The sequence below is a fragment of the Acinetobacter sp. BIGb0196 genome (genome assembly GCF_011759595.1).
Classification (GTDB): Bacteria; Pseudomonadota; Gammaproteobacteria; order Pseudomonadales; family Moraxellaceae; genus Acinetobacter; species Acinetobacter guillouiae.
In genome coordinates, this window is record NZ_JAAOZA010000002.1 from 1,557,124 (window position 1) to 1,672,466 (window position 115,343).

Below are 115,343 nucleotides of genomic sequence, written 5' to 3' on the forward strand. Positions count from 1 at the left end.
AATCTGGCGCCTGACCCAAGCATGGGTCAAAAAAGGCTTTGCTGACAATACCGTTCAATTCAAGATTGGTCGTATGGGCATGTCGGATGACTTTAATGGTTCACAATGTGAATTCCAAAACTTATTACTTTGTGGCGGACAACTCGGTAAATCCATTGGTTCAATTTGGTACAACTTACCCGTAGGTTTATGGGGAACCAATGTGAAATACCAATTTGCACCTGAGTGGACATTGGGTGTCGGTGTTTATGAAGTCAATCCTGACAACATTAAAACCGGCAAAAACGATGGTTTTAACTTGGATATGCGAAATGTTAAAGGCGCCACTATTCCAGTAGAACTGGCATGGCGTCCAAAACTAGCAGCATTTGATGGTTTAGCAGGCGAGTATAAAGTCGGTGCGTTGTACTCGACAGCAGAAGCCAATGATATTGCGATTGCAGGCAAGGTGCATGATAGCAAACATAGTTTTTGGCTCAATGCACAACAACAACTGAGCCAAAAAGGCCAAGATCCTAAACGTGGTTTGTTCGTAAGCTTTAATGCTGTGGTCAATGATAAAGCCACCACGGCAGTACAAAGTACCCAACAACTTGCTTTCTGGTACAAAGGGCCTTTTGACAGTCGCCCAAATGATTCAATCGGATTTGGTATTGCAAATTATATGGTCAATGATCGTTATAAAGATCGCCAAATTGCAACCAACAACAGCCGTGGCTATGACCAATACGATAGGTTCGCAACAGATTATGTGCCAGTGCAACGTGATGAGCTCAATGTTGAACTGAACTATACCTACCAATGGTCACCTGCGGTCATGCTACGACCCAACCTACAATATATCCATCAGCCTGCGGGTGTAAAAGAAGTGGATGATGCTTGGGTTGCTGGGTTGAGCATGCGTGTGAATTTCTAATCTAGGAGTATGACCTATGACTGAGTCTACAAGGACACATACCGTATTAAAAATATGGTGTTTTATATTAGCTTTGGCTTTACTTGTGACAGGGCTATTCTTTACCGTTGGTGGTGCTAAGCTGGTAACACTTGGAGGATCATGGTATTTCGTGATTTCTGGTGTATTCACACTGGCATCAGCGATATTTATATTTAAGAAAAAAACGCTCGGTGTCTGGTTATTTAGTTTGGTTTTTGTGGGCACAATTATTTGGTCATTGCTAGATGCAGGTTGGGAATTTTGGCCTTTATTTTCAAGACTGATGTTTCCAGCAGGTTTATTTGCTGCATTGATGTTTACTTTGCCCGCGATTCGCCGTTACCAGTTTCAACCGAGTGCGAGTTTGCCAGCTTATGGCTTAGGTGCACTCACAGTTTTAGGCATGTTGATTGGGCTTTATCAAATGTTTCAACCACATCCAACGGTTGCAGCAACAGGTCAGGCATTGCCATTGGTTCCTGTTCAAGCGGACATGAAACAAAGCAATTGGCAGAATTATGGTCAGGATGCAGGCGGCAGTCGCTTTGCTGCACTTGATCAAATTACTCGTGATAACGTCCATCAACTCAAAGAAGCATGGCGTTTTCGTACAGGTGATTTCACCACGGGTTCAGGCAATGGTGCAGAAGATCAAATGACCCCTTTACAGGTGGGCAACAAGATTTTCTTATGTACACCACATAACAATATTTTTGCTTTAGAGGCTGACTCAGGTAAACAGCTTTGGAAAGCCGAAGTAAACTCTAAATCGGATGCATGGGAACGTTGTCGTGGTGTGGCTTACTTCGATTCAACCCAAGCACTAACCCAACCGACTTTGGCTGGTGCAACCCCTGTTCAAGCTGTCGCTAATAATACCGCTTGTCTACGCCGTGTTTATACCAACACACCAGATGGTCGTTTAATTGCGGTCAATGCTGATACCGGTGAACGTTGTAAAGATTTTGGTATTGATGGAACGGTTGATTTACTCAAAGGTTTGGGTGAAGGAACCACCGCGCCACGTTTTGAAGTGACCTCTGCACCAACTATTGCGGGCACAGTGATTGTAGTTGGTAGTCGTATTGCAGATAACCTTGCCGCAGATATGCCGGGTGGGGTGATTCGTGCTTATGATGTGATCACAGGTCAATTGCGCTGGGCATTTGATCCACGTAATCCTGATCCAAACTATGTGTTAAAAGAAGGTGAAACCTATAAACGCAGTTCTGCAAACTCTTGGGCAGCAATGTCGTATGACCCAAAAATGAACACAGTATTTTTACCAATGGGTAGCTCATCTGTGGATGTTTGGGGAGGCAACCGTCAACCTTTGGATCATAAATACAATTCATCCGTATTGGCTTTAGATGCAAGCACAGGTAAAGAAAAATGGGTCTATCAAACTGTTCATAATGACCTATGGGATTTTGATTTACCGATGCAACCAAGCTTGGTTGATTTCCCAATGCAAGAGGGTAAGAATCAACCTGCTGTGGTGATTGGAACCAAATCTGGACAATTCTTTGTATTGGATCGCTTAACAGGTAAACCATTAACCAAGGTAATTGAACAGCCCGTGAAAGCTGCGGATATTCCGGGTGAACAATATAGCCCAACTCAACCACGTTCTGTTGAAATGCCACAAATTGGTAATCAAACTTTGACTGAATCGGATATGTGGGGTGCAACACCATTTGACCAGCTTATGTGTCGTATCGGCTTTAAATCTATGCGTTATGAAGGCTTATATACTGCACCGGGTAAAGATAAATCTTTAAGTTTCCCAGGCTCTTTGGGTGGCATGAACTGGGGCAGTATTGCCTTTGATCCAAGCCAGCAATATATGTTTGTCAACGACATGCGTTTAGGTTTATGGATTCAGTTGATCGAACAAACACCTGAAGATTTGGCAATTCAGGCAAATGGTGGTGAAAAGGTCAATACAGGTATGGGCGCTGTACCGATGAAAGGTACACCGTATAAAGTCAATAAAGATCGCTTCTGGTCGAAGTTGAATATTCCATGTCAAAAACCGCCTTATGGCACCATGACTGCCATTGATATGAAAACTCGTCAGATCGCTTGGCAAGTGCCGATGGGAACAGTCGAAGACACTGGACCTATGGGCATAAAAATGGGATTAAAAGCACCGATTGGTATGCCTACCATTGGTGGACCAATGGCAACACAAGGTGGCTTAGTCTTCTTTGCAGCAACGCAAGATTACTACTTACGTGCCTTGGATTCATCTTCAGGTAAAGAGTTATGGAAATCACGCTTACCTGTCGGTAGCCAAGGAACGCCAATCAGCTATGTTTCACCTAAAACAGGTAAGCAATATGTGATGGTGACTGCGGGCGGTGCTCGACAATCTCCTGATCATGGTGACTATGTGATTGCCTATAGTCTGAAATAAGCTAGAACTGTTTAAAAAATGGAACTGCAATCGTTAATCGATTGCAGTTTTTTTATGGGTTTAAAATTTAAATAGAGGAGTATAAATTAAGTCGCTTTGCTTTTTACATCATTGAATCACACAGGGCGTAGCTACCGCATGGCGACATGGATGTAGTAACGCAAGAATGAGGCATTGCCTAATAATGAACAGAAGATAAATTAAGTTGCTTTTAACACCATTGAATCCTACACGGTGTTTCTACCGCATGGCGACAAGGATGTCGCCGTTTGGCGGGGGTATAAGGATGTACCCCTCGCCAGACGAAAGATTTTTGTTACTTTTCATCTGTGAAAAGTAAGGCATTGCCTACGCAAATTAAATATAAACTTTTCACCGTAAGATGGGGCAGTGCTAACCCAAAATTCAATATAAAAGCCCCTCATCCTAGCCTTCTCCCAGCGGGAGAAGGAACTTCCAATATCAATATAATTTACGCTTTAAGATCATTTTTTGATTTATGAAAGAGATCTTTAAAAATTACAATTTTGTCATGTTTTTGCGATTTCATTTTTTTAAATTTTTGAATTTTAAATAAATAAACCACAGGGAAAGCATTGTTGTGAAAAAAAATCAAGCAACATATATTGTGGCATTGGCATATTTTTGTCAGGATATTTTTTATTTTAAATTATCGGCAAATTCAGACTAAGCACAACGTTTAAAATAAACATCAATGAGGTTCACATATATTGAGATGTGTTCATTCTGTAATATGAGGCAGTGCAAGCCCCTTTGCACTGAAAAAGAAGAGAACTGCATGAAAGTCAATTCATTTAAGTAATGAAAAGCTCCCTCCTTTTTCAAAGGTGAGAAGTATTACTTCGCAAGGGGGAGGATTAAATCTTATTTAGCTTTTTGCTGTGCAAGTGGTGAAACAGAGAGAGAATCATTTTGATGGTAGCTTTCTTGAAGTTCAATATCTTGCTTCTGCAATCCCTCAAGAATCGGACAATTCGGTCGATGATCACCAGCACAACAATTGATTAAATTTTGCAAGGTATTGGTCATCTTCTGTAGTTCAGTAATACGGATTTCCAATTTTTCGATATGCGAGAGTGCGAGTTGCTTTACATCTGCACTGTGTCGATTTTTATTGTTCCACAAATCTAAAAGATCAGCGATCTCTGCAACTGAAAATCCAAGTGATCTTGAACTTCGAATAAACTTGAGCCGTTCAGCATCTTGGTCAGAATAGGAGCGATAGCCTGCATTACTTCGACCCACGGCTGGAATCAGACCAATCTGTTCATAATAACGAATCATTTTGGCAGATATTCCAACAGTTTGAGACAGTTTTCCAATATTCATGGTGATTCTCTCTACAAGCTTCTACTCGAAAGTAGAAGCGGGTTGAAAACGACGTAAACGTAAGGCATTGGCCAACACGAATACACTGGATAAAGCCATTGCACCTGCTGCAAATATTGGCGAAAGCAGGATGCCATAAGCAGGATAGAGTAGCCCAGCCGCAACTGGAATCAGCATGGTATTGTAAGCAAATGCCCAGAATAAATTCTGATGAATATTACCGATAGTGGCTTTTGATAGTGCAATGGCATTGGCAACACCTTGCAAGTTACCTGACATTAATACAACATCTGCCGACTCTATCGCAACATCCGTACCTGTACCAATCGCAAGACCGACATCGGCTTCAGCCAAAGCGGGCGCATCATTGATCCCATCACCAACAAATGCAATATTGCCATATTTTGCTTTTAGGCTTTGTACCGCTTTGACTTTTCCTTCAGGTAGAACTTCCGCAATCACTTCGTCAATACCGAGCTGGCGAGCAATGGCTTGTGCTGTACGGGCGTTATCACCTGTCACCATCGCAACTTTAAGACCAAGTTGATGTAAGGCTTTAATGGCACTTGGCGTGGTTGATTTAATTGGATCTGCAACTGCAATTATCCCTGCCAACTTGCCATTAATTGCTACATAAAGCGGTGATTTACCTTCGTCACCTAAACGTTGCGCTGCACTTGCAAAAGGTGAAATATCAATATTAAGTTGCAGCATATAACGATCTGCACCAATATGAATGTCTCCATTTTCATCTATAGCTGCATAGACCCCCATACCGGTCACAGAATCAAATTGATTCACTTTGGGTAAGGTCAGATTTTCTTTGATTGCAGCATCTACGATGGCTTTAGCAATCGGATGCTCAGAACGAGATTCAACGGCTGCCACCATACTTAAGACATGATCACGTTGAAAAAATTCAGTGACTTCAAAATCTGTTAGTACAGGATGGCCTTCGGTTAATGTACCTGTTTTATCTACAGCAACAACTTTGGCATCTTTCAGTAGTTGTAATGCTTCGCCTTTACGGAACAGTACACCGAGTTCAGCACCACGACCTGTTCCGACCATAATTGAGGTTGGCGTTGCTAAACCCATTGCACAAGGGCAGGCAATAATCAGCACAGCAACAGCATTGACTAATGCGAATGTTAAAGCAGGGGAAGGGCCGAAAATCAACCAAATCAAGAAAGTCAGTACAGCAGCAGCCATTACAGCTGGTACAAACCATAAGGTGATTTTATCAACTACAGCTTGAATGGGCATTTTCGAGCCTTGTGCCTGCTCAACCAAACGAATGATTTGTGCAAGCATAGTTTCGCCGCCTACAGCGACAGCTTTAAAACTTAATGTGCCATTTTGATTGATAGTGCCACCGACCACTTCACTGTCTATTTTTTTCTCGACAGGGATCGGTTCACCGGTAATCATTGACTCATCTACAAAGCTTTTGCCTTCAATGACTTTTCCATCAACAGGAACACGTTCACCTGGTTTGACAATGATAAAGTCACCTACGACAACTTGATCGATTGGAATATCTACGATTTGATTGTTACGAGAAACATGTGCCACTTTGGCTTGTAGACTGACTAAGCGCTGAATTGCCTCTGAGGTTCTTCCTTTGGCTTTTGCCTCAAGAAAACGACCGAGTAAAATTAAGGCAACGATAACCGCAGCTGCCTCATAGTAAACATTGACTGTTCCAGCAGGTAGGATGCTGGGTATAAATGTCGCGACGATGGAAAATAGATAAGCTGCCAAGGTACCTACAGCAACTAGCGAGTTCATATCTGGCGCTAAACGCAATAAAGCGGGTAAGCCGTGGATATAGAATCTTCGACCCGGAATCACCAAAACTAGTGTGGTCAGAATAAACTGTAAATACCAGCTATTTTGTATCCCGATGGTCTGAGCAATCAGGTGGTGCATGCCTGGAATAAGGTGCGAACCCATTTCTAGAATAAAAACAGGTAACGCAAAAATAGTGGCAAGTATAAGGTCTCGTTTTAGTTCAGCGCGTTCTTGATCTTTTTTCTCTAAGTGTTCTGTTAGATCTGGGAGAGCGGTTTGAATTTCTTTGGCATCATAACCCGCCTTATCAATCGCTGCGATTAAAGCCGCAACATTGGCAGTGCCCGTGATTGTTGCGCGTTCAGTTGCGAGATTTACATTTGCCTCTTTAACACCGGGAACGGCTTTTAGCGCTTTTTCAACACGACTGACACATGAGGCACAGGTCATTCCATCTATTGATAATTCAGTGGCTGCATCAGCAACTTCATATCCCGCATGTTCAACAGCTTTGATCAATGCCTCTCGGTCAATGGGAGTGTTAGATGTAATTTCTGCACGTTCAGTGGCTAAATTCACAGATGCTTGAGTTACACCATCGACTTTTTTAAGCGCTGTTTCTATTCGACCAACACAACTTGCACAGGTCATACCTTTGATTTGTAAACTGCTTTTCAAATCAGAAACACGATCATGTGATCTATTTTCCATAAGTCATACCTATAAGTCTTATTCCATGATCTAAATCCTAAACTTTGACATAATGGTAAGGTCAAGTAAAACAATTCAAGTTTTTATAACACCTTGTTGTCAATATAAATTTAGTTTATGAACAGCCCCTAAAAATATATTTTCTTGAACGATGTTTTGCTGATACTCTTTGTTTTAATCATAGTTCATTATTGCTTATATAAGGCTTCTTTTATCAATCATTTTAAAGCATCAATCAACATAAAAGCGCCCTCATCCTAGCCTTCTCCCAGAGGGAGAAGGGACTTTCAATACCCAGATAATTTATTCAACATGATCATTTTTTATCTGGGAAAGAACAATACATTGTTTTGTTTATAGCGCAAGATAATGCTCTCAATTCAATGATTCATATCCGTATTTTTTAATCAATCCCAACCACTGTGGTGATGTAGCTGGTGGTGAGTAGAATCAATAAACCCAGATACATTTCAAATAAAATGGCGCAACTTAAATATTGTGCAAATAAAGGTTCTTCAAGGCGTGGAGTAAGGAACCATTTATTGAAAGCAGCAAGTAATAAAATACTCCCCACAAATGCCAGTTTAAGAACAAAACCATGACCATAGGAGGTATAGATTAAAGTATTCAAATCTTTAAATAAAAATAATGCAATTGTGATACCACAGAGAATTAATATTCCGACAACATAAGCTGCAATTCGCCCAAATGCCTCCATGAGTTTTCTTAACGATCGGCCACTGATTTTATGGCTCATTTTCCATAACGGATAGAGTGAGCCCATCCATAACGACATGAAAAACACATGAATGCTGAGTAGAATTTGAGCAAAAAATGGTAAGTTGGTGACATGCCCGATTTGGGAATAGCTATAAAGAATAGGGATAAGCAATACCGCAAATAGTATTTTTTCAAAAGTGGCAATATGGGTGGTTTTTTTTCCCAATTTGATCGTTAAAAGCAGAAAAATTAAGGCAAAACTGATGATTCTGACAATGTGTATTTGCCCAGTGTTTGTATTTAAAAGGATATTGAGATAGGTTTGATCAAAAATGCCAGAAAGCCCCGTATTGGCAAAGCTGCCTACCAAAATAAAAAAGCCTAAAGTGCTTCCAACCAGACCTAATGTCGCACCTAAATGCATATACTTGAGTAGTGTTACTTTTATGCTGGTATAACGCCAAAGTAAAAAATAACAAAAAGCACCACCAATCATAAAAGCAGTACTGAGATATAAGGTAATTTTTGTTAGCCAAGTTGACCAGATCCAGAGTTCGAACATTATTTTTTCCTTTATTCGAGTCTGTTGACAATTTGTCTCAGTTTGCGACAACCAGACCATTGATAAAATGCCAACACACCCGAACAACAGTTCAGTCGCTTGCTGAAATGTTGTTCGTCAATCTTCAATTTCTTTGGTTTTATTTAATTGTGAAGCTATATTCATTGTTCATGTTATGCCCATCTTTGCCCATTGTTGTCCAAACAACAAAATATTTGCCTTTTTTAAGTTCGGGAACTGGGACATTAAATATTTTTTTTAGATCATGATTCACTTTATAGTTAAGTGGAATATTAGTTCTTTGCGCATCTAATAACTTGATATTCATTAACATGACTTCTCCACTAAAATTAAGCACTAAACTTTTAGGTGCAGTCGTAATGGATGCATTCATTGCAGGTGTACTGCTGGTTAAATCAACATGGGCCATAGTATTGGTCGCGGTGATGAGTATCACTGCACCAAACAAGGCATTACGCAGTTTGGTCATGTTATTTTGTGAGAATTTCATTGAATGTTCCTTTTACTGTTGTGTTTAGACCTTGATTATTAAAGAGGGCGATATACATCAGAATGACTTTAAAATTACACTTTTTTTATTTAGAAAAACTAAATAATAAGAAATATTAAAAGATTTTTAAGGCAAATTAAACACGCATTAGTCGGAAAAGTTTATTTTTTATTAATAATTGAGCTGTAGTTCAAATTTTTACAGCTGTATTTTCAACAGCTGCTTGAAGATGTGATTTTATTTAAGATACTTTTGCTCTGTATATCATGTTGGAAGATATTCATTTTTAAAAATCACCGTGAAGATCACTAAACCATCTCGTGATTCTGCTTGGATGGTTGCACCATGTAAGGCCAATATAGACTTGGTGATCGCAAGTCCTAAACCTGTACCATCTTCAACACGTTGGCGAGAGGCATCTGTTCGATAGAATCGGTCAAACAGTCGAGATAATTGTTCAGGGGATAAGGTAGGGCCTTCATTTTCAACTGAAAAACTGGTGTGCTCTGCTGTTTGTTGACATTTAATTTGAATGACAGAGTTCGACTTGCCATATTTAATTGCATTGGAGATTAAATTACTCAGCGCACGGCGTAGCATCGCAATATTTGCATTGACTTTTCCAGTACCGACCAGATGAAACGTCATATGTTTTTCTGCTGCTAAAGCATCATAAAACTCAAACAAAGTGTTGAATTCTTCGTATAAATGAATGGTTTGTAGGTTTTTAAGGTTAAGACCATTTTCTGCTTTGGCCAAAAACAACATATCTGAAACGATTCTTGCCAGATGTTCAAACTCTTCTAAGTTCGAAAATAAGACTTCTTTATAGGCATCTATATCTCGACTGCGGGATAAACACACTTGCGTTTGCGTCATTAAATTGTTGATCGGTGTGCGAATTTCATGTGCAAGATCGGATGAAAAGTCTGAAAGTTTTTCTAAAGCTGACTCTAAACGATCAAGCATTTCATTAAAGGCGATCGTCAATGATTTTAATTCTGTTGGAGTGTGCTCAACTTCTAAACGCTCAGACAAATTTTGCGCTGAAATACCTTCTACAACTTCGGCTATTTTTTTTATCGGACGCAATCCTCGCCAAACAGCAAACCATCCTAAAAACATTAAACATAGTGCTCCAATTAAACAAATATAAAATAGCTGATGTTTAAATTCATTTAAAAAGAGCATGTGTTCTGAAGTATCAATCGCAACAACAATTTGGGTAGATTGTGCATCTTCATCTTCTTCAAAAATATTTTGATAGACCAGTCCACGATAACTTTTATCTTGTAATTTCCATTTAATCCATTGATTCAGATCTGGATTCGCAATGACTTGTGGCGCGATGGCTATTTGTGCGGAATTAAATACAATTTGATTCAGCGGACGTTCAACTTGCACAATCAAATTATCATGTCCAATCAGTGAATCTTTTAATGCCACATTAAGCTCAGGCGTATTGGTTGGATTTTGTTTTAAGAGATTTTGTATCAGCTGAATTTTTCCCTCAAGTAATACCCGATCTTCATCTTCAAAGTGCTGCGAAACCCCTAGCTGTATCACAAAGCCCATGAGGATTAAAATTGTTACTGTGGAGAGGGAAAAAAGAATCGCGATTCGAAAACTGATCGCATTGAACAGCTTACGCCTCATCTTCTACCTCTAGCACATACCCCATTCCTCGAATATTCTGAATCAGTTTAGGCGTAAAGTTACTGTCAATTTTATTTCTTAAGCGTTTAATCGCAACTTCGACAACATTGGTGTCACTGTCAAAGTTCATATCCCAGACTTGAGAGGCAATCAGTGCTCTAGGCAAAATTTCTCCACGTCTCCGCATAAATAGTTCCATCAATGCAAACTCTTTCGCAGTCAGGTCGATACGTTGTCCTTCACGCGTTACACGTCGTTTTCTGATATCAAGTTCAAGATTGGCAATACTAATTAAGTTACTGTCTTCTCTTTGCTGTCCTCGACGCAGTAAACTTTTTATTCTTGCGAGAAGTTCAGCAAAAGCGAAAGGCTTTACCAGATAATCATCTGCACCCAACTCTAACCCTTTTACGCGGTCTTCAATTTGATCTCGCGCTGTTAAGAATAAAATAGGCATAGTTTTTCCGTTCTTACGAACGGCTTCTATGATATGCCAGCCATCTACCCCTGGTAACATGACGTCTAATATGATCACATCATAATCTTCAGAAAGTGCGTATTGTTTACCTGTGAGTCCATCTGTAACCCAGTCAGTAATATAACCTGCTTCAGATAAACCTTGTTTAAGGTAGTCACCCGTTTTTTGCTCATCTTCGACTAATAATATTCTCATGTTCGATTCCTAGAATACTCTTTAAAATATAATAGCGTGATAAAACTTAAGAAAGATATAGATTACATAAATGTCACTTTCAAGTCATCTGAATGTTCAATAGCGCGCTTTATTGTACGAGTAAGAATCTCAAGCTTGGAGAGGTACAAATGCGAGTGATTTTACGTCGAAGTTTAATAAAAGTGTTCTGTATGGGTACACTAATGATTGCAACTCAATCTTGGGCAGATGCTTCTAAAACACCAAATGAAACTGATCCTCAAGCAGCAGTAAAAATGCAAATGCAATGTTCTCTAAAGCCTTGTAATGCACAGAATGAAGCCCAAAAGCCCACTATTGATCATGCAGAACAACAGCATGTACATTCATCAGATATGGCGCAAAACGCACAATCGAGTGGGGTCGATATGGCACATGTGATGATGAAGATGGATCATTCAAAAATGCTGATGCCTGCTACACCGATTAAGTAATCTATATAAATATTCACGTTGAAATTCAAAGATTAGGGGGTAGATGGTAGCGTTGATTCATTTATTTTGGAAGAAAAGTAAAATTCGCAGGATGCGTCTAATTATAAATTTTATTTAAAAACGATATTTTTTTAAGTATTTAAAAGTTTTGGGAGCGTAATATGTCTAAAATTCAAACTTTACAAGATCCACTGTTAAATTCTCTCCGAAAAAAACATATTCCAGTTTTTATTTTTCTGACCAATGGGATTAAATTACAGGGGCATATTGAATCTTTTGATTCATACGTTGTGTTATTGAGAAACAGTGTAGGGCAAATGCAAATTATCTATAAACATTCAATTTCTACGGTTCTGCCTACACGCCATCCACGTTCAAATATCAAAGCCTCTCTTGCAAAATTTGATCATCAACACAGTTACAATACCTTTGAAAATGATCGTGAATATTCATTTAATAGCCAAAATGACTTTGGTTATGAAAATGGTTTTAATGATGAAAAACACTTTGAAGATATTTCTGAAGATGAAAATACTTGAAAATTAGATCATTAAAGGCTTGATCAAATATATAAAGAACTGAGTGGCTTTATCTAAGTGATCCTTTGTCTATATAGACCGTATGAGGATTTTAGTCTGAGTTTTTCAGTCTTTTAATATTTACTATTAAAGATCTTTCATAAATCAAAAAATGATCATGTGGAGTGAATGATATCGGTATTGAAAGTCCCTTCTCCCGCTGGGAGAAGGCTAGGATGAGGGTGCTTTTATGTTGATTGATGCTTTTAAAAATGATTGATAAAAGAAGTCTGTTAAATAATCATCACAGTTAAATATAAACATCTAAGCAAAAAAAGACCTACAATATAAGTGGGTCAATACGATAAAAATAACAAAGAGCAAACTTAAAATTTATCTGCCATCAATTCACATGATTATAAAAACACAAACAATAAAATAATACCCAATACCACACGGTACCAAGCAAACACTCTCAATGTATGTTTTTCAACAAATTTGACCAAAGCTTTTACCACCAAGAGCGCAGCAATAAATGCAGCAACAAACCCTACTGAAATATTAATCAGGTTATCTGAGGTTAAAACATCTGCATTTCGAATTAAATCATAGGTTGCAGCACCTAACATGGTTGGCATTGCAAGGAAAAAAGAAAATTCGGTTGCCGCTTTACGTGATAAACCAGACAACATTCCACCAATAATGGTGGCGCCTGAACGTGATGTTCCCGGAATCATGGCAAGACATTGGGCAAATCCAACCAAAATTGCCTGTTTTAAGGTAATGTCAGTGGCTTCAATGGTTTTAGGTTCAAACTTTCTGGCTTCTACAGCAAAAATAATGAAGCCCCCAATGATTAAAGCAAAAGCCACAACCAAAGGACTAAACAGCACTTGTTTAATAAAATCTACTGCTAAGACCCCAATCACCACAGCAGGAATAAAAGCAACTAAGACATTAATCGCAAAACGTCTAGCTGCAATATCGCCTGAGAAAAAGCCGCGAATTAATTCGATGATTTTTTGTCGATACAGCCAACATACGGCCAAGATTGCACCCAATTGGATTACCACTTCAAACACGCGTCCCGAATCTGAGTGAAAATCAATGAGATGACCAAATAAGATCAGATGTCCTGTGCTTGAAATCGGTAAAAATTCAGTTAAACCTTCGATTAACCCCAAAAACAATGCTTTAAGCAGTTCAAAATTTTCCATAAATAAAATAAACAAGCGTTCTAAAATTTGAACCTTTGTAATGTATTTAACGCTGTTTATAAATCAAAAAAGACAAAATTTTACGAAATTTTTACGCGGCTGATCTGACTGTAAATAGAGAGTTTACGGAGTATTTTCGGATACTGAGTTGTGGAATATCCCAGCGTTTAGGATGAAAAAGATGAGTGCTAAATATATAGCGCATCAACAAGTACAGCATCCAAAATTATGCGTACTTCAAAAACATATAAATCATTGCAATATCGACATTTTTAATTTGAGCCAATCAAGTTGGGGGGGAATGTCATGTTAGAGTTTATCTTAGTCTTGGTGATTGTGGTGCTTTTGGCTTTTCCTTTAGGGAAATATCTTGCCTGTATTATGCAAAACCGAGAGATGAAAATTGATCCAATTTTTAACTGGATTGAAAAACCGATTTATCGTGTTTTGGGTACACATCATGATCAAGGGATGAATGCGAAGACCTATTCACTTAGCTTTGTGGCGAGCTGTATCGTCATTGGATTGGTGACTTGGGTGTTGTTTATGTGCCAAGCAAGTTTGCCACTCAATCCAAACAATGCGCCAAATATGTCATGGGATTTAGCATTACACACCATGATTTCCTTTCTGACCAATACCAACCAACAGCACTATTCAGGTCAGGCGCAACTGTCATATTTATCACAGATGGTTGGAATCGTTGGATTGCAAATCATTACGCCAATGATGGGGTTGGCAATGGTGGTTGCAACCGTACGTGCCTTATTTTATCCGCAATCGAATGCTTTGTCTGAAGCAGATCAAAACCTAAGCTTTCAAAATAAAGTTGAAAAAATCAATGTCGGTAATTATTGGGCCGATGTAATTCGTCCAACCTTTCGGTTTTTAATTCCGTTATGTATGATTTGGTCATTATTACTCAATAGCCAAGGTGTGCCATCAACCTTTCAAGGTGGCCCAGAAGTTCAAGTCATTGACCAATCGACTGAATTAAAAACTCAAAAAATTCCACTGGGTCCTGTTGCACCCATGGTTGCGATTAAGCAATTGGGTAGTAATGGTGGGGGTTGGTATGGACCTAACAGTAGTGTGCCATTGGAAAATCCAACCCCATTTTCAAATTTCTTAGAAATGATCGCGATTCTACTTATCCCTGTCGCAGTGATTTTTATGTTAGGTTTTTTAACCAAACGCGCAAAATTTGCTGGCTTTGTTTTTGGCTCAATGTTGCTGATGTCGGTTGTTTCAGCTACAGCGGCGATTTGGTCTGAAAGCCTATCATCTTCCGCGATGCAAATTTATGCCATGGAAGGAAAGGAAGTGCGTTTTGGTGAAGCATCTTCCGCATTGTGGGCCGCCATAACCACACAGGTCAACAATGGTTCCGTCAATATGATGCATGACTCTGCATCACCATTAACAGGTTTAGTGGCGCTGGCGAATATGCTGATTAATGCGATTTGGGGCGGGATCGGCTGTGGCTTACAGCAATTTATGATCTATCTGTTTTTGGCTGTATTTATTGCAGGTTTGATGACAGGTCGTACACCTGAATTATTTGGCCGCAAAATTGAAGCAGGGGAAATCAAATTACTTGCTGTGGTGATTTTGATTCAGCCGATTACGATTCTCGGTTTAAGCTCAGTTGCTTTGTTTTTCCCTGAACTTACAGGCAATAGCAATCCGCAATATCATGCCATTTCACAAGTGTTGTATGAGTATGTTTCGGCCTTTGCCAATAATGGTTCTGGTTTTGAAGGTTTAGCGGACAATACCGTGTGGTGGAACGTGAGCTGTGTCATCGCTTTACTACTTGGACGTTTTCCAACATTGATCATTCCTTTAATGATTGCTGCTCGTTTAGCTGCAAAGCGTCAAGCCCCTGAAAGTAGTGGTAGTTTAAAAGTGGAAACGCCAACCTTTGCTTTCACTCTGATTGCTATTGTGGTGATGTTGACCTTATTGCAATTTATGCCAGTCCTTGTTTTAGGACCGATCGCTGATCAGCTGTTATTGGTACAAGGCTAGGGTGAATAACATGAATCATTCAAAACAATCTACTCAAAATAAATCATCAACTTTATTCCAAGGTGAAACTTGGAAAAATGCCTTGATTAAATTGTTGCCACAACATGCAATTAAAAATCCAGTGATGGCGATTGTATGGCTAGGCACCCTCATCACACTGGTCAGTACTTTAACGGGTCAAGCTGATACTGTATTTGGTTTAGTGGTGACGTTGATTTTATTTATCACCGTATTATTTGCCAACTATGCCGAAGCGATTGCCGAAGCCAAAGGTCGAGGTCAAGCCTCTTCCTTAAGACAAGCGCGTCAAAACTTAACCGCACGTCGACTCAGTTCTAAGGATGATCGAGAGGGCGTACAAGTCGCTGCAACCTTATTAAAAATGAATGATCTGATTGAAGTCCGTGCTGGGGAACTGGTGCCTGCGGATGGTGAAATTGTTCATGGTTTTGCGACTATTAATGAAGCTGCGGTAACAGGTGAGTCAGCACCCGTTTTACGTGAAGCAGGTACCGATAAATCGGGTGTGATTGGGGGAACTAAAGTTTTAACCGATCGTATCGTGGTGCAAGTGACGGCTGAAGCGGGTAATAGCTTTCTTGACCGAATGATTGCTTTGGTTGAGGGTTCCAATCGTCAAAAAACACCAAACGAGATCGCTCTGGGTATTTTACTGACTGTGATGACTGTGACCTTTATCGCGGTGGTGGTGAGTTTACCTTTTATTGGGCATTTCTTAAAAATTGAAATTAACCCGATTCTCTTGGTGGCTTTGTTGGTGTGTTTAATTCCAACCACCATCGGTGGCCTGTTGCCTGCAATCGGTATTGCTGGGATGAATCGGGCGTTAAAAGCCAATGTGATTGCCAAATCGGGTAAAGCTGTCGAAGTGGCGGGTGATGTAGATGTATTGTTACTCGATAAAACAGGAACCATCACCTATGGTGACCGTCAGGCAACAGCATTTTTCCCACTGACTGGAGTGACTGAATCAGAACTGCGTCAAGCTGCGATATTGACCTCACTTGCAGACCCAACACCAGAGGGTAAATCCATTGTGGTTTTGGCAAAAGAGCAAGGGGAGCATATTGTTGAACCTGAACAGGTCGAGTTTATTGCCTTTAATGCCGCAACTCGGATCTCTGGTATAAATTTATCAAATGGACAGCAAATCCGTAAAGGGGCAGTAGATGCGATTATTAAATTTGCTTCACAGAATTTTGAACATCATAGTGAGCTTAAAACGCGGGTAGAACAGGTTGCATCAAAAGGTGCAACGCCGTTAGTGGTGGCAAAAGATCAAAATATTCTGGGGGTGATTGAACTTTCAGACGTAATTAAACAAGGCATCAAGGAAAAATTTGCTCGCTTACGTGAAATGGGTATAAAAACTGTCATGGTCACAGGGGATAACCCTTTAACAGCTGCGGCTATTGCAGCGGAGGCAGGTGTTGATGACTACATCGCAGAAGCGAAACCTGAAGATAAGTTAAATTGTATTCGTCATGAACAGAATAAAGGTCATTTGGTCGCTATGGTTGGCGATGGTACCAATGATGCACCTGCTTTGGCACAAGCGGATATTGGTTTGGCGATGAACTCAGGGACCCAAGCGGCAAAAGAAGCGGGCAATATGGTGGACTTGGATTCAGATCCAACCAAATTATTGTCGGTTGTTGAGATTGGTAAACAGCAGTTGATTACGCGTGGTGCATTGACCACCTTTTCATTGGCCAATGACGTTTCCAAATACTTTGCAATTTTACCGGCTTTATTTGTCGCAGCCATTCCTCAAATGCAAGTTTTAAATGTGATGCGCTTGGGAAGTTCAGAAAGTGCAATTCTCTCAGCACTGATTTTCAATGCCATCATTATTCCATTATTGATTCCAATTGCTTTACGTGGAGTGAAGTTTAAGCCTTCAACCTCAACGCAATTATTACGTCGAAATATGCTGATCTACGGTGTAGGTGGTGTGGTGTTGCCGTTTATTGCGATCAAGCTGATTGATCTGATGATCAGCCCCCTATTGGCGCTTTAGAAACTTTGAGGATGATAAAAATGAATACTGAAAATAATCGATTGCTTGAGTCATCATTCGCTGGACTAGTACGCGCATCGCTTGGATTAACCATTGTCGCGTTGGGTTTATGTGGTTTTGTCTACAGTGCTACAGCAACAGGGTTGGGACAAGTTCTTTTTGATGAACAAGCCAATGGCAGTTTGATCGTTGAAAATGACCGCGTTGTCGGTTCTAAACTGGTTGCACAGCCTTTTGTACAAGCACAATATTTTCATCCACGACCTTCTGCTGCCAATTATGACCCAATGGCGATGGCGGGAAGTAATATGGCACGGACCAATCCTGATTTACACAAAGCAGTAGAGGAACGTTTAAACAAAATTGTGATACAGGATCACGTTGAAAAAAGCGCGATTCCTGCAGATTTGGTTACGGCTTCAGGCAGCGGAATTGATCCTGAAATCAGTGTGCAATCTGCAATGATTCAAGTAAAACGCATTGCCAAAGCAAGACATTTGCCAGAACAGGATGTGCTAAGGTTGCTGCTAGACAATAGCATACAACCGACATTTGGAATTTTAGGGCAAGCCAGAGTCAATGTACTTGAATTAAATTTCGCTTTGGATCAAATTGGAACTCAATAAATGGGTTGCAATCATCAACGCGAAATGAATCAGTGTTGATGTAATTGATTCTCTATGATTGTTGAAAAGAGGGCATTATTGGGATTTTATTTTCGTATAAATTTACAATATTCCCTCTTTTAGATTGTAAATGACTCAAGCTTAATCAAAAGACGGTTTTTCTGTGTTTCTTTGCTGTATTGAATGGTCGCAAAGAAACAGCACAGTGATGTAATTTTTAAACAAGCAGACGGCGATGAGCGATTATAGAAACAATAAAGCAGATGTTTTACTGCAACACACTCAGCGTTATCAATCTGGGCGCCTCACTATATTTTTAGGTGCTGCACCCGGTGTGGGGAAGACTTTTGCAATGTTAGTGCGTGCGCACGAACTGGCTTTGCAAGGGATCAACATTGTGATCGGCTATGTTGAAACCCATGGTCGCATTGAAACTGAAAACCTCATCTCAGGTTTGGTGATCATTCCAAGAAAGGCAATTGAGTATCAAGGACATTCTCTTGAAGAAATGGATCTTGATGCTGTGCTGGCAAGCAAACCCAGTATTGTTTTAGTGGATGAATTCGCGCATAGCAATATGCCAAATAGTCGTCATGAAAAACGTTGGCAAGACATCAATGAATTACTGGATGCGGGTATTGATGTATTTACCACGATGAATATTCAGCATCTAGAAAGTTTAAATGATGTGGTCTATCAAATTACGGGCATTCGGGTGACTGAGACTGTACCTGATCGGGTCTTTGAACGGATCCGTGATATTCGGTTAATTGATTTACCTGTCAATGAATTACTTGAGCGTTTAAATCAGGGCAAAGTCTATGTACCTGAGCAAGCTGAACAAGCTTTGCAAAGATTCTTCAACAGTTCAAATCTGACCGCATTGCGTGAATTGGCAATGCAGACGGTTGCCAGTCATGTCGATACCGATGTTCGAGAAAATTTTGCTATACAAGGGCTTGTGCCAATTCCTCTAAAAAATCATATTTTAATTATGATTGAGGGCAATGGGCAGGCTGAGGCGTTGGTTCGTGCTGGTTGTCGTATTGCAGAAAATCGTCAGGCAAATTGGACGGTGGTGGTCTTTTCTAAAGATTCAAAAATAAGCGAAAAACAAGATAGTTTATCCAGTCGAGAAATTGAACGCGCTTTAAACCTCACCCGTCAATTGGGTGGGATGACTGAAATCCTTTATGGTCAGCAACATGCAAAAACGCTGTTTGATTATGTGATGGATCGAGGGATTTCAACCTTGGTATTGGCACAATCGCATCGTAAGACCTTTGCATTGGGTGTCGTAAATTTTGTTGATCAATTACTTAAATATCAGCCAAGTTTTGAATTGAGTATCGTCCCAATTCTTGCAGAACATCGTCAGCAATCATTTTTTCAAGATACGCATTCATTTCTAAGTTTAAGAGAAATGTTTTATGTGTTATCCACCACTATGATCAGTATTGTGATTGCCAGTTTAGGTGAAAAGTATTTAGGGATTGAAGAGCTTTCGGTGATTTTTATCACCGCTGTGGTTTTTGTGGCATCTAAAACACGAATGCTGGCCGCTGTGCTTTCAGCGCTGTTGTTCTTTTTTGCTTATAACTTTTTCTTTATTTCACCCAAATTTACCTTACAAATTTCTGCACATCAGGGTGTGATTACCGTGGTTGCTTTCCTTGGCGCTGCACTGATTTCAAGCCGTTTGGCATCGAGACTGAGAGAACAGGTAACGGCTTTAAAGACTGCAAATAGTTATAACAGCATTATGCAGGATTTAGGTCAAAAACTGTCTACCGCGATCGATTTAAAACAAGTGCAGGAGATTGCAGAAAATAGTTTAAGTAAAAATTTAAATGCCGAAATCTGGTTTTATTTCCCAGAATCAGCAACCTCATCACTTGAGGTCATTAACAATAAAGAAAAAATTTCAGCAGATTGGACATTTAAGAACCATCAACCATCGGGACGGTTTACCCAAACATTAACTGAAAATGATTGGTGGTTTTTACCATTATTGGCTTCCAAACAGTGTTTTGGTGTGGTCGGGGTTAAGTTTCTTAAAAATGTATCGGTTTTAAATACTGAACAGAAGCAACTGACTGAAACCATGGTTGAATATATTGCTCAAGCAATTTCTCGAACCCAACTCACTAAAGCATTGGAAATCGCCAATGTCAGTTCAGAAACCGAGAGATTACGTTCGGCCTTGTTATCCTCCGTCTCTCATGATTTACGTTCACCTTTAGCCTCTATGATTGGTGCAGCTGATACTTTGAGTAATTATCGGCATTCGATGGATGAACAAGATCAAGACAGCTTATTGGAAGCCATTCATTTGGAAGGCGAACGACTGGATCGTTATATTCAGAATTTATTGGATATGACACGGCTAGGGCATGAAGGTTTAAGTCTTAAACGAGATTGGATTGGTGTCGATGAGTTGATTGGTTCAGCGGTACACCGTTTAAAACGCTATATGCCGCATAGTCTTGTTGAGGTTGATTTACCAGAGCAAACATTGAGCCTATTTGTTCATGCTGCTTTGATCGAACAAGCGATTTTTAATGTATTGGAAAATGCAGCCAAGTTTTCCCCAGAGAATAAAGCGGTAACGATTAAAGTCTTACAACTCAATGAAAATGAAATTGAAATCTCAATTAGCGATCAAGGTTTAGGCATTCCAGAAGATGAACGAGAGCGTATTTTTGATATGTTCTATACTATGGAACGTGGCGATCGCGGGCAGTATGGTACGGGGTTGGGCTTAACCATTGTTAAAGCCATTATTGGTGCGCATATGGGTAAAATTTCGGCATCTTCAGCCAAGAATAATCAAGGCACATGCATTCGTATGCAATTGCCGATTCAGCAGATTGGGTAAGTGCACATATTGATTTTAGGAAATAGCATGCCAGAACACAATGTATCGACAAGTTCCATGACCAATGTATTGATTATTGATGATGAAACTCAAATTCGTAAGTTTCTCGATATTGCACTTAGAGCACAGGGCTATAAAACCCTACTGGCCGAAAATGGTCAAAAGGGCTTAGAGCTTTTGGCTTTGCAAGGCGCTGATTTAATTATTTTAGATTTAGGACTGCCTGATTTAGATGGTCTAGAAGTCTTATCTGAGTTGCGAGCGTGGTCGCATGTCCCTGTGATTGTTTTGTCGGTTCGTTCTAATGAAGAGGAAAAAGTCAAATTACTGGATGCTGGCGCCAATGATTATGTGACGAAACCTTTTAGTGTTCAGGAGCTTATGGCGCGGATCCGCGTATTACTCAGACAATTTCAAAACGTTGCTGTGGAATCCGCTTTTTTTGATGATGGTTTTTTAAAAATTGATTTTGCCCAAAGACAGGTATTTCTTAACCAACAACTGATTGCGCTGACACGTAAGGAATATCAATTGCTGACTTTATTGGCGCAACATAAGGGGCAGTTGATTACTCAACCACAAATTCTCAGTGATTTATGGGGACCAACTCATCAGGAAGATACCCATTATTTAAGAATTTTGGTGGCCAAATTGCGTGGAAAACTGAATGATAATGCGGTACAACCCAAATATATTGTGACTGAACCGGGTGTGGGCTTACGCTTTGTAGGCTAAGCATGACTGATCTTCTTTGAGATCATTGGTTTTTTGATGGTTTTACAGTAGATGGTTAAAATTAAAATAAACGATTCTTTGTAAAGTGCAGAGTAGGGGTTTTTAAATGTTGATAATAGTAATGTATTATTATTTAAAATCAATTAATTAAATAATTTGTTGGATTTGAAAGAGTGCTGGTATTCTAAGTTTTATTGAGAACTTTGGCTTTATATTTATACAAACTCACGATTTGAATTGAGTGTGGCGAAACTTTATTAAATAAAGCGTAATCAAATATATTTTATCCGCTTTCATCTGCTGATCTGTGTTAACTTAGCTTTGATCGAATCCGTAAGCGAAACGGAAGTGTTTAGGTTGTTACAGGAATTGCGTATTCCCTCTAAATAGATTTAAAACCTAAGCAGTTAACGCTGAGCATGAGATCGCAGCATGCCGATCTAAAAAGCCCGCACTATTGTGGGCTTTTTTACGTCATGGAGAAAGCTGAATATTTTAGTAGTTAACGTCTGAATTTATATAACCAACAACGAAAAAAACTTACCAAACATCGGTAAGTTTTTATAGATTAAGCTTTAAGGTCTGTTCATTCTTAGCCTACAACGTAAGCCATTTATGAAATATCAAAAGCTCTTGGTGTTATTTAGGCTTATTTGTATCAGGTTGCTTAACCTCTTTATTGTCCTGATTTGGATTAGGTGGTGTAGCACCAGGAGTTGCTTGTGGCGCATCTTTAGGCGGAGTTTGCTCAACGTTTTTAGTATCTGAATTTGCTTGAGCTGAATTTTGTGAAAAACTTTTAAATGACATTATAATCTTCTCAAATTGTTAAGTGAGTCTGGATAATAGTCTTTTAATCCACTTACACTAAGGTAGTTGTGAGAGCCATATGTGGAGATATGTTGGCTAAACTGAGTTTATATCGACAAAATATATTTATAAAAATATCAAATATTTGTATTGTGTTGTTTTAAATGGTGATATAAATAATCCCTAAATATAGGCCTGTACATAAACATCACAAATTGATTTTATAAATAGGAACTTTTAATTTAAAATAATCAAATGTTATTTAAGTTGCATAATCTGTTAAATTAGCGTACTATGAAAAATACTAAAGCAGATGTGCTTAATATATAAGCAAGACTTGAAGGTTGGCTTCAACTCTGACTTCTGCAATATCAAGCTGATGTAAATATCAAAAGTTTAAATTAAGGTTAGATGCCTTCTTATCGTTAGTTCCAAAAATATATCTGTTGGTCTTAATAGTTAAATACTTCTCTGTTTGCAAAAGCTCAAAACAATTGAGTGAAAAAATGAATATTTTAAATGGCTGGACAATAGCCTCTGCAGTAAATGGCGATGAAATTCGCGTAAAGATCGTTCCTTTAAAAAGACAACAAAGCAACCGTACTGGTATGAGTTGGGTCGAAGTAGGGAAAAAGATTGAATTAGAATCTGGTGACGATCGTCAATTTAATATTGATGGTTCATCTTTCTATCTTAATCAAAATCAACTTTATCGTATTGCGATATAAATCGTAATGAATGTTTTAGAAAAGCTCATCGTAAGATGGGCTTTTTATATGGCTGAACGAATATAAAAGATATCGAAAATTAAAGAAGGATTTCTGATCAGTGTTGATTGATGAATATTAGATGGTTTTAGAATGATTAAGCTGGAATTAAAATCTCATAATAAAAACTTACCATGTGACTGTTTGGTTAAATACCGAAATACTTTAAATCAGCCATAACACTGAAATTTAGATGATTTATCTGAATCTTTGAAATCAAATGTAATAAAGCTTCACATAAACTTGCATAACTCACATATCGAAATACTTTATTAGAAATTTAATGTTATTCCTAATAGACGTTATTCAATTCAGTATGAGGTATATCATGTTAAAGACCGTAGCATTATTAGGGACTGGAATTGCAATTGCTTGCTACTATCAGTCACATAAAAATAATCCTCAAAAAACCAAGGGTAAAAGTTTAGCCAAAACCAAAGATGATGATCATAAAGAGTCTTCAGCAGAAGCAGTACATTAATTTTAATGAAAAACCACCGATTCGGTGGTTTTTTAATGTGGGTATGGCAATCGTAAAATTTAAGGTAGAAACGGACACTGAAAAGATGCTGTCTAGGCCGGCAAGGAAATGATAAAGAATTTTTAAATCCTTGCCCTTTGCAAAGTGACGACTTCTCACCTTTGTGAAAGGAGGGAGTTGTCCATACAAAACTTAATCACGCTTAGTTGATTGTCGATGCAGCGTTAAAAGGATTCTCTTTTCATATCCGACTAAAGGGATTTGATCTTAATTTTGATGTTGATAAAACCAATCTGTCGCATGTGCAACTGTTCTATCTACAATATCGGGTTGCTCGTAATACTGGAAATGATTGGTTCCATTTTCCCAGATAAGCTTTTTATCTGATGTTGGAATTGAATCAAAATGACGTCGAGCCGCTGCTGGATTCATACAGGTATCCGAATGAATGATAAGCGCGGGTTTATTTAGTTTTGCAACGCCAGCTACAGTTGAATAAGAAAAATGATCAAGATCACTCATAATTGCGTAGCGATTCTCCCAGTTTTTTAGCGTCCATGCTCCATACCAGCTCCATATAATTGGACCAGGTAAACCCGCATTCGAGCCTTTGACGCGATCACCGAGGTCTGGCGATACGAGTGGCTGATAGATAACTTCCCCCGTTGTTTCGTAAAGAACTTTGGCATCCTGTGCTTTCTTTAAACGGATCGCTAATAAGGCTTCTAATTCTTCGATCGTTGGTGCTGATTCAACATCAAATGGATTTTCTGTCACACCTGCCGCAAGCATAAATAAATCAGTTTCTCTATCTCGATAATATCCAGTAACAGAAACAACGGCTTTGACGCGTGCTTCATAAGACGCGATATCCAGCATTTCAGGTCCACCTTGGCAAACCCCTAATAGAAATATTTTATCGGTATCGACATCGTTACGGGTAAAGATGTAATCAATTGCAGCAATGACATCTTCGTTTTTCATTTTTGGATTTTCAAGGCGACGTGGCATACCTTGGCTCTCACCAACAGTTCTTGGATCAAATGCGAGGGTCATAAAGCCTTCATCTGCTAAACGTGTCGCATACTGAGTGGGTGCCTGTTCTTTTTGAAAAGAATATGGCCCAAGAATAATAACAGCGGGGAGTTTTCCATCGGTATTTGGCTTATATAAATCGCCAACCACTGCATCACCATGTGAATCAAATGTTATTTTTTCTACAGCATAGTTACCATGTTTGGGCATTGTAATTTTCCTTATCGTCATTAATTTTGAGTACTCATTCAGCCTATATAAATATATTATTGAGAACAATCTCATAAAACTTTATAGAATAGTGAAAATGGCTCATCAATTGAAAAGCGGTGAACTCTTTGCTTTAACAATTTTTTTATCTGTGGCCTCTCATCGAAACTTCCGTGCAGCTTCGGTTGAGTTAAACGTCACACCTTCAGCAATTAGTCATGCCATAAAAGGTTTGGAAAGCCGCTTAAATGTTCGGCTTTTTAATCGAACCACACGCAGTGTTTCTTTGACTGATGCTGGAATCCAATTGGTTCATTCACTTCGACCTTCCATGGAAAATATTTCAAATGCGCTAAATCATTTAGATGATTTTAGAGATCAGCCGAGTGGTGTACTTAGAATCAATGCCAGTGAAGGGGCAGTCAGGTTGGTTTTAAAACCTATTCTTAAAAAGTTCTTACAACGTTATCCATTGGTTCATTTAGATATTGTTTGTGATGGTAAATTAACCAATATTGTTGAGGAAAATTTTGATGCAGGCATACGCCTTGCAGACGATATACCTAAAGAAATGGTTGCAATCCGTTTGACTGAAACCGCACGCTTTGTTGCTGTCGCATCCCCAGACTATTTATTAAAAAATTCTACACCACTTGTTCCGCATGATCTTTATGAACATGATTGCATTCGTTTCCGTTTTGATAGTGGCTTAATTTTTCGCTGGGAATTTGATATGAATGGCATTATTGAAAAGATAGATGTCAAAGGGCCATTAACACTTACAGATCAAACATTAATGGTTGATGCTGCAATAGATGGTATTGGTATCGCATTTGTACCTGATCATTTGGTAAAAAATGCTGTGGAAAATCAGCAATTAAGTATCGTTTTGGAAAAGTTTAGCCCAGTGTATCGTGGTCTTAGCCTTTATTATCCAGGCTATCGTCATGTATCCACTACACTTAAGGCGTTAATCAATATGATCCGTGATTCATCAAGCTATTGATTTTCATAATGTCCATTTCGAAAAGTCGCAAAAAGCTTGGCTAAAAAGGGTTTATTTTAGAATTCAACTTATTTGCCTATATCAAGCTATCTAAGGAGAAAAATCTAATCATATAAAAGTGGACTTTTCATTCACAACAGACATAAGGAAAAAATAAAAACTACGAAAAGTGCTAAGTTTTATAGAAATCCATATATTTTTTATGGTTTTTGTAAATATACCTCAAAAGAGAGGTTATTTTATCTCAAAGGGCTTTGCTTAATTTCTAAAAATAGGACATAACTATGAGAGTAAATAGAGTAAAAATTTTTAATTACTAGGGGAATAAAAAATGCTTTTAAAATTTGCCACTCGATTCGCAAGTATTTTGTTTGGAATACTGGCTTTAATCGCAATCATGATTCATTTTGTTTTTTCGAATCAGCTATCCATTGATCTATGGATTGTGCTTTTCCCAGTTATTTTAGCAGTTCCAATTTTAACAGCAGTTCTGATCACTGGTGATGATGAGTTGGGGGTTCAATCTAGTGAGTGGAACAATTCATAATTTTTAAATCTAAGCTCATCGAAAGGTGGGCTTTTTAGTGTATGAACGGATTAATTTTGAACCTATGCAGTTATCTCACTTTTTCTTTTAATGAATAAAGGAGGGATATAGACAGTAAGTACCGACAACTTTGTGGTTGTATAGCGAGTCTAGTTATCGTTATGCACTCGCTTAAACTTGTATTTGCAGTGTTTTACTTTAATGACTGGATTGTTGATGAGGAGAACCAAGTTGCGATATTTATTGTTTATACTTAGTTTTTTACTGTGTGCTGAATTGAAAGCGCAGAGCCCATTAGACGAACCTTTTTTGCAAGTTGGTGCAGTTGATGATCAATTCAATATCATTAATCTCGAACTGTACAATGGCTTAGTCAAAGTGATTAATCACAATTTTTCGAACATTAAGCCCAATCAATCAGATGATTTAACAAACATTTCTAGAATTAGGTTAACTAGCAATGGATTGTTGCTTGTATCAGATTTAAAGGGGATTGTGTCTACAGAAGATCTAAGCGAGAAATTTGATGAAAACAAATATAAAAATCTGACCAAAAACAACATCTGTAGTAAAAGTGATTTACTTGAGTCTGAAGTATTTAAAAAAACAACTCGAGGCAATATTGTTTATCAATTAAATAATGCTCAAGGTGAGTTTTTAAAAAGTTTTACAATGAGTTATAAACAATGTCTATAAATATTTAAATGAATACCTTGGGATAATTACCATATATTTAAATACTTATTTTACAGTCGAATTTTTTTGTAGCTCAGACTAATTTATAATTTTTAAATTAAACCCCAAAAAGTAGAATTCCTTAGCCATTTCTAAGGGATAGCAAAATGTGGAATTTCATCAAAAGCTTTAATTGTATAAATGTAAGGCTAATCATATCTTTGATTGCTCTTGGATTGGTGTTGTTTCTATATTTTTCTTAGGCTTAGATGATTTATAGCAATTCAGAGGTAGTAACATAAGTTTAAAGTATCGAGCTTGTATAGGGCATAGCTATATATTTTAGCTCTAGTGGGCGGGAAATGCAGGTGATGTAGATTTATGCATTTGAGTGGAATAATGAAAAGAAATTACGCTCTTCAATAAAAAAATAAATCCATATAGAATGAAAGGATCAATAAGGATAAGTATGATTTCAAGCAAATATGATTAGTTTAGATAAGTTGATAGAGCTTTATACAAATAGAAAGGATAGTTTCAAAAAAGCTGAAGAACGCTCTGATAGACGAGAGAAATATTTTCAGGAAATTTCAGCAATAAAGATAAATAATGACCTAAATGAGTATCAGAAAAGGGCTCTTAAAAATTCTGCAGCACAAAAATTATCTGGAAGCGGTTTAGTAACTTATGAATTTGTTGATTATTATTGTAGAAATCCTAATTTTACAAACTTTGAGATAATTGCACCAATAGTTTTTTTATGGGAACAAGTTTTAAAGAAAACTTATGATGAGAGTGGTAATCTCATTCATTTAGAAATAATCTGGTCAAAGTATATAAAGGAGTTAGCATTATCATTTATGTCTTTTTTATTCATAGGATCATTGCTGGCTTTGCTTATTTTTAAAGGTAATACTATAGTTAATTTCTTTTCATCTGGATTCTATGTAAGCCAAAGTATAGTAGGTATAGTATATTTAGTTTCCTTATGTTTTGTTCTGTGTGCACTTATTTTTTTTCTATACTTATTTCTATCATTGTCTGATTTAAGAAGGCTTGTAAAGTAGATCTAATCTCCTTTGAGTGGTTTTTGTATATGAATAAGACAATAGCAAAACTTAATGTAGAAAAGGGCATTGAAAAGTAAAAAAAAATGCAAAAATCAATATTGATCTATAAAACACTACGGTTTGTACTTAGATGGATGATCTATTGGCATTGTAATTTTATTAAATTTATCTTCAATCGTTTGCCTAAAAAAAGATTTTAAATCCTCCCCAAACCCTCCTTTTCAAAGGAGGGAGTTTTCATTGCAATAGTTAATTTTGTTTCAGATCATTCGCCTTCTTTTTTAAAGCAGGTGAGCTGTGGTTATAGTTTAGTAATGTAAGGGAAAGTTTTTGAATATATTTATCCAATAATTTTGCTTAATTGATTGGATTTACGACACTTATCAATTTGATTAGTGATTCATCAATTTATAGATCATGCCCATATCCAAAAGTCGAATAAAGATTGGCTAAAAAGATTTCATTTAAAATTCAACTTATTTGCTCATATCAATCTATCTAAAGAAAAATATCTAATTTATATCGTACGTAAACGATGATGTTCGTGATTTTAGTAGATCGTTTGGAAGCATGATGGTGCTAGATGATCTCTATGCATATAATCAATGTAATTAGAAAAATTCTAAGGACTATAAAAATGAAATTGAGAATTTTATTGCTTTTATCATTTAGCTCGGAAATTTATGCAAATCAAATAGATCATTGCAAACTTATTGCAGAAAGCGCTGGAATGATCATGCAGTTAAGGCAGTTTGGTGTTGATTTAAATATGGCATTTAATTTAAAAGGCGAACTAAGTAATAATGCAAAAAATTTAGAAGTCATCATTGCTGATGCAGAATCAAAACCTGTATATGTTACAAATTTAGGTAAACAAAAAGCGGAAGAAGAATTTGCAGCTGAATGGAAAAAATTGTGTTTGGAATCAGTTGAGTTTTTGAATGATGCTGTAGATCCGACTTAATCAGCTTATAAGGTGGATCAAAGAGAATAGATTGTTATTCCACTATGATCTATCAGGGCTATATTTTTGGAAATGGAATCAAAGGCATATTACAACATATATTTATAATTTTTATTTTATAAGGATTTAAAAATAAAACACTCCAGAGATGCCGCTGCATGGTCGTTACCCTGAACCCGATGAGTTCAAGGTGGACGCGACGTACACTTAATGGGTTTCCCACTCAAGGTGGGCATACACTCAAAATATACAGAACACATCCATAAGTTTAAGTATCGGCAGGGGAATAGACGTACTGGCGAACACCCTAGAGTTATATTAAGTATACATAATTTGGGGATTGTGGCAAATCACCAATGCTCATAATTTATAAATACAGTATAAAAAAACCAATCAATTGCACGAAAAAAAAGCGGTTTATCCCGCTTTTTCAACATCTTCTAACATGGTCGCTAATAAACGTTCGCATTGTGCATATTCTTGTAACGATTTATTCATGGCTAAAACTTCTTGCATCAATTCTAAAGCCACCATGATCACCAATTTATTATGTTCAACATTCGGGGCTTTACGACGGAATTCTTGAAACTTTTCATTTAAAAGTCGACCAGCACGTTCGAGTTCTGGTTGCTTATCTGTTGTGGTGCCTAAACGGAAACTTTGTTCGATTAAGCGTAATTCTACAGTCACATGTTCAGACATACTCATACTTCCTCATTAGACTCTGATGGATGAGCAAGCTGTTGGATTTCTTGCGCATGGTGATCTTGTTCAGTCCCTAAAATCGAAAGACGTTGAATAATGGCTTCCACTTTTGTTTTGGCATGTTCATTTTTTTGAATTAAACGTTCACGCTCATCTTGAAGACCTTTGATGTCTTGTAAGTGATGGCGTTGTTCATTTGCCATTTTTTCTTTAACCACACGTAATTCATTACGTTCAGCCAAAATTTCCTGAAAACGATTTTTTAAATCGGTACAGCTTTTTTCCAAACGCCCATAACGCTCTGCTAAAGATGTGGCATCTGTATTGAGCTGTTGAAACTGATTTTGTAACTGAGAGAGTTGCTCAGTGAGCGTATCAATTTCATCTTGTTTTTGGGTGATAATGCTATTTTTATGGCTGATTTGGGCATGAGATTGCTCTTCGCTGTTATCCTTTTCTTTTAACAGCGATGCATTTTCTTTCTCAACAGTTTCAATTCGTGTTTTTAAAACACCAATATGCGTCTGTAGACGCTGTAATTGTTCTAACATAACGGGTCGCACAGATTTGCAATCAAAGGTAATATATACAGAAGTATAGAGATTGGATAAACGAATGCAAGACGATATTTCAGGTTGGTCAGATTGGAATCAAAATTTTGAGGGGATTGAGGAAATTTCAAGCCCGAGTGAGTTACATGGCTTACTGACAGGTATAGTTTGTGTTACTGAAGTTCCGACTCGAGATGAATGGTTACAAATTTTATCTACGCTTGATGTGCCAAAATTAGACGATGAAGCGCTTGCGCTATTGTCAGAGGAAGCAGAGGATGTATCACATGCGCTTTCAGACGATGATTTAGACTATCTTCCAATGCTTCCAGATGACGAGCATACATTGGCTGAGCGTGTACAATCACTGGCAGATTGGTGTGCAGGGGTTGTGCTTGGCTTTGGATTGGCTTCTGGTCATATTCGCGCAGATGAGCAAGAGCTCATTGAAAGTTTACAAGATGTCGCATCTGTTGAGTTTGATGAATCAGATGACGATGATGAAGGTGAAGCAAGCTATCTTGAATTGTATGAATTTGTACGCTTGATCCCTGTGTCATTATCAATGGGACGAAAAAAGGTTCCAGTGTCAGAAAGCCCTCTATTGCAAAATTTTCATAGCAAAATGAAACAGGCAATTGATGCTTCCGAAAGTAACAATGTTGTAGAGATGTTTACTCCACATCGCCCAAGCTAAAACTAAGAAAAAAAGCTAAGAAACTTAAACTTTAGAACATCTATGTTTGATGAGTAGTCGGTTTTACAGCTCCCTTTACCGTGCTTTTTATTCGCTTTGAAAACATCGAAGTTGAATAAAGTAGTGATGTAAAGGGTTAAATTTTTTAGTTTGGAATGATTTGCTTGTTCTATTGTCGCGATTTAGCGTAGAACAAGAGAAATAATAAAATTATTTTAAAATATGCAAATATTGAGTCATCAGTATTTGCATTCATCTAAGCGTAATTGTAAGTTAAAGCTTCTTCCAAATTAATCATCTGAAATACAAGCTGAATAGAGAATGAAATTAACTCAAGCAGATTTTCAGGAACGTCGTGACCGCCTCGCTGAGCAAATGGGTCCCAATAGCATTGCAATTATCTCAACCAGTCCAGAAGTCATGCGTAACCGAGATGCTGATTATAAGTTTCGTGCGGACAGTAGCTTTTTCTATTTAACCGGTTTTGCAGAGCCACAAGCAGTTGCAGTCATAGAAACAGATGAAACTGGTGAGGAATATATCTATAGCTTGTTCTGTCATGAACGTAATCGTGAGATGGAAATCTGGAATGGTTACCGTGCCGGAATTGATGGTGCAGTCGATGATTATGAAGCAGATGAAGCTTATGCGATTGATCTGCTTGACGAAGAAATTATTGCCAAAATTTTAAATAAAGAAAAATTATTTTATCGTATTGGTCAACGTGCAGATTTTGATGCCAAGGTCAGTACTTGGATTACCAAAGCCAATGAATCTGGACGTGGTTTTGGCGTTCCAGCGCAGTTGATTCAACTTGATCAAATTTTAGATGAAATGCGTTTGCATAAGTCGGTTCAAGAAATTGAATTGATGCAAATCGCCTCAAATATCAGTGCAGATGCGCATACGCGTGCCATGCAAAAAGTTCATCCTGACATGATGGAATATGCTTTAGAAGCTGAGTTGAATTATATCTTTGGTCAGAATGGTTGTGTACCTGCCTATAACAGTATTGTGGGTGGGGGAAAAAATGGCTGTATTTTACATTATGTTGAGAACAACCAGCTCTTAAAAGATGGTGATTTGGTCTTGATCGATGCGGCTGCTGAGTATGAATGCTATGCCTCAGACATCACCCGTACTTTTCCTGTAAATGGTAAGTTTAGCCCTGAACAAAAAGCGCTATATCAAATTATTTTAGATGCACAAATTGCTGCGATTGATGCAATTCAAATCGGTCATTCTTATAAAGAACCGCATAATGTTGCAGTACGGATTATGGTAGAAGGTTTGGTCAACCTTGGCATTATGCAAGGTGATGTTGAGCAAATTATTGAATCTGAACGCTATCGTCAGTTTTATATGCATGGTACAGGGCATTGGCTTGGTATGGATGTGCATGATGTTGGCGCATATAAAGATGAAAATGGTCAATGGCGTAATTATGAGCAGGGTATGGTTGTTACTGTAGAGCCCGGTTTATATATCGCACCTGATGATGAAACAGTGGATGCAAAATGGCGTGGTATTGGTATCCGGATTGAAGATGATGTGGTTGCAACTGAACAGGGTCCTGTAGTCTTGACCAAAAATGTGGTGAAATCGATTGAAGATATTGAAGCGTTGATGGCAAAGTCAGTATAAGTTTTTAATTTGAAAGGTGAGTATGTATGGATACTTACACCGTTTTAGCTAAGCCAGTAGAAACAAATCGTTTGATTCTACGCAAGTTTGTTGAAGGTGATGAAATTTCACTTTTTCATGAGTATTGCGGAGACAGGGAGTCTTCAAAATACTTACAAAGGCGACCACATGTCAATATTGAGCAAACCAAGTGTATGTTTGAAAATTGGAGTGGTACAAAATGGAAAAATAATGATAAAGATTTTGCTTGGATTATTGGTGAGCGCAAAACCAATTTAGCCATGGGGCTTGTGATGTTTATTCACAAAGGAGATCATGGAGAAATTCATTTTGGGCTTGGAGGTAAATTTCAAGGGCAGGGCTTTATGAGAGAGGCAATCACTGCTGTCATTGTCTATTTAAAAAATAACAGTAGGCTTAAAAGAATTGAGACTTTTTGTGATGCAGAAAATGTGAAATCACGAAACGTTCTGATTGAAACAGGATTTACTGAAACGACCTTGTTAAAGCATTGGGCTATATTTCCAGCTTTGGGAGATAATAAGAGAGATTGTCTAGGTTTTATGATTGAAATAAATAAAAATATTTAAATAGAAATAAGAGTAAATCATAGTGATACATATGAGAACCAGTTTTATTTCAACTTTTTTGACGGTAATGTCCTGTTCTTTATTGGCATGTCAGCCAAGTAACATCACAAATAAGAATATTCAATTAACGAGTCAACAATTAGAAGTTATCGACCTACATTTTGGTAAACAAGGCCTAAAAGATTTTATTCAATATAGTCATATCCCTATAGATCGCCAACCTGCTGGAATGAATTTTTTATCACTTGATTGGGCAATCGGTTTTTTATTGACTCGAACTATAGAATCTAAGTTCAGGAATAAAAATTCCTAAAAGGAACCAAATTCCTGAAACTAGCCAAACAAATAAAGCATAGGCTCTAATTTGTTCAGTATTTAAATCTGCAACAAGCCAATCAAAAAATAGACCAGCTTTCCAGCCTTTAATTAATTCTGCACCGCCCCAAGAGATAACCCATTTCCAAAATAATGAATTAATAAAGAATAGTATAATCCAAATTGATAAGCTCAACTTAGTTATATTCCTAAGGAGGCTAGTTGCATAGCAGTTCTATAGCTCGCTGCTACTGTGACAATACAAGTTCTATATATTGGTTGTTTTTTTATACCAGTAATATAAGCTAAAATGTTACTGAAATATTTTCCGATATATGCAAGTCCAGGAGCTGATCCATATCCAGGTGGCTTTGGAACTAAATTAAAATTAGCAGAACAAGTTTTAATAGCATTGACTGCTTGTGATAAAACTACTCCAACTTCTTCATTATAATCCCAAGAATTTGCAATAGATGCACCCCATATATCTGTTGCAACATTTCTTGCAGCTTCTTGATTACTGAAGGCTCTTGATTTAATTTTACTTTGTAGTTGAGTTGATGGCGTAATATAGGAGCTACAGTTAGATTTTTGATTAATATTAAATCTAAGAATTGAATTGTTATTTGAATTAACGTAAACAATTTTAGGAGTGATAAATTGTTTTGAAAAGGCTTTGATTGTTGGGTGTAAATCTGTTGTACAGCTAGCATCATTTGTAAAATATTTTAGAATATTATTTTTCTTATCAAATATCGCAGCAAACACTCTTCCATCCTCATAAATAGTCGCTGCTGAATAGGCTGTAAACTCTTTATTTCTTCCTTCATAATAAAGTGCATTAGCAGTTTTTAGTTTGTATGGAGAAGCATAAGTCTCTATATTTTGATAAAAATTTGAATAATCTTGACCCAGAACTATTCGTAATTGAGACTGTATTGTTGCATCTGAAGATATATGCTCAACTGTTTTAAAGGTGTCATAAAGTTTAATATTTAGATTATCTGCATATGCTGTTGAACTTAATAAAAATAAAACAACACCTAATATTTTAGTTTTTTTCATGAATGTATACTCAAGTTTTTGTATTTAAGTTTTTATCAAAATTAGATTTATGATGCAATTCTGAAGAAATATTTAATTGATACAAAATATTTATAATTAAATGTTTGATTTTTTAATTTATTGGATGGTTTATGTTAATTATATTCTAAGTTTAATTATCTGTCTTTCTAAAATTACTGATTAATTTTATTGTTAAACTAGATTATATTATTGTGCTTGTTTAGTGTTTTTTAGCCTCTCTTAGGTTTTTTATTAAGCTTTTGTATTGGGTGTGGGGAGTCCTAGATTTAAATACTAACCATAGGATGTAGCCATACGATTTTGTTTAGATCAATATAAGTCAATTTCTTTAGATTTTTAATTATGTCTATATTTGCTTAAAAAGTTGTCAACGACATTTGTAAAAAAATACTGTCATAAAAAAAGAGAAAAAGAAATCTTTTGGTGAGAAGCTAGTTTATTGAATTCAATTAGATAAATAAAATAACAACATTAAAATTTAGAGTATCAATGGTGTGTTTTTATAAGCATAATTGCAAATGATAATTATTCTCATTGAATTCTGTATTTTAATGTGTATGCTTTGTAATGGTTACGTAATTTATAGAAAACTTTATGAAAACACATACTATCTCCATAATTTCTCCTATTTCTTTTAGAACGACACTTTACTTTTCGATAATGGGAATCATTTTTTCTCCTACCGCATCTGCTAAAGATGTAGAACAAAATACACTAGCATTACCAACAATTGCAGTAACAGCATCCGGAAAATCTAAAGAAAAACCAGTTGCTTATAAGTCGGGTAATATGGATATCCCTCGCACCGAGGATGATGTACAAGCCTATACTTTAATTGAGAGAGACGAACTTGAACGTTCTGGTGTAACGACAGTGACAGAAGCACTCACTAAGTTGCTTCCAATGGCAACTTCAACAAATAACACGGACTATTTTACTGCAACGTCTAGCCAAATTAATTTACGTGGTTTAGGTGCCAATCAAACATTGGTTTTAATTAATGGTCGTCGCAGTGCTGGTACAGGAAATCGAGGTACAGCAGAATCAACACAACAACCGAATTTAAATAATATTCCACTGGCAGCAATTGAACGAATAGAGATTCTACCGACTTCAGCAGCAGCCATTTATGGTAGTGGTGCAATTGGTGGGGTAATTAACGTGGTGTTGCGTAAGGATTATGTTGGTACAGATCTGGATTTACGATATGCCAATACTACAGATGATAAACAGCCAGTGAAGTCATTCAACTTTGTATCGGGCTTTGCTTTAGAAGAGGATCGTACCAATGTGATGCTTATGGTATCTAAAAAAAGTCAGGATGGGTTGTTGGATCGAGAGCGAGGCCACAAAGACAAACAACGCCAAAGTATTTTAAAAAATAATCCTAACGCGTTAATCGGTCCAAAAGAGAATCCACCAGCAGGAAACTTAACCAATATTCGCTCAAAAGATGGATCAGAGCTTATTCCTGGCAGCGGTTCTTCTACCGCTCATATTCCAAAGGGCTGGAATGGTGATATTAGCAAGTTAGGTAAAGGCTATGCACTAGGATTAGGCACAGGCGTGAGTAGATGGTCTGGAGATTCCCCAATTTTATATGATACAGATACTGAATCTGTTGCTATTTCAATAAATCGTGACTTTAGCGATCGTTTAAATCTCTTCCTTGAAGCTGGCTATGATCGCGAAAAAGGTTGGGGATATAATGATGCGCCACATGGTTTTGGTGTGGTCACTGTAAGTAAAGATAGTCCATACAATCCATTCGGTAAGGATGTTTTGGTGAATTACACTTTAAATAGGGACAGTTTTGGTGCTTGGTCTAAAGACACTTTTGAAACCACGCAGAAAAAAGCAGCGACTGGTTTTACCTTTGAATTAACCCCAAAGTGGCTATTATCCGCAGATTATTCTTGGAGTAAATCAGATATTCGTCAGCGTTATATTCGTAAGGGAAATGTGAATCCAAAATCAACGCAATGGAATAAAGACACTGCAAATAACTTAATTAATTTTCTTGAAGATTACACCACAAAGCCTACAGACATTATTCAAAAATATTGGCATTACACCAAAAATAACACACAGCAAACTTTAAACGATATGTCTATACGTGCCACTGGACCCGTCGCAACATGGTATGCAGGGGATATTCAATTGGCAACAGGAATTGAACATCGCCGCTATGAAAGTGAAGGCTTTGCTGATCACCAATATGTCGATAATCCATGGGTTAAACCGACCGAACGTAAAATACAGGGGTCAAGTGCGTATACAGAGTTTACCGTCCCTTTACTTTCGCCAGAATATAACTTTCGTTTTGCCAAATTACTTGAGATGCAGTTAGCAGCGCGCTATGAAGACTTTAAAGTATCAGCAAAAGTGCCGAAGTATGATCCTAAAGCTGATCCTGCAACAGGTTATAAGTCAAAGTTACTCGGTTATACCGACACAGGTACAGCTAAATTTGATGCAATTTCGCCAACGATTGGTTTTAAATTTGCACCAAATGATCAAATAATGTTGCGTGCTTCGTATAGTGAAGGCTTTGTGACGCCGACCATGAATCAGTTGGCATTACCAACGATTTCTGAAAATACCAGTACTACACTCAAAGACCCTGTTACAGGAAAAATATTGGGAAATGGCACAGATATTATTTCTGGTGGTAGTCCAAATATTACGCCAGAAAAATCAAAAAGTTATAATTTTGGCGTGGTATTAACCCCAGAGATGATTGAAAACTTACGTTTGTCGGTTGATTATTATCAGATTAAAAAAACTAATAATATTACGTCTGTAGGTGCGCAGTATATTCTAGATAACCAAGATACATACGGCAACCGCGTAAAACGTGATGCCAATGGCGATGTGACTTCAATTGATACGACTTCATTTAACGCATTAGGTTTAAAAACCAAAGGTATTGATACCAATCTCAGTTATGCTTTTGATAGTGCCGTTGGAAATACCTCGTTTAATTTAGGGTATACCTATGTAAGTGAGTTTAAACGGCAAGATTCAGTCGATACGTCTTTTGTCGATTTCTTAGCGATGGGAAGTAACAAAGATGATTATCCGCTTAAACATCGTGCCAATGCATCTATATACTTAAAGCCCAATGATATATGGGGATTTGGTTGGGCAGCGCAATACTATGGTTCGTATACAATCAAAGATGCGTTAGCAATTTTAAATCAAACAGGTAAAGACACTCAAACCTTAAAAATTAATGATCAAATTTATCATGATGTCTTTGCCAAAGCTAAATTGCCGCTTGCTAAATCCAATAAGCTTAATTCGGCAGAAGTGGGCTTTGGTATTCAGAATTTATTCAATGACTACACTGTGGATATGTCAAGCTCAAAAGGTTATCTCAGTAAATATAGCGATGTACGTGGTCGTCAATATTATCTAAATCTTAAGATGTCATTCTAATTCCACATTTAATCATGTGACTGTTATTGTTTCTGATTTTTTACTTTCTTGATCCTTACCAGACTGATTTGTGAGTTGGGTAGGGATTTTGTGCTATGGATAATCTATAAAAATTGAATGCTTGAATGTCGCGGGTTATTCAGTAAGCCCCATCAGTCTATTGAATTAAATGACACGCTTTTAAATAATTAAAATCGGATTTTTATCCATGTTCTATTCTTCATGCTTGTTATTTGTACAATCTTTTTAAGTTGCTATATCGGCCGAGCTAAATAACATGCTTAATTCTCGGAATGAAATTTTTAATTTTCATACTTATGTTAAAAATAGCGTATTGATTCAGTACAAATACAGCCAACAATTTCCTATTTCAATATAAAAATAACTTTGCTTGATGTAATATGAAATCAATCAAGATTATAAGTATTCAGTACGCTGAATCACATATAGAAAGGATAAAAGCATGCAACAAGAAGTCATCATCGTCGGCGGTGGAATGGTTGGGCTGAGCTTGGCTCTAATGTTGGCAAAAGCCAATATTGCGGTAAAGCTTTTAGAGGCTGTGAAATATCCAAATTATGATGATGCCAATCTTGCACCCTATCATTCCAGTTTTGATGCACGAAATACCGCGTTATCACGTCGTACCGTACAAATTTATCAAAAACTCGGTCTTTGGGATGCTTTGCAAGAACATGCAACTCCTATCCTCGAAGTGCATATCACTGAACAAGGCAGTTTTGGTAAAGCACGCTTAGTCGCAGATCAAGAAAAAGTCGAAAGTTTTGGGCAAGTGATTGAAAATGCATGGCTAGGCCGTGTACTACTGACTCAAGTTCGCCAGCAAGCTTTAATTGAATTGATTGATGGTGTACAAGTCACCTCACTAAAACAAGAGGGTGACTATGTATATGTTGAAGCCAATCGTGGTGAAGAATATACCCATTCACTTAAAGCCAAACTGTTGATTGCTGCAGACGGTCGTGATTCTTTCTGTCGCCAAGCTTTAGGTGTTGGGGTGGATGTACATGATTATGATCAGGTGGCAATTGTCACAACAGTACAAACCTCTAAACCACATCATCAAGTGGGCTTTGAACGCTTTAGCCATTTAGGTCCATTGGCATTGCTTCCACTGCCTGGGGAATGTCGTCGTTCAGTGGTTTGGCCAGTGAAAAAAGGCACAGAAGATGAATGGTTAGGTGATGAAAATGACCAGCATTTCCTCGATGCTTTACAGCAAACCTATGGTGATCGTGCAGGTAAATTCCAAAAAACTGGTAAACGTTTTAGCTTCCCATTGGCACAAGTGCTTGCTGAAAAACAAGCGGTGGGTCGGGTGATTTTGATGGGCAATGCCGCTCATACGATTCATCCTGTTGCTGGACAAGGTTTTAACTTGTGTATGCGTGATGCAGATGTCCTGATGCGTTATATTACAACGCAAATTGCGCAATCTGATGATATTGGTCAACCTGAGATGTTAAAGGCCTATGAACAATCTCGCTTAACTGATCAGCAACGTGTGATTAAATTCTGTGATTCTGTAGTGCGTGGATTTAGTAATCAAAACCCAGTGTTAAAATTATTGCGTAATACTGGCTTGGTAGCTTTTGATGTGATTCCGGGGATTAAGCCTTTGGTTGCCAATTATGCAATGGGATTAAAAGCATGACACAGCAAGATACGTTAGATGTGGTGATTGTTGGTGGTGGTCTGGTGGGTGGCTTAACCGCATTGCTTTTAGCACAGGGCGGTGTACAAGCCACAGTTTTAGATGCAGCCCCTATTTTAGATGCTGAAAAAACGCTAGCTGTTGCTAATCCACGGGTTTTAGCCTTGAGCCAAGCCACGATTCACTTGTTAAAAACAGTGAATGTGTGGGAAAAAATTGCTCGCCAAATGCCCTATACCGGTATGCAAGTCTGGAATAAAAATGGCTATGGCGAAATTAATTTTGGGCAAGCCTCAGAAAGCTTTCCTACAGCTGAGCAAAGCTTAGGTTCAATGGTTGAACCAAGTTTATTAAACCTTGCCATCCAACAGCAAATGTTGGAGCAACTGCAAGATTATCGTACTCAAGTTAAAGTTGTGCGAGTAGAGCAGGGTGTAGGTTGTTGGATCATTAAACTTGCAGATGGGACTGAGCTAAAGACCAAATTAGTGATTGGCGCAGATGGCGCAAACTCATTTGTTCGTGATCAAGCATTTATCGATCTTGATGTTTTAGATTATCAACAAGCCGGTTTGACATGTGCGATTCGTACCACACAACCGCACCAATATGTGGCTCGTCAGATTTTCCATCCGACTGGCCCATTGGCATTTTTACCGATGGCAAGTTTAAAGCCTGAGCAAGTTGAACACTGGATTTCAATCGTTTGGACCTTACCTGATGATTATGCAGAAGAATATGCGCGCTTAGATGATGCTGATTTTTGTGAATTACTGACACGTGAAAGTCATCATATGTTGGGCAAGATCATTGAAGCGACACCGCGGGCTCAATTTCCACTTAAGGCACGTGCAGCACAACGTTATGTAAAAGATGGGCTGGCTTTGATTGGTGATGCAGCGCATGTGATTCATCCTTTAGCAGGACAAGGCGTAAATATCGGGTGTTTAGATGCTGCTATTCTGTGTGATGTATTACTTAAAGATAAACAGCGTGGCGTATGGGCGCATGAACAAACCTTAAAGCGTTATGAACACCAACGCAAAGGGCAAAACGATGCCATGATGCATAGTATGTCGATGATTGGTTTTTTAGAAACTGCGGAAATATTTCCATTGGTTTGGGCGCGTAACTTTGGCTTCAAACAAGTTGAAAATATGCCATTTTTAAAAGATCAATTTATGGCACAAGCCAATGGGTTGGCAAATTTAAAAAGCACGCAATATGCCATTTAATTGGATTTCTGATATTTTTTAACCAATCATTTAAACAACATTACGAATTTGATGAAAAAAAACACGATTTTGTGTATCTAGATACTAGTCGAATGGCGAAGAGCTTGATACATTTCTCTGTAAAACATCACCATTTTTCGGATGGTACATTGACGTCATTGATGGGGAGTTAAAGATGACAGATACAAATGATTATGATGATAATTCAGAAGATCATGCAGTAGACGATGATGAAGCTAAAGCGGCTGAAAAAGGTGCTGCGGCAAGTGATTCGACAGTTTCAGATACAGATTTAGCTGAAGCTGAAACACTCACTGTGACAGCGAAAAAAAGACAGCGTGAAGCGTTGGAAGATGAAGTCGCTGCATTTTTAGCGCGTGGTGGGAGAATTACCGAAGTTCCACCTGATGAATCTGCTAAAGATTGATTTTAAAAGCACCGAAAGGTGCTTTTTTAAATTTGGTTGGGATGCTGTCTATTTTCTCTTTTAGATGATTAAAATCTAAATTCTGAATTGATCATTATTTGTGATTTTTCTCTTGAATTTTTAATCAAATAATCATTTTATTTTTATTGATCATTGCCAATTACTTTAAAAGTATGACGGAGTAAATCATCAGTAATGTTGTGCTTTTGATTATTTTTTTTCTGCATCAGCTTTTATACGTGCCAGATTGATCAGTGCGTGATTAAAAATTATTGTGTTTTAAAAATTAAGGCAGGTACAAAAGCGACCAGAGCAACCAGTCGCTTGTAGAAAAGCAGATTGAGAAATGCTTATACAGGCATTTCTCAACTCAAGAAATAAAATTATTGTTGATTAGTCAGCTCTAAAGCACGTTGATAGGCGATTTTCTTTTTGATGCCAGTTAGATCCGCAGCCAGTTGTGATGCTGCTTTGACTGATAAATCTTGTAATAAGCGATTTAAAAGTTGATCTAATTTCTCTTGTTCAACATCTTGATCTTTGGCATCTGGTGCACCACCAATAACTAAAACAATTTCACCTTTTTGCTGATTGCGATCATTTTCAATAAATGTCACCAACTCGCCCAAAGTCATCTTTTTAATCGTTTCAAATGTTTTGGTAATTTCACGTGCAAAACCAACAGGGCGATCTGCGCCAAAAACATCTGCCATATCTTTGACACTATCTAAAATACGATGAGGTGCTTCATAGATAATCATGGTTTGTGATTCATTTTTTAATTTTTCTAATTGAATCAATCGTTGCGATTGTTTCGACGATAAAAAGCCTTCGAAGCTAAAACGATCACTCGGTAAACCCACCGCACTTAGCGCAGCAATAGCAGCACATGCACCAGGCACAGGAATGACACGAATACCATTTTCCTGAGCAGCACGTACCAATTTAAAACCTGGGTCACTAATCAATGGTGTGCCTGCATCACTGACCAGAGCAATATTCTGACCGCTTTTTAATTTTTCGATAAGTATATCAATTTTGTTACTTTCATTGTGATCATGACACGCTGTGAGCGGAGTTGAGATATTATAGTGCTTTAATAATTGAGCAGATTGACGTGTATCTTCTGCCGCAATAACAGAAACAGACTTTAAAACTTCAATAGAACGAAAAGTCATATCATCTAAGTGCCCAATTGGGGTCGCTACGACGAATAATTGAGCACTCATAAAGGTCTCCATGAAGAATAAGTTAGTGTTGAACAGTATTAAAAGAGTGGTTGTGTTGGGAATGGTTGGATTTACAATCCAAGTTCACGCAGAAATTCTGGTTATATTACCTGAAACAGGCCCTATGTCGCGAGCGGGTTTGAGTATTAAACAAGGAATATTAAGTGCCGCGCAGGCCTCAAAGAATGAAATACCATTAAAATTTGTCGATTCAGATCAAAAGACCATCAAAGCCCTGTTAAAACAGCACGTCAATAAAAAGACTAAAATGATTATTGGGCCTTTGGCTCGTCCTGATGTTGAGGCTTTAATTAATTTGAAGCCTAAAGTACCTGTGTTGGCACTCAATGAAGTTTATCCTAGCGATAAAAGTGTTTGGCAATATAGCCTTTCTAAAAATGACGATGCATTGGCGCTGCTTGATTATATCCAGCATGATAAAGTCAGCAAACTCTATGTGGTGCGTGAAAAAGGAACGGAAGCGGAATCTATTAGCTTTTTAAATGCATTATTTGCCAATTATATGGGTGAAGTCGATCCTGTAGAGCATATGCCAAAGTCGATTTCGGATCGAGAGGGTATTTTACTGTTAGGTTCAAACCAATGGTTGACCAGTTTTCCCAAATTGCAGAAGAAAAAAATTTATACCCAAGCCATTGCTGTCGATGAAAAAAAGGCCTTGCCTAAAGGGATGAAATTCTGTGATGTTCCAGCCTTATACATTGCCGAATGGGATGATGTCGTCAAAGCTTATAAAGATAAACCGACCTCGTTACCGTATCAGCGTTTATATGCCTTTGGTGGAGATGCTTGGCATATTGCTGAACAATTTGTTTTGGATCCGAATGTAAAAAGCTTAACCTTTAATGGTCGCACGGGAAAAATTAAAATTGATGGAAATCGTGTTGAGCGTATTCCGCAATGTTTTGAACGCTCAAAAAATAATTTAGTGCCTTTGTGATGATAGGTTTCTGATGGCAAAAAATAATTTAGGACAATGGGCTGAGCAAGAAGCAGTGAAATTACTGCTTCAACATGGCTATGACATCATAAAATTGAATTATTTCTCGCGCTTTGGTGAAATAGATATTATTGCGCAGTCTAAACAAGAGTTAATTTTTGTTGAGGTGAAAGCAAGAACTCCAACACAGATGGGGCATGCTTTTGAAACGGTAAATCAATCAAAACAACAAAAAATGATTAAAACGGCGTTTAAGTTTTTACAAGAATATCCACAATATGAACAATATTATTGCCGTTTCGATGTGATTGGTTTTGATTTACATCATAAAATTGCAAAAAACGTACAGCAAGACCTCAGTAAAATCTCTTATGATCAATCTTGGATTGAAAATGCATTTACTTTAGATGCAGACTTGATTAATCTGTGACTGAAATTTATGTACGGTTATTTCAAAAATAAATATATTTTCCAGCATGTTAACGACGTTTAAATGGGTTGTTTAGCAGGCTGAAATTAATAGGAGTCTTGCTGAGTGTTAAAACGTATTGTCATCACCATGATGTGTGTAGCAAGTTTGTCTGGTTGCGCGAGTTTTATCTCTGGTGGTACTGGTTCTTCACCAGTGGGAACAGATAGTGGTGTTCGATCTTTAGGACAAGTGTTTATTGATTCTTCTATTGAGCGAACTGCGAAAATCAACTTGTATAAGTTGGATGCTCGATTTAAGCAATCTCGTGTCAATATTAATAGTTTTCATAGCAATGTCTTATTGACAGGGCAAGTGCCAGATGCGCATTTAAAGCAGTTGGCAGAAGATAATCTACGAGCAATGAGCGATGTAAAAGCAGTCCATAATTATCTGACTGTAGGAAATCAAATCGGTTATAGCACCATCATGCAAGATGCATCAGTTACTGTGAATACTCGTGGTTTAGTGATGAAAGCGCCTGTGGTTTCAGACAATAAAGTCTTGATCCATACAGAAGACGGCGTGTTGTATGTTTTAGGTCGTTTAAACAATGCTGAAATTGCAGATTTAAATGATGTTTTACAAAAAGTTGGAAATGTGACTAAAATTGTGACCTTGATTGATAATGTCGAACAAGCGAATAATTCAGTCCAACCTTCATCTTTCACAGCACCTGTGGTAAATAATGTACAACAACAACCTGATGTACAGACACCTGTTGCGATTGATCCTAATGCTACAGAGCCAAACAATAATGTTATTCAACAATAGGTTAAAGTTTTTAAAAGTTAGATTTGGAAAGCAGTTTGAACAACTAAAATCTCAATTTAAATCGCACTATCAAGATTTTCGTTTATACGATTTAGGCAGTATTACCATTAATGGCTTGACCCCTAAAAAGGGCTATTCCATTCAGCATAATATTGCCTATGGCTTAAAGGCGAGACAACGTTTAGATTTATATATTTCTAATAAAAAGCAACAGAATGCGCTGATTCTTTTTGTTCATGGTGGGGCATGGAGTCATGGCGATAAAAGTGCTTATAAATTTGTAGGCGAGGCCTTTAGCCGTTTTGGCTATAACGTGGCAGTGCTGAACTATCATTTGGCACCTGAGCATAAATTTCCAAGCTATATTGATGATCTTGCAGTTGCTTTGAATTATTTGGAACAACAACAAGCGCGTTTCGGTATTTCAATGGATAAAATTGCCTTGATGGGGCATTCAGCAGGTGCATTTAATATTGCGTCTTTGCTTTATCATCCTAAGCACTACCAACTGGCCATCAAACAAAATATTAAAGCTTTGATTGGAATTGCTGGACCTTATCATTTCGATTATAAAGGCGATGCTTTAGCCGAGAATGCGTTTGATCAAAGCATTCCTTATCAACAAGTAATGCCGTATTATTTTGTTGAAAAAAATGAGGTAAAGCATTATTTGTTCTTGGCAGAAAATGATCAAATCGTTAAAGCTAAAAACTCTTTAGATTTTAAACAGCAATTACTTGAACAAGGCAATCATTGTGAAATTTACACGATACCTAAAACTGGTCATATTTCAATTATGGGCAGTGTTTCAAGTTTATTTAGTCGATTCTATAAAACCCGGCCTGAAATTATTAAGGTTTTAAATGAAGCAATGAAAAATGCCTAGCAATCGCTAGGCATTTTTGATTTGAACATGTCTCAATCAAAATCAGTCTTTATGCATCGGTTTATTGTGAATTACATGTTCAATCATGGCATGGGCGATACTGCCACTAAAAGGCGTTTCGGGTAACTGATCAAATTTAAAGAACTGAGCCTCACTAATTTCTTCTTCTTGCAAGACGATTTCACCAGATTCATATTCTGCCTTAAAGGCCAGCATAAGATTACTTGGAAAAGGCCAAGGTTGGCTGGATAAATATTGGACATTTTTGACATGTAGGCCAACTTCTTCCAACGTTTCTCTTTTGACTGCTTCTTCCAGTGTTTCACCGACTTCAACAAAACCCGCAATAAGGCCATACATCTTGCTTTTATTCTTGGCATTTTTTGCCAATAGAATTTCGTTATCGCCACGAGTAATCACGGTGATAATACACGGTTGTACACGCGGGTATTGATGATAACGACAGCTAGGGCAGACCATGGCATATTCAGTTGGGTGAACCTCGGTTTCGTGTCCACAGTGGCTACAAAACTTATGGTTTCTTCGCCACTCTAGCAACTGTACTGCACGACTGGCTTGTTCAAACTCAGATTTGGTCCATTGTGAAATCAATTGACGAATCGGGATGAGTTGATATCCCTCTGGAATTTGATCTTCGATAAAAAGATCTCGGGCAATAATCTGATCACCCGAGTTAAAGCTGATATCACTTGCTAACTTTTCAACTTTAGGTAGTTGTAAATTTTCATCCACTAAAAGTTGTTGATGGTGAAAGATATATGCAAGTGATAATTCTGACATTAGGCTACCGATTTTAAATTTTGACTACTTGTTAATGCTACATCAAACATGGCTTGTAAAACAGGTTGTTTGTTTTGTAGATTTTCAATCATCATGTCTGCACTGGCTAAAACATCAAGCAGTTTATTGACTTGTGCAAGGTTAAACACGTGCTCTTTGTTAAGACCCGTTTGAATAAACTCCGCAGAGAGTAACAATGCTTTTTGACCATCTTTTGCCGCAAGGAACAACAGTGCACCACCAATTTCACTTAATTGTGATGGAAGTTGGTCTAAACTTGTGCTTGGAGGATCTTGTAAATATTGCACCAATGTTTGTGAGCTTAAATCAACCAGCGCTTTGGTCTCAGTCAATAATGCTGCATGTGCTTCATCTAGACGATCTAATGAAATCTGCAAGTTATTCACTTTTAACTGTAAACGACTCGATGTGTAATTACGCTCTAAGATACCAATCGAATTCATCGCTGATAAAATACTGTTCATCAACTGTTGCGCATAATTTTCATCTTTGAGCATGTTGTCTTGAGACAGTAGGTCAGCCTGTTGTTTCAGTCCGCTATAGGCTTCATTGAGATTCAAGACTTTAAATACATGCGCAAGATCAGTCAGTTTGCTTTTCAATTCTTGCGTTTTTTCATCACTCATATTTTTGTAGTTAAACTCAATATCATTACGGATTTGCGACATTTCATCTGTAATCAGTTGGCTCACACTATGAATGGTTTCAAAATCAGGGCCATATAAATGGCGGCTGAATATTTGTAATTGTGTGTCAGTCAGAATATCTTCGCCAACATTAATCTGTTCACGGATGTGTTGTGATATTTCATCTTCTTGGCTGATACAAATACTTAGGATATTGGCAGTATCTAATAAAGATGGTTTGAATCCGCTTAGATCTTTAAAGAATAAAGACATATTGGTTTCAATACTGATTAACGTTCTGAGGCGTGTGTCATTGAGAATGATGTTTTCAATGTGATTTAAAGCAACTGCAGCCAAAGCCCAATATTGTTCACTTTCTTGGCCTTTGGCTGCATTTGCCAAATAAGACCCAACCAGCTTGATACCTTGTAAATCTAAATCTGTTTCTTGCTGTTTGAGCAGTTTATGTAGGCATAATTTATAAAGTTTATGTACATACACTGAATGCTCTAACTCAGGTGATTGTGGCAAGTTAAAATTCGGTGTTACACAGTCAAGCAGAGGAATAATTGCTTGGCCTTCTGGTGTCAGCTCTAGACCTAAAGAAAGTTCTAAGCGATTTAAGGTGTCATGTAAGAATTGTGGCGCTCTGACTTCACGAAGGCAAATAAACTCAATATAGCGTTTGAGCATGGTGGTGCCTTCACTCAAAGCGATCACTTCTTGGGTATTGATCTCACGCGGGTTTTGCATCACTTTACGCATCACCGCCGCAGAGAGTTGCGCAATTTTAGCAACATGCGGCATATCGATGAGCATCAGCACATTTACACATTGTTCAAATTGAAGCAAAGCATCATCAATACCGAAGGGTAAAGTTTGGTCTTCAACTAAACTACTGACAGCAGATTCTACCTGTAAAATTGAATTATCGACTTCTTTTTTAATAATAAGTAATGCTGTCGGATCAAAATGTATAGAGGTTTGGTAAGACATTGATCTGCACCTATCCTGGGTATCTGAATGTTTTATTTCATAGCCTCAAAATGAGGCTAATTTTCTAAGTTTTAATATAGCCGAAGAAGACCATCTTTACAGAAAAAATAGCCATCAATTTCAAATTTTATTTTGCAAAAATGCAGGCTTCCCCATGTTTTTCTTGAAATTGTTTGACCCAGTTCTCATGCGCATCTAATTCTTCATCTGAAGGTAAAATGATTGGGGCATTGATTTCAATTTTTTTCCGAGTTGTATTTCTTTGCGCCTGATCAGTATGTGCAGAAAGAGCATCCATGTCAAAGGATACTTGACCGCCTGTCATGGCGAGATAAACGTCAGATAAAATTTCAGCATCGAGTAAGGCACCATGGAAAGTACGATCTCGTTGCGGAATTTCATAACGGCGAACTAAGGCATCCAAAGAGTTCTTTTGCCCAGGATGTTTGCTTTTCGCCATTGCCAAAGTATCAGTTACTTCACATACTTCTGAGAGTGCCTGTAGACCACTGCGCTTGAACTCCATATCTAAGAAGTTCATATCGAAGCTTGCATTATGCGCAATAATTTCACTGCCTTTTAAGTAGTCAAATAAAACTTGCGCAATTTCGTTATATTTTGGCTTATCTTTTAAAAACTCATCGGTAATACCATGGATGGCTTCTGAATCGCCAACTGGTTTTTCTGGATTAATATAGATATGAATCGAACTGCCAGTCAGTTTACGATTGACCATTTCAATTGCGCCAACTTCAACAATTCGGTCACTGTCCTGATAATAGAAACCAGTGGTCTCGGTATCCAGAATAAACTGTTTAGGGCCATGTAACTGGACCGTCGCAGGTGTAATCACAATTTGTGGATGAATATCTCGCATTGCGGGTTGGCTCATTGCTGGCTCATCATTTTCATTGATATCTTGGTTAGATGGTTCTTCCATCTCAATTTCATGAGCTGGCATGACATCCTGCTGAGGGCTAATTTCTGATTCTATCATTTCATTTGATTCAATCAGGTCAAATCCAAAGGGATCGTCAAGCAGCCAGTCTTTTTCATGTTTTTTTTTATCATCAGCCACTGCCAAGGGTTCAGTCAATTTGGTTGGCGCAGTGGTGTTTTTTTTTGCGTCGAGTATTTGCTGAGTACCTAAATTCGCCAATTGATCTGCCATTTCATTGCCTGCATGTCCAGCATGACCTTTAATCCAGTTCCATTCAATTTCGCGACCTTGGCAGGTTTGATCGAGTTTTTTCCAAAGATCTGGGTTTTTTACATCTTTCCAGTTTTTCTTTTTCCACCCTTCAATCCATTCGGTAATGCCACGTTTTACATAGTTGGAATCGGTCCAAAGCACTAATTTTGCTTCGGTTGGGCAAAATGCGATCCCTTCAATGGCTGCGGTAAGTTCCATGCGGTTATTGGTTGTATCAAGTTCACCACCACACAACTTATGCTCTTCTGTTTCAGTGATGATATAAGCGCCCCAGCCACCAGGACCTGGGTTGCCTTTACAAGCACCATCGACATAAAGTGTGATTGTTTGTGACATAGTAATAACCAATGAAAGTGAATTAAGAGTTGAACATCGTGGTTTAAGAATTTATTGTATACGCAAATCGGCGTTTTCTACGCATGAACTGAGATTTTTTTAATTTCTTGTAACATTTGTATGCAATTCGCATTCAAAATTTGCCTTGTAAGCGCGTTTAGCTCTACTAAAATGGCAATGATAAAATAATTTACTAAATGTTGTTCGGAACTCTTATGTTTAAACCTACCACAATGCTGTGGCAACCTACTGCGACTGTTTTCTTTAAATTATCCTTATTAACATCTGCATTCGCAGCATTAGGGTTGACTGCAGGGTGTTCTTCGACGTCGACAACATCAAAAGTTCAAACATCAAAGTCAGCAGGCATGTTAGATGCCAGCAGTCTGGATTCTCTAGAAGATCTACTTTCTGCAACTGATATACGTGCGGTAGAGGGCGATCGTCTATTGATTTTAAAACATGGTGACGTATGGAAGCGGATGTCAGTCGGTTTTAAAATGGATGAAAACCATTGGGATCCTCGTATCGATGCACAACGGAGCTGGTTTGTTTCCCGCCAACCTTATATTGACCGTCTAAGTGCCCGTGCGTCACGCTATCTTTACCATACCGTGAAAGAAGCTGAACGTCGTGGTTTACCTACTGAATTAGCACTGTTGCCAATTATTGAAAGTTCTTATGACCCAGCAGCAACCAGTAGTGCCGCTGCAGCAGGGATGTGGCAATTTATCCCAAGTACAGGGAAAATTTATGGTTTAAGACAAACCAGTTTATACGACGGGCGTCGTGATGTAGTTGAATCAACACGTGCCGCTTATGAATTTTTAGGCAGTTTATATAATCAATTCGGTTCTTGGGAGTTGGCTTTGGCTGCCTATAACGCAGGTCCAGGGCGTATTCAGCAAGCGATTAACCGTAACCAAGCTGCGGGCTTACCAACAGACTATTGGTCATTGCGTTTACCTCAAGAAACCATGAACTATGTACCACGCTTTTTAGCCGTGGCGCAGATTATTAAAAGCCCATCTAAATATGGGGTGAGCTTACCGCCGATTGCCAATCGTCCGCACTTTAGAGAAGTTGCAGTTCCACCGGGCGTACAACTCAATCAAATTGCTTCAATTACCAATTTAAGTCGTGCTGAATTATATGCTTTAAACCCAGGTCATCGTGGTGAATTTGTTGATCCATCGAGTACTTTACGTATTTTGATTCCTGCGGATCTTAGTCCAACCATCGATGCAAAACTAAGAGCGTTAAAACCAGGTTCTGATAGCGGTTTATGGGCAAGCAATACTGCGCCAACCACAGCTACACGGACTTTAACGCCTACAGCAGTCACCTCAACAGTGACTCAATCGATTACTCCAAGTAAAGCGACGCCACCTGCTTTAACAACAGCAAAAACCACCACGACAACCACAGGTTCATTGAGTACGCTCAAAAATACACCACAAGGCTCGGATGCATTAGCGCAATTTGCTGCCAATGCTGATATTCCAAGTGCGCCACGTATTCCTGTTGCTGTGACCAATGCAGCCAATGTGAAACCTGTTGCCGCAGAGCCGCCAATTTCTGCACGTGAAAAAGCACAAATTCTTGCCGCAGTAAAAGCTGAAGGTGAAAAGGAAACGGTTAAACAAGTTTTAGAACCTCAAGCCACTCAAGCTGAAAAAGAAGAAGTGGTTAAAGAGATTAAGGCGATTGCACCACAAGGGACAGAAGTGCTTGACCCGTATGATGGTAAAATTAAGCTGACTGCAATTCAAACCAGTCAATCTGTTGCAGAGGTTCAAGGTAAAGAAAATACGGTTGGATTCTCATATCCTAAAGGTTTAGCAGATACCACACCTGCAAACTCAGAAGAAGCCAAACTGAATCAAGATAAGAACTTTAAGAAAACCGAAACTGAAGTTGTGGTTGAACCACCAAGAGGTAAACGCAGTACTTATACCGTTTTGGCAGGGGATACTTTAGCAACGATCGCTTTAAAGAATGGCGTAAATTGGCGCGATATTGCCAAATGGAACCAAGTTGATCCAAACGGAACTTTATTTGTTGGGGCGACTTTGTATTTATATGATGCCAAACCACAAATTGATACACCTGTGGTTTCTCGCAAAACCACGGATTCAGCTCCAGCCAATTATGTGGTTAAACCAAATGACAGTTTAACCAGTGTGGCAAATCAGTTTGATTTATCTGTTTCACAATTGGCAAATTATAATAATCTGAATACCAACAGTAATTTATTTGTCGGTCAGAAATTAAAGCTTAAAGATGCTTCAGATGATAAATTATCTGAAATCAATAAAGCAGTGGTTCGTGCGGATACCTCTAAGCCTGTTGCAAAAATCAAGACTAAGGCTTATGCAGTTAAACGTGGCGAATATCTTAAAGTGATTGCCGATCGTTATGCTTTATCTGTACATGAACTCGCTGATTTGACTCCAGGTCTAGATACCTCAAGTAGCTTATTTGTGGGGCAAAAGATCAATGTGCCACTCAGTGAAGTCAATGAGCCAGAAGCTAAACTTGACTCTAAAGTGATTGATCAAAGTAAGTTTAAGAATGTAAAAGCTGAAACAACCTATAAAACTGAGAACTATAAAGTTCAAAGTGGCGATAGTTTATCCAGTATTGCGGTTCAGTCTAAATTAAGCTTGGCAGAATTAGCTGAGTTAAACAAAATTTCGACATCTAAAAACTTGCTTGTGGGTCAAATCATTAAGATCCCTGCTGGAACAACAACACCAGAAACCTATACTGTGCAATCTGGGGATAGCCTAATTGCGCTGGCAAATAAGTATAATTTGCAAGTTAACCAAATTGCCGATTTAAATGGTTTAAAAAGTACATCTGGTTTGTTTGTTGGGCAGAAATTGAAGTTGACTGGCACGCCTGAAACTAGCAGTAAAGAGAAAGCACAAGCGAGAAATGAGTCGAAATCAGAAGGCTCTAGTAAAGATATCCATGTGGTCAAATCAGGTGAAACACTGGCAAGCGTTGCAAAAAAATATAAACTGCAATTGTCTTATTTAAGTGAATTAAATGGTTTGTCGCGTAATCAGGCTTTGGATATTGGACAACGCTTAAAGCTTGATGGGGAATTACCCAGTAAATCCACGCTATCTAAAGAAAAAGAAGACCTAAAGGCGACTGCGAAAGCAACAGCTAAAGCTTCGAGTAAGAATACTGAAAGCTATGCGGTGAAGTCTGGTGAGTCGTTAAATGCGATTGCAAATCGTGTTGGTATGTCAGTTCAAGAACTGGCTGAATTGAATGATCTGAGCCCACGTGCGGGTTTACAACGTGGACAATCTATTCGTATTCCTAAAACAGTGACTGAATACAAAGTGAAAAGCGGTGATTCATTGATTCGTTTAGCCAGCAAGTTTGGGATTGATACCAGTGCACTTGCTGAGATGAATGAAATAAAACCAAACGCTTCATTACGCATTGGCAGCATTATTAAAGTTCCGAATCTTTAAGCGCCATTTTATTGGAACGACGTTTAAAGCTTAACCTTTCAAAAACTTTTTTGAATAAAGGAAAATAGGGGAATGCGCCTAAGTTTTGCATGTGTCAGCCCGATCGGGCTGGCATTGGGATTATGTGTTGCAACTATAAATGTTGATGCTGCTCTACAGACAACAGCATATATTGCTGTACATAATGCTCCACTATATGTCAAAGCTCGGGCGATGCCTTATGCCAATAGCAATGCACCCAAAGGCGGCTATATCAGTACAGCGAGTATAGGCACCTTTGATAATCTCAATAGTATGAATGGCAAAGGCAGTTCAACTGAAGGGATTAATTATCTATTTGATAGCTTAATGGATAGCTCACTGGATGAGCCAGGTGTGTTATATCCACTTCTCGCTGAAAAAGTCACTTATGATCCTGTTAAAACCAAATTTGTTATTTTCCATTTAAATCCTAAAGCTCGTTTTAGTGATGGTTCACCCGTCACGGCTGAGGATGTTAAATTTAGTTTTGATACCATTCAGAGCAAAGCCAATTTAGGCTTTCAAATGTATCTGTCTGATTTAGCCAAGACTGAGGTATTGTCTAAATACCAAGTGAAAATGACATTTAAATCAGACCACAATGCAGACATGCCCTTTATTTTGGCAAAAATTGCGATTTATTCAAAAGCAGATTGGAAAAATAAAGACTATAGCAAAGTGACCTTGCAGCCGATTTTAGGATCGGGGCCTTATCTGATTGAGCGGATTGATTCTGGGCGCAGTATTAGCTATAAGCGCAATCCAAATTATTGGGCAAAGGACTTAGCCATCAATCGTGGTCGTTATAACTTTGATCACATGAAATATGTTTATTATCGAAGCCCTGAAATCGCTTTTGAAGGGTTTAAATCTGGACAATATCGCTTTTATCAAGAAAAAAATGCCCGTAACTGGGTCACCGAATATAATTTCCCTGCGGTAAAACAAGGTTTGGTGAAAAAGTATATTTCTAAGATTGAAACACCAGCACTCACGCAAAGTTTGGTTTTTAATACCCGAAAGGCGCCATTCAATGATCTCAATTTTCGCCAAGCATTGACCTATGCTTATGATTTTGAATGGATCAACAAAGCATTGTTATATGGTCAAAATATTCGCTTGCAAAGCCACTTTCAAAACAGTGAGCTTGCTGCGACTGGAAAACCAAGCGCGAAAGAACTTGAAATTTTAACACCTTATTTAAAGCAATTGCCCGCATTACAACGCCAAGGTGTATTGGCAGATTGGAAATACCCAGTTTCAGATGCCAGTGGTTTTAACCGACAAAATTTATTGATTGCACGTTCGATGCTATTAAAGGCGGGTTATCGTTTTCACAATGGACAATTGGTGGATAGACAAGGTCGTCCCATTCAAATTGAATTTCTGATTCATCAAGATGGCGTGCTACGGACTTTGCTGCCATATATTCGTAACTTAAAAAAACTTGGGATTCAGGCAAATATTCGTCAAGTCGATTTACCGCAATATACAGAGCGTATGCGCCGTTTAGATTTTCAGATGACCGCTATTGATATGCCGCAATCATTAACACCGGGTACTGAACAGGCACAGATGTGGGGCAGTAAGGCTGCCGACGAAGTGGGCAATTACAATTATGCAGGTGTTAAAAGCCCAGTAGTCGATCAGCTGATTCAACAGATTATTTATGCACCGAACCGTGAACAATTGGTGCTTCGTACCCGAGCACTGGATCGGGTATTACGTGCAGGCTATTATCAAATTCTGACTTATGGCAATGATAAAAACTGGTATGCTTATTGGAATATGTATCAGCAACCCAAAGTTAAACCAAAATTATCCCTCGGTTTAGAGTATTGGTGGGCAGATGCAGATCAAGCGAAAAAAGTAGAGCAATATTTAAAAAATCGAGCATTTTAAAAAGCATAATTTCAAATCTTCATGGTTAAAACATCAATGGCTCAACGTGAGTGATGTTTAAATTGACATATTTACCCTCATGAGGTCATAAGGAACATCGTTTCAATGGGCACATATATACTCAAAAGGCTGTTACTGATCATCCCAACATTGTTCTTTGTTCTCTTGATCAATTTTGTTGTGGTTCAAATTGCACCTGGTGGGCCTGTTGAACAAGCCATTCAACAAGCGGAAAACTTCCAAGGGGTCAACATGACTGCTGGGGGGCTATCATCTTCGGTCAATAACCATGAGTATCGTGGTGCACAGGGCTTAAGCGAAGATATGGTCGATAAAATCAAACAGCAGTATGGTTTTGATCGACCTGCACATGAACGATTCTGGTTGATGTTAAAAAATTATTTAGCTTTAGATTTTGGTACAAGTTTTTTTAAAGATAAGCCGGTGACTGAGCTGTTATGGGAAAAAATGCCAGTTACCATTTCCTTGGGGGCGTGGAGCACTTTTTTGATTTATTTAATCTCAATTCCTTTAGGGATTAAAAAAGCCAAGCAGCATGGCTTATTTTTTGATAAATCAACCTCATTACTTTTGGCTGTGGGCTATGCCGTTCCCGCTTTTGTATTTGCAATATTGTTGATCGTGTTTTTTGCTGGTGGTTCTTATTTACAATGGTTTCCGTTACAAGGCTTTGTTTCAGACAACTTTCACAGTCTCAATCTATTTGAAAAAATAGCAGATTATTTTTGGCACATGGCTTTACCTTTGCTGGCCATGGTGTTGGGTGGATTTGCAAGTTTAACCTATCTGACAAAATATTCATTTATGGAAGAGCTCAATAAGCAGTATGTGCTGGCAGCACGAGCAAAAGGCTTAACTGAAAATGATGTGTTATATAAACACGTATTTCGCAATGCATTGTTGGTGATTGTTGCCGGCTTGCCTGAAGTATTGGTTGGGGTGTTCTTTGTTGGAAATCTACTGATTGAAATTATTTTTAATTTGGATGGACTCGGCTTGCTAGGTTTTGAAGCCGTGCAACAACGTGATTATCCGGTGATTTTTGGTGCTTTGTTCTTTCTGACCTTGTTTGGGCTGATTTTACGTTTAATCTGTGATGTGATTTATCGTGTGATTGATCCGCGAATTGATTTTGAATCGAGAGGTGCAAAATAATGTCACCGATCATGCAAGTACGAATACAGAAATTTAAGAAAAATCGCTTGGGTTTTGTCTGTTTCATCGTATTTATTGTTTTATTTATTCTTTCAATTTCTGCTGAATTTATTGCCAATGATAAGCCCTTATTGGTCAAATACGATCAGCATTATTACCTGCCAGTTTTAAAGGCTTATCCTGAAACACATTTTGGTGGGGTCTTTGAAACAGAAGCCGATTATCGTGATCCTGTGGTTCAACAGTTGATTGATGAAAAAGGTTGGTCGATTTGGCCACCGGTTCGTTATTCCTACCAAACCCCCAATTTAGATTTAGCCGTTCCTGTTCCTTCGCCACCCACCGCACAAAACTGGTTAGGTACAGATGATCAAGGGCGTGATGTATTTGCCCGTATTCTTTATGGTCTACGCATATCACTGTTGTTTGGTTTGGCATTGACACTATTTGCTGCATTTATTGGAATTATTGTTGGGGCGATACAGGGTTATTATGGCGGATGGGTGGATTTAATTGGGCAACGTCTGCTTGAAGTTTGGGGTGGTTTACCGACGTTATTTATGGTGATCATCTTGGTCAGTATATTTACCCCGAGTGTCTATTGGCTATTTTTGATTATGTTGATTTTTGGCTGGACAGAGTTGGTCGGTATAGTCCGTGCAGAATTTCTTCGCGCCCGTCATTTAGATTATGTTCAAGCAGCACGTGCCTTAGGGGTGAGTGATTTGGTGATTATGTTCCGACATATCTTGCCCAATGTGATCAGTTCAAGTTTATCTCAACTTCCATTTATGCTGACTGCAAATATCACCGCACTTACTGCATTGGATTTTTTGGGTTATGGGCTACCACCAGATGCAGCCTCCCTTGGCGAATTATTACTACAAGGTAAAAATAATTTAAATGCGCCGTGGCTGGCTTTATCTGGATTTTTTACTTTGGCCTTGGTGCTATCTTTATTGATTTATATTGGGGAGGCGACACGCGATGCATTCGATTCAAGACGTCAAAAATGATCCATCTTTGTTGTTGTCTGTCCAACATCTGCATATTGAAAATCAGCGTAAAGAGGTGCTGGTCAATAATCTTAACTTTGACCTACATGTCGGGGAAACTGTTGCGATTGTCGGGGAGAGTGGTTCAGGCAAATCAATCAGTGGTTTGGCCTTACTTGGCTTACTTCCTGAAAATTTAATTGTGACTGGACAAGCATTATATGATGAGCAAAACCTATTGTCTCTTAATCAAAATGCGCATTTGGCGATCCGTGGTAAAAAAATTGCCATGATTTTTCAAGAACCGATGACTGCACTCAACCCGTTACACAAGGTTGAGCGGATTATTGGTGAGACTTTACTTTTAGATGGAATGTCTAAGGAAAAAGTCAGAAAACGTGTCTATGACTTATTGTGTGATGTCGGAATGGACGAACCTGAGGATAAGTTGAATCGTTATCCACATGAGTTATCAGGTGGTCAACGACAACGTGTTTTGATTGCATCCGTTTTGGCACAAAAGCCTGAAATTATTATCGCGGATGAGCCGACAACAGCTTTAGATGTCACATTACAATCTCAAGTTTTAAACTTATTACAACTGCTTATTCTAAACCATAAAATGGCCATGATTTTGGTTAGTCATGACTTGAATTTGGTGCGTAAATATGCCAATCAAGTGATTGTGATGAATCAGGGGCAGGTTGAAGAAAAAGGCACGGTTCGAAATATTTTTCAAAACCCTAAAGCCAGCTATACCCAATATTTATTGGATCATGATTTTGGTGAAGCCAATGCTTTACCGCATAAACGTAATTTAGTTTTATCACTACACCGTGTTGGGGTGAAATTTCCAATAAGAAAGGGCATATTTAATCGAGTTAAAGATTATTTTGTTGCTGTTCAACCGATCAATTTACGTTTAGATCGCGCTGAGTCCATCGGGATTGTTGGAGAAAGCGGTTCTGGTAAAACTTCTTTGGCACTGGCAATCGCACGACTTATACAGTGCTCAGGCAATGTTTTCCTACTCAATCAGGACTTGAACCGATTAAGCCAGCGTAAATTACGCCCACTGCGATCCAATTTTCAAATTGTATTTCAAGATCCGTTAAGCAGTTTAAATCCACGTATGACTGTAGATCAGATTATTCGAGAGGGCTTGGCACTAAAACACCTAAAAGAAGCTGAAATGTTGATTCGTATCAATGAAATTTTAGACAAAGTAGATCTCCCGATAACAGTTAAACAGCGTTATCCGCATGAATTGTCTGGCGGTCAACGGCAACGTGTGGCTTTAGCACGTGCTGTGGTATTACGCCCTAAATTACTGATTCTCGATGAACCAACCTCAGCACTTGACCGGACCACACAGCGTGCGATTGTAAAATTACTGCGTCAGTTGCAACAGGATTATCAAATGAGTTATTTGTTTATTAGTCATGATTTGCAGGTGGTAAAAGCACTTTGTCAGAAAGTTTTGGTATTAAAAGATGCTAAAGTTATCGAGTTTCAAGACACTCAAGCCTTATTTGATAAACCTTTAAATGACTATACCAAGCGATTAATTGCAGCGAGTCAGTATTAATGCTGTATAGATGATTGTGGTTCAAAAAATATTCACATTAACAAAGTTGACAAAATGCATTGTCAGATTTACGCTTGAACTATTATAAATTTAAATTAGAGTAAAAGCTCTAATCACTAAAGAGATTTGACCATGAGCCATCTTGCACAAGCATTAGAAATAAAAAACACGCGATTTAAAAACCGAATCATTAAAGGTGCGATGAGTGAAGCATTGGCCAATCATGCAGGGCAACCGAACCAATTGCATTTAGGTTTATATGATGCTTGGGGGAAAGGCGGTTTAGGTTGTGCCATTACGGGTAATGTGATGGTTGATTTCCGTGCGAAGAATGAGCCGGGTGTTGTTGTAGTTGAAACTGAGCGTGATCTTGCCAAACTGACTGAATGGGCAAATGTGGGTAAAAAGCACGGGATGGTACAACTGATTCAGTTATCACATCCAGGTCGCCAGTGTCCAAAAGGACTCAATAAAGAAACAGTGGCACCTTCAGCAGTGCCTTTTAGTCCAATGTTGGCAACGACATTTGGTACACCACGTGCACTTAATGAAGCAGAAATTTTGGATATCATTCAACGATTTGCTGAAGCTGCGCGGATCTGTGAAAAAGCAGGTTTTGAAGGTGTACAGTTACATGGTGCACATGGTTATTTGATCAGTCAATTTCTTTCACCATTGACCAATAAACGTCAAGATCAATGGGGCGGTTCAATTGAAAACCGTATGCGTTTCTTATTAGAAATTTATGCTGCAGTGCGTGCTAAAACCTCAGAAAACTTTATTATTTCAGTCAAACTGAACTCTGCAGATTTCCAGCGTGGTGGAATCACAGAAGAAGAAGTGGTTCAAGTATTTAAAGCCATTGATACAGCAGGGATCGATTTGATCGAAATTTCTGGTGGTACCTATGAAGCACCAGCAATGGCAGGCGCAAAAGCGGATAAACGTAAGCAAAGTACGATTGCACGTGAAGCATATTTCTTAGATTTTGCAGAAAAAATTCGTAAAGAGGTCAAATGTCATCTTATGGTGACAGGTGGTTTCCGTACAGCGCAAGGAATGAATGCGGCTTTAGACAGTGGTGCGTGTGAATTTATTGGGATTGCACGTCCTCTTGCGGTAGAACCTGAAGTCAGCAACAACTTGATTGCTGGTCAGGACGTTCGATATGCAGTAGAACAAATCAAAACTGGTATCCCTTTTGTTGATAAAATGGCGATCATGGAAATTCTGTGGTATGCCGCGCAGTTTAAAGCGATTGGTGAAGGGAAGAAGCCAAATCCTAAGCTTTCTCCACTCAAGGTTTTCTTTAATTATGCAAAAAATAATATCAAGGCAGTGATCCAAGGACGAGTAAACTCGCGAAAATCAGCCTAATAAAGATTGGGAAAAGCGTAGTCGCGACTTAGAAAATTGATTTTAAGGTTGCTTCTGGTCTGCTTTAGACCAATACGATTTAAATGTGTCAGCAGGCCATTGTCCTTTCACTAAAGCCGTTTGAAAGGCGGGTCTGCTTTCTATTTGCAGAAGATAGCGCTGAATTTCAGTGAACTTTTGATATCTTGGGTGAAGTTCAAAACAGACTTTGTTTCAACAAGGTTTAAATTAAAAATGTTGAACGGCTTATTATTACAAAACAAAGCCCTAAAAGACGTTAGGGCTTTGAAAGAAAGCAATCAATCTAGGTATTGGACAATGGGTTAATGCGCACAAAAAGCCATATTAAAATATTCAAATAATTCAGGCGTGTTCAACCACAGCATACTTGACAGCCCGAACAGAATAACAATAACCAACCAGATACTGAGCTTGAACCACGAGAATGAGTTAGTCATTAACCACAGCCTCTTCATTAACAAAGAAATGCACAATAACACCAACTATACACAAGGCAATTGAGCATCCCCAAATGATGTTGTAGTTACCCGTTATATCATGATTTAAACCGCCTAGCCATCCACCAAAAAAAGAACCGATTTGGTGAGTGAAAAACACCAGACCACTTAGCATGGTTAAGTATTTCACACCAAACATATTGGCCACAATACCATTGGTTAGGGGTACAGTCGAAAGCCATAAAATCCCCATAACGATACCAAAGGCGTAAACAGTCCAAATACTCAATGGCAGCATGAGAAAGGCAATAATCGCAATGCCACGTAAACCATATAAACCCATAAGCAGATGCGGTTTAGAATACTTGCCACCAAGCCAACCTGCGGTATAAGTCCCGATAATATTAAATAGACCAACCAATGCGAGAAAGATCGTTCCAGTGGAGGCATCAAAACCATGATCAATCAAATAACCTGGCAGGTGAATGCCTAAAAAAACCACTTGGAACCCACACACTGAGAAACCAAAGGCCAACCATAAAAAGGGTTTATGCTTAAAGGCAATTTTAAGAATCTGTTTAAAGCTTAAATTGGGTTTTATCGCTTGTTTAATTGCATTTGGTGGTACATATATGGGTGCCTTAAGCATCCATGCCAATGGAACAATCAACACAATGAGCATTGCTGTAATGACCAATGCAGATGACCAGCCGAAATTTTTAATGAGAAGCAGGGTGGTTGGCAACATAATGAATTGCCCAAATGAACCAGCTGCACTGGCAATACCCATTGCCATACTACGCTTGCTTGGATGCGCTGCTCGTCCTACGGCTGAAAGTAATACCGAGAATGATGTTGCAGAGAGGGCTAAACCAATAATTAAGCCGACACTGATATCCAGTAACAGCACATTTGAACTGATAGACATTAACAATAGGCCAATGGTGTAGAGCACCCCGCCTATCGCAACAATCTTCTTACTTCCATACCTATCTGCAAGCGCACCAGTAAAAGGTTGTACTGCGCCCCAGAATAGATTTTGTATGGCAATGGCTAAACTAAAAACCTGATGACTCCAACCAAACTCATGGCTCATGGGTACAAGATAAAGCCCAAAACCATGACGTACACCTAAAGAGAGTGCCAGAATAAAAGCACTTCCAATAAGCATATAAATGAGTGGTTTAGAGAAACGCGTGTCGTCCTGTTGTACTGACATAAGCTATCCATTGAATCATCATATGAGAATTGTAGATGATTCAATGGGACTTAGCGATAGAATAAAAATTTATCAATCGATAAATTTTAGTGATCAGTCAGCACATTTTAATGAAAATAAATTTAGCTTTTAGAAGCGATAACCCACACCAACATAAGTAATCAGAGGATCAATATCAATTTTGGTTTTGGCTGTGACAAGTTGTTTGTTGGTATTTGAGTCTGAAATGGTAATGGTCGCATCACTACTCATTGGTGCATAAGTGACAGAGCCTACTCCAAACCAGCGATCATTAAAATCATAGGTTGCACCCAGTGTTGCCATTGGTGCCCAAGCATCATCTGCTTCTACTTTAACTACAGGATTTGCAGATGATTTTTTGCCATCTAGTGCTGCTCCAGCCTGTCCATCTAATACGTTCTGGATCATGTGACCTGCTGCAATCAGATCGTCTTTTACGCCATTATCGACTTTTAGGTGAGTAAAATGTGCATACATGACACCTACACCAACATAAGGCCGAAGTTTATTTACACCAGATTTACCAAATTGATAATGTAGTTCTGCCGCTGGCAACCATGCAGTTGCAGATGCTGCTTTTGAATGTTTTGTTAAATCAGTAATTGCAATATCTTTTTTCAAGTCAATACTGCCAAGTGGTGTAGAATCTTTACCGGTCAATGGTGCATAGATTTGGCCTTTGCCTTCTATCTCAACTTTAGGCGGAACACCTGCTTTAAACTCTAATGAAAGATTATCAGTGAAGTAGTAATTTCCCATCAGACCAAAAGTATCAACATCTTTTGCTGTTAGACCAGTGCCTTCAGAGGTCCAACTGGATAGACCATTGACTGTGGCTGTGCCCGTTAAAGCGCCAGGAATCGTGTCACCCAAAAGGCCGATTGCGCCATAAAGAAAAGGATTGGATTCTTTAACTGCTGCGTCTAAAACTGCTTTTTTAGAAATATCACCTACTTTAGATTGTGTTCCTTCTGCAACGGCAGTATTCACTTTGATAGGATTAGCGTTACCCTGTGGCATTGCATGTAGCCAACCTGCTGAAACAGAAAAGCGTTTAAATCCATCACCATCTTTCAGACTAAAATAAGGTGAATCTGCATGCGCCATCATCGGTAAAGTCATGCATGAGGTCATGATGCAAAGTAATGATTTTTTCATAGGTTTGGACTCCATGTCCGTAATTGATACTAATTTTTATGCGTTTTTATTATTAGAAGTTTTTGCTGTTAATTAATGTAGTCTTTACAAAGGCTTTTTTTAAGTGAATGTTCTTTTTTTAATGTTTTATTTATCGTAGGTTTATAAATGTAATACAACTGTAATCATGTTGTCATGATATTACAAGCAAAAAATAGACCATAATCAATACTAAAAATAACGATAAAACATTGACTTGGCAGACAAGGCAAAACTCAAGCCATAAAAAAGGCCATATAAATATGACCTTTTGTTAAGCAGCATAAGTCATTTTAGTCAATGACTTTCGTTATTTTTGAAAACGAGATAGATCTTCTTCAGGGCGTGCGGTTAAAACTTCTACACCGTCTTTGGTCACCAGCAGGGTATGTTCATATTGAGCTGAAAGACTATGGTCTTTGGTCACCACCGTCCATTTATCACCCATTAAACGTGTTTGCCAAACACCAGCGTTGACCATTGGTTCAATGGTAAAGGTCATACCTTCTTCTAAAACCATGCCTGAATTGGGTTGACCATAGTGAAGGACTTGAGGCTCATCATGGAATACCGTACCAATACCATGACCACAGTATTCACGCACTACACTAAAGCGTTCTGATTCAACATATTTTTGAATCGCTGCGCCAATATCACCAATGGTTGAACCCGGTTTCACCGTTTCCATACCACGATACATTGCTTCTTGAGCAACTTTACACAAACGTTCAGCAATAATCGATGTTTCACCACCAACCACATACATCATATTGGTATCGCCGTGATAACCATCTTTAATCACAGTCACATCAATATTGAGAATATCGCCTTTCTTTAAAATTTTACTTGCAGATGGAATACCGTGACATACCACATGATTTACAGAGGTACAAATCACATGTTGGAATGCAGGGCGACCTGGCGCAGCGCCATAACCTAAACATGCTGGTATAGCGTCTTGTTTGTTGACAATATAGTCATGACAAATCGTATCCAATTCAAGTGTACTGACACCTGGTTTGATATGCGGTTTGATCATATCCAAAACTTCTGCAGCCAATCGACCTGCAACACGCATCTTTTCAATTTCATCTGCGGTTTTGATTAATCGACGTGGTGCTTCGTAAGTACTGTTCATGATCTTTAAAAACTTTTGGAAATTTGTATGTGACTATGGTATAAATAGCCGCCCAATTTATCAAATGCTTTCTGTGACTTTCTTTGTGAATGGTTTATGGAAATATTGATAAGGGTAATTTAAAAATCCGCACATATGTCGTCACATTACTCTGGGTGCCTGAAAGGGTGGAGAATGCGGACATATGGAGGCCTAACCCAAACTTTTAAGGTAAAGAAAATGGCAGATTACAACGTAAGCATGCGCGACCTTCTTCAAGCTGGCGCGCACTTTGGTCACCAAACTCGCTTCTGGAACCCAAAAATGCGTCAATACATTTTTGGTGCGCGTAACCGTATTCACATCATCAACCTTGAACATACTGTTCCTGCGTTAAATGATGCTTTGAATTTTGTTAACAATCTAGCAAGCAAAAAGAACAAAGTATTGTTCGTTGGTACAAAACGTGCTGCTTCTAACATCATTCGTGAACAAGCTCAACGCGCTGGTCAGCCTTATGTTGATCACCGTTGGTTGGGTGGTATGTTGACTAACTGGAAAACTCTTCGTCAGTCAATCAACCGTTTGAAAGATCTTCAAACTCAATCACAAGATGGTACTTTTGCTAAACTTACTAAACGTGAAGCATTAGAACGCGCTCGTGAAATGGAAAAACTTGAACGCTCTTTAGGCGGTGTTAAGAACATGGGTGGTTTACCTGACGCATTGTTCATCATCGACGTTGATCACGAAGCAATCGCGATTAAAGAAGCTAAAAACCTTGGTATTCCAGTAATCGGTATCGTTGATACAAACTCTAACCCAGATAACGTAGATTTCGTTATTCCTGGTAATGACGATGCGATCCGTGCTGTTACACTTTATGCTTCTGCAATGGCTGATGCAATTCTTGCTGGTAAAGAATACGCTCAAACTCAAGCGAATGCTCAAGCTAAAGGCGAAGAAGCTGCGAAAGAAGCTCCTGAGGCTTAATGCGTTTTGACGCAAGCTTGTCATTTTTGTGATTTAAAATGATGACAAATTGAGCGTCGAGAAAGCAAAGCGGCCCAGAGGAACCTTTGGGCCGTTTTTGTTGAACAGATTCATATTCTACCGTATTTAGGAGAACAACATGACTGCAGTTACTGCGAGCATGGTAAAAGAATTACGTGACCGTACTGGTCTTGCAATGATGGAATGCAAAAAAGCATTAACAGAAGCAGACGGTGACATCGAATTAGCGATTGATAATCTTCGTAAATCAGGTCAAGCAAAAGCAGCTAAAAAAGCTGGTAACATTGCTGCTGATGGCGCGATCACAATTGCTCAAGAAGGTAATAAAGCAATTCTTTTAGAAGTAAACTGTCAAACTGACTTCGTTGCGAAAGACGAAAACTTTGCTGGTTTCTCTGCGAAAGTTGCTGCTGCTGCACTTGCTGCTGGTGTAACTGATGCTGCTCAAATTGCTGAATTGAAACTTGAAGATGGTTCAACTGTTGAAGAAGCTCGTATTGCGCTTGTTCAAAAAATCGGTGAAAACATCCAAGTTCGTCGTGCTGCAATTGTTGAAGGTGAAAACCTTGCAGTTTACAAACACGGTTTAAAAATCGGTGTTGTTGTTTCTTACACAGGTTCTGCTGAAACTGGTAAAGGTATTGCAATGCACGTTGCTGCGTTCAACCCAGTTGCTGTAACTGCTGAAGATGTTTCTGCTGATCTTATCGCGAAAGAGAAAGAAATTGCTGAAGCTAAAGCGATTGAATCTGGTAAGCCAGCAAACATCGTTGAAAAAATGGTGACTGGTTCAGTTGAAAAATACTTGAACGAAGTTGTTCTTGAGCGTCAACAATACGTAATCGACAACGACAAAAAAGTTGCTGAAGTATTGAAAGCGACTGCAACAACTGTAGCTCAATTCGTTCGCTTCGAAGTAGGTGAAGGTATTGAGAAGAAAGCTGAAATGAGCTTTGCAGAAGAAGTTGCGGCTGCTCAAGCGGCTGCTAAATAATTTTTACTCACTGAGTATAATTATTGAAAACCCCTCCTTAGAGGGGTTTTTTTTGTCTGTAATTTAATTGAAGTAGATTCAGAAGAATTAATTCATACATATCTAAAAGATTATTCTTTTATAATTCCACAATGAACATTGATTAGACTCAAACTTTATGGCAAATAAAACTCAACTTGGTATTGGTGCTGTAATCGCAGTGATCGTCGCAGCTTATCTAGGCGTTGATCTTAATCAACAAAAAAATCAAGCAACTGAATCCTCTAAAGTTGAATCGATCGATCAGCAAAACAATCATTCACAAGACAATACACAGCATGTGAATGAGCAAAGTAAAGATAACCAATTTAACGATAAGCCGTCTGCCAATAGTCAAAATCAAAATGGTCTTGAGGTTATTCGAAAAGCCTATGATGCAAAACTCAGTAATGTTCAAGTACAGTCCATAGGTCGAGTAAAAGCCGTGTTGCGTGATGATAATGAAGGTTCGCGCCATCAAAAATTTATTCTTGCACTGGATAATGGCTTAACTGTACTGGTTGCACATAATATTGATTTAGCACCCCGTATCGATAATTTACGCAAAGGTGATACTGTCGAATTTTTTGGCGAATATGAATATAGCAATCAAGGTGGTGTAATGCATTGGACACACCATGATCCAAAGCGTCGCCATCAAGATGGTTGGCTAAAACATAATGGAAAAACCTATCAGTAATCTATTGGTTATTTTCTTAGGTGCACAAAAGATTAGGTCTTGTTTAAACGTATAGATAGCAATTTTGTTCTATACGCTTTTTATAAACATGCTATTTTTAAATTATTATCAAAAGTCTGAATAGAAAAAATGCAGGAGTGGGCAAGCTACTTTCACCTAAAAGAATTGGGTGGATTAGAGTTGTTAAAAGCACAGTATCACCATAAGCAATTTTCAAAGCATGTGCATGAAGGTTATTGTATTGGTGTGATTGAAGATGGTGCACAGAGTTTTTATCGGACTGGGCAGTTACATACAGCACCGAAGGGTGACATTATTTTAGTCAATGCTGATGAAATTCATACAGGTTCATCTGCTGTCGAGTCAGGCTGGAAATACCGTGCAATTTACCCAACGCCAGAAATGTTGTTAGATGCAGGGCAAGATTTTTTTAGTGTTAAAAATAGCGTACCGTGGTTCCCACAAGCTGTTGTGCAAGATGTTGGATTGGCACAGCAACTCTGTTTACTTTTTGATTTATTAGAACAAAAAGAAAATACTTTACTGAAAGAGAGTATGTATTTATCCACTTTAGCTCGCTTAATCAGTCGCTATGGTCGTGCCAAATTAACACTTGCTGAATTACCAGAAGCACAACGGAAAGTTGAAATAGTTAAAGATTTATTAAGCAGCTTCCCTGAGCATGATTATTCGCTCACTGATTTGGCGACATATGTAGGATTAAGCCCTTGGCATTTTTTACGTGAATTTAAAAAATATACGGGATTACCACCGCATAGCTGGTTGGTTCAGGTCCGCTTACAGAAAGCGCGCCAATTATTAAAACAAGGTCAGAGTATTGCAATGACTGCCCAAAATAGTGGTTTTTCAGATCAAAGTCATTTTAATCGACATTTTAAAAAAGCAGTCGGGGTTACGCCTTCTCAATATTTAAGTACCTTCAATATTTAATAAATGTATCCAGGGATAGCCATTTAAACGTTTACAGCCCCTCACCAAATAGCAATTTCATCCAAGCGATCACTGAGCATTTATAAGATACTGATTAAATTCTTAGATTTGGATTTTGCAAATGAGTGATCAATTTGAATCTTATACTGCCGAGATTGAGCCGAAGTCTAAGCAAAATAAAAAGGCTTTTTTCCAAGGTGTGGTCGATATTTTACCTTTATCTATCGCCGTACTGCCTTGGGGTATTCTGGCTGGCTCAATGGCAATCAATGCTGGATTAAGCTTTGCACAAGCATTCTCAATGTCCGCTGTTGTATTTGCAGGTGCAGCACAGTTGGTAAGTTTAGGTTTAGTCATGTCACATGCATCTGCCTTGACGATTATGATTACGGTATTTTTCTTAACCAGTCAGCATTTAATTTATGCGCTTAATTTTCGTCAAGATGTCAGTCATTTTCCGTTTAAGCAACGCATATTAATTGGCTTCTTGCTGACAGATGAACTGTTTGCTGTCGGCATTGGCAAAGATAAACAGCGCAGCTTTGCTTATTTGTTTGGTGCTGGGCTGTGTTTTTATTTGGCTTGGTGCCTATTTAGTGTGTTAGGAATTGTACTGGCTAAATCAATTCCAAATTTAGAAAGCTTACATTTAGATTTTTCAATTGTTGCGGTATTTATTTTGATTATTGTGCCGATGGTGAAAAATAGCGCAACTTTGGTAGGCGTTATGTGTACCTTGCTATCTGCCTGTATTTTTAAATATTTTCAATTTGAAGGGGGCATTGTGCTATCCGGGATTTTGGGGATGTTTAGTGCGATGTGTACGGCAAAGATCGTTGGAGTAAAAAATATAGGCGTAGCAAAATGACATGGACTTTATTGTTAACTTTGGCAGGCATTGTATTGATTAACCGTTACTTTTTCTTGGAACCTAAAATCGCCCTGAAATTACCTCGTGTGATTGGAAATATGTTGCAGTATTCAGCACCATGTTTGCTGACTGCAATTTGTGCACCAATTGTATTTTTTAATGGAGAGCAATTCCGTGCATTGCCTTTGGATGCCTATTTTTTAACAGCAATGATCTGTGTTGTTTTAGCACTTATTTCTAAGAAAATTCTAGTCAATTTAGCTTTAAGTTTATTGTGCTTTTACGGGTTATTTTATCTGTTAAATTGAAAAAAATGGAGGGAAAAGCCGAATTGGATTTTCCCTCTGGTTTATTTGCGCTAAAAAGCCAGTTTCTGGCGTGTTTTCCATTTGGGTAGTACTTTACCAAGATAGGCATCCATACACCATACAGGGCCAATGAGGAGGAATTGAAGGTCTTTAAAGAAAGAAGGCTTTTTACCCTCGACTTTGTGACCATAAAATTGACCAATCCAAGCCAAAATAAACACCCCAATATAGAAACCAACACCAACAGGAAGTAAGTAAATGATCCATGCCATGACTGCAATTAATGCGGTCATTGCTACAGCAAGAACAATATCCAAACGGGCATAGAAAACGAGGGTTAGAACCAGAAGTAGTGCGGTAAGCAAAGCACTAAAATGTGCAAGAATTCCAATGATGGCAAATAAAATCGCGGGAACACAAGCCCAATGGATGGCTTTATTGGTTTTGTTTTGATGACTTTCGCTATATTCATCAAACCATTCGGTGATTGTTTTCATTTGGCGCTCCATGCATGTGGTTGGCTATATTTATTTTTGCTGAAAACAATATAAATCAGAATAATGTTTTGGTCAAAATACTGGCTTTAAATAAAACCAAGTGCTGGTCAGGGGGATTTCAATGTGTGGCCTGATAGAAATTTAAAATATCACGTGCCCAGCTTTGGTGTTCTGGTTTAACTGTGACTTTGATTTCCTGAAAATTGGTGACATCGTTGCCATCACTTTCATCGGCATAATAGGCAATCCCATGTGTTTTGTTGGGATAGTTGGGAATTTGATAGCTAAAATACACTTTATTTTTATTGGCTTTGACGATGTTTAGCAGACGATTTTTATCTTCAATGGCACCAAATTCATTGTCTAAACTGAGTTTTTTGACATTGGGGAAATATAAACTTGCGTTATGCATGGCACAGCCAACACAAGCGGAAGAATTATAAATGGTGATGACTTCATCTTTTTTACGGCTTGCCAGCACAGCATACGCAATGCCAGAAGGTCCCATATCCGTGCTGATCACTTGCCATGATAGGGGGACAAGTACAGGACCAATACCCGGCAGTAAGATGATTTTAAAGTTTTTTGCTTGAGTCGCAGATAATGTATAAATGAACTGACATTTCACTTGCTGGGTATTGTTGATCTTACAGACGGCATCATCTTTGTAGAATCCTGTATCGTTAAAAGGATTGGGAATTGCAGCAATATAGGTATCCACTGTTACATTATTGCTGAGTGTGGCTGCGGGGAGTTTTTCAAGTTGGTGTTGTGGGTGAGGTGCTTGGTTGGTTTTTAGATCAGGAAAAGTGGCTTTGAAAATAGCGATATCTCCATAAGCAAAACCACTTAGGCACAATAGTATGATTAAAAATTTCGAATTGAGCATGTCCTATCCCGACTATCCCTTACTGATCCTTATTGGGGACTTTGATAAATCAATTGACCTTCTTTATAGGTTGCCAATATTTTGATGTCTTTAATCTTTTGAGTGGGCACTTTTAATGGGTCTTGATCTATCACCACAAGATCCGCCAATTTACCTTTTTCTAAGGTACCTTTGTCTTTTTCTTCAAAGTATTGGTATGCAGCCCAATCTGTGACTGATTTTAATGCAATATAAGGGCTGACCTTTTGATCCTCACCTAATACATCTCCAGAACGGGTGGTACGATTGACGGTTGCATCAATCACCATCATATTTTTAGGAGGGATGACTGGAGCATCATGGTGTTCAGTAAAAATCATATTTTTTCTTAATGCAGAACCTGTAGGGGAAATTCGGTTGGCACGTTCTGCGCCGAGCGTTTCATGTTTATGCCAATCGCCCCAGTAGTAAGTATGTAATGAGAAGAACGAAGGAATAAGCCCTAATTTCTTGGCTTGATCTAATTGATCCTCACGCATGGTTTGTGCATGAATAATCACATTGCGGCGATCTGCTTGGCCATATTGTGCATTGGCTGTCTCAATAGTTGCGAGATATTGGTCAATTGCAGCATCACCATTGGCATGTGCAAGAATTTGCCAATGGTTCTTATAAGCCAGATTAATTGCATCTTGAACCATTTTTGTATCTGGATAGGCTGGATAACCACGATAGTCTTTAGGTTTTCCCTCTGGTGGGATGAAGTAAGGTTGCGTTAGCCATGCGGTTTTGCCTTGTGGGGAGCCATCTAGGCTGATTTTAACCCCACCAATTCTAAAATGATTTTGATAATTGAGACTACTGCCATTTTTCAGCATGTATTCTTTTTCATTGATGATATCTGGATAAACCACGACATCAATATTCAATTGATTGATGGCCGCAAAACTTCGCCATAATTCAGCTGTACCATGATCAGCACGACCTTCTTGTACAGTGGTATAGCCATTTTTGATATAGGTATTCAATGCTGTTTTTGCCATATTTTGCATGATTTCAGGTGGAACTTTACTAAATGCAGTTGCCATTGCTGAAAAAACAGCCGCTTCTTCAAGTACACCATTTGGCTCTTGAGAATTTGCTTTACGGCGAATAATACCGCCAGTTGGATTTGGGGTATTTTTATTGATGTTTAAAAGTTCAAGAGCCTTATGATTTACAGAGGCTAAGTGTCCTGACTGATGTAAAACAATAATTGGGTGATTGGTGGAAACCAAATCTAAATCATCTGCTGTAGGATGTCGTTTTTCTTTAATTTGGGCGTCATCATAACCATTTCCAATAATCCAGCCTGAGGTTGCTTTGATAAAGTCTGGATTGTTTTGTTGCCACAAAGAAAGTTCACGAATCAATGATGCAATATCTGAAACGTTACCATCGGGCATAGGGTAGAGATTTGCCACAGTTTGCTGTAGACCTACACTATTTAAATGGCTATGTGCATCAATAAAACCAGGCAGCAGGGTATGACTGTTTAAGTTAACCTCTTGGGTATTTTTTTGTTTGAATTTTTGCGCTTGTTTTAAATCACCTGCAAAGACAATTCTTCCATCCTTGACCAGCAACGCTTCGACATAATGGGGTGACATGCCTTGCATGGTTAAAATTGAGCCACCGTAAAATAGCGTGTTTGTTTGCGTCAATGTTGCAAGATCAGCGGGTGTATTCGTGTTTGTTGGAGATACTGTGGTACATGCGCTAAGCGAGCCAAGGCCAATTACGCAAATGATGGGTGCAATTGCACGGACAAGTTTTGATGGGCTACTGATTTGAAACATGAATAATCCCCAAATTTGTTTTATTAAATATTGCTCAAAACAGATGAATTGAATTGTTTATTTTATTCAAACTAGCAAAGATTTTGATCTGCGTATAGGTTTGATATGTGTTTAAAAAATGATAAGTGTTTTTGCATTTGAGCAATAATCTTGATTCATCCTAAACGATTTTTTATTTATATACAGCCTAAATAAATCTTTTTCTAAAATAAATCACAGATAACAGCGCTAGTGCTAAACCAATAAATGAGGGACCATAACCGATAGGAGCAGCAAGTAAGCCAACAATCACAGCTCCTGCTACAGCTCCACCATAATTAAAAATATTCACCCGTGCGATAATTTCATCACGTCGATTTTCATCTAAATGACCTGCTGCTGAAAATGTCAGCGGGACTAATGCGCCTACCGCAACACCAGCCAGTGCAAAACCAGCAATGACAATCGCCAATGAATGCCCAAAGCCAGCTATGGCACAGCCTGTTGCACCAATCAGCGTTGTGATGAAGGCAACCCATGCAGCGCTTTTAAATTTTAAAAGATAATCCAGACTTAAACGTGTGAGTAAAATACCCATTTGGTAAGCAGCATAACCCAATGGGGCGACTGTGGCTGAGCTTGCTAAAATATCTTTAAGATAAATTGAACTCCAAGTGCTGATTGCTGAATCGACAGTAAAGGCGATTAGAATGATCACGCCAAAAATAAGCAATTGTTTATGCGGAATTGGTGATCGTTGTTGAGGGTGTAGGGCAGCATTTTCTTTTTGTTGAAATAACCACCGTTTTGACACTTGCGATGTAATCAAACACATCATGACAGCAATGCACAATGTCGCTGTTGCCCCAAGTGTGGTTGAGACCGTTGCGGACATGATTAACGCGCCAAGGAAAGCAGCAGCGGTATAACAGGCAAAGAAACCGCCCAAGGCGCTTTTTCCAAGTTTTTGCTCCATCATGACAGCTTGCATATTCAATGCCGCATCTAAACATCCGAGTCCAAGCCCATAAAGTAAAAAACTAGCGACCATGATCATGACACTGGGACTAAATGCTGCAATTGCAATACCGATGGCTTCAAATAGCAAGCCGATAACAATAGCCAGCCTTGAACCTAGTTTTACAGCGAGTCGATCTGCCAAAATAGAACCCAGTGCTGCTGCAATACAGACGCCAAGGATAATAATCGACAGTTGATCATCTGAAAGTCTGAATCGGCTTTTGATTGTAGGAAGCGCAGTCATGACGCTGGCATAACCCAAGCCTTGCGTGGCAAAACCAAGTGCGATTATTTTTTGGGTTTTGCTGAGAGATATATGCGCGAAGTTTGGCGTTTTGCTGTTCACGTCCATGCATGGCTCACTGTTTTACTTTTGGAATTTAAACTTCGGTTTTCGTTTTCTGTTTAGTGATACATCCTGTATCGACTCGCATTTTATTTTATCTGGAATGTATTGAAAGAAAAGGGGCATAACTGGAAAGTTAAGGGGGCAATTCGGACATCTGTATTTTTATTTTTGCAATAAAAAAGCCACTGGAAAGTGGCTTTTGTTAAATGCATGCAGTGATTTACGAGTTTGGACCATCTACGCGTTCAATATTAACGCGTGCTGTTCCTGAATTTGTAATACCTAAACGCTTAGCAGCGCCGTAAGAGAGGTCAAGTACACGGTTACCATGGAAAGGACCACGATCGTTGACTTTAACCACTACGCTTTTACCATTGTCTTTATTGGTTACACGAATAAAGCAGTTTAATGGCAAGCTACGGTGTGCAGCAGTCAAATCATTCATATCGAATGTATCACCGCTTGCGGTTTTACGGCCGTGGAACTGACGACCGTACCAAGATGCAACACCAGTTTGGCTAAATTTGCGAACTGTGTTTGAAGCAACTTCATTAAGTTTATCAATTACTGAAGGCTCATCTTCAGGAACTTGAATCTTTGCTGCAATAGTTTGACGACGGACTTGATCGCCAGAACGTTCAGTAATTGACAAACTGTTTAGGTTTGAAAAATGAGAGTTGAAATTTGTTGAATCTTTGCTAATCACACGAGAAGCTAGACTCGAACTATCCGAATCATTGTTTAAGTATGATGACTGAACCATTTCTGAGTTGACCTGCGTCATACTCAGACCCATGGTCAGGGCCATCATATATTTTAGTGAAGCATGCATCGTTTAACTCCTTGGAACCTCAATTTTAACTTTCTAAGTCGCTGAAAATTAACCATAGAGGTCTGTAAATTCACTTGTGCAACTGCATTTAACGGAAAGGATAATATTCAAGCTGGAATAAATGTGTCTAGCATTATTTAAGAAACAGTTACAAAAAGGACAAATTCTTACAGGTTTTGATTAAAAAACAACCAACATTGTAACAAAGTATGAAAAAAGTGTTAAATGTGATCAAATTAACATAAAAAAATCTTGACTTATTTATTATTTAGGAAATTGCAAGTCTTAACGACTTACAATTTCGGTGCCTAAAAGCCATAAAGCGGTGGCATACATACGGCTTCTATTATATGTCGTAATCACTTGAAAATTAGGATAAGTAATATAATAAATAGGGCCATTGCTGTCCTGTAATTGAATCACATTAACCAAATCTAAGTCATCAATTTTGACGATTGGATTTAATGGAGAAATCCCTAAATTTTTAAGTGATCCATAGGGAACAGGCTGAGTTAAATCTTTTGCAATAACTGCTTCAGGATTGTTCCCTGTATAACGCGCTAAAAACGCAATAGGGCGATCACGCTGCCAGCCATGTTGAGCCAGATAGTTGGCAATCGAACCAATCGCATCGACCGCAGAGTTACGTAAGTCAACATGACCATTTCCATCGTAATCCACGCCAAATTTAGACACATTACTTGGCATAAATTGCGGATAACCTACTGCACCTGCATAAGACCCAACAATCGAATTGGTTGGAACGCCATCTTTATATGACCATGCAATTAAAGCACCCAACTCATCTTGGAAATATTGCGCACGGCGGGGATAACCAAAACCGAGGGTTGCAAGTGCATCACGGGTGATAAAGGAGCCCTTATTTGAGCCATAACCTGTTTCGACCCCTAGAATGCCTAGGATGATTGCTTGAGGCACCCCAAACTGCTGTTCTGCGCGATTCAGTGTATCTGCATATTGTTGTTTAAAACGCACACCACGTTGGATGGTGCCTTCAGCTAAGAAATTAGTTTTGTACTGATACCAAGGCTTACTTTCACCTGGTCGTTCCATAATGCTGATGATATTGGGTAAATTGCGTGAGCCATTCATTGCCCAATCAATTTGTTCGCTACTTAAACCATAGGTTTGCATGGTTTTGGCTTTAAAATTATTGTATTCAGGGTTGCTGGCAAAATCATTGGCTTGGCAGAAACTGGTCAGTGAAAATGCAGCTGCACAAAAAGTGATGTTTTTAACCTTCTGTAAAAGCCCAAAAGTAAACATAGGTTATATTTCCTAATTATTTATGATAAAAAATTAACGATGCGTATGTATAGACATCACAATGCCAAAAGTGGCCATTAAAGTAATAATTGCAGTACCACCATAACTCATAAAAGGTAATGGCACACCGACTACAGGTAAAATACCACTGACCATGCCCGCATTTACAAATACATAAACAAAAAATGACAAAGCAAAAGTACCGGCTACAAGTCGACCAAAATTATGGAAGCATTGTAAACTCATTTGAAAGGTTCTAAAGATAATACAAAAATAAATGATGATCAGAAGTAGGATACCAATCAGACCGAATTCTTCAGAAAATGCGGCAATAATAAAGTCAGTATGGCCTTCAGGTAAAAAATGTAAGTGCGATTGAGTGCCTTCCAAATAACCTTTACCCATAAAGCCACCCGAACCAATCGCTGTTTTAGACTGAATGATGTTCCAGCCTGTGCCTAAGGCATCGGCTTCTGGATTAAATAAAGTTAAAACACGTTGTCGTTGATAGTCGTGTAGTAGAAATTCCCAAGCGACTGGAATTACTACTGCAACAGCACTCACGGCACCTAAAATCATTTTCCAAGAAAGACCACTCAGAAATAGCACAAAAATCCCACTGGCTAAGATGAGCAGTGATGTGCCTAAATCGGGTTGTTCTGCAATCAGGATAAAAGGAATGCCGATCATGATCAGTGATAAAAACACATTTTTAAAACTAGGTGGTAGAGGATTACGGGATAAAAACCATGCAATCATCAATGGCATACCAATTTTTAAAAACTCACTGGGTTGCACACTGCCAAAACCAGGAATCCCTATCCAGCGTTGAGCACCCATACGAACCTCACCAAAGACTTTCACAGCGACTAAGCAGACCAGTCCGAAGAGATAAAAGTAGGGGGCAAAAGCTTGATAAACTTTAGGGGGAATTTGGGCTAAACCACACATGACGAGAAAACCGATACCAAAGCTCATGGCTTGTTTGGAAACCAGCCCCATATCTTGAGCAGACGCACTATAAAGGACAGTTAAACCGAGCATCGCGTTTAAAATTAGAAATAAGCTCAACCAAGGGTCAATATGGAGTTTTTGCCAGCGTGAGGGGATCATGGCAGTACTCAGACCATCACGAGGAGATTGACGTAAAAATTTATATTGAGAGCTTGGTGCCATTGGTCTATTTTGTGCGGGAAATGTGTTTTGCGCATGCTATCACAATCCCCCCTGAAGGCAATGAATATCAATACTTTGCAACAAAATTATGACCTGAATTTTGTGATTATTTTGAGGTTGAAATATTTAAATTAGAAAATAGTGGGTTAAAGAGATTGAATTAAATGGTTTTGAATTTGAAAAGGTCTTAGATGGATCTAGGGATAGTATTTTATAATGATTTTAAGTTTATGAATTTAAAAGTTAATTATTATCCTTAAAAGCATAGCTCAGTAACTTTATAAAAAATGCCCTTACAAAGAAGGGCATTTTTTATATTTAAAAATCCAATCGAATTTTAACGATCAATTAAAAAATAAAGTATCGTAATATTCTGCAACAGCTGTGATTTCATCTTTATTTAAATTTGGAATCAACTTATCAATTGCCATATGCACTGCTTTGCCTACAGCAGAAGCGCCAATATCCGCAGCTTTACGTTTGATCATACCCAAATCCAGCGTTTTATTAAAATCACGCATAAAATGGTTAATCGTCGCATCTGAGAATTGTTTGAATTGTTCAGACAATACAGCGCGATTTACATCCCCATTTGCTTGAACTTCAGCAAAACTATTTTTGAGATTGGTGACTAAACTTGAGTCTAAATTCACACCCACACGGAATTGACCTTGTGGATCTTTAAATAGACTACGTTCTGAAAACTCTACAGACTGACGAACAACATCATTGTCTGCTTTACTTAATAATTGTTTAAGTAATACAGCAACAGTCGATTTGACATAGCCTGCTAATTTTTCAGCAGTATCTCGTTTGTCACTTGCAGGGAAGCGACGAACAAGTTCAATCAAAAGCGTATCAATAATTTCTTCATTAATGAGTAAGGCAGTTTGATCACGTAAAGGGTAAAGTGGTTCGTTAGAGTTTTTTTTCTCAATACCGGTCTGAATGTTCTTTAATAGTTCTTCAGAAGGTACAAAACCAAAAAAAGGCATGTTTTCAACCTCAATGTTTATTGTCGCGCCAATCGAATTGGGCTTGGCATCCATGATTCATCAGATACACGACATGGGTTAATATCTAAACCGCCACGACGTGTATATGTTGCATACACCATCAGCTTTTCAGGTTTTAAATTTTGCCAAATATCTGCAAAGATTTGTTCCACGCATTGTTCGTGAAAACCGTTATGCTGACGATACGAGATAATATAAGCTAAAATACTACGATAACAAGGTTTTTTACCTTGGTATCGGATAAAAACAGTTCCCCAATCTGGTTGTCCAGTCACAGGGCAATTGCTTCTCAATAAGTGTGAATACAGTTGAATTTCAACGCTTTCACCGTGTTGTGTATTTTCTTGATCAAAGGCCAAAAGGCTTGCATCTGGATGATTGACCAGCTGGTCAGGTTCTTGATCATCAATACAAATACCCGTTGGTTTGCTAATCTCTAAATCATCAGCTTGAAATAAAGTTAGCGTCACTGGGGCTTGTGCAGCAGCAGATAAGTCTTTTTCAACGGTACCGATAAAAGCTTGATGAGAATCAAACTGGGTAAAGTTCATGCTATTAAAGTAGAGCTTTAACGACTTCGATTCAATCAAATTTGGTGATGTTGCTGGGAGTGCAATACGCCCAATGGCAACTTGCGGGATCCCTTTGCTATTGAGCCAAGAAATTTCGAATACATGCCACCAATCTTGACCTTTATATATACCCGCTACATCCGCATATTGCTCACGTGCTTGTGCACGAGCGATTGGAAAAAGAATTTCGGGTTGATAGGTAGTTGGGTAATCGGTTTCTTTACCCAATAAAGATTTTTCAACAGACATTATTCACGCATTCCTGAACCACGAGAAAGTAAATAGTAAGCAATCGCATAAAGTACGCCACAGAATAGAGTCACGATAAGTAAAGACAATGAAACATTGACATCACTATGACCTAAAATTCCGAAACGGAAAGCATTGACCATATATACAATCGGGTTAATTAAAGAGAGATTTTGCCAAAATGGACTTAAAGCACTAATCGAGTAAAACACACCGCCTAAGTAGGTGAGGGGAGTTAATACAAAGGTTGGGATAATCGAAATATCATCAAACGATTTTGCATATACAGCATTGATAAAACCCCCTAAAGAGAACAGTAGCGAGGTAATAATAACGGTATATATCGTGACGAAAATATTATGGATATAAAGGTCAGTAAAAAACAAACTCATTGCAGTGACAATTGCCCCAACAAGAACACCACGGGCAACACCGCCAATCACATAACCACACAAGACCATATGTAATGGAACTGGGCTCATAATCAGCTCTTCGATGCTTTTTTGGAATTTAGCACTAAAGAAACTTGAAGATACGTTGGCATAACTGTTTGTAATTACCGCCATCATGATAAGACCCGGCACGATGAATTGCATATAGCTAAATCCACCCATTTGCCCAATACGAGAACCGACCAAATTACCAAAAATCACAAAGTACAAGCTCATGGTAATCGCAGGCGGTAATAAGGTTTGCGGCCAAATTCGCATAAAGCGGCGGATTTCTTTTTGAACTAATGTATAGAGTGCAATACGTAGTTGAGTAAAATTCATTCTGCAACTCCTTCAAGATTTTTCTCAACCAGTTTCACAAATAACTCTTCAAGACGATTTGATTTATTGCGCATACTGCGAACACGAATGCCTTGCGCTTCTAAAAGCTGAAATAAATCATTTAAAGAATGCGCTTTATCCATCGTGACTTCTAAGGTCATTGGGTCAATCAGATTAAACTTCACACCAATGATATCAATCATGATTGGTTCAATCGGATTTTCTAAATCGAAAATAAAAGATTCTTCACTCAATTGGTTTAAGAATGCTTTCATCGATGTATCTTCTTTGATAACACCACGGTCAATAATCGCAATCTGACGACAAAGCATTTCTGCTTCTTCTAAGTAGTGTGTGGTTAAAATGATCGAGGTGCCTTTTTCATTCATTTCTGTAAGAAAATCCCACATTGAACGGCGTAACTCGATGTCTACACCTGCAGTGGGTTCATCTAAAATCAAAAGTTTAGGTTCATGCATCATGGCACGCGCAATCATTAAACGGCGTTTCATACCACCAGACAACATGCGCCCCTGAGTATTACGCTTATCCCATAAACCTAATTTTTCTAAATATTCTTCAGCACGTTGTTGTGCAATTTTAGGCGGAATGCCGTAATAACCTGCTTGAGTGACTAAGATGTCGAAAATTTTTTCAAATTGACCGAAGTTAAATTCTTGAGGAACGACACCTAAACATTGCTTTGCATGTGAAGGGTGGGTATCTAAATCATGACCAAAAATTTCCACAGTACCTGAGGTTTTCCGTGCCAAGGAACTGATAATACTGATTGTTGTCGATTTACCAGCGCCATTTGGTCCTAAAAGTGCATAAAACTCTCCTTCTGGAACAGTCAAATTGATTCCTTTGAGTGCTTGGAATCCATTTCTATAGGTTTTAGATAAATCTCTTAACGTCAGAGCATCAGTCATGAAATTCTCACTTGGTTTATGGAGTGTGTATTGTGAGCGATCTTTTTAAATAAACCAAGTAAGTTAGAAGGAATTCTGCATTGCAAATATGCAACATTGTTTAAAGCATGAGCATCAATCAAAAGAGTTGTTTTATAAATGCTTTACCTCGCGGTTTTTTTTGTTATGATGTGCCATCTCAATTTAAGCGCCCATAGCTTAACTGGATAGAGTACAGGTTTCCGAAGCCTGTGGAGTGGGTTCGAGTCCCGCTGGGCGTACCATCTTGCTGTTCCAATTTGTCTCAATAACACCTATATTAAAGACATTGATAGAATTTATTGTCTCAGTTCATCGTATGATGTATGTCCACTGCTCAATTTTTTAATGGTACTTTATACGGTATACCGCAAAATCCAATAAAAATGTACCGTAAAAAATGGCTAAACTTACTGTAAGTTTCACAGACACAAAGATAAAAGCTGAAATTTCAACTCATAAGAAAAATCTAGAAAGTTAAAAATGATGGCGGTGGCTATACCTTTATAGATGGCTTAATTAGAAGATATTGTCATTTTGACTATATAACAATAAGACTTATCAAAAAGCATGCAATTCTAAGTATTCATATTTCCCCAAACTAACGCTACTGGTGATGTAAAGCATTCAATATAGGTCTGATTCATTTCCAGCCAATGTATTTTTAAAGCTGTTAAAAGCCTGCTTAATCTCAAGCAAATGGGTTATTACTGAAAATAAAAATTGATGTATAGCTCATATTAATTAGCCAAAGCTATGTAAACAAAAATATTTATACATCAATGCGGTGTACAACAAAACAATTATACAGATAGGACATTGCAGTAAATGGTTGAAAATCCGCTTAAGAGGACAGCGTCATGAACTTAGTCAAAATTTGGAATAAGACAATCAAAGGTAAGCTCTACGTAGTTGGCGATATTCATGGTTGTTACGACTTGCTGATGAGTCGCTTGATTGAGATAGGCTTTAACTTTGAAAACGATTGATTGGTTGCTGTTGGTGATCTGGTTGATCGTGGTATTCAAAATATTGAGTGTGTGAATTTAATCGATCAACCTTGGTTTACTTCAATTCGAGGGAATCATGAGGACTTATGTATTAAAAGTTTGTTTAATGAGTCCTTTCGCCGTTGCCATATTGCCAATGGGGGAGAGTGGTTTTACGATTTGGATGCTCAAACTCAACATAAAATTATAAACAAATTTAAGCAACTACCGATTGCACTTGAAGTAACACATAACGGTCGCAAGTTTGGCTTTGTACATGGACATATTGAGCAAAATGATTGGGAGTTGTTTAAGCATAATCTTGATGATTTTGATGCTATCAGATATGCAATTGAAGCTAAGCGATTACCTACAGAAGCTGCAATGTGGGGTAGAGAACGCTTTGATTTAGAGAATCTGAAATATACTAAAGTTCAAGCTGTGGATATGGTCATCATGGGGCATACCGTCACAAAAATGCCTATCAAGCGAGATAATTGCTACTACATTGATACAGGTGCAGTGTATTGGGGTAGCATGACAATTTTAGACTTGAGTAAGGTTTAAGAGGGATTAGAATCAACATCACCATGAAAGTTATGAATTGATCAATATAAGCCATTGATGGGGGACTATTTGTAATTTTGAAAATTGAAAAAATATAAAAGTAATTTGAACACTAAAAAGAGAACTGATCTTTTGGAAATGCTTTAAATAGAGTTGCTTTGTTGGTGAAGTTTTTATAGCCAACCACTCGATAAGATCGATCCTAAAAAGCATAAATTAGCAGCCAAATATAAGCTACTAAAGCATTACAAGTGTTCATTAAATCACTTGTAATGCTTTGATTAAAAATGTATTTATAAGTTTTTTATTTTCTTTTCTACCTTTATATTGAGTATTTTTCACCAATTGTAAGCAAGCTATAGCACTTGTTATATATTGCCACTGACAAATAAAATCAAACTCTAGTAAAATAGTAGGTATTCCTTTTATCACCGAATCATCGGTTTTTGCCTGCATTCTTTCCCCAAAGATGCAGGTTTTTTTTGCCTTAGTGTTTAAATTATTTATAGCATAGCCTTAGTGGACTATTTTTTAATAAAATCCTTAAGCGGTTAAGGATTTAGAATTTTGCTCAAAGTTCATAAAATAGAGCTGAATGCGGTAGTATAGTGATTAACGACAAGAGTAATCATTACGATGAATGAAACCTTTACATATTTGTATACCCACGTGGGTATATTTGGGTCCTTACCTACACATAAAGTGTTTACAAGTGATAAGAGTGATAAAACAAAATTAATTTTTGCTGATAATACATTTGTTTACAGTTTGATTTCTTCTTGGACTTTAAGTAACTCAGATTTTGATAGTGGAAAAGCGACATGGAAAGAAGAACCAGCAGATTATTTGGAAAATGAAATAAAAAAATTAGCGATTTATAAAGCGAATCATCCCTTATTTATCACTGAATCATAAGTTTATGTAGTGACTAGAGTTAAGTCACCGATGTTTTAAGGATTGATGAAAGATATAGCAAAATATTGAAGAATGCCTTACAAAGATATGAGGCATTTTTGATCGCTTAATTTTTCTTAATTCGCCAAAAAAATGTCATAAATGAGTGCTATATTGAATAAAACAATTGAGGGCAGCCAACATGGGTATTAATCTAAAAGAACTCAATAAGCAAATTGATGATTTTAAAGAAATCAAGGATCCACAAAGATTAATTATAGGTTATAAAACTTATTCTAAGTTAATGAAAGAGAATAAGTTTTTAGATGAAATCAGCAAAGATGCAAATGACCCAATGATTAGATATTATAAAGAGATAAAGATAAAAATAGTCACAGAAAAGCATTTTTTTGAGATTGAGTAGATGATTAAGCAATATAAGTTGAAATAGGTTGTAAATAATGAAGTTTATGGTGAGGCGCTTAAAGCGTCTTTTTTACGCCAAAAATTGCTATATATAGTTAAACTATAATGCTCTAAAAGATATTTATAAGGTAAGAGGTATTTATAAGGAAGAGAGTAGATGTAATTATCATAAAATGTTTTACTATTTATGCTCATTATAGAGTCTTAGATTTTAAAGTGATTTATTTATATTCATGTTGATGATTGAAAATTTCACGTTATTAGTGTATAAAAAAGCAACAACAATAAAATAAGGGTGATTACATGATATCTAAATCTATAAACATCGCATTCTTCTTTTCTATGTTTATTGTTCTTACTTTGCTTATACATTTATTTGGTAATATCCCTTCTGGGGTATGGGTGTATAAGTAAATACAAATGGATCTAAAAGCTCATCAAAAGGTGGGCTTTTATGAGTTTTGATGTGTTGAAATATATTGAAAATAAATTTCCTATCATGCTACTGATCTTATGTTGATAGGTGCTTAAGGATATTTTGTTATTTAGCAACTTGGATCATGGCATAGAGATTAGCGATGTTTGGTGTTTAATATGATGTTGTGGATTTAGCGAAAGAGATTCAATCTAATCACTCACAAATTTTCTGTTTCTGTATTTATCTAAGCACACTTGGAAACAATGCATAAAGTATAAATTTTGTGTGAATAGGATAATTAAGTGGATCTTTTAGGTATATATATTGAATAAAGGTTGTATTACTTGCCTTTAAGGCGTATAAAGTCACTTCGTTGATGCGGGATGGAGCAGTCTGGTAGCTCGTCGGGCTCATAACCCGAAGGTCGTTGGTTCAAATCCAGCTCCCGCTACCAACGAAAAAAGATTCAAAGTTTATAGCCTAGTTTGCTTCATGCTTACTAGGTTTTTTTATGCTTAAAATTTATTGGATTGAATTCAAACGTTTTAGAATAGCAAAGATATAAAAAGCGCACTCAATCAATCTGCTTATTTATGCTGGGTATTTGAAGATAAGTAGAATAGTGTTATTTAATGAGTTTTCACTTTTAGCTTAAGTATTCTATGGCTCAATCTAATCTATATAACTTACCTGCTAAATATTGGATGGGCAGAATAGCAATTGGATATGGCATTGGCTATTTTGAGGGAGCTGTTGGTGATAACTCTCCACATCGTCATCACGCACATCAGTTAAGCTTTGCAAAACAACAGGGAGAGCGTATTCAAGTTATTGCTGATGATTATTGTATATGGAGTAGTGGGGTCTATATCGCAGCAAATACTTTACATCATTTGCAACCAGGGACTTACTGTTCGATCTATATTGATCAAACACATTTTCTTGCTGATGTCATTCAGCATTATTTACAAGCTTACCTAAAACAAGACTCACCGATTACGATATTGCCTGAAAGTTTGGTATCTATTCTTAGAGCATATTTTATAGAGCAAAATCAAACGTTTGAATCTTTTCAAAAGCTTTTAAGTTATTGCAGTGAATCTAATTTCAAAGCTCAGTCAGTTAGAGAAGAGCGTTTTGCAAAATTTCTTATTCTCAATCATCAACAGAATTTGACACTTAAACAAATCGCCTCACAATTCAATCTTTCAGAAAGCCGTTTTAGTCATTGGTTTAGTGACAATTTTGGTATTTCTTATCGTAGTTATCGGAAATGGTTACGCTTATTACAAAGCTTACAAGCTATAGATCAGAATATTAATTTAACCAGCATCGCTCATCACTCTCATTTTTCTGATCAGGCGCATTTTAGTCGAACCTGCAAACAAATGTTTGGCATTCAACCTTCACTATTAAAATTTATTCCATCCATTGAGCAAATGCCAATATTACTTCTGTCAGATTAAAAGCTATAAGAGATATAGCGGTTTCGTTCAATTTTTATATCCAGCCAGTCAGCATACTCCTAAAACGTATTCTGTTGATTGGAGTTATAAATGAGCGCTTTTGTTAAAATATCTCTGCGATATTTATTTTATCCGCTTTGTATGCTGTTAACCGTATGGATGATGATGTTCATCGTCTCAGGGCAAGTTCCGTATTGGTCAAGTTCAATATTATTCATCTTGCTAAGTGGCGTAGTGATTGCATGGGTTGAGTATTATTTGCCTTATCAAGAAAAATGGTTGGATACACATCAAGATTTTGTTACAGATATCATCCATGCAATTTTTAATTTATTTTTGATCGTTTCTGTCTCAAAAATTATCGAATGGTTTGATCTTTTCCGATTTATTCCACGATTATGGCCCGACCATATTTCGGTATTTTGGCAGATATTGATTGTTGCTGTGGTGATTGATTTTGGACTATGGTTCATGCATTACCTAAGCCACAAGTATCGATTTTTATGGAAATTACATGCGATTCACCATCAATCACGCCGTTTATATTGGTTAAATGCTGAAAAGAGGCATCCACTGAGTGCAATCGTACTTGCTGGACCTAGTTTGATCATCTTAGCGCTTTTGGGTGCTCCAAGTGTGCTGATAGGGTGTTGGATGATATTTATGGCCGTGCATTTGTTTTTTCAACATGCAAATATTGATTATCGTGTTGGTCCGTTCAAATATATTTTTGCTGTAGCTGAAGTCCATCGCATCCATCATAAACATGGATTTGGTCGTAAGAATTTTGGAGAAGTGTTTATATTTTGGGATATTCTGTTTGGGAGTTTTTACTATGAAAATCAAAAAATTAAAGATGATCAAGTTGGTGTGCGTAGTCAAATACCCAACCAATATTTGGCTCAACTCCGCTGGCCATTTAAAAAGTAACCCTAAAATAAGCATAAGAAAAATTGATGTATGGAACATTGGTATTTTTTTCTTCTGAAATAGAAAGCTAATTGGCTTTCTATCAATGATCGAAAAAAGTAAGTTATTTGAGAAAGCTCTCACATGAGAGCTGTTCTAAATAGATAAGCCATTCTTTATCCATAATAAAGTTAAATATGTATAAGAAGGCTTGATTATTTATTTTTTTCCTGTAAAGTAAAGCCAACTAGAAAAAAGTCATGTTTTGGTAAATCTTCTCTAAGTATCGCAGTTTTAGTCATAATCCTTCGTTTTATTCAGATTTTAAGTTCAATTCTTTATTATTTTCGACGTTATCACTAGTCATAAAATGACTTAAAATTTTTAAATCTCAGTAGGATTGATTATGTCAAACTCAAATGTTGTTAAAGGTACAGTTAAATGGTTCAACGAAACTAAAGGTTTCGGTTTCATTCAACAAGAATCAGGTCCAGACGTTTTTGCTCATTTCAGCGAAATCGCTAACTCTGGCTTTAAAACTCTTGCTGAAGGTCAACAAGTTGAATTCAGTATCACTCAAGGTCCTAAAGGTCCTAACGCTGTAAACATTACTCCGCTATAATTCAGAGTAAGTTGTAAAAAAAGCACGATATCGTGCTTTTTTTAACTCTAAATTTTTATCTTAATTCATATTTATACATTTCAATTATTTCTATAACTTTTTTTATATTCTTATTAAAACACTGGACCTATTTAAAAGATCCATCATTCGTCTATCAGCAAAAATTTAAGCACATCTAATCAATTGCTGTGTAAATCTCGTCTTTTTATGCGGGGGACTGTGTGGCTACTGTGCTATTTCTAGATCAATAAATAAAAAGAAACCCGCATCATGCAGGTTAGTAGGGCCTTTCTTTATTGTCTATAGACCACTCTCTCCAATGGTCACAGATACTATACATCTGTTCTTTAATAATAAAAACGCAGTAAAATAGTCGAGATAAATGTATAGGGTCTTTTTCTTTCAATGTGTTTGATAAATTACAATAATTTGAATCATCAAATAGAATCTAGCATATTTCAGTTTTATGCCATACTTTCAAATGGTTTAATTAAAAAATATTTAAAATCAATTATGTACGATTTAATTTTTTGTCCTTCTTTGTGCGTAGTATTGGCTGGTGTTTTTTATTGTTTTTATAGAGGGCTTTATCTGTGAGCATATGAAGTCTCGATCATTGAGTGAATAAATTCTTATATTTGTGTTTTTGTGAAATCAAATAGCCGATGAATGGTATTGAAAGTGAGACTTATGTTCTGTAAATTAAGTTTATCTAAACATATATCACAAGTTTATATACCCACTTACTCTATCGGTGGGTATTTTTTTATACAGAAAATGAAAGGGTTGACGATAATTTAATTTTAAAGTAAATTTAAATTGTTATTTTACTAATAATAAATAACAAAAATCCTTAGTCAGCGCAAAATTAAGGTAAAGCCTTACAGAAATGTAGGGCTTTTTTATTAGATCAGCGTAAGTTTAGAATAAATCCGATTTGAGGCTGATGATTGGTCTACATACTAGAGTAGACATTGGTTTTTAAAGCAGCTTTGCAAGTATAGAAGGAGGGGATTGTTTAATTGTATTCAAGTAAATGGGTGTGATTGCTGAAGTATCAATAGTGATGCATTTGCAATGATAGAGGCCAAAAGCTAGCGTACATCTGAACGAACTTAAGCAATGAATATTTTTATTGATATGACAAGTAAAAATGAATTTGTTAAATTAAGTGAACGATACAAAGGATGGTAATGTGATGAAAAAATTAATTTTAGCTGGGAAGCTGGTTGAGGCAACCTTAGAGGGTGACCATGTCACAAGATTACTCATCGGAAATTTAGTCGGTTTTCTGATAAAAAATGGAACAGTGAATTATGAAGACTATTTTCAATTTACCCAACAAACAAAAAAATACTTGATTGAAACGTCTGAGGATACCAGTGAATCCAAAGTAAAAATGATTGAAAGTATTTTTGATCTTCATCTTGATGATTTAAAGGAGATAAAAGCAATAGATCCTAAAAAAACCTGAGTAGTATCAAGAAGCAATCTTTTTGATAAGCACTTAAAATGTAAGTAAATAAAAATTTTTATAATAATTTACTGTTTTTGCAGTATATTGAATTGCGTTTGATGTACAAGCATAAATTTAATAATCATTGAATGTTTTGGTTAACAGTTTTAGCTGTTTTTATTTAATTTTTAAGGTGTTTTTTATGAATAAACTCGACATAAATGTAAAGGATCAATTTGGAAAGTGTTACGCAGTTGAGGCAACATTAGATGATGTTGTGATAAATCCAAATAAAACTCATGAACGTATCAAATATATTATTGTTGAAAATGAACTTTTGCGTCCTAACTTCGAAATGCTTTTTGAAAGCAGCAAGAATGGTAAAATTTATAAGATTTTGGAACCTATGATTTAAATCGAGCCACCTACGGGTGGTTTTTTAATTGCTTAAATTTATATAGAGACTAAGGCAAATCTTCGCTGTTTATTTGAACATTGTATTGCAGCACGCTTTGGCTAATTTTTGTTACATAGTTTAATTTAATTAATAAATAAAGGCTGATATACTTTTTATTGAATTGTTGTGCGACTCACACATCATTCATGCGCCTCCAAAAAATAAGCCCACTTTTTAGTGGGCTTTCTAATGCTATATCAATGACTGGTTTAATTAAATTGTTATTTGGGTAAGAGCTAAAGATGCCTTGATGAGGGTAAAAGTATAATAGATCGCTATCGAAATATTAGGTTTTTAATCTTAAGTAAAAGGTTAAACCGTTGTGTTTTGAAGTTAAAAGAGCATACGATAATCAGTCAACAATGAATGCTTTTAGCGTGTTCTGGATGCCCATCAATAATTCTTTTAAACATATATAGAATAAAGGTTGTATTCCTTGTCTTTAAGGCGTATAAAGGTGCTTCGTTGATGCGGGATGGAGCAGTCTGGTAGCTCGTCGGGCTCATAACCCGAAGGTCGTTGGTTCAAATCCAGCTCCCGCTACCAACGAAAAGAGATTCAAAGTTTATAGCCTAGTTTGCTTCATGCTTACTAGGTTTTTTTTATGCTTTTAAATCAGTTAGCTTTAGAAATTTAAAATTAAAGAGTAGATAAATGCTGTGAAAAAATGACAATTGTAAGAGGGTTGTGAGATCAATCTCTAAGGCAAAACAAAAATAACATGTAAAGCATGCTTTACACTGCGTGGTATTTGAGCTAAATTTATGTAAAGTTTACTTTACACAGGTGCCTTATGAAAAAATATAGATCTCTGATTGAGTTTAGTGCATCAATACTGCTTTATATTGTTGTGCTTATTTGTTCATTAAATTATTTAAAGAATGACGATATCCTCTATTCAACACAAATTTTTGTGACATTATTGCCGATAATTCCCTGTATTTTGGTGGGTTGGAGTGTACTTAGACAATTAGCGCGCTTAGATGAAATGCAACAACACATCCAATTACAAGCTTTTGCGCTCGCATTCGTAGGTACCGCACTCATTACATTTAGCTATGGATTTCTTGAAAATATTGGCTTTCCACATCTTTCTATGTTTTTTGTATGGCCTTTAATGGCAACATTGTGGGGTGTTGGTATTGCAATTGGGAGCTGGCGTTATCGATGAAAAATATCTTATCTGAATTAAGAACGAAACAAGGCTGGTCTCAGCAGCAATTAGCAGAATATTTGGGTGTTTCGCGGCAGACAATTAATGCAATTGAAAAAGAACGTTATGATCCTAGTCTGCCTTTGGCATTTAAAATTTCTAAATTATTTGGCTTATCAATTGAAGCAATTTTTAAAGATGAAGAAAACTATAATCAAACCATCTAATTATTCATACAATTACATGAAAAAATGAGTGTTTGATTATAAAAAAGCTTTCATTGCCATATTTTGCTTTGAAAGTTTAAATACCTTTGCGTACCCCTCGCCCAACGGGAGGATAACCATCTATAGTCAAACTGTTAAAAATGTAAGATGCTAGATAAATGATTTATTCAGAACATTTTAGACGAAAAGTTTTAGCTAAACTTGAGGAAGGAAATTCTATTCGAGCCGTTGCCACTCAATTTGAAATTGATAAGAATACAATTTTAAGTTGGGAAAAAGTATAGAGATTAAAAGAGCTTGACCACGTAGACCATCAAAAATAGATGATGACGCTCTAGGGCAGATGTTGAACAATATACTGATGATTATCAATATGAACGTGCAGCACGTTTTGGCTGTGGAGTTTCTTCCATTGGCGATACATTAAGCCGCCTAGGGATTACCGTTAAAAAAAAGACCTCACTTCATCCGCAAGCAAAACCTGAGATCAGAGAACAATACTTAAAGACTCTGGATGAGTTAAAGCACAAGCATCCTATCGTTTATCTGGATGAAAGTGGCTTTAAATCACATGAACAACGACCTTATGGCTACTCTAAACGGGGAACACCTTGTTATGGATCATATAATTGATAGTTAAGAATCAAACCAATACAATTGGTGCAATATATCAAATTGGCTTATTTGGAGTTGGACTATTTGATTGCAAAGTGAATTCAGATGTATTTCATTTTTGGGTTAAGGAATTTTTTAACCCAGAATTGCCGAAGCAGAGTATTGTTGTGATGGATAATGTGACATTTCATAAAAGGTCAGATACTCAAGAATTATTAGAGCAACATGAGCATCATATATTATGGTTACCACTTTACAGCCCTGATTTAAATCTTATAGAAATGGCGTGGGTGAAGAATAAAAGGAAGAATGGTTAGTAGATTCTATCGGTATGCTGTTCAAATTATTCTTTTAAATATGTATGAGTAATTAAACGGTTTTACTATATATTTTTAAGAATATATAAGTATATCTATCAATAGGAGCCTAAGAAATATTAATATAAGTAAAGTGTGATATATTATAAGTATTGATTTTAATGATTAAATAGGTGGGGTGGATTAATTTTCTTTATATATGTTTTATTTTTTGAATTTAAATTTTTTGGATGTGGAATTAAAAAATATATATGTAATTATATAATTTAAATAACTGATATAAACCAATGGTGTTGTTGTGGTAAATATATCTTGATACGTGTTAATACTATCTATTTATTTAATAAAGGCGCATCTTGAATGAGTCATTAATATGAATGACAAAAAAGAGATATTACTATGTCAAATTTTACCAAGCAACTAAGTAGCAATCAGAATAAACAACCTGATGCTAATCAAGGCAATCAATCACAAGCGCCTCAGCAGCAACAGGCAAATAAAGATCAGAATAAACAACCTGATAGCAATCAAAGCAATCCATCCCAAGCACAGCCAAAGAAAGTTGAAGAAACCCCAGAGCAAAAAAAATAGCATCTAGGCTTTTATTGAGTTAAGTGTAAATTGAAAGAAGGGAACTTCTTTCAATTTACTTAGGAGTTAAAATGATGATTAAAAAAGTAACTGTACATAAAATGTATGAAGAATTTCGACAATTTCCAATTACACAATATGTGGGAGAATATGATGAGTCATTTAATCTAGTCAAACTATTTAATTCATTCAATCAGGAATTAAGCAGAATATTTGGAACATATCAATGGGCTTTAATTGGTACTGATGAGGTTTTTTTTGTAGAAGAAGATCCGGCCTTTCAAGGGAGAACACTTTAAAGTGAGTTGAAATAGTTTCCAAAAGATTTTAATCGCTTTTATAAAAAATTATATGTATTAGTAATTGCTAAATTTATTAAATTGGTATAATTTTAAATATTTATAAGATTATTTTAAGTTTTTTATTAAAAAAGTTTTTTTGATCTGTTATTACTATGCTGAGAATATTTTTTAATTTATTGCCTCCTACAAAATTCTAAAAATTATGTTTATCTTAAAACTACTTTATTTATTGCTATTTGGGTAATTTTTGTAATTGGTTGCGTAGGTGTTAAAGCATAGCCAGAGAAAACTCAAGATGTACGACATAATAAGACGCGATAAGATTGAATAAATTCTAAATAAGTATTGTAATGATTCTTTGTTATTTTCAGAAAGTAAGACTATGGCTAAGAAGCAAATAATTACATTTGATGAGTTTACGCGTGAACAATTAATTAGCTCATTGAAAAAATATGCCTTAAAGGAACTAGAGTTAGACCTTGGAAACTTTCCAGCACAGTTTTTATTTGATTTTATTGTAGATGAATTTGGACATCATTTTTATAATCAAGCGCTCAATGATACCCATGAATGGTTAGCAGAAAGATTTGCTCATCTAAATGAAGATTTATTCATTTTGTCTAAAGAAAAAATCAACAAAGCAAAATAAGCAGTGTCTTGGAAATCGTAACCAGCATGATTTCAATACTTGATGTGATAAGGTCAGAAGAAAGGTTATCTGATTTATGATCATTCATGCTAAGAAGCTTTTAGAAAGCCCCACCTAAGTATTTTAGGGTAGTACTTACTCGGTTCTTTCGATAGACGTTTTATTGAGTCGATACCTGAAAAAATGTTCATTACTTATGATGACCTCACCATCCAATTTAAATCCGAGTGAATAGATCCCTGTTAACTTTTTCCGTGTTGGCGGTAATAAAATTGTGATCGAATCAAAGCCCATCTCGTTAAATGCCTTGTTTATAATTTTATTAAAAATTTGTTTACCCATTCCCCAATATTGAGGGTGTAGCACTAAAGCCAAGTCAGCATCTCCATGCTCATATTGTAAACCTCCCCAGCCTGCAAATTGGCCATCAACAATAAATGCCCATGGACCATAACCATGGTTCATCCATAGGCTTTCTTTTTCATTAACCCAAGCATTACATTGATCTTCATCAAAAATAACGCCCTTGGCTAAAGGCATTTGCTTAAGGACACGTTCATTTGTATTTAATTCAATAATTTCAGACTTGCTCACATTGCTTAAACGGTCAAACTCAATCTCCAATAGGATCCTCCTAAAATATGAGTTGTTGCGATGGTTTTATTAATCTTATGGGGCTTTATGCAAGATGAGACCAAGCTATATTGATTCCAAGTATAGAGAGGAATTGATGCTGGTTTTACTTAAAGCCGATTTGTCAGCTGAATAATTCTATTGATTCTCTAATCTTACTTTAAGCGCATTATTCATTCGTTGAAAACCGGGCTGGGTTTTTGTCTGTAAGTTCTTAAGAAACGGTTTTACTAAAATTCCACTAAAGGCTTCACTATGGATCAATCTTGTTTGAACCGGAGTTATTTGTTCTAATCTAAATTTATGTTCCCCATCAAATACGCCCTTCACCAATAATTTTCCGCGCCAACTAAATTGTTTATTTTTTTGATTTTCAAGTACAACTGCTTTAAAAGACATTTTACTTGTCGCATCATTTTGTATGGTGACATTGATTTTGCCACCTTTATGGATTTCTCCTGTAACATCAATGATAAACGGATTCCAATTTTTATAATCTTCAAAATTTGTTAGGGTTTTCCAAACGATATCAATGGGTGCATTGATCAAAATTTCTGTTGTTATCTCAAATTTCATGTTAGCTCTATCGACTAGCTTGTGTTTTACCTAATATACACTTATTTCAACTTTTTAATATCGTTAAAATTAAGATCACTACTGATAGGATATTAAAAAAATTGAATAGAATAAGAATGATTTGCATATTTGAGTTATTGTGTGTTGAATTTTTATATCATTGATTTATTTTAAAATTATAAAAAATAACCTTGAATGAATCAATTCAGCATTTTAATTAATAAGCATAATTTAGGCAATTTCATAGCTTAAAAATAAATAGCTTGTTAAGCACGCTATATGAAATCTGGTGATAATAAAACACCAAAATAACGTGATATATTTCACTTTAATATTGTTTAGTTTGAGTTAATTAGCATTTTTATGTAAACTGTAGGCGAGGCTTTGTGATTTTATAGAGGTAATTATGATGATTTTTTATGATGGAGAGCATATTTTTCCTGAGCGTGCCAATGAATTTAAAAACTTTTTAAAGAAATATTTGATGGAACATCAAGCTGAATATTTATTAGAACAAAAAACATTTGTATACGACAGTGACTGTGATGAGTTTTTAGAGTCGGATATTCAGGAATTTTATAAAATTTGGTTGATGGCTTAACAAAAAAGACCTGATATTCATGGGTTAACCAGGTTTTTAAAGTCTGATAGAGTTTGGTGTTCTATTTCTTTGCCCTTATAGATGAAGCATTGTTTAGAACTAAAAAGATGCTCTGATCTTGGTTAATTCTAAAATAAATCATCAAATCATCTTGTAAATAATATTCTGCTAGAGGGCGTCTAAAAACCAAGTTTGAAAGAGGAATTGTAGAGATCGTTCCTCAGGGGGTACAATGATATAGCATACATCGTCTATATTTTAAGCATCTTATTTTTTAATATGGAAATAAGGTTGATGGCAGGTCATGCTAAATATATAAATGAAAAGAAATATAATAAATACCTTAATAGATATCGTATATGAATAAATAATAAAGTTTTAAAATATTTTCTTGTTAATTTTGCTGTAAATTAGAGTTTTAGTCTAAATATTTGTATTTAAATTATTTTATTCTTTATTTTAATTTTATGTGCTTTTTTTATAAAAAAAATAAGTGATTTATTTATGCTTAAATTCATGTTTTTTATGCAGAACTTAAACGTAATAAGTGTTTTTTAGATTAAATAAAATATTTTAATTATAGAGTAATAGTGATCTAACTGTTTGTTTAAATTAAAAAAAAGTTACAAATTATTATCATAAAATAATATTATATTATAATTTTATGATACTTTTTAAACATGAGGATGTTTTAAAAGCGACTCATATTATTTTTACTTAATAAAAGGCATATATAAATGGCTAAAATTGACTTAACACCTTTATCAGAAATTGACGGATTCACTGCTGCGGCACTTGTTGATAGTACAAGTGGCTTATCATTGGCTTCATATGGAACAGGAATTGATTTGGAACTTGCTGCCGCTGGAAATACGGAGGTTTTAAAAGCGAAAATGAAAACGGCAGAAGCGTTAAAATTACGCGACACGATTGATGATATTTTAATTACATTAGGAAAGCAGTATCACTTATTGAGGCCACTGGATAAAAACAGTAGCTTATTTTTATATCTAGTATTAGATCGCCAAAAATCTAATTTAGCGATGGCACGACACGAACTCAGAGTTTTTGAAAAAGAATTAGATTTCTCATAAGCATCAATGTTTTGGCTATTGCATCAGCGCTGTTGTGATAGCCTGTTGGGTGATTTTTGATTATAAAATCAAAATATTCAAAAAATATTCACCATAATTTATAATAGATTTATTGATAAAATTAGGAATTAAACAAAATAAATAATTTAAATTCAAAGTCATGCATTAAGCTAAGATTATTGTGAGATAAAAAAATTCATTGAAAATCTTGTAAATATTATTACAATTCTATAGCTAACAAATTTAAGGAAATATGGTATGGAAAATAAAACAGCAAGATTAACAATTTTGATTGATCCAAATAAAAAACAAGCTTTTGAAGAATTATGTAGTCGTCAGGATTTAAAGCCATCTCAAGTTGTTCGTCAATTAATTCGTGAATATTTAGATAAGCATGATACTGAATATTCAACTAAATTACCCATAGCAAAAAATAAATAGAGATTAATTTTCTCTATTTATAAATACTTTACTGAGCCGTAAGATTTATTTGATATTTCTAGTGCTTTTAGAGAATAAAAATAATACGTTAAAATGAAAATGATCATTGCTTCTATTTTTCATGATTATTCCATGTGCTATATTTGTTTGATGATTAAAGTTTTTAAGCAATCATATAGAATAAAATGAGTCGCGCTCAAAAGTTGCATAAGCTGTTGAAAAAATTTAGCTGACAGACCTGTATATTTATTTTGCTTTAAAAGATCAGCGCATGTTAACTCCCTTATGTGTTATTCAATTATTTTTAAAAATAAACATAAAAATCAGGAAAGTTTAAGCTAGGATTAGCTTCATCATGTTCTATAAATTTAGCCACTCATGGTCAAGCAAATCATCCATTATAAAGGTTTAATCTTTTTTGCCATGCTTATTGCATTTGGTCTTGGTATTTTGCTCAGTAAAGCAGAGCTCCCTTTATCACAAAAAGGGCATATTGAGACGGAATGTTTCGGTATACATATTCCTGAAAATTTAAAGTACACGCAGTCTAGACAATATTGTAAGTGTTTAAAAAACCGCTTGAATTACAGCAATAAAAGTGAAATCGAGAAAATGTGTTTAGATAAATAGTGGGAAAGGGGGGCTATCAATACCAATATAATTCACTCAACATGATCGCTTTTTGATTTATGAAAAGAGATTTAATGATATATAAATCTTAATGATAATCAATGTAATAGGTAATCTAGCGTGGTAGGTTTATACGTTTTTTTATAAAATAATTTTTACTGGCTAGTTTTGTTTAGTGTTATTTAGATTTTTTCAGGTTGATAGATATTAAATTATAGTCAATCAAACTTATCTATTATCTACCAATTAAAAAAATATTCAATTTCAAAATTGCTGTGATATCGTTCAATAATGTTACTGTATCTTGCAGATCAAAGCGCATCTGACTATATTAAAACTACAGTAGGTCGATAAGACGCTACGAAGTAGTTGGACAGATCAATGACGGCTTATTGAATTTGTGACTCCAGTTCAAATAAAAAATAAGCACTAGCTTTCCAACATAAAAAGCTCGCAGAAATGCGAGCTTTTCTTTTTCTGATTTTTTGAAACGTCATGAAATAATTGATTGAAGCTGTATTTACACAAAGTATTCAAAGTAACTCTCTATTTTATAAATAAAAAAAATAGTAATGTAGCTAATTTTTAACATTGCCATAAAATCTAACAACTTTAAGCTAATTTTTATTTTGGCGCATGCTATAAGAAAACAGTATATAAAAAAGAGGACAGAAAAATGACTGAAATGATTACAGTAAGGGTCAAGGATCAATATAGTAATGAGCTGAATGCGATGGCTTGGTTAAATAAGCTGCAAGAGCATGAAGACACAGATAATTTATCATTGTTCCAAAAAATTGATCATATCGTTGTTGATGGCGAGAAGATCTTACCAAGTATAGAGTTGCTTTTTGAAAGCAAAGAAAGTGACAGTATTTATCGTGTAATTGAACAAGTCAGCTAATTGTTATCATCAATTAAAAACGTGTTGGGTTAAAAAGCCCAACACGTTTTATTTTTAATCAGTTTAAAAGGTTGTGTGAATATTAAGCAGCTTTAAAATGATCGAGTGTGACGGCAACAAGATGATATAAGGCCAAACGATTTTTGTTTGCATGCTCAATTGCATTTTTTTCAATTTTAAACTTCTCTTTGAGCGTCCCTTGAGAATAGCTTTCAACCAAAATATGTTGAGATGAAATAGGATCGCTTTTGATACGTAAATCTTTTTGATATTTAATATTGGATACAGCATTTAAACATTGTTCAAACGTTTGGTAAAAATTTGAAAGTTCTAAAGCTGTTTGGTTGGTCGATTTTGTAAGGTATTGAGTCATAATTGTCTAATTGTTTTAAATCATTGGCGTGCTCATGATTCTACAGAATGCTCGTAAAACAGACAATGTGATTTTGTAAAGAGATATGAATGTATGAGAATACGCTTAAGTCGGTTTAAAAATTGATCTGTATTTCTCTCATTTAAAATTGCAAAGTTGGGATAATATTGTGCTTTTAAATCATCTTTATATACATAAAACTTTGATTTATTGGCGGTAGCTTATTGGGCTTTAAAGTTTTGATATTCGAGAATAAATCAAAAATACCCTTAAATAAAAAGACTCAGAATGACTTTAAAGCACTTCATTTGTCATTCTAAGTGGGTAAATTGAAATAAATATTTAGGGTTGCTTTAAGATGATTGTAGATGTTGGAGTGAATAATTAATTTGTTGCATGGTTTGATTTAATTCTTGGGGAGAGATTCGACTTTCTTGAAGTGCGGTAATCCACTGCATTTGACAAAATTTAATATCTCGAATTGATTTTGCCTGCTGTATTTGCATGACCAATTGTTTGGTCATCAAGCCGCAATGCGTTTGTAGCAGGGTAGACATTTTGTATTTGATGTCATCAAAATTTATATAATTCAGTTCAGGCGTGGTTTCGGCATGCGCTACTTGTATAGATGTGACCGTGCTAACGCTTTGCTGGATGGGGTTTGGACCTGCTGATTTTGTATTTTGACTGAGCTGTGTATCGCTAATAATTGCTGGATTTTCAACTGCTTTAGGCGATGGTTTAAAGCCAATTTCAGTTGTCAGATTTGAAGGGGTGCGCTGATTTGATTGTTCAATCTTGGACGATTCTGATGTTATTTTTGACTTAACTTGAGGCGCACCATTCATTTGATTCTGAAAAATTAGACCAAGCTCTTCTAACTGTTGAATAAGTTCTGGTGTTGCAAGCCGCTGCTTTAGTGCACTATTCAAAATTTTAAAATCATCTGTACCGATAAGAAGTAGTAATTGTCTTTGGCGAGCAGTGAGTTGAATTGAGCGGTGTTTTAAAGTCTGAATTCCCAAATCAGTTTTAAAATAGTGATCCATGAGTCAAATTATTCCCCAATAAATTGACCCTAGAGTAAAGAATGAAAATTACACTAATATGACTTTATTGTTACAAATCATCAGTTTAAAGTGTGACGATGTTTGCATTCTCTAAAGCTTTGCGTAAATAAGGGTCAAGCTCATCTTGACGAAGCAACCATTGCACATAGTCTTTAGGTAATTCTGCAATCGCTGTCCCACGATGCTTACCAAAGTTAATACTGCGCGGGATACGCGCATCTTCTGAGGCTTCATATAATTCTTCAATGGTTTGAATTTTCAGTTGATAAACAATATGCATGAGAATATTTGCAGTTAAAATAATATCGGCATCTGCACGATGTGCACCTTTTAACATTTCACGTGCTTTCTCACTACCTTTACTGATCATATAAATCAGTGCTGATATATTGTGTGCTTCAGCATCAGGCCAAACAAGACGAGCAAGTGCCAGCGTACAAATGGCTTTGATATGAGCAGTATCTACGCCACATTGTTGGATTGCGCGAATATCATAATCGATATTATGCCCAATGATATACTGGGTGTGCTGAGGAAGTTCAAAGCTGGAAAAATTAGGTTGCCCCACAAGATCGGACTCTAAGATATGGTGAACTGCCATTGAGCCAAAGGAAATTTTTTCATTGCCAATACTATAAAGTTGATCGAACATTTGTTCCCGATCTAAGCTTAATTTCCCTTCTTGAATTTGAATCGGTGCATAAGCAATTTCAATGGGCAATCCATTGAGTGTATGAGTTTCAGTATCTAGAATGATTGCTTGCATACCTTTGTTCCTCAACAAATAGATAAGAAAGAGCGCCTTATTAAACTAGCTTTTTTAGACGCTAAATACAAATGAAACCCATCTAAAATTAAGATAAGTACAGGCTTTTGCTTAAATCACAGGCAGAATCAGTTTTTTAATGTGAATTATCTTTAGAATACTTAAAACCAATGATTAAAAATTGATTGAAATTTAAATAATAAAATAAATCATTGATAAGAATCTATTCATCGTTAAAACTGTGAAAAATATATTAAAAATTGAGTGTTATGAAATTAATTTATGCTGATTGGTGTATAAAAACCACATTAAATTCAGTTGATTGATAAATAAAAAAGTTGGATTGATGAGATAATTTAATATGTTTTAAAGATTAAATCTCATTTGCTAAATTTATATTTATGTCTTAATTGTAATAAAGCCTAGCTTAAATATCGCCAGGTATTATGAAGTAATAACAACATAAACATTAAACTAAGATGAGTGATCTATTGGATCAGCGCTGGCAAACGATGGGTTGACCCTGCTGAACTGATAGAAAAAATGATAAAAAGGAAGAATTATATGAAATTAAAATTACTTTCAGTGTTATTGACTGGATCTACGCTATTTCTAACTGCATGTGGTGGTGATGACGACAATAGTGATCATTTATCGACAAGCTCAGATGTAGATGTGAACAATATTCAAAATCCAGTGGTCAATACACCAGTACCTTATAATATTAAAAATGATGTTCTTCCACCCAATGCGGATGAGAGTGTGGTGATGACTTATAAAATGAAAGGCATCACAGGACAAGAAACTCAGGCAACCGCATTGGTCTTTACCCCTAAGACTGCACCGCCTGCTGGAGGTTGGCCAATTGTGGCTTGGGCACATGGAACGACTGGTGTTGCTGACAAGTGTGCACCGAGTAAAAATAAATTATTTGTGCCTATAGCCGATGTGCATACTCAAAAAATGGTTGATGACTTTGTTAAGGCAGGTTATGTGGTGGTTGCGCCAGATTATGAGGGTATGGGTGAACCGAGCGAGAAGGAGATCCATCCGTTTTTAAATTTAAAAAGTGAAGCTTATTCGATTACAGATGCGGTGGTGGCAACCAAAAGTTGGTTGGGCAATAAAGCATCCAATAAATGGGCGGTTGCTGGAATCTCGCAAGGCGGTCATGCAGCATTAGGTGCAGCGCAGTATGCAGCCCGTGCCAATATGGATTATAAGGGTGCAGTTGCAATGGCACCGGCAAATAATCTGGAATTGATCGAAAACCTGTCGGAAATGGCTTTAGCGGATGCAGATGGGTTAATTCAGATCGGCGGTTATGCTGCACTCGATACTTTAACGGCTTATATGGCAGCGGGTATAAAGGCGGTAAATCCAACTGAGGCTGTATACAGTATTATATTTAAAACACCTACTGATAAAATTGCTGAGAAAGCAGAAAGAGAATGTCTTGCAGGAATGGGGGCTGCTTTTGCACTACCGATGACTGTTTATAATATTAAGAACGGGAGTCTTAAAGATTATCCGCGTAAAAAAGAGGGCTATAAGAATGATCCAATCGTAAGACAATTTTTGGGTACAGATTCACAGCCCTTACAAACACTCGTTAAAACGCCGATTATTATTTATCAGGGCGGTAAAGACACTGTTGTATTACCACAGGCGACTGATGCCTTGGTGGCACAGGCACGAGCTTTAACCACCAAAATTGATTATAGAACCAATTCGAGTTGGGATCACACTGGTTCATTTACGGCCAATGTTGATAATGGACAACTGCTAGAAGATATTAAGACCTTGCTTGCTAATTAAATTTTGAGTGTGTTTAGTCCTTACAAGAGGCTTCTTTTATAAGTCTTTTTTAAAACATAGATCAACCTAAAAGCCCCCTCATCCTAGCCTTCTTCCGTAAAGGGAGAAGGCACCTTCAATACCAATATGATTCATTCAATAGAATCATTTTTTGATTTTTAAATCCTCTTCTTTGCAAAGTGAATACTGCTTATCTTTTTTAAAGAAATGCGTTTTCTATGGTTAATCTGAATTGAGCCTCGTAAAAGTGGCATTTTTCTGGTTTAGACTTTGATGGAGGGGGCTTATTGCCGAAATATCAAATTGAGATAGGTTTAACTTTAAATTTAATTGTATTTGGTCGAAATTTTTATGTATTTCCCCTGATAAATCTAAAGATTAACAATCTTAAATTAGTTGAAACTTAAATATATTTTATGATTATTGTTAAGATTTTTTTAAATTATAACAATCAAAAGCATATTTTCTTAACGCTATAATTCACAAAATTTAGATAATATGTGAATTATAAAGTGCTTATTAATAACTTTAAAAGCAAGTATAAAGTTATATAAATACAGCATTATTTTAGTGATTTTGATGCTAATTACCTAATTTTTTTAAATATTTTAAATCATTTAAAGATCAAATGTAACTTGCTAAATTTTTATTTATGGCTAAATTATAATAAAGCTGAACTTAAGTATTGTGCAGTTGTGACGTAATTTAAAAAGTCATCAAGCAAAAGATCAGCGATCTAAGGGGATCGTGTTAACAAATGATTTGTTAGCAATCAAGTGATAGAAAAAAGATAAACAAGGATGAATGATATGAAATTAAATTTACTCACCATAATGTTGCTTGGATCTGGTCTATTTCTCACTGCCTGTGGCGGCAGTGATGACAAGGGGGGCAATTCATCTACAAGTACAAATGTAAATGCAGATGTCAACAACATTCAAAATCCAGTGGTGAATACACCAAAACCGTATGTCATTGACGTTAAGGGTTTTACACTTCCACCAAATGCAGCAGAAAGTGTGGTGATGACCTATAAAATGCAAGGCATCACTGGGAAAGAAACTCAAGCAACTGCTTTGGTTTTTACCCCTAAAACTGCACCACCCGCAGAAGGTTGGCCGATCGTGGCTTGGGCACATGGCGCTGCGGGTGTTGCCGACAAATGCGCACCAAGTAAAAATCGATTAATTACGAATTCTATTTTAACTGGCGAGGATAAATCTACCTATAACATGATTGATAGCTTTGTTAAAGACGGTTATGTGGTGGTTGCACCTGATTACGAAGGTTTAGGAGAGCCTGGTGGTCAGGAGATACATCCGTTTTTAAATTTAAAAAGTGAAGCCTATTCGATTACAGATGCTGTGGTGGCAACCAAAAGTTGGTTAGGTAATAAAGCGTCGAATAAATGGGCTGTTTTGGGACACTCGCAAGGTGGCCATGCGGCATTAGGTACGGCACAATATGCAGCGCGTGCCAATATGGATTATAAGGGGGCAGTCGCAACCGCACCCGCAAATAATCTGGAAATGATTGAAACTTTGTCGGAAATGGCTTTGGCAGAAATGGAGGGGCCGTCACTTGCTCAAGCACTCGGTTACGCTGTGTTAGATACTTTAACGTCTTATATGGCTGCGAGTATGAAAAGTGTTTATCCGACCGAGTCTTTATACAGCAAAATATTTAAGTCACCAACAGATAAAATTGCCGAGAAAGCAGAATCGTTGTGTCTTATAGACTTGGGGTTGGCTTTTTTTATAGCAATGGATGATTATGCAGCAGAAAATGAATTTAGCCTAAAAGGTTATTCTTCGCGTAAAAAGGATGGCTTTAAAAATGATCCAATTGTAAGACAATTTCTAGATAAGGATTCGCAACCACTACAAAGTCTGATTAAAACCCCAATTATTATATATCAGGGGGGCAGTGACACTATCGTGTTACCACAGGCAACGGATGCCTTGGTAGCACAGGCGCGTGCTTTAACCACTAAAATTGATTATAGAACGGATCCAACTTGGGATCATTTTAGTATACACACTGTGAATGTTGAAAACGGACAGTTGATGGAAGATATTAAGACGCTGCTTGCTAATTAAATTTTGAGTGTATTTAGTCCTAACAAGAGGCTTTTTTTATAAGTCTTTTTAAAACCATAGATCAACCTAAAAGCCCCCTATTATGAAAAATAGGGGGCTTTTTTATATGGACTTGAAGCATGTTGAAATTTTAGAAAACAATTTTTAAGAACATTGTTTTTGGTCTGGTTATTAAACCTCTTTCATAAATCAAAAAACGCTCATCTTTTTGTTTAATATTCATTCTGCAAAATTTAAGATTTTCAGGCATAATCTGCATTTATTCCCAACAAATTCATTCATTCTTGCAGATAAAGGTTATCAATGGATTTCTGTTATATATACCACTAAGCTTTTACCGTCCAAAGCTAAAAAATGCGGTGAATTAGATCCTTTGCTAAAAACATATAATTGATAAAAGAATAAGGGCATTGAGCATGTGTTTTGTACATTAAAGACTTTCAAAATCTTTGCAGAGTGTTATCGAAATAAAGGGGAAAGACTTGGCTTAAGGTTCAATTTGATTGCAGGTATTTATAATTTAGAACTGAGTAAAAAGTGATTTATGAAAGGAGTCTATTAAAAATTTTTAATAAATTAGTTCTTTTGGACGATTTAAGTTAAGTCAATTTTGTTATCAAATATTCATTCAAAATACTAAAAAATATTATATGCAAGGATGAATAAAATGAAATTAAATTTACTTTCAGTCATATTGGCTGGATCCTTTCTATTTTTGACTGCCTGTGGTGGTGGTGACAAGAGCGATATTCCATCCACAAGCCCAAATGTCAATGTAGATGTAAACAAAATTCAAAATCCAGTGGTAAATACACCCCAACCATATATGCCAAATTCCCCAAAAAATCGTCCAGAAAATGCAGCTGAGAGTGTGGTGATGACCTATAAAATGCAAGGCATCAAAGGAACAGAAACTCAGGCAACCGCATTGGTATTTACCCCCAAAACTACGCCTCCTGCTGGTGGTTGGCCGATTGTGGCTTGGGCACATGGTGCTGTAGGTGTTGCTGACGATTGTGCGCCGAGTACAAAGGAATTAATTACGACTTCGTTTTTAGGTGCACAAGATAGGTCTATCTATAACATGGTCGATAGTTTGGTTAAAGAAGGCTATGTGGTGGTTGCACCAGATTATGAAGGTCTAGGTGAACCGAGTAAGCAGGAGATGCATCCATTTTTAAATTTAAAGAGTGAAGCCTATTCGATTACAGATGCGGTGGTGGCAACCAAAAGTTGGTTAGGCAATAAAGCATCTAATAAGTGGGCTGTTGCGGGGCACTCACAAGGCGGTCATGCAGCATTGGGTGCAGCACAATATGCAGCGCGTGCCAATATGGATTATAAAGGAGCAGTCGCACTGGCACCCGCAAATAATCTAAAATTGATTGAGGAACTGTCGGAGATGGCTTTGATGAACATGGAGGATGGGACATTCGCTAAAACATTCGGTTATATCGTTTTAGATACCTTAACGTCCTATATGGCGGCGGGGATGAAAAGCCTTTATCCGACTGAGCCTGTATACAGTAAAATATTTAAGTCACCAATTGATAAAACTGCTGAGAAAGCAGAAAAGCTTTGTCTTGTCCCCTTGGGTTTTCAATTTTTGGGGGAGGTAGGTGCTTATATGACTAAGACTAATGGGAGTCTTAAGGGGTATTCTTCGCGTAAACAGGAAGGCTTTAAAAATGATCCGATCGTAAAGCAATTTTTGGAAAAGGATTCACAACCGCTACAAAGTCTGATTAAAACCCCGATTATTATTTATCAAGGGGGCAGCGACAATGTTGTAATACCACAGGCAACAGATGCCTTGGTGGCACAAGCCCGTGCTTTAACTACAAAGATTGATTATAGAACTGATCCGACTTGGGATCACTTTAGTATATACACTGCTAATGTAGCAAATGGCCAGCTGTTAACAGATATAAAGACGCTGCTTGCCAATTAATTGTTCAGTGTTGACCGTAACAATATAAAAATGCCCTTATTATCAGTAATAAGGGTATTTTTTATAGCATTTAATTCTATATTTTAATCTTAGAAAAAAATGGCTTAAGAAACTTTGTTTGGATCTGGTTATTGATTATTTCTATCAAAATCAGTATAGGCTTTTGATTTAGTCATGATCAGGATTGGTTTTTGATATGCATTGACTAAAAATACGAGATATGAATCATCTAAAATTGGTTGAAAATTAAATAATAAAAATAAACATTGATAAGAATTTATTTAAAGTAAAATGAACAAAAATATATTTTCAAAATAATTTTAATTCACATTATTTTAGAATTTTGTGAGCAGAATAACATCTTAAAGTAAAAAATTGGTAAATATAAGATTATATAATTGCTGTAATATTTCTGTGAATTAAATATTTTTAAACTAATTAGGTAAAAGATAGTTTCAAACTTTTTAATGTTAAATTTCATTTGCAAATTTATATTTTCAGTATAAATATAATGCAGATTTTCTTAAGGGTTGTGCGATGTGGTGTGCTTGTAAAATAGACATCCATTGCACATAAGGCAATCAATTGATCAGGGTTGGCACACTAAATTTGTTGGCACTGAAGTCATAAAAATTATTAATATGCAAGGATAAATCAAATGAAATTAAATTTACTCTTAGTAATGTTGGTTGGATCTAGTTTATTTCTAACTGCCTGTGGTGGTAGTGATGACAAGGGGGATAATCCATCCACAACTTCTAATGTAAATGCAGATGTAAACAATATTCAAAATCCAGTGGTAAATACTCCAGAACCGTATGTCATTAAAGATAATACTCTTCCACCGAATGCTGCAGAAAGTGTGGTGATGACTTATAAAATGAAGGGCATCACGGGGAAAGAAACTCAAGCAACTGCGCTAGTGTTTACTCCAAAAGCTGCACCGCCTATTGGCGGTTGGCCAATTGTGGCTTGGGCACATGGCACAGCGGGTGTTGCTGACGATTGTGCACCAAGTAAAAATCTATTAATTACGACCTCGATTTTAGGTGTAGATAAGTCTACTTATAATATGATTGAGAGCTTTGTTAAAGCAGGCTATGTGGTGGTTGCCCCCGATTATGAAGGTCTGGGTGAGCCTAGTGGTAACGAGATGCATCCATTTTTGCATGTAAAAAGTGCAGCCTATTCGGTTACGGATGCTGTAGTCGCAACCAAAAGTTGGTTAGGCAATAAAGCCTCCAATAAATGGGCTGTTTTGGGGCACTCGCAAGGTGGTCATGCGGCATTAGCTACGGCACAGTATGCAGCGCGTGCCAATATGGATTATAGGGGGGCAGTCGCCACCGCGCCTGCAAACAATCTAAGATTGATTGAGGAGTTGTCAGAAATGGCTATAGCGGAAATGGAGGATATGTCATTCACTCAAGCACTCGGCTATGGTATCTTGGATACGCTAACATCCTATATGGCTGCGGGTATGAAAAGTCTTTATCCGACCGAGCCTGTATACAGTAAAATATTTAAGTCACCGACTGATAAATTTGTTGCTGAGAATGCAGAAAAGCTTTGTCTTTTTGAGTTGGGTTCTGCATTTATGGAAGGACCAGTAACAGAATATGCACTTGCAAATGATAGAAATAGTCTAAAAGGTTATTCTTCGCGTAAACAGGAAGGCTTTAAAAATGATCTAATCATAAAGCAATTTCTGGCAAAGGATTCTCAGCCACTGCAAACTGTGGTTAAAACTCCGATTATTATTTATCAAGGGGGCAGTGACAATATCGTATTACCTCAGGCAACGAATGCCTTGGTGGCACAAGCACGTGCTTTAACCACCAAAATTGATTACCGAACTGATCCGACTTGGGATCACTTTAGCGTATTCAGGGTTAATGTTGAGAATGGGAAACTATTAGAAGATATAAAGATGTTATTTGCCAATTAATTGTTCAGTGTTGACCTTAACAATGTAAAAATGCCCTTATTATCAGTAATAAGGGTATTTTTTATTGCGTTAACTCTTATATTTTAAGCTTAGAAAAAAGATGAATTGAGAAAATTTTTTGATTGAGTCATTGATTATCCCTTTGATTAGTATTATTTAATATTTTTAATATAGAGATCGTTTATCATTGTAAGTATTTGCTATAAGACAAAAATAAAGTGAAAATTTAAATAATGATTAAAAAAACTTGCCTAACATTTTTTTTTGAAGTATTGATGAAAGAATTATACGCGCTCAGCCGTATATATAACTTTAAAAAAATTGTGCTTTAAGGAATAAGTCACATGAAAAAAAATGCATTATCAATTTTAATTCTAAGTTCAGGTTTGGTTTTATCCGCGTGTAATAACGGTGGTAGTGGGGGAAATTCTTATGAATCACCTTCAAATACGGATCTAAACACTATTGCAAATCCTGTTGTTGGTACACCTATAGCATATACCAAGACAGATTTTTCTGCGGTGGCGGCAGATAGTGTAGTGATGACCTATAAAATGAAAGGGGTGAAGGGAACTGAAGTACAAGCAACCTCATTGGTATTTACGCCTAAAACTGCACCACCAGCTTCAGGTTGGCCTATCGTAGTTTGGGCGCATGGTACAACAGGTGTCGCTGATGTATGTGCACCAAGCCGTAATGCGACGAATGATGATATTAAAAAAATGATTTCTAAATTCCTTGCGGAAGGCTATGTGGTTGTTGCACCAGACTATGAAGGTTTAGGCGAGCCGAGTGGAACTGAACTCCATCCATTCTTAAATGTAAAAAGTGAAGGTTACTCGATTACAGATGCTGTGGTTGCAACCCGTAATTGGTTAGGTAACAAAGCATCGAAACAATGGGTGACTGTTGGACACTCGCAAGGTGGTCAAGCTGCTTTAGGTGCTGCACAATATGCTGATCGTGCAAATTTAGACTATAAAGGTACGGTTGCTGTTGCACCTGCGTCACAACTGAATTTGATTCTAAATGCTGGAGAATCTAGTGTGGCAAATGCAACGCCTGTTCAACAGATTCCAGTTTATGCATCTTTAGATACGTTTACCGCTCTGATCGCGGCAGGCTTACGTAATGCAAACCCAACTTTAGACTATAGCCAAGTCTTTAAAGTGCCGACTGATGCGATTGCTAAACAAGCAGAATCTGTTTGTTCTTCTCAACTAGGCGATAAGTTCGGGGGAGCAATGGGACAGTATGTTGCAATCAATGGATCATTGAAAAATTATCCAAGAAAAACAGATACCTTTATGTCTTTACCAGCCGTTAAAACTTTCTTAGAGAAAGATTCGCAACCTCTACAAGTTCAAGTTAAAACACCTATCATCATCTATCAAGGTGGCGCTGATACCACTGTACCGAAAGCAGCAACAGATACCTTATATGGTACGGCGAAAGCACTGGCGACGAAGGTGCATTACATTACCGAACCAACTTGGGATCATGGTAAAGCCTATTCTGAAAATATCGACAATATTGTGGCTGATGTAAAAGGAATGTTTGCAGCACAATAACTATTTTAAATTGTAGATTTGAGCAAATGGCTTATGTTTTCAACATGAGCCATTTTTATTTAAAACGGAGCAAACTTGATTCTGTTTAATTACAAACTTCATGCTACAATACGCGCAATCTTAGCACGGCTTAAAAGCCCTAATTCATAGGACCTCGCTAATGTTCGCCAATATCTCTATTTCTGAATTTGATCCAGAAATTGCTCAAGCAATCACTCAAGAAGATGCCCGTCAAGAAGCTCATATTGAGTTAATCGCATCTGAAAACTATTGCTCACCAGCTGTTATGGAAGCACAAGGGTCAAAACTCACTAACAAATATGCGGAAGGTTACCCTGGCAAGCGCTATTATGGCGGTTGTGAATATGTTGATGTGATCGAACAATTGGCGATCGATCGTGCTAAAGCATTATTTGGTGCTGACTATGCAAATGTTCAGCCACACGCAGGTTCTCAAGCAAACTCAGCAGTTTATCTTGCTTTACTCAACCCAGGCGATACTGTTTTAGGTATGAGCTTGGCACATGGTGGTCATTTGACCCATGGTGCTAAAGTCAATTTCTCTGGTAAATCATATAATGCTGTTCAATATGGTTTAAACGTAGAAACTGGTGAAATTGATTACGAAGAAGTTGAGCGTTTAGCTATAGAGCATAAACCACGTATGATCGTTGCAGGTTTCTCTGCATATAGCCAAATTGTAGATTGGCAACGTTTCCGTGAAATTGCGGATAAAGTTGGCGCTTACTTATTTGTAGATATGGCTCACGTTGCTGGTTTAGTTGCTGCAGGTGTGTACCCAAGCCCAGTTCAAATTGCTGATGTAACAACCACGACTACGCATAAAACTTTGCGTGGCCCACGTTCTGGTTTAATCCTTGCAAAAGCAAACGAAGAAATTGAGAAAAAGCTTCAATCTGCTGTATTCCCAGGTAACCAAGGTGGTCCATTGGTTCATGCTATAGCAGCAAAAGCAATTTGCTTTAAAGAAGCAATGATGCCTGAATACAAAGAATATCAAAAACAAGTGGTTGTAAATGCTAAAGCGATGGCTGAAGTATTGATTTCACGTGGTTATGATGTTGTATCTGGTGGTACAGAAAACCATTTATTCTTGTTGTCTTTAATTAAGCAAGATGTGACAGGTAAAGATGCTGATGCTTGGTTAGGCGCTGCTCATATTACTGTAAACAAAAATGCTGTACCAAATGATCCACGTTCTCCATTTGTTACTTCAGGTATCCGTATCGGTACGCCAGCAGTAACAACACGTGGTTTTGGTGAAGCTGAAGTTCGCGACTTGGCTGGTTGGATTGCGGATATCCTCGATGCAAAAGGTGATGAAGCTGTTATCAATGCGGTGAAAGCAAAAGTTGAAACAGTCTGTGCAAAATTCCCCGTTTATGCTAAATAAGCATTAACTTGAGAAGGCCTCCTCTCAAGGGGGCTTTTTTTATGGTTGTTGAATAAGTTGAAAAGCTTAAACACCGAAGTAAATATCTGTTATAAAAGAAGTAGATTATGGGAGTTTATTGATACTTCGTTTCACGTTTCCGACATATAGGTTACATGCTGTAATTTTCGGCTTGTGGCTTAATTCATTTATGAAATGTCAACAGACCTATTATAAACATCGCTGCTATACCCAAATGATGTGAAAGATCGAAGGAATTAGGCACATGGCTAGTAAACCAAATATTATTATTTCAGAACAAGATTTACATCGCTTAGAAACGATGTTGGAACATCAGTCGAAATTGACTGTGACGATGCAACATTTAGAAGAGGAATTGGCACGAGCAGATGTGGTTGCGCCTCAAGATATGCCGCCCAATGTGGTGACCATGAATGCAAAGGTTTTAATCACCATAGCACCCTCAACGGAAGCAACAGAAATTACCTTGGTCTATCCGCATGATTTTCGTGGTGAGGCAGGGCAGGTCAATGTGGTTGCACCTGTAGGTACTGCAATTCTTGGCTTGGCTGAAGGACAGGAAATTGAATGGCCACAGCCTGATGGTCATTTGATGAAAGTTAAAATTGAAAAAATATTGTATCAGCCTGAAAGAGAAGGCGATTATCTCTAATAAAAATTTAAGAGATAAAATTTACCTGTTTAAATAAAGCCCAGTCATTACTGGGCTAAATTTTATATAAAAAACAAAAGTTAAAAACCTGAAGTTCTTCCTTTGCTTGGATACTTAAATTGGTGTTGAATATCTAATTTATAAATCTGTTTTGGATTTAAATCGATTTGCCATTGGTTGATATTGGGTTGTCCATTCCATTGTGTTGCAGTCGGGGGGATATTATAGGTCGATTGTATGCTGAGTTTACCGTTCTGGCTTTGTGGTTCAGGTTCAAAAATCGTGACTTGAATTGGGTAGCTATGTAAGTTTTGCACTGAATATTGCTGTTTTCGGATGGTTTCAGATTGAGTACCTTTGACTGGATTTTTCTTATCGGTTAAATCAGTCACTTTAACTTGAATTTGATCATCTGTACCAAAGCTCATTTGAAGTGCTTCATCTGCGCTATTGCTCCAAGCTCTTTGCCCAATATAGTCGCCATCAAGATATAGTTTTACAGTCCCAGAAGGCCAATTTTGATCAAGTTTTGAAATTTCAGCATTAATTGTGGCTTGAGTGCTTTGTTTCGGGATCGCCCAAACTGAAAGTTTCGCTGCGTATTGTTCAGTGCTTAAAGGTAAATAGATTTGTTGTTGACTGCTTGGAATGGAGGCTTTGGTCTCTGAACGGAATTCAGTACTAAAATTTAAATCAGCTGCTTGAAACTGTGGGAATTGCGGGGGTGCTTTTTTGACTGCGGCTGTCGACTTTCTATCATAACTCATTTCAGCCATCGCAATAGGTGCTGGTGCAACTGGATAAATTGGTCGTACAGGTTCTGGTTCGTAATAGTTGACCCACCATTGTTGTGGTTGAACTTGTTGAACGTAGTTTTGCGGTGTTGCTGTGGACAATGCCAATTTAACATTGTTCCAGTCTTCCCCAGTTTTTTGTGCAATCATCGCCATACGGGTGAGTTTAATTTGCTTGGTTTGGGTATTTAATTCAGCTTTATATATCGGTTGCCAGCGTGCATAAGGCACCATATAGCTAATTTTAATTTCACCACGTTGTGGTGCATTGACATAAAATTTAAGTGTACGTTGGTTAAACTCGCTGTCGCCAATGGCATTTAAGTCTTGCTCAAGCTCTTGTAAACGTTGTTGTAACTTTTCTTTTTCTGCCTTGGCTTGATCAATGGCAATAAAGGCCTCATAGGCTTGTTTGCGTACTTTTGGTGCAGAGCCTTTAATGACATTTTCTAAAAACTTATTTTGTAATTCAGCCGCTTGAATAATTGAGTTTTGTTCAGAAATTTTCTTTTTAATATCCTCTATATTATTGCGCAATTGAGAAGACTCATTTCCAGCAGGTTTATCCAGTGCGCTATCTGTATGCGAAACCGCATTGACTTCAATATTGCTACTTTGATATTGCAGTTGATCGATATTGAAGTTAGCCGCAAGACCATTCAGGGTAACGAGTTGTTCTCCTGCTTGTACAGGGATGGTTCGTTCAATTTTTGCCAGTGCAGGATACAGTGTGACTTGTTGAATCGGTGAATTGGATAAGTTAAGTGCAAAGCTATATGTTGAAGGAATGCATAAAATGCTGAGTTGTAGTGCTGTTTTTATATTCATTATGCGAGGCCCTAAAATACCTGAGATCAGTGTTAATATTTAAAATGTAGCAGAAAGTGATACAAATCAAAATAGTGATTAAAAGAGAAAACCAGTTGGTGCGAAGTTGATGAAATAAAGTTATCTTAATTTTCACTTGAATCTCTCGTTTCCCTGTTTTTATTTTTGATGGATTGTTCATTCAATTTTAGGATTCAGACGATCAATTTAAACAAAACAAAAAAATTCAGTTACACTAAGTCATCCAAAATTTGAAGGGCTGAACATTGAAACAATCATGCACAATACGGGATAAGAAGTTTCCTCCTGAATTAAAAACATGGTTGTATGCACAAGGTTCACTGACTCAGCAGTTAACTGATGTCGCGGGTGGTGTTTTTAAAGTTCAACCGATTCAAGAGCATTATCAAAGAATGAGTGTGCTGGATAGTCAATGGATGCTGATGCCACAGCAACATACCTCATGGGTACGTGAAAGTTACTTATTTGGTTGCGATGAACAACCTTGGGTAAAAGCAAAAAGTATTTTTCCTATTCTTAGTATCCATGGCAAAGCACGTTTATTTAAGCATATTCGAACCAAACCGATCGGAAAATTTTTATTTCAACGTACCAATCCGCTGTGTGAACGGCGTGTTTTAAAATTAGCAGAAGGTTGGACACGTCAAAGTTGTTATACTTGGCATGGTTGTAAATTTATTGTTCAAGAGACTTTTCTACCTGCCTTTGAGCAATTTTTGCAACAACAGCATATTTCAAAATAGAGTATTGAAGGACTGTCATGTCGATCGCGCAACACACCACTTGGCAACAACGGTTAGAAGCTTATTATTATCTGTGTCGTTTTGATAAACCAGTTGGGACAGAATTGGTTTTATGGCCGACCATGTGGGCATTATGGATTGCTGCAGAAGGTATCCCCGATATTGTGACACTGGTTGCAATGGTCTTGGGGACAATTTTTATGCGCGCAGCCGGTTGTGCGATCAATGATTTTGCTGATCGTAAAGTTGATGCACATGTGGAACGAACTAAAAATCGTCCACTGGCTACTGGGGTGATCTCAGCCAAAGAAGCGATTTGGGTGTTCATTGGTTTGGTGGCCGCCAGTGCGTGTACTTTATTTTTCTTACCGATCGCAACTTTTTACTGTGCGCTTGCAGGTTTAGTCCTCGCCTTTATTTATCCCTTTATGAAGCGTTATACCCATTTACCACAAGTGGTCTTAGGGATGGCATTTTCTTGGGGTATTCCGATGTCGTTTACCGCAATGGGAAAACCTTTAGACTGGACCTGTTGGTTGCTTTATTTTGGCAATTTAGCATGGACGGTGGCATATGATACCCAATATGCAATTACAGATCGTGAATATGATTTAAAAATTGGCGTGAAATCCACCGCTATTCTTTTTGGAAAATACGATATTCAGATTATCTCTTTATTGCAATTGACCAGTGTATTGTTGATTGGTACAGCATTGTATTTAGAAAATATATTGATTCCATTTGGCTTGATTGCCTTGTTATTGGTTGTTGCTGATTTTATTTACCAATGGTCTAAAACCAAAGCGCGAGATCCACAATTATGCTTTTGGGCATTTAGACATAACCGTTGGGTCGGTTTAATTATCTTTGTCGGCATTTTTATTGCATTATTTTGAATTTAAATTATTAAAATAAACCACTTTTGAAATTTCATCTGTATTTATAATAATACGAAATATTGATGAAATTTCACTAGATAAAGAAAAATAATAATTTATAAATGTGAGATATTCCTCTGTTTTATTAAAAAATATTGTAGCAAGACGCATTTATTTGTGCTTAATTAAGGGTGAACACGGAGCTGTTCAAAACAATAAAAAAATTGAGGAATTTGTAATGAAAGCAATATTTAAACAAACCCTATTGGCAATGACTTGCGGTTCAGCATTATTCTTAACTGCATGTAATGATGATGATAACAAGGATAACTGGGGTTCAAATAAAGATTATGTGTCTGAGAGTACCTATAATTTAGGTCGCATGCCTGAGGCTGAATCAATCAAAGTCATGACCTATAATATGCCCTATGTACTCGGTGGAACTAAGAAAGCTACAGCAATGGTTTTTGTTCCAAAAACCAAGAGACCTACTGATGGTTGGAAGGTAGTGGTTTGGGAGCATGGTACTGTAGGTGTGGGTGATGGTTGCGCACCGAG

General features: G+C 37.1%; 104 protein-coding genes, 3 tRNA genes, 1 other RNA gene and 3 pseudogenes (2 of these 111 only partly in view). 72 read left to right on the forward strand and 39 right to left on the reverse strand.

Annotated features, from left to right (window positions below):
• Positions 1-916 carry the 3' portion of a carbohydrate porin gene (locus tag FHR28_RS19990; protein ID WP_166783381.1) on the forward strand. Its footprint begins 410 nt before the window's first position, so 916 of the gene's 1,326 nt are visible here — the last part of the coding sequence; its start codon lies beyond the left edge, outside the window; it ends in the stop codon at positions 914-916.
• Between the two features lie 16 nt (positions 917-932).
• Positions 933-3,356, forward strand: a complete 2,424-nt coding sequence (locus FHR28_RS19995; protein WP_166783382.1) for a glucose/quinate/shikimate family membrane-bound PQQ-dependent dehydrogenase — start codon at positions 933-935, stop codon at positions 3,354-3,356.
• An 885-nt stretch (positions 3,357-4,241) separates the two neighbouring features.
• Here FHR28_RS19995 and cueR read toward each other — a convergent pair.
• The 6 genes from cueR to FHR28_RS20025 all read right to left on the reverse strand — a co-directional run bounded on the left by cueR (position 4,242) and on the right by FHR28_RS20025 (position 11,333).
• Positions 4,242-4,706 (reverse strand): Cu(I)-responsive transcriptional regulator, encoded by a 465-nt coding sequence (cueR, locus tag FHR28_RS20000; RefSeq protein WP_004722127.1) that lies wholly within the window; start codon positions 4,704-4,706, stop codon positions 4,242-4,244.
• A gap of 21 nt (positions 4,707-4,727) precedes the next feature.
• A complete protein-coding gene (locus FHR28_RS20005; protein WP_166783383.1) occupies positions 4,728-7,211 on the reverse strand; it encodes a heavy metal translocating P-type ATPase in 2,484 nt (827 codons plus the stop codon).
• A 403-nt stretch (positions 7,212-7,614) separates the two neighbouring features.
• The gene (locus FHR28_RS20010) at positions 7,615-8,493 is read right to left on the reverse strand and encodes a copper resistance D family protein (protein ID WP_166783384.1); all 879 of its coding nucleotides are present in this window, start codon (positions 8,491-8,493) and stop codon (positions 7,615-7,617) included.
• A 139-nt stretch (positions 8,494-8,632) separates the two neighbouring features.
• On the reverse strand, positions 8,633-9,004 hold the full coding sequence (locus FHR28_RS20015) for a copper resistance CopC family protein (protein ID WP_166783385.1): 372 nt from the start codon (positions 9,002-9,004) through the stop codon (positions 8,633-8,635).
• A gap of 264 nt (positions 9,005-9,268) precedes the next feature.
• Complete coding sequence (locus FHR28_RS20020; RefSeq protein WP_166783386.1) at positions 9,269-10,660, reverse strand: heavy metal sensor histidine kinase; 1,392 nt, start codon at positions 10,658-10,660, stop codon at positions 9,269-9,271.
• The gene (locus FHR28_RS20025) at positions 10,650-11,333 is read right to left on the reverse strand and encodes a heavy metal response regulator transcription factor (RefSeq protein ID WP_004722117.1); all 684 of its coding nucleotides are present in this window, start codon (positions 11,331-11,333) and stop codon (positions 10,650-10,652) included. Before FHR28_RS20025 ends, FHR28_RS20020 begins: the two co-directional genes overlap by 11 nt.
• Positions 11,334-11,482: 149 nt before the next feature.
• On the opposite strand from FHR28_RS20025, the gene FHR28_RS20030 reads away from it, so the two are divergent.
• Together FHR28_RS20030 and hfq are read left to right on the forward strand one after the other, a co-directional pair.
• The gene (locus tag FHR28_RS20030; RefSeq protein ID WP_166783387.1) at positions 11,483-11,806 is read left to right on the forward strand and encodes a hypothetical protein; all 324 of its coding nucleotides are present in this window, start codon (positions 11,483-11,485) and stop codon (positions 11,804-11,806) included.
• Positions 11,807-11,967: 161 nt separating this feature from the next.
• The gene (gene hfq, locus FHR28_RS20035; RefSeq protein WP_004819926.1) at positions 11,968-12,345 is read left to right on the forward strand and encodes an RNA chaperone Hfq; all 378 of its coding nucleotides are present in this window, start codon (positions 11,968-11,970) and stop codon (positions 12,343-12,345) included.
• A gap of 395 nt (positions 12,346-12,740) precedes the next feature.
• On the opposite strand, the gene FHR28_RS20040 is transcribed toward hfq, so the two are convergent.
• Entirely contained in the window at positions 12,741-13,541 is an 801-nt protein-coding gene (locus FHR28_RS20040; RefSeq protein WP_154130547.1) for an undecaprenyl-diphosphate phosphatase, read from the reverse strand.
• 306 nt (positions 13,542-13,847) lie between these two features.
• Between FHR28_RS20040 and kdpA the strand changes: the two genes are divergently transcribed.
• From kdpA to FHR28_RS20065, 5 genes are all read left to right on the forward strand, one after another.
• Positions 13,848-15,572 carry a potassium-transporting ATPase subunit KdpA gene (kdpA, locus tag FHR28_RS20045; protein WP_166783388.1) on the forward strand — a complete coding sequence of 575 codons (1,725 nt, stop codon included), beginning with the start codon at positions 13,848-13,850 and terminating at the stop codon, positions 15,570-15,572.
• A gap of 10 nt (positions 15,573-15,582) precedes the next feature.
• Positions 15,583-17,613 (forward strand): potassium-transporting ATPase subunit KdpB, encoded by a 2,031-nt coding sequence (gene kdpB / locus FHR28_RS20050; RefSeq protein WP_166783389.1) that lies wholly within the window; start codon positions 15,583-15,585, stop codon positions 17,611-17,613.
• Between the two features lie 20 nt (positions 17,614-17,633).
• Positions 17,634-18,239, forward strand: a complete 606-nt coding sequence (gene kdpC / locus FHR28_RS20055; RefSeq protein ID WP_166783390.1) for a potassium-transporting ATPase subunit KdpC — start codon at positions 17,634-17,636, stop codon at positions 18,237-18,239.
• Positions 18,240-18,474: 235 nt separating this feature from the next.
• The gene (locus FHR28_RS20060) at positions 18,475-21,117 is read left to right on the forward strand and encodes a sensor histidine kinase (protein WP_166783391.1); all 2,643 of its coding nucleotides are present in this window, start codon (positions 18,475-18,477) and stop codon (positions 21,115-21,117) included.
• Positions 21,118-21,144: 27 nt separating this feature from the next.
• Entirely contained in the window at positions 21,145-21,852 is a 708-nt protein-coding gene (locus FHR28_RS20065) for a response regulator (protein ID WP_166783392.1), read from the forward strand.
• 639 nt (positions 21,853-22,491) lie between these two features.
• Here FHR28_RS20065 and FHR28_RS20070 read toward each other — a convergent pair.
• Positions 22,492-22,662 carry a hypothetical protein gene (locus tag FHR28_RS20070; RefSeq protein WP_004722100.1) on the reverse strand — a complete coding sequence of 57 codons (171 nt, stop codon included), beginning with the start codon at positions 22,660-22,662 and terminating at the stop codon, positions 22,492-22,494.
• A gap of 506 nt (positions 22,663-23,168) precedes the next feature.
• Here FHR28_RS20070 and FHR28_RS20075 point away from each other — a divergent pair.
• Together FHR28_RS20075 and FHR28_RS20080 are read left to right on the forward strand one after the other, a co-directional pair.
• Entirely contained in the window at positions 23,169-23,390 is a 222-nt protein-coding gene (locus FHR28_RS20075) for a hypothetical protein (RefSeq protein WP_004722098.1), read from the forward strand.
• A gap of 367 nt (positions 23,391-23,757) precedes the next feature.
• Positions 23,758-23,910, forward strand: a complete 153-nt coding sequence (locus tag FHR28_RS20080) for a hypothetical protein (RefSeq protein WP_004722095.1) — start codon at positions 23,758-23,760, stop codon at positions 23,908-23,910.
• A 267-nt stretch (positions 23,911-24,177) separates the two neighbouring features.
• Here the strand turns inward: FHR28_RS20080 and FHR28_RS20085 are convergent, their stop codons facing one another.
• On the reverse strand, positions 24,178-25,155 hold the full coding sequence (locus tag FHR28_RS20085; protein WP_166783393.1) for an alpha/beta hydrolase: 978 nt from the start codon (positions 25,153-25,155) through the stop codon (positions 24,178-24,180).
• Positions 25,156-25,252: 97 nt separating this feature from the next.
• Between FHR28_RS20085 and FHR28_RS20090 the strand changes: the two genes are divergently transcribed.
• From FHR28_RS20090 to FHR28_RS20110, 5 genes are all read left to right on the forward strand, one after another.
• On the forward strand, positions 25,253-26,161 hold the full coding sequence (locus FHR28_RS20090; RefSeq protein ID WP_105714552.1) for a LysR family transcriptional regulator: 909 nt from the start codon (positions 25,253-25,255) through the stop codon (positions 26,159-26,161).
• Positions 26,162-26,492: 331 nt separating this feature from the next.
• Complete coding sequence (locus FHR28_RS20095; RefSeq protein ID WP_105714551.1) at positions 26,493-26,708, forward strand: hypothetical protein; 216 nt, start codon at positions 26,493-26,495, stop codon at positions 26,706-26,708.
• 231 nt (positions 26,709-26,939) lie between these two features.
• Positions 26,940-27,404, forward strand: a complete 465-nt coding sequence (locus FHR28_RS20100; RefSeq protein WP_228722113.1) for a hypothetical protein — start codon at positions 26,940-26,942, stop codon at positions 27,402-27,404.
• Between the two features lie 464 nt (positions 27,405-27,868).
• The gene (locus FHR28_RS20105; protein ID WP_166783394.1) at positions 27,869-28,450 is read left to right on the forward strand and encodes a hypothetical protein; all 582 of its coding nucleotides are present in this window, start codon (positions 27,869-27,871) and stop codon (positions 28,448-28,450) included.
• A 640-nt stretch (positions 28,451-29,090) separates the two neighbouring features.
• On the forward strand, positions 29,091-29,417 hold the full coding sequence (locus tag FHR28_RS20110; RefSeq protein ID WP_166783395.1) for a hypothetical protein: 327 nt from the start codon (positions 29,091-29,093) through the stop codon (positions 29,415-29,417).
• 135 nt (positions 29,418-29,552) lie between these two features.
• On the opposite strand, the gene ssrS is transcribed toward FHR28_RS20110, so the two are convergent.
• The 3 genes from ssrS to FHR28_RS20125 form a co-directional block, all read right to left on the reverse strand.
• Positions 29,553-29,734, reverse strand: a non-coding RNA gene (gene ssrS, locus FHR28_RS20115) — 6S RNA.
• A 100-nt stretch (positions 29,735-29,834) separates the two neighbouring features.
• Positions 29,835-30,119, reverse strand: a complete 285-nt coding sequence (locus tag FHR28_RS20120) for a cell division protein ZapA (RefSeq protein WP_004722083.1) — start codon at positions 30,117-30,119, stop codon at positions 29,835-29,837.
• A 2-nt stretch (positions 30,120-30,121) separates the two neighbouring features.
• A complete protein-coding gene (locus tag FHR28_RS20125; protein ID WP_004722081.1) occupies positions 30,122-30,673 on the reverse strand; it encodes a hypothetical protein in 552 nt (183 codons plus the stop codon).
• A gap of 64 nt (positions 30,674-30,737) precedes the next feature.
• Between FHR28_RS20125 and FHR28_RS20130 the strand changes: the two genes are divergently transcribed.
• The 3 genes from FHR28_RS20130 to FHR28_RS20140 all read left to right on the forward strand — a co-directional run bounded on the left by FHR28_RS20130 (position 30,738) and on the right by FHR28_RS20140 (position 33,604).
• Positions 30,738-31,370, forward strand: a complete 633-nt coding sequence (locus tag FHR28_RS20130; protein WP_004722079.1) for a UPF0149 family protein — start codon at positions 30,738-30,740, stop codon at positions 31,368-31,370.
• A gap of 321 nt (positions 31,371-31,691) precedes the next feature.
• A complete protein-coding gene (pepP, locus tag FHR28_RS20135) occupies positions 31,692-33,014 on the forward strand; it encodes a Xaa-Pro aminopeptidase (protein ID WP_166783396.1) in 1,323 nt (440 codons plus the stop codon).
• 26 nt (positions 33,015-33,040) lie between these two features.
• Positions 33,041-33,604, forward strand: coding sequence for a GNAT family N-acetyltransferase (locus FHR28_RS20140; protein ID WP_166783397.1), 564 nt, complete (start codon positions 33,041-33,043; stop codon positions 33,602-33,604).
• A 265-nt stretch (positions 33,605-33,869) separates the two neighbouring features.
• Here the strand turns inward: FHR28_RS20140 and FHR28_RS20145 are convergent, their stop codons facing one another.
• Together FHR28_RS20145 and FHR28_RS20150 are read right to left on the reverse strand one after the other, a co-directional pair.
• On the reverse strand, positions 33,870-34,115 hold the full coding sequence (locus tag FHR28_RS20145; RefSeq protein ID WP_166783398.1) for a hypothetical protein: 246 nt from the start codon (positions 34,113-34,115) through the stop codon (positions 33,870-33,872).
• Positions 34,116-34,120: 5 nt separating this feature from the next.
• Positions 34,121-34,984: a hypothetical protein gene (locus FHR28_RS20150; protein ID WP_166783399.1), complete on the reverse strand. Its 864-nt coding sequence runs from the start codon at positions 34,982-34,984 to the stop codon at positions 34,121-34,123.
• 615 nt (positions 34,985-35,599) lie between these two features.
• Here FHR28_RS20150 and FHR28_RS20155 point away from each other — a divergent pair.
• From FHR28_RS20155 to FHR28_RS20170, 4 genes are all read left to right on the forward strand, one after another.
• On the forward strand, positions 35,600-38,446 hold the full coding sequence (locus tag FHR28_RS20155) for a TonB-dependent receptor domain-containing protein (RefSeq protein ID WP_171527383.1): 2,847 nt from the start codon (positions 35,600-35,602) through the stop codon (positions 38,444-38,446).
• A gap of 463 nt (positions 38,447-38,909) precedes the next feature.
• Positions 38,910-40,121, forward strand: a complete 1,212-nt coding sequence (ubiH, locus tag FHR28_RS20160; RefSeq protein ID WP_034614245.1) for a 2-octaprenyl-6-methoxyphenyl hydroxylase — start codon at positions 38,910-38,912, stop codon at positions 40,119-40,121.
• Positions 40,118-41,356, forward strand: a complete 1,239-nt coding sequence (locus FHR28_RS20165) for an FAD-dependent monooxygenase (RefSeq protein WP_166783400.1) — start codon at positions 40,118-40,120, stop codon at positions 41,354-41,356. Before ubiH ends, FHR28_RS20165 begins: the two co-directional genes overlap by 4 nt.
• A 175-nt stretch (positions 41,357-41,531) precedes the next feature.
• Complete coding sequence (locus FHR28_RS20170) at positions 41,532-41,783, forward strand: hypothetical protein (RefSeq protein ID WP_004722066.1); 252 nt, start codon at positions 41,532-41,534, stop codon at positions 41,781-41,783.
• 383 nt (positions 41,784-42,166) lie between these two features.
• Here FHR28_RS20170 and rsmI read toward each other — a convergent pair whose 3' ends face one another.
• Positions 42,167-43,012, reverse strand: a complete 846-nt coding sequence (gene rsmI / locus FHR28_RS20175; RefSeq protein WP_166783401.1) for a 16S rRNA (cytidine(1402)-2'-O)-methyltransferase — start codon at positions 43,010-43,012, stop codon at positions 42,167-42,169.
• Between the two features lie 10 nt (positions 43,013-43,022).
• Between rsmI and FHR28_RS20180 the strand changes: the two genes are divergently transcribed.
• From FHR28_RS20180 to FHR28_RS20195, 4 genes are all read left to right on the forward strand, one after another.
• A complete protein-coding gene (locus FHR28_RS20180; protein WP_004722061.1) occupies positions 43,023-43,973 on the forward strand; it encodes a penicillin-binding protein activator in 951 nt (316 codons plus the stop codon).
• Positions 43,974-43,986: 13 nt separating this feature from the next.
• Positions 43,987-44,403, forward strand: a complete 417-nt coding sequence (locus tag FHR28_RS20185; RefSeq protein ID WP_166783402.1) for a YraN family protein — start codon at positions 43,987-43,989, stop codon at positions 44,401-44,403.
• A gap of 105 nt (positions 44,404-44,508) precedes the next feature.
• Positions 44,509-45,216, forward strand: a complete 708-nt coding sequence (locus FHR28_RS20190; RefSeq protein ID WP_004722055.1) for a BON domain-containing protein — start codon at positions 44,509-44,511, stop codon at positions 45,214-45,216.
• The gene (locus tag FHR28_RS20195; RefSeq protein WP_004722054.1) at positions 45,200-46,102 is read left to right on the forward strand and encodes an alpha/beta hydrolase; all 903 of its coding nucleotides are present in this window, start codon (positions 45,200-45,202) and stop codon (positions 46,100-46,102) included. Before FHR28_RS20190 ends, FHR28_RS20195 begins: the two co-directional genes overlap by 17 nt.
• 42 nt (positions 46,103-46,144) lie before the next feature.
• On the opposite strand, the gene nudC is transcribed toward FHR28_RS20195, so the two are convergent.
• The 3 genes from nudC to dnaQ form a co-directional block, all read right to left on the reverse strand.
• The gene (nudC, locus tag FHR28_RS20200) at positions 46,145-46,903 is read right to left on the reverse strand and encodes an NAD(+) diphosphatase (protein ID WP_105714544.1); all 759 of its coding nucleotides are present in this window, start codon (positions 46,901-46,903) and stop codon (positions 46,145-46,147) included.
• Entirely contained in the window at positions 46,903-48,546 is a 1,644-nt protein-coding gene (locus FHR28_RS20205) for a chemotaxis protein (protein WP_154130350.1), read from the reverse strand. The genes nudC and FHR28_RS20205 overlap by 1 nt, the downstream gene beginning before the upstream one ends.
• A 127-nt stretch (positions 48,547-48,673) precedes the next feature.
• Complete coding sequence (gene dnaQ / locus FHR28_RS20210) at positions 48,674-50,095, reverse strand: DNA polymerase III subunit epsilon (protein WP_166783403.1); 1,422 nt, start codon at positions 50,093-50,095, stop codon at positions 48,674-48,676.
• Positions 50,096-50,310: 215 nt separating this feature from the next.
• On the opposite strand from dnaQ, the gene FHR28_RS20215 reads away from it, so the two are divergent.
• The 6 genes from FHR28_RS20215 to FHR28_RS20240 all read left to right on the forward strand — a co-directional run bounded on the left by FHR28_RS20215 (position 50,311) and on the right by FHR28_RS20240 (position 60,648).
• A complete protein-coding gene (locus tag FHR28_RS20215; RefSeq protein WP_166783404.1) occupies positions 50,311-53,589 on the forward strand; it encodes a LysM peptidoglycan-binding domain-containing protein in 3,279 nt (1,092 codons plus the stop codon).
• Positions 53,590-53,661: 72 nt separating this feature from the next.
• Positions 53,662-55,512: an extracellular solute-binding protein gene (locus tag FHR28_RS20220; RefSeq protein ID WP_166783405.1), complete on the forward strand. Its 1,851-nt coding sequence runs from the start codon at positions 53,662-53,664 to the stop codon at positions 55,510-55,512.
• 105 nt (positions 55,513-55,617) lie between these two features.
• Positions 55,618-56,688 carry a microcin C ABC transporter permease YejB gene (locus FHR28_RS20225; RefSeq protein ID WP_056516160.1) on the forward strand — a complete coding sequence of 357 codons (1,071 nt, stop codon included), beginning with the start codon at positions 55,618-55,620 and terminating at the stop codon, positions 56,686-56,688.
• Positions 56,688-57,704, forward strand: a complete 1,017-nt coding sequence (locus FHR28_RS20230) for an ABC transporter permease (RefSeq protein WP_166783406.1) — start codon at positions 56,688-56,690, stop codon at positions 57,702-57,704. The genes FHR28_RS20225 and FHR28_RS20230 overlap by 1 nt, the downstream gene beginning before the upstream one ends.
• A complete protein-coding gene (locus FHR28_RS20235) occupies positions 57,676-59,271 on the forward strand; it encodes a dipeptide ABC transporter ATP-binding protein (protein ID WP_166783407.1) in 1,596 nt (531 codons plus the stop codon). Before FHR28_RS20230 ends, FHR28_RS20235 begins: the two co-directional genes overlap by 29 nt.
• Before the next feature lie 132 nt (positions 59,272-59,403).
• The gene (locus FHR28_RS20240; protein ID WP_034614284.1) at positions 59,404-60,648 is read left to right on the forward strand and encodes an NADH:flavin oxidoreductase/NADH oxidase family protein; all 1,245 of its coding nucleotides are present in this window, start codon (positions 59,404-59,406) and stop codon (positions 60,646-60,648) included.
• Between the two features lie 450 nt (positions 60,649-61,098).
• Here the strand turns inward: FHR28_RS20240 and FHR28_RS20245 are convergent, their stop codons facing one another.
• From FHR28_RS20245 to map, 3 genes are all read right to left on the reverse strand, one after another.
• Positions 61,099-62,325 carry an MFS transporter gene (locus FHR28_RS20245; protein ID WP_166783408.1) on the reverse strand — a complete coding sequence of 409 codons (1,227 nt, stop codon included), beginning with the start codon at positions 62,323-62,325 and terminating at the stop codon, positions 61,099-61,101.
• A gap of 129 nt (positions 62,326-62,454) precedes the next feature.
• The gene (locus tag FHR28_RS20250; protein WP_004722031.1) at positions 62,455-63,504 is read right to left on the reverse strand and encodes an OmpW family outer membrane protein; all 1,050 of its coding nucleotides are present in this window, start codon (positions 63,502-63,504) and stop codon (positions 62,455-62,457) included.
• Between the two features lie 328 nt (positions 63,505-63,832).
• Positions 63,833-64,660: a type I methionyl aminopeptidase gene (gene map, locus FHR28_RS20255; protein WP_004722029.1), complete on the reverse strand. Its 828-nt coding sequence runs from the start codon at positions 64,658-64,660 to the stop codon at positions 63,833-63,835.
• 219 nt (positions 64,661-64,879) lie between these two features.
• On the opposite strand from map, the gene rpsB reads away from it, so the two are divergent.
• The 6 genes from rpsB (at position 64,880) to FHR28_RS20285 (ending at position 69,495) form a co-directional block, all read left to right on the forward strand.
• Positions 64,880-65,632 (forward strand): 30S ribosomal protein S2, encoded by a 753-nt coding sequence (gene rpsB, locus FHR28_RS20260; RefSeq protein WP_004722027.1) that lies wholly within the window; start codon positions 64,880-64,882, stop codon positions 65,630-65,632.
• Positions 65,633-65,771: 139 nt separating this feature from the next.
• Positions 65,772-66,647 (forward strand): translation elongation factor Ts, encoded by an 876-nt coding sequence (gene tsf, locus FHR28_RS20265; RefSeq protein ID WP_004722025.1) that lies wholly within the window; start codon positions 65,772-65,774, stop codon positions 66,645-66,647.
• A gap of 157 nt (positions 66,648-66,804) precedes the next feature.
• Positions 66,805-67,365 carry a DUF3465 domain-containing protein gene (locus FHR28_RS20270; RefSeq protein ID WP_166783409.1) on the forward strand — a complete coding sequence of 187 codons (561 nt, stop codon included), beginning with the start codon at positions 66,805-66,807 and terminating at the stop codon, positions 67,363-67,365.
• A gap of 129 nt (positions 67,366-67,494) precedes the next feature.
• Positions 67,495-68,316: an AraC family transcriptional regulator gene (locus FHR28_RS20275; protein WP_166783410.1), complete on the forward strand. Its 822-nt coding sequence runs from the start codon at positions 67,495-67,497 to the stop codon at positions 68,314-68,316.
• A gap of 121 nt (positions 68,317-68,437) precedes the next feature.
• Positions 68,438-69,184: an AzlC family ABC transporter permease gene (locus tag FHR28_RS20280; RefSeq protein ID WP_166783411.1), complete on the forward strand. Its 747-nt coding sequence runs from the start codon at positions 68,438-68,440 to the stop codon at positions 69,182-69,184.
• Complete coding sequence (locus tag FHR28_RS20285; RefSeq protein WP_166783412.1) at positions 69,181-69,495, forward strand: AzlD domain-containing protein; 315 nt, start codon at positions 69,181-69,183, stop codon at positions 69,493-69,495. Before FHR28_RS20280 ends, FHR28_RS20285 begins: the two co-directional genes overlap by 4 nt.
• A 50-nt stretch (positions 69,496-69,545) precedes the next feature.
• Here the strand turns inward: FHR28_RS20285 and FHR28_RS20290 are convergent, their stop codons facing one another.
• From FHR28_RS20290 to FHR28_RS20340, 11 genes are all read right to left on the reverse strand, one after another.
• A complete protein-coding gene (locus tag FHR28_RS20290) occupies positions 69,546-69,992 on the reverse strand; it encodes a DUF962 domain-containing protein (protein WP_004722016.1) in 447 nt (148 codons plus the stop codon).
• Positions 69,993-70,110: 118 nt separating this feature from the next.
• On the reverse strand, positions 70,111-70,881 hold the full coding sequence (locus FHR28_RS20295) for a DUF4850 domain-containing protein (protein ID WP_166783413.1): 771 nt from the start codon (positions 70,879-70,881) through the stop codon (positions 70,111-70,113).
• A 29-nt stretch (positions 70,882-70,910) separates the two neighbouring features.
• The gene (locus FHR28_RS20300) at positions 70,911-72,698 is read right to left on the reverse strand and encodes an amidohydrolase (RefSeq protein WP_166783414.1); all 1,788 of its coding nucleotides are present in this window, start codon (positions 72,696-72,698) and stop codon (positions 70,911-70,913) included.
• A gap of 187 nt (positions 72,699-72,885) precedes the next feature.
• Positions 72,886-74,049 carry an MFS transporter gene (locus FHR28_RS20305; protein ID WP_166783415.1) on the reverse strand — a complete coding sequence of 388 codons (1,164 nt, stop codon included), beginning with the start codon at positions 74,047-74,049 and terminating at the stop codon, positions 72,886-72,888.
• Between the two features lie 217 nt (positions 74,050-74,266).
• Positions 74,267-74,878 (reverse strand): septal ring lytic transglycosylase RlpA family protein, encoded by a 612-nt coding sequence (locus FHR28_RS20310; RefSeq protein WP_004722011.1) that lies wholly within the window; start codon positions 74,876-74,878, stop codon positions 74,267-74,269.
• 285 nt (positions 74,879-75,163) lie between these two features.
• Positions 75,164-76,165 (reverse strand): lytic murein transglycosylase B, encoded by a 1,002-nt coding sequence (mltB, locus tag FHR28_RS20315; RefSeq protein ID WP_004820018.1) that lies wholly within the window; start codon positions 76,163-76,165, stop codon positions 75,164-75,166.
• Positions 76,166-76,198: 33 nt separating this feature from the next.
• The gene (gene rodA, locus FHR28_RS20320) at positions 76,199-77,341 is read right to left on the reverse strand and encodes a rod shape-determining protein RodA (protein WP_004722007.1); all 1,143 of its coding nucleotides are present in this window, start codon (positions 77,339-77,341) and stop codon (positions 76,199-76,201) included.
• Positions 77,342-77,685: 344 nt separating this feature from the next.
• Complete coding sequence (locus FHR28_RS20325) at positions 77,686-78,336, reverse strand: hypothetical protein (RefSeq protein ID WP_105714529.1); 651 nt, start codon at positions 78,334-78,336, stop codon at positions 77,686-77,688.
• Positions 78,337-78,353: 17 nt separating this feature from the next.
• Positions 78,354-79,178, reverse strand: coding sequence for an NADPH-dependent 7-cyano-7-deazaguanine reductase QueF (gene queF / locus FHR28_RS20330; RefSeq protein ID WP_166783416.1), 825 nt, complete (start codon positions 79,176-79,178; stop codon positions 78,354-78,356).
• A complete protein-coding gene (locus tag FHR28_RS20335) occupies positions 79,178-79,951 on the reverse strand; it encodes an ABC transporter permease (protein ID WP_004820027.1) in 774 nt (257 codons plus the stop codon). Before FHR28_RS20335 ends, queF begins: the two co-directional genes overlap by 1 nt.
• The gene (locus FHR28_RS20340; protein ID WP_004722000.1) at positions 79,948-80,883 is read right to left on the reverse strand and encodes an ABC transporter ATP-binding protein; all 936 of its coding nucleotides are present in this window, start codon (positions 80,881-80,883) and stop codon (positions 79,948-79,950) included. Before FHR28_RS20340 ends, FHR28_RS20335 begins: the two co-directional genes overlap by 4 nt.
• Before the next feature lie 187 nt (positions 80,884-81,070).
• Between FHR28_RS20340 and FHR28_RS20345 the strand changes: the two genes are divergently transcribed.
• Positions 81,071-81,146: transfer RNA gene (locus tag FHR28_RS20345), tRNA-Arg, on the forward strand.
• 615 nt (positions 81,147-81,761) lie between these two features.
• A pseudogene (locus FHR28_RS20350) lies at positions 81,762-82,457 on the forward strand (metallophosphoesterase).
• A 258-nt stretch (positions 82,458-82,715) separates the two neighbouring features.
• On the opposite strand, the gene FHR28_RS20355 reads toward FHR28_RS20350, so the two are convergent.
• Entirely contained in the window at positions 82,716-82,913 is a 198-nt protein-coding gene (locus FHR28_RS20355; protein WP_166783417.1) for a hypothetical protein, read from the reverse strand.
• 180 nt (positions 82,914-83,093) lie between these two features.
• On the opposite strand from FHR28_RS20355, the gene FHR28_RS20360 reads away from it, so the two are divergent.
• The 16 genes and pseudogenes from FHR28_RS20360 to FHR28_RS20435 all read left to right on the forward strand — a co-directional run bounded on the left by FHR28_RS20360 (position 83,094) and on the right by FHR28_RS20435 (position 92,959).
• Positions 83,094-83,372 carry a hypothetical protein gene (locus FHR28_RS20360; RefSeq protein ID WP_004721995.1) on the forward strand — a complete coding sequence of 93 codons (279 nt, stop codon included), beginning with the start codon at positions 83,094-83,096 and terminating at the stop codon, positions 83,370-83,372.
• A 181-nt stretch (positions 83,373-83,553) separates the two neighbouring features.
• Positions 83,554-83,775 (forward strand): hypothetical protein, encoded by a 222-nt coding sequence (locus FHR28_RS20365; protein WP_166783418.1) that lies wholly within the window; start codon positions 83,554-83,556, stop codon positions 83,773-83,775.
• A gap of 797 nt (positions 83,776-84,572) precedes the next feature.
• Positions 84,573-84,649: transfer RNA gene (locus tag FHR28_RS20370), tRNA-Met, on the forward strand.
• A 208-nt stretch (positions 84,650-84,857) separates the two neighbouring features.
• Complete coding sequence (locus tag FHR28_RS20375) at positions 84,858-85,661, forward strand: helix-turn-helix transcriptional regulator (RefSeq protein WP_166783419.1); 804 nt, start codon at positions 84,858-84,860, stop codon at positions 85,659-85,661.
• Positions 85,662-85,751: 90 nt separating this feature from the next.
• On the forward strand, positions 85,752-86,591 hold the full coding sequence (locus FHR28_RS20380; protein WP_166783420.1) for a sterol desaturase family protein: 840 nt from the start codon (positions 85,752-85,754) through the stop codon (positions 86,589-86,591).
• 385 nt (positions 86,592-86,976) lie between these two features.
• On the forward strand, positions 86,977-87,192 hold the full coding sequence (locus FHR28_RS20385; protein ID WP_004721990.1) for a cold-shock protein: 216 nt from the start codon (positions 86,977-86,979) through the stop codon (positions 87,190-87,192).
• 1,198 nt (positions 87,193-88,390) lie between these two features.
• Positions 88,391-88,666, forward strand: a complete 276-nt coding sequence (locus FHR28_RS20390) for a hypothetical protein (RefSeq protein ID WP_105714801.1) — start codon at positions 88,391-88,393, stop codon at positions 88,664-88,666.
• Between the two features lie 184 nt (positions 88,667-88,850).
• Complete coding sequence (locus tag FHR28_RS20395) at positions 88,851-89,063, forward strand: hypothetical protein (RefSeq protein ID WP_004721987.1); 213 nt, start codon at positions 88,851-88,853, stop codon at positions 89,061-89,063.
• 511 nt (positions 89,064-89,574) lie between these two features.
• A tRNA-Met gene (locus FHR28_RS20400) sits at positions 89,575-89,651 on the forward strand.
• Positions 89,652-89,898: 247 nt separating this feature from the next.
• Complete coding sequence (locus tag FHR28_RS20405; RefSeq protein ID WP_166783421.1) at positions 89,899-90,276, forward strand: hypothetical protein; 378 nt, start codon at positions 89,899-89,901, stop codon at positions 90,274-90,276.
• Positions 90,273-90,485 (forward strand): helix-turn-helix transcriptional regulator, encoded by a 213-nt coding sequence (locus tag FHR28_RS20410; RefSeq protein WP_004721981.1) that lies wholly within the window; start codon positions 90,273-90,275, stop codon positions 90,483-90,485. The genes FHR28_RS20405 and FHR28_RS20410 overlap by 4 nt, the downstream gene beginning before the upstream one ends.
• Before the next feature lie 158 nt (positions 90,486-90,643).
• Positions 90,644-90,990 (forward strand): annotated as a pseudogene (locus tag FHR28_RS22095) (IS630 transposase-related protein).
• A 124-nt stretch (positions 90,991-91,114) separates the two neighbouring features.
• Positions 91,115-91,417 carry a transposase gene (locus FHR28_RS20420; RefSeq protein WP_146113223.1) on the forward strand — a complete coding sequence of 101 codons (303 nt, stop codon included), beginning with the start codon at positions 91,115-91,117 and terminating at the stop codon, positions 91,415-91,417.
• A gap of 399 nt (positions 91,418-91,816) precedes the next feature.
• Positions 91,817-92,008 (forward strand): hypothetical protein, encoded by a 192-nt coding sequence (locus FHR28_RS20425; RefSeq protein ID WP_166783422.1) that lies wholly within the window; start codon positions 91,817-91,819, stop codon positions 92,006-92,008.
• A gap of 71 nt (positions 92,009-92,079) precedes the next feature.
• Positions 92,080-92,307: a hypothetical protein gene (locus FHR28_RS20430; protein ID WP_154131068.1), complete on the forward strand. Its 228-nt coding sequence runs from the start codon at positions 92,080-92,082 to the stop codon at positions 92,305-92,307.
• A gap of 385 nt (positions 92,308-92,692) precedes the next feature.
• On the forward strand, positions 92,693-92,959 hold the full coding sequence (locus FHR28_RS20435) for a DUF2164 domain-containing protein (protein WP_004721976.1): 267 nt from the start codon (positions 92,693-92,695) through the stop codon (positions 92,957-92,959).
• A 135-nt stretch (positions 92,960-93,094) separates the two neighbouring features.
• Here FHR28_RS20435 and FHR28_RS20440 read toward each other — a convergent pair whose 3' ends face one another.
• Both FHR28_RS20440 and FHR28_RS20445 read right to left on the reverse strand, forming a co-directional pair.
• Entirely contained in the window at positions 93,095-93,583 is a 489-nt protein-coding gene (locus FHR28_RS20440; RefSeq protein WP_004721975.1) for a GNAT family N-acetyltransferase, read from the reverse strand.
• A gap of 147 nt (positions 93,584-93,730) precedes the next feature.
• Positions 93,731-94,168 carry an SRPBCC domain-containing protein gene (locus tag FHR28_RS20445; RefSeq protein WP_166783423.1) on the reverse strand — a complete coding sequence of 146 codons (438 nt, stop codon included), beginning with the start codon at positions 94,166-94,168 and terminating at the stop codon, positions 93,731-93,733.
• A 406-nt stretch (positions 94,169-94,574) separates the two neighbouring features.
• Here FHR28_RS20445 and FHR28_RS20450 point away from each other — a divergent pair, with 406 nt between their 5' ends.
• The 4 genes from FHR28_RS20450 to FHR28_RS20470 all read left to right on the forward strand — a co-directional run bounded on the left by FHR28_RS20450 (position 94,575) and on the right by FHR28_RS20470 (position 97,838).
• On the forward strand, positions 94,575-94,769 hold the full coding sequence (locus FHR28_RS20450; RefSeq protein ID WP_004721972.1) for a hypothetical protein: 195 nt from the start codon (positions 94,575-94,577) through the stop codon (positions 94,767-94,769).
• A 737-nt stretch (positions 94,770-95,506) separates the two neighbouring features.
• A complete protein-coding gene (locus FHR28_RS20455; RefSeq protein WP_004721968.1) occupies positions 95,507-95,863 on the forward strand; it encodes a hypothetical protein in 357 nt (118 codons plus the stop codon).
• A gap of 258 nt (positions 95,864-96,121) precedes the next feature.
• Positions 96,122-96,304, forward strand: a complete 183-nt coding sequence (locus FHR28_RS20460; RefSeq protein WP_166783424.1) for a CopG family transcriptional regulator — start codon at positions 96,122-96,124, stop codon at positions 96,302-96,304.
• 1,306 nt (positions 96,305-97,610) lie between these two features.
• Entirely contained in the window at positions 97,611-97,838 is a 228-nt protein-coding gene (locus FHR28_RS20470) for a hypothetical protein (protein WP_004721965.1), read from the forward strand.
• 82 nt (positions 97,839-97,920) lie between these two features.
• On the opposite strand, the gene FHR28_RS20475 is transcribed toward FHR28_RS20470, so the two are convergent.
• The 3 genes from FHR28_RS20475 to FHR28_RS20485 form a co-directional block, all read right to left on the reverse strand.
• A complete protein-coding gene (locus FHR28_RS20475) occupies positions 97,921-98,211 on the reverse strand; it encodes a hypothetical protein (RefSeq protein ID WP_166783426.1) in 291 nt (96 codons plus the stop codon).
• 353 nt (positions 98,212-98,564) lie between these two features.
• On the reverse strand, positions 98,565-99,260 hold the full coding sequence (locus tag FHR28_RS20480) for a hypothetical protein (protein WP_166783427.1): 696 nt from the start codon (positions 99,258-99,260) through the stop codon (positions 98,565-98,567).
• 85 nt (positions 99,261-99,345) lie between these two features.
• A complete protein-coding gene (locus FHR28_RS20485; protein WP_004721962.1) occupies positions 99,346-100,047 on the reverse strand; it encodes a DUF3820 family protein in 702 nt (233 codons plus the stop codon).
• A gap of 564 nt (positions 100,048-100,611) precedes the next feature.
• On the opposite strand from FHR28_RS20485, the gene FHR28_RS20490 reads away from it, so the two are divergent.
• The 8 genes and pseudogenes from FHR28_RS20490 (at position 100,612) to rnk (ending at position 111,521) form a co-directional block, all read left to right on the forward strand.
• Entirely contained in the window at positions 100,612-101,865 is a 1,254-nt protein-coding gene (locus tag FHR28_RS20490; RefSeq protein ID WP_105714516.1) for a lipase family protein, read from the forward strand.
• A gap of 809 nt (positions 101,866-102,674) precedes the next feature.
• Entirely contained in the window at positions 102,675-103,964 is a 1,290-nt protein-coding gene (locus FHR28_RS20495; protein WP_166783428.1) for a serine aminopeptidase domain-containing protein, read from the forward strand.
• A 430-nt stretch (positions 103,965-104,394) separates the two neighbouring features.
• Positions 104,395-104,505 (forward strand): annotated as a pseudogene (locus tag FHR28_RS21990) (IS5/IS1182 family transposase); the annotation flags it as partial.
• A 126-nt stretch (positions 104,506-104,631) separates the two neighbouring features.
• Positions 104,632-105,915: an alpha/beta hydrolase gene (locus FHR28_RS20500; RefSeq protein WP_166783429.1), complete on the forward strand. Its 1,284-nt coding sequence runs from the start codon at positions 104,632-104,634 to the stop codon at positions 105,913-105,915.
• 658 nt (positions 105,916-106,573) lie between these two features.
• The gene (locus FHR28_RS20505) at positions 106,574-107,863 is read left to right on the forward strand and encodes an alpha/beta hydrolase (protein ID WP_166783430.1); all 1,290 of its coding nucleotides are present in this window, start codon (positions 106,574-106,576) and stop codon (positions 107,861-107,863) included.
• Between the two features lie 344 nt (positions 107,864-108,207).
• On the forward strand, positions 108,208-109,434 hold the full coding sequence (locus FHR28_RS20510; RefSeq protein ID WP_166783431.1) for an alpha/beta hydrolase family protein: 1,227 nt from the start codon (positions 108,208-108,210) through the stop codon (positions 109,432-109,434).
• A 160-nt stretch (positions 109,435-109,594) separates the two neighbouring features.
• Positions 109,595-110,848, forward strand: a complete 1,254-nt coding sequence (gene glyA, locus FHR28_RS20515) for a serine hydroxymethyltransferase (RefSeq protein WP_004721949.1) — start codon at positions 109,595-109,597, stop codon at positions 110,846-110,848.
• A 265-nt stretch (positions 110,849-111,113) separates the two neighbouring features.
• The gene (gene rnk, locus FHR28_RS20520) at positions 111,114-111,521 is read left to right on the forward strand and encodes a nucleoside diphosphate kinase regulator (RefSeq protein WP_004820092.1); all 408 of its coding nucleotides are present in this window, start codon (positions 111,114-111,116) and stop codon (positions 111,519-111,521) included.
• Positions 111,522-111,601: 80 nt separating this feature from the next.
• Here the strand turns inward: rnk and FHR28_RS20525 are convergent, their stop codons facing one another.
• Positions 111,602-113,143 carry a DUF4139 domain-containing protein gene (locus FHR28_RS20525; RefSeq protein WP_166783432.1) on the reverse strand — a complete coding sequence of 514 codons (1,542 nt, stop codon included), beginning with the start codon at positions 113,141-113,143 and terminating at the stop codon, positions 111,602-111,604.
• A 266-nt stretch (positions 113,144-113,409) separates the two neighbouring features.
• On the opposite strand from FHR28_RS20525, the gene FHR28_RS20530 reads away from it, so the two are divergent.
• The 3 genes from FHR28_RS20530 to FHR28_RS20540 form a co-directional block, all read left to right on the forward strand.
• Positions 113,410-113,907: a chorismate--pyruvate lyase family protein gene (locus FHR28_RS20530; protein ID WP_004721942.1), complete on the forward strand. Its 498-nt coding sequence runs from the start codon at positions 113,410-113,412 to the stop codon at positions 113,905-113,907.
• Between the two features lie 17 nt (positions 113,908-113,924).
• Positions 113,925-114,803: a 4-hydroxybenzoate octaprenyltransferase gene (gene ubiA / locus FHR28_RS20535; protein WP_004721940.1), complete on the forward strand. Its 879-nt coding sequence runs from the start codon at positions 113,925-113,927 to the stop codon at positions 114,801-114,803.
• Positions 114,804-115,023: 220 nt separating this feature from the next.
• Positions 115,024-115,343 carry the start of an alpha/beta hydrolase family protein gene (locus FHR28_RS20540; RefSeq protein WP_166783433.1) on the forward strand. Its footprint extends 907 nt past the window's final position, so the window shows 320 of its 1,227 coding nt (coding positions 1-320); it begins with the start codon at positions 115,024-115,026; its stop codon lies beyond the right edge, outside the window.

What these genes read in the sequence shown, in the direction of transcription:
- FHR28_RS20220 (WP_166783405.1), top strand. Translation starts at nt 53,662, where the DNA reads ATGCGCCTAAGTTTTGCATGTGTCAGCCCGATCGGGCTGGCATTGGGA.
- map (WP_004722029.1), bottom strand. Translation starts at nt 64,660, where the DNA reads ATGAACAGTACTTACGAAGCACCACGTCGATTAATCAAAACCGCAGAT.
- FHR28_RS20360 (WP_004721995.1), top strand. Translation starts at nt 83,094, where the DNA reads ATGAATGAAACCTTTACATATTTGTATACCCACGTGGGTATATTTGGG.
- FHR28_RS20405 (WP_166783421.1), top strand. Translation starts at nt 89,899, where the DNA reads ATGAAAAAATATAGATCTCTGATTGAGTTTAGTGCATCAATACTGCTT.
- FHR28_RS20225 (WP_056516160.1), top strand. Translation starts at nt 55,618, where the DNA reads ATGGGCACATATATACTCAAAAGGCTGTTACTGATCATCCCAACATTG.
- FHR28_RS20215 (WP_166783404.1), top strand. Translation starts at nt 50,311, where the DNA reads ATGTTTAAACCTACCACAATGCTGTGGCAACCTACTGCGACTGTTTTC.
- FHR28_RS20480 (WP_166783427.1), bottom strand. Translation starts at nt 99,260, where the DNA reads ATGGATCACTATTTTAAAACTGATTTGGGAATTCAGACTTTAAAACAC.
- FHR28_RS20280 (WP_166783411.1), top strand. Translation starts at nt 68,438, where the DNA reads ATGAGTGATCAATTTGAATCTTATACTGCCGAGATTGAGCCGAAGTCT.
- FHR28_RS20525 (WP_166783432.1), bottom strand. Translation starts at nt 113,143, where the DNA reads ATGAATATAAAAACAGCACTACAACTCAGCATTTTATGCATTCCTTCA.
- FHR28_RS20340 (WP_004722000.1), bottom strand. Translation starts at nt 80,883, where the DNA reads ATGACTGATGCTCTGACGTTAAGAGATTTATCTAAAACCTATAGAAAT.
- kdpB (WP_166783389.1), top strand. Translation starts at nt 15,583, where the DNA reads ATGAATCATTCAAAACAATCTACTCAAAATAAATCATCAACTTTATTC.
- FHR28_RS20240 (WP_034614284.1), top strand. Translation starts at nt 59,404, where the DNA reads ATGAGCCATCTTGCACAAGCATTAGAAATAAAAAACACGCGATTTAAA.
- FHR28_RS20325 (WP_105714529.1), bottom strand. Translation starts at nt 78,336, where the DNA reads ATGCCTTTTTTTGGTTTTGTACCTTCTGAAGAACTATTAAAGAACATT.
- FHR28_RS20450 (WP_004721972.1), top strand. Translation starts at nt 94,575, where the DNA reads ATGATGATTTTTTATGATGGAGAGCATATTTTTCCTGAGCGTGCCAAT.
- tsf (WP_004722025.1), top strand. Translation starts at nt 65,772, where the DNA reads ATGACTGCAGTTACTGCGAGCATGGTAAAAGAATTACGTGACCGTACT.
- FHR28_RS20025 (WP_004722117.1), bottom strand. Translation starts at nt 11,333, where the DNA reads ATGAGAATATTATTAGTCGAAGATGAGCAAAAAACGGGTGACTACCTT.
- FHR28_RS20470 (WP_004721965.1), top strand. Translation starts at nt 97,611, where the DNA reads ATGACTGAAATGATTACAGTAAGGGTCAAGGATCAATATAGTAATGAG.
- queF (WP_166783416.1), bottom strand. Translation starts at nt 79,178, where the DNA reads ATGTCTGTTGAAAAATCTTTATTGGGTAAAGAAACCGATTACCCAACT.
- FHR28_RS20395 (WP_004721987.1), top strand. Translation starts at nt 88,851, where the DNA reads ATGAATAAACTCGACATAAATGTAAAGGATCAATTTGGAAAGTGTTAC.
- FHR28_RS20180 (WP_004722061.1), top strand. Translation starts at nt 43,023, where the DNA reads ATGAAGAATAAGTTAGTGTTGAACAGTATTAAAAGAGTGGTTGTGTTG.
- FHR28_RS20435 (WP_004721976.1), top strand. Translation starts at nt 92,693, where the DNA reads ATGGCTAAGAAGCAAATAATTACATTTGATGAGTTTACGCGTGAACAA.
- FHR28_RS20390 (WP_105714801.1), top strand. Translation starts at nt 88,391, where the DNA reads ATGAAAAAATTAATTTTAGCTGGGAAGCTGGTTGAGGCAACCTTAGAG.
- FHR28_RS20185 (WP_166783402.1), top strand. Translation starts at nt 43,987, where the DNA reads ATGGCAAAAAATAATTTAGGACAATGGGCTGAGCAAGAAGCAGTGAAA.
- FHR28_RS20365 (WP_166783418.1), top strand. Translation starts at nt 83,554, where the DNA reads ATGGGTATTAATCTAAAAGAACTCAATAAGCAAATTGATGATTTTAAA.
- hfq (WP_004819926.1), top strand. Translation starts at nt 11,968, where the DNA reads ATGTCTAAAATTCAAACTTTACAAGATCCACTGTTAAATTCTCTCCGA.
- FHR28_RS20410 (WP_004721981.1), top strand. Translation starts at nt 90,273, where the DNA reads ATGAAAAATATCTTATCTGAATTAAGAACGAAACAAGGCTGGTCTCAG.
- ubiH (WP_034614245.1), top strand. Translation starts at nt 38,910, where the DNA reads ATGCAACAAGAAGTCATCATCGTCGGCGGTGGAATGGTTGGGCTGAGC.
- FHR28_RS20375 (WP_166783419.1), top strand. Translation starts at nt 84,858, where the DNA reads ATGGCTCAATCTAATCTATATAACTTACCTGCTAAATATTGGATGGGC.
- FHR28_RS20285 (WP_166783412.1), top strand. Translation starts at nt 69,181, where the DNA reads ATGACATGGACTTTATTGTTAACTTTGGCAGGCATTGTATTGATTAAC.
- FHR28_RS20490 (WP_105714516.1), top strand. Translation starts at nt 100,612, where the DNA reads ATGAAATTAAAATTACTTTCAGTGTTATTGACTGGATCTACGCTATTT.
- FHR28_RS20105 (WP_166783394.1), top strand. Translation starts at nt 27,869, where the DNA reads ATGATTAGTTTAGATAAGTTGATAGAGCTTTATACAAATAGAAAGGAT.
- FHR28_RS19995 (WP_166783382.1), top strand. Translation starts at nt 933, where the DNA reads ATGACTGAGTCTACAAGGACACATACCGTATTAAAAATATGGTGTTTT.
- FHR28_RS20495 (WP_166783428.1), top strand. Translation starts at nt 102,675, where the DNA reads ATGAAATTAAATTTACTCACCATAATGTTGCTTGGATCTGGTCTATTT.
- FHR28_RS20305 (WP_166783415.1), bottom strand. Translation starts at nt 74,049, where the DNA reads ATGGACGTGAACAGCAAAACGCCAAACTTCGCGCATATATCTCTCAGC.
- FHR28_RS20075 (WP_004722098.1), top strand. Translation starts at nt 23,169, where the DNA reads ATGAATATTTTAAATGGCTGGACAATAGCCTCTGCAGTAAATGGCGAT.
- glyA (WP_004721949.1), top strand. Translation starts at nt 109,595, where the DNA reads ATGTTCGCCAATATCTCTATTTCTGAATTTGATCCAGAAATTGCTCAA.
- dnaQ (WP_166783403.1), bottom strand. Translation starts at nt 50,095, where the DNA reads ATGTCACAAACAATCACACTTTATGTCGATGGTGCTTGTAAAGGCAAC.
- FHR28_RS20295 (WP_166783413.1), bottom strand. Translation starts at nt 70,881, where the DNA reads ATGCTCAATTCGAAATTTTTAATCATACTATTGTGCCTAAGTGGTTTT.
- FHR28_RS20425 (WP_166783422.1), top strand. Translation starts at nt 91,817, where the DNA reads ATGTCAAATTTTACCAAGCAACTAAGTAGCAATCAGAATAAACAACCT.
- cueR (WP_004722127.1), bottom strand. Translation starts at nt 4,706, where the DNA reads ATGAATATTGGAAAACTGTCTCAAACTGTTGGAATATCTGCCAAAATG.
- nudC (WP_105714544.1), bottom strand. Translation starts at nt 46,903, where the DNA reads ATGTCAGAATTATCACTTGCATATATCTTTCACCATCAACAACTTTTA.
- FHR28_RS20335 (WP_004820027.1), bottom strand. Translation starts at nt 79,951, where the DNA reads ATGAATTTTACTCAACTACGTATTGCACTCTATACATTAGTTCAAAAA.
- FHR28_RS20095 (WP_105714551.1), top strand. Translation starts at nt 26,493, where the DNA reads ATGCTTTTAAAATTTGCCACTCGATTCGCAAGTATTTTGTTTGGAATA.
- FHR28_RS20080 (WP_004722095.1), top strand. Translation starts at nt 23,758, where the DNA reads ATGTTAAAGACCGTAGCATTATTAGGGACTGGAATTGCAATTGCTTGC.
- pepP (WP_166783396.1), top strand. Translation starts at nt 31,692, where the DNA reads ATGAAATTAACTCAAGCAGATTTTCAGGAACGTCGTGACCGCCTCGCT.
- FHR28_RS20070 (WP_004722100.1), bottom strand. Translation starts at nt 22,662, where the DNA reads ATGTCATTTAAAAGTTTTTCACAAAATTCAGCTCAAGCAAATTCAGAT.
- FHR28_RS20445 (WP_166783423.1), bottom strand. Translation starts at nt 94,168, where the DNA reads ATGAAATTTGAGATAACAACAGAAATTTTGATCAATGCACCCATTGAT.
- FHR28_RS20120 (WP_004722083.1), bottom strand. Translation starts at nt 30,119, where the DNA reads ATGTCTGAACATGTGACTGTAGAATTACGCTTAATCGAACAAAGTTTC.
- rpsB (WP_004722027.1), top strand. Translation starts at nt 64,880, where the DNA reads ATGGCAGATTACAACGTAAGCATGCGCGACCTTCTTCAAGCTGGCGCG.
- FHR28_RS20230 (WP_166783406.1), top strand. Translation starts at nt 56,688, where the DNA reads ATGTCACCGATCATGCAAGTACGAATACAGAAATTTAAGAAAAATCGC.
- FHR28_RS20290 (WP_004722016.1), bottom strand. Translation starts at nt 69,992, where the DNA reads ATGAAAACAATCACCGAATGGTTTGATGAATATAGCGAAAGTCATCAA.
- FHR28_RS20475 (WP_166783426.1), bottom strand. Translation starts at nt 98,211, where the DNA reads ATGACTCAATACCTTACAAAATCGACCAACCAAACAGCTTTAGAACTT.
- FHR28_RS20165 (WP_166783400.1), top strand. Translation starts at nt 40,118, where the DNA reads ATGACACAGCAAGATACGTTAGATGTGGTGATTGTTGGTGGTGGTCTG.
- FHR28_RS20125 (WP_004722081.1), bottom strand. Translation starts at nt 30,673, where the DNA reads ATGTTAGAACAATTACAGCGTCTACAGACGCATATTGGTGTTTTAAAA.
- FHR28_RS20505 (WP_166783430.1), top strand. Translation starts at nt 106,574, where the DNA reads ATGAAATTAAATTTACTCTTAGTAATGTTGGTTGGATCTAGTTTATTT.
- FHR28_RS20380 (WP_166783420.1), top strand. Translation starts at nt 85,752, where the DNA reads ATGAGCGCTTTTGTTAAAATATCTCTGCGATATTTATTTTATCCGCTT.
- FHR28_RS20170 (WP_004722066.1), top strand. Translation starts at nt 41,532, where the DNA reads ATGACAGATACAAATGATTATGATGATAATTCAGAAGATCATGCAGTA.
- FHR28_RS20005 (WP_166783383.1), bottom strand. Translation starts at nt 7,211, where the DNA reads ATGGAAAATAGATCACATGATCGTGTTTCTGATTTGAAAAGCAGTTTA.
- FHR28_RS20130 (WP_004722079.1), top strand. Translation starts at nt 30,738, where the DNA reads ATGCAAGACGATATTTCAGGTTGGTCAGATTGGAATCAAAATTTTGAG.
- FHR28_RS20460 (WP_166783424.1), top strand. Translation starts at nt 96,122, where the DNA reads ATGGAAAATAAAACAGCAAGATTAACAATTTTGATTGATCCAAATAAA.
- FHR28_RS20300 (WP_166783414.1), bottom strand. Translation starts at nt 72,698, where the DNA reads ATGTTTCAAATCAGTAGCCCATCAAAACTTGTCCGTGCAATTGCACCC.
- FHR28_RS20355 (WP_166783417.1), bottom strand. Translation starts at nt 82,913, where the DNA reads ATGCAGGCAAAAACCGATGATTCGGTGATAAAAGGAATACCTACTATT.
- FHR28_RS20030 (WP_166783387.1), top strand. Translation starts at nt 11,483, where the DNA reads ATGCGAGTGATTTTACGTCGAAGTTTAATAAAAGTGTTCTGTATGGGT.
- FHR28_RS20430 (WP_154131068.1), top strand. Translation starts at nt 92,080, where the DNA reads ATGATGATTAAAAAAGTAACTGTACATAAAATGTATGAAGAATTTCGA.
- FHR28_RS20245 (WP_166783408.1), bottom strand. Translation starts at nt 62,325, where the DNA reads ATGTCAGTACAACAGGACGACACGCGTTTCTCTAAACCACTCATTTAT.
- FHR28_RS20385 (WP_004721990.1), top strand. Translation starts at nt 86,977, where the DNA reads ATGTCAAACTCAAATGTTGTTAAAGGTACAGTTAAATGGTTCAACGAA.
- FHR28_RS20150 (WP_166783399.1), bottom strand. Translation starts at nt 34,984, where the DNA reads ATGAAAAAAACTAAAATATTAGGTGTTGTTTTATTTTTATTAAGTTCA.
- FHR28_RS20500 (WP_166783429.1), top strand. Translation starts at nt 104,632, where the DNA reads ATGAAATTAAATTTACTTTCAGTCATATTGGCTGGATCCTTTCTATTT.
- FHR28_RS20275 (WP_166783410.1), top strand. Translation starts at nt 67,495, where the DNA reads ATGCAGGAGTGGGCAAGCTACTTTCACCTAAAAGAATTGGGTGGATTA.
- FHR28_RS20015 (WP_166783385.1), bottom strand. Translation starts at nt 9,004, where the DNA reads ATGAAATTCTCACAAAATAACATGACCAAACTGCGTAATGCCTTGTTT.
- FHR28_RS20205 (WP_154130350.1), bottom strand. Translation starts at nt 48,546, where the DNA reads ATGTCTTACCAAACCTCTATACATTTTGATCCGACAGCATTACTTATT.
- FHR28_RS20455 (WP_004721968.1), top strand. Translation starts at nt 95,507, where the DNA reads ATGGCTAAAATTGACTTAACACCTTTATCAGAAATTGACGGATTCACT.
- rodA (WP_004722007.1), bottom strand. Translation starts at nt 77,341, where the DNA reads ATGGCACCAAGCTCTCAATATAAATTTTTACGTCAATCTCCTCGTGAT.
- FHR28_RS20250 (WP_004722031.1), bottom strand. Translation starts at nt 63,504, where the DNA reads ATGAAAAAATCATTACTTTGCATCATGACCTCATGCATGACTTTACCG.
- mltB (WP_004820018.1), bottom strand. Translation starts at nt 76,165, where the DNA reads ATGTTTACTTTTGGGCTTTTACAGAAGGTTAAAAACATCACTTTTTGT.
- kdpA (WP_166783388.1), top strand. Translation starts at nt 13,848, where the DNA reads ATGTTAGAGTTTATCTTAGTCTTGGTGATTGTGGTGCTTTTGGCTTTT.
- FHR28_RS20155 (WP_171527383.1), top strand. Translation starts at nt 35,600, where the DNA reads ATGAAAACACATACTATCTCCATAATTTCTCCTATTTCTTTTAGAACG.
- FHR28_RS20085 (WP_166783393.1), bottom strand. Translation starts at nt 25,155, where the DNA reads ATGCCCAAACATGGTAACTATGCTGTAGAAAAAATAACATTTGATTCA.
- FHR28_RS20090 (WP_105714552.1), top strand. Translation starts at nt 25,253, where the DNA reads ATGGCTCATCAATTGAAAAGCGGTGAACTCTTTGCTTTAACAATTTTT.
- FHR28_RS20195 (WP_004722054.1), top strand. Translation starts at nt 45,200, where the DNA reads ATGTTATTCAACAATAGGTTAAAGTTTTTAAAAGTTAGATTTGGAAAG.
- FHR28_RS20010 (WP_166783384.1), bottom strand. Translation starts at nt 8,493, where the DNA reads ATGTTCGAACTCTGGATCTGGTCAACTTGGCTAACAAAAATTACCTTA.
- FHR28_RS20020 (WP_166783386.1), bottom strand. Translation starts at nt 10,660, where the DNA reads ATGAGGCGTAAGCTGTTCAATGCGATCAGTTTTCGAATCGCGATTCTT.
- rnk (WP_004820092.1), top strand. Translation starts at nt 111,114, where the DNA reads ATGGCTAGTAAACCAAATATTATTATTTCAGAACAAGATTTACATCGC.
- FHR28_RS20040 (WP_154130547.1), bottom strand. Translation starts at nt 13,541, where the DNA reads ATGGAAAATTTTGAACTGCTTAAAGCATTGTTTTTGGGGTTAATCGAA.
- FHR28_RS20140 (WP_166783397.1), top strand. Translation starts at nt 33,041, where the DNA reads ATGGATACTTACACCGTTTTAGCTAAGCCAGTAGAAACAAATCGTTTG.
- FHR28_RS20235 (WP_166783407.1), top strand. Translation starts at nt 57,676, where the DNA reads ATGCATTCGATTCAAGACGTCAAAAATGATCCATCTTTGTTGTTGTCT.
- FHR28_RS20485 (WP_004721962.1), bottom strand. Translation starts at nt 100,047, where the DNA reads ATGCAAGCAATCATTCTAGATACTGAAACTCATACACTCAATGGATTG.
- rsmI (WP_166783401.1), bottom strand. Translation starts at nt 43,012, where the DNA reads ATGAGTGCTCAATTATTCGTCGTAGCGACCCCAATTGGGCACTTAGAT.
- FHR28_RS20065 (WP_166783392.1), top strand. Translation starts at nt 21,145, where the DNA reads ATGCCAGAACACAATGTATCGACAAGTTCCATGACCAATGTATTGATT.
- FHR28_RS20310 (WP_004722011.1), bottom strand. Translation starts at nt 74,878, where the DNA reads ATGCATGCTTCACTAAAATATATGATGGCCCTGACCATGGGTCTGAGT.
- FHR28_RS20060 (WP_166783391.1), top strand. Translation starts at nt 18,475, where the DNA reads ATGAGCGATTATAGAAACAATAAAGCAGATGTTTTACTGCAACACACT.
- ubiA (WP_004721940.1), top strand. Translation starts at nt 113,925, where the DNA reads ATGTCGATCGCGCAACACACCACTTGGCAACAACGGTTAGAAGCTTAT.
- FHR28_RS20270 (WP_166783409.1), top strand. Translation starts at nt 66,805, where the DNA reads ATGGCAAATAAAACTCAACTTGGTATTGGTGCTGTAATCGCAGTGATC.
- kdpC (WP_166783390.1), top strand. Translation starts at nt 17,634, where the DNA reads ATGAATACTGAAAATAATCGATTGCTTGAGTCATCATTCGCTGGACTA.
- FHR28_RS20110 (WP_166783395.1), top strand. Translation starts at nt 29,091, where the DNA reads ATGAAATTGAGAATTTTATTGCTTTTATCATTTAGCTCGGAAATTTAT.
- FHR28_RS20510 (WP_166783431.1), top strand. Translation starts at nt 108,208, where the DNA reads ATGAAAAAAAATGCATTATCAATTTTAATTCTAAGTTCAGGTTTGGTT.